Origin of the sequence: Methanosalsum natronophilum (assembly GCF_024808815.1) — an archaeon.
In the GTDB taxonomy this organism is placed as follows: domain Archaea; phylum Halobacteriota; class Methanosarcinia; order Methanosarcinales; family Methanosarcinaceae; genus Methanosalsum; species Methanosalsum natronophilum.
The window spans coordinates 1-115,343 of sequence record NZ_JANUCS010000003.1; the positions used below are offsets into that span (position 1 = coordinate 1).

The following is a 115,343-nucleotide window of genomic DNA, read 5'->3' on the forward strand; positions in this document are numbered from 1 at the left end:
AAAAGAAGAAGCAAAGTAGTAGGTGCATTCCCAAATCAGGAAGCATTGATGAGATTGGGTGTTTCGATACTAATAGATATGAACGAAGAATGGTTAACAGGAAATAGATATTTAAACATGGATCTCTAACTAAAGTGTGGTACAGGAGAATTTACAGCAAAATAGTGACACAACCAGAATCACTTTATGGATATGCTAAAAAGTAAATATTTCGCTGAAAAATTCGCTGTTTACTTGAATATTCATCAAACTTTCTGTAAATAGTATAAATTAACTCATATACATTAGATTTCTTTAAAGGAGCGAAGTTTAGAAATTCAAGAAGAAGTTATAGATAATTGCATGGAGAATATTTCTAAAAGACCTTGAAGTTTAAGTTTGTCAGTAAAAACTGGAAAAGGCAAGTTTATCTAATTAGCCTGCACCAATACTTCTCCTAACAATAAAAAAAAAGATAATTTATTTAATAAAAAAACTATAGGACTTAGTCATCAAAAATAATTTCCAGGAATGAACCCTCTAACTTTTTTGGTATATTCATCCAAACATTCATTTTGAAATTCATCAGAATCATCGGTTAATGCTTTAAGTTCCAGTCTCAATTTTTCAAGATTAGTGCACTCAAACCGCGATAAGTTTAACTTATTTCTGGATCCTTCTATTAAAAGATTACAACATTTAAGAGCAGCTTTTTTTGTCCTCATATAAGTATCATCTGTATAGTTGGTAATTTCTTTACCAATTTCATAAGCATTATCATAAGATAAAATAAATCCTTGAGGGTCTCTATATCTATCTGATACCATCAAAATATCTCTTAGAATTTTATCATTTCCAGTCTCAATTGCTGCATTTAGCATACTGCAGTCGTATGCAAGGACCTCTCCCCAGCACTGGACTGACATCCCACCAAATTCACCATGGTATTCTACTGATTCATTTGACCACATATCACAACACTGCATCATTAAGTTACCCATTATGTCAGAGTGTGCACAGCTTGAACTTTTTCCACATTGAGAAACTGGCATGCCTGTGACTGCCTTTAGAATGACGTTCTCGTAACCACAATCTTTTCCAGGCCCTATAGCACCAGCTTCATTTGCTACTAAAGAACGTGAAGCTGATGCGCCCCTAATCACTGCAGCTGAAGTATGTGCTAAGTTTTTATCAAGAAGTCCACCAGCAAGAAACATAGCAGTGTTTGCTTGAGAACAAGCTGTATCTCCCGCTGGAACAGATTTGTATTTTTTAGCAATTTTTGTGATTTCCAACCATAAGTTTTCAACATCAATTGCCCCAAGACAGCCGATTGAATATAATATGCCTCTAAAGTCATTTTTCAAAATTGAATAATCAAACACTTCTTTACCGCCAATAGACTCAATCGATAATAGATCTGCTCCTTTAGAGGCTACACTATCAAAACACTCCATAAGAAGAGAAAAACGACCATCTTTTAAATCTAAATGGTTTTTTCTTTCTCTTATGTCAGCTATTGTATGTCTAAGCCCACACTTAATTCCATATTCATCATAAAACTCTTCCAAAATAGTTTTTTGTATATGAGCTATTTCAGATCCTAATTTAGCATTAATAGTCATATCTTGAACGTGTTCAGTTTCTAAAACCACAGAAGGTACTCCTAGCTGAATCATTCTATTCAATATATCATTTGTAATCCTGTCATATTCACTTATTAGTTTTTCAGGACTTTTAGATGCTTCAGGTCGTGGTGCGTAATTTATTTCAGGAATAGTAGAACCTGAACCAATTTCTAAATCAAAACCTGTTTTAATGGGTTTTTTACACCTACCAAAAACCATATCATCGGCACTATTATAAGCCATTCGTGTAAATTTTGTTTTAGTCATAATACTCAATCCTTCATTAGTGCCTATGAAATTTTTCTCTTAATTGAGTTATATTTAAACCTTTGAGAATAGATTCTGCAATTTTTGGCACGTCTGCAGCTTCTTCACCATATATGCCTAAATCAAAGTGAGATACAAAATCTTGTGTAACGGCACCACCTCCACATACAAATGGCACATCAATTCCTTCATGTTCAAGTTTTTCTTTAATTTGTCTAAAAGAATGCATTGTAGTAGTCATTAGTGCTGTACCACTCAAAAAAAGAGGCCTTTCTTTTTTTACTGCTTCAACAACATCGTCAACTGGAACATCCCGACCTAAATCTATGACTTGATAACCATTTGCTCTAAGGAGTATAGTAACTATAGTTTTTCCAATGTCATGAATATCTCCTTCTACTACAAAAGAGATCACTTTTCCTTTATTATATTCTAAGGGAATATTTGACATCTCTTTACAGTATTCAATTCCATCAATCATTGCATGAGCTGATATTATGACATCTGGGAGATAAATTATGCCTTCATCATAGAGGCGTGATACAATCTCCATCCCTTCCATAAGAGCTTCATTTATGAGGTAAAGTGGGTCAAGTCCATCATCCATTGCAATTTTCAAACATGAAATAACCTCATCTTCGTCGCCTTCAAAAATAGCTTTTGTAATTAATCGGATTTGGTTGTCAGTTGGATAAAGTTCTTCAGCTGCTTCGTCTGCAGTCATATTATCTTCAACTTTAACGTTATATCTTATTAGAATTTTATCAGGATTTATGTCTAACATAAAAATACATCCAAGTTCAATAAAATTAAGACTTAACCATCAACTTTCTATATGTTTAAAGTATATTTACTAGTTTGAGTTTAAACTAGTTAAATAGCTTGCGTAATGATATCAACAACTCAAAAATATTTTGAACTATTTTCTCTACATAAAGCAACAATTACATTTTTTTTGTTCCAAGTACACCTGCTAAATTTTGTTTCTTTATGTACTAATTCACCACTTTTTGTAATAAAAGGGGAATTGCAAGAAGAAATGGTACCTTTGATAACATCTGACAATAAGGTAGCAACCTCGATCTGCGAGTCATGGGAATGTAAAGAGACTAAGTTTGTACCGATGATACTTTCTCTTTCATATTCGAGCCTATCTGCAGCAATCTGGTTTAGATATAATATCTTTCCACTATAATCTATAATAAAAATGAGATCCTCTAAAGATTCAATTACATTGTGAACATCTTGTTGATAATTGTGAGTTTCTGCATCATCTTTAATTTTTTCTAAAATAACACCAATTCTTGTAGCAATGGCTTCAAGAGAGTCTCTAGAATTTTCTGAAATTTCGTACTTATCATAAGATGCTAAAAACATGATTGCACAAATATGCATGTTAGTGTATATAGGTATGATAGCAGTTGATGCTAAGGATTCTCTGTTTAAATTCTGTTCCCTTGTTATTGACAATAACTCGGAATGTAATTTATATATGGGCCATCCCGTCTTAAATAATCTTGAGGTCATTGAATTTTTATCATAGTGGGAAGTTTTTTCAATAAAATATTCTGATAGACCTTTATGAGTAATTAAATTTAAATCACCTGTTATTTCATCGACAATATAGATCATTCCACAGTCAACTTCATTAACTTGAAGTGCTAGGTCTAGTAATTGCTCAAAAGTTTCATGAAGATCATTTGATGGATGTAATAGGTAACCTAAATTAGAGTCAACATTCATAAAACTATGTGCTTGCTTCTTATCTGTTATGTCAACAATGACCCCTTGGAGAAGTTCAAGGTTACCATTTTGATCAGCTTGCATAAATGTTCTTTCATCGACCCACCTTACTTCTCCAGAACTAGTAATTATTCTATACTCTTGGGAAAATTCACTAAATCCATCTTCAAAACGGTTAGATAATCCAATCTGTACAGCTTCAAGATCATCTGGATGAATAATATCTCCAAAAAGGAGTTTGCCGGAAATAAAATCTTCTGGAGTATAACCAAACTTTTCAATATTATCAGATACAAATTCAACAGGCCAATTAGTTTCAGCTCTCCATAAAAAAACAATTGTAGGGCTGGTCTTGATTACATTTTGCAACATTTTTTGAACTTCTAGTGAATTAAGCAAATCGTTTTCTTTTCTTTTTTGTTCAGTTATGTCCCTTAAAGTAATCATTACAGCGGGCTTACCTTCATGATCAATCGCAGAAAAGCTTGCTTCAACTGGCACCTTAGTGTTATCTTTGTATAAAAGTTCCAGCTCATAGCTTCTTATTGGACTAGTATCTGTCTTTAAACATTTATTGTACCTTTTTAAGATCATTCTACTGTATTCAAGTGGAAAGACATCAAGAAATGGTGTACCAACAACTTCATCTACATTGCATCCTTTAATTTCGCAAAACTTAGAGTTAACAAACTTTAAGTATTCATCTTGAACAATTATAATTCCATCATTTCCTTTTTCTACAAGTGTTGAGTATTTTTTTTCAGATGCTTTTAAAGCACTTTCTGATAATTTATTATTAATTATTCTCCATGTATCTTGGATTATTAGAATCACGGTTTGTAGGTCAACTTTAGCATATGTTTGCTTTCTGCCCCAAAATTCGGAAAGCATAACAATTCTATCATCACAAAATATTGGGACAAAAACGGTATTTCCATAGGGCCTATTTTTTTTAGGGAACTTTAGTTTGATAATATTTGGAGATGTATCCGAACAATCTTTAATAATTGCTTCTTTTTGATAAATATGCTCATATATTCTGCTGACTTCACTTCCATTAAATATGGCTTCAAAAAAGCGCTTATCTTCTTCTTGGGCTGCGTCATAGCAATAAGCTTTAACTGTTGAATTAACTAAATCAATCAATGCAACGTAACCTTGTGAACTGTCAGTCAGTGCAGATACACTTTTAATTGCAAAATTTATAATTTCACGAACAGATTTGTTTGTCATTTGGTTTAGTTCTAACATAGACTCAGTTCTTATTTCATCTAGTTTAAGAGCATTCTCTGTTCTAACTTTATCAGTAATATCATGTAGGGAAATCATTGCAGCTTTTTTGTTTTCATGCTTAGTAGGTATAAAAGTAACTTCAACAGGAATCATTTCATCGCTTTTAGAGATGATGTCAACACTATAAACTCGGGCATCTTTTTGTTCATTGCTCAAACATTTTCGATATCTGTTGATAAACATTCTAAAATACTCAACTGAAATAAAATATAGTAATGGTTGTTCAAGAATGTCTTCTTCACTATAACCGGTTAAATAACAAAATTTAGAATTAGCAAATTTTAATTTTTCATCTTGAGCAATAATTATTGCATCACTACTACTTTCTAAAATTGATAAGTATTTGTTCTTGTAATCCTTTAGATCGCTTTCAATCTTTCTGAATTCAGTAATGTCTTCGAACTCAACTAATATCGGAGTTGAGTTACCTTTGAAAGTATCTATTCTTTTAGCACTAAATGCTATTTTTTTTATGTTGCTTCCATCATCTTGAATACTTATTGCACTGTATTTAATATCATTATTGTTGATTAAGAGAGCTGTTAATGCTTTCTCTAGATCCTTTAATTTTAATTTATTACTGTCAAGTTCAAATAGCGATTTATTAGATATATTTTTTGAGCATGTATTGAATAGATTGCAAAAGGAACTATTTGCAAATACTACTTCTAAAGTCCTATTAAGAATTAAGATAGGTTTTTCTATTATTTGAAGTACATTGGTAAAGTCACTCATATAACATTCATAATGAGTTATTCTTTTCGAATGTTTTTTTTTACGTGGGGTAAAAATCACTCTTATCCACTTATTAACGTGCTTAATTTTAACTTTTGCTATAAAATCAAGCTGTTCTTTTTCACTGCTATCTTTGAAAAAATTTAAGACTAAATTCTTATCATTCTCACAAAAAATATCTGTAAAATTGAAATTACTAGATGCTAAATCGGATTGCGAAATTCCGAATTGATTGATATTGTTAGATGCAAACTCGACTGTTAAAACCTTTTCTGTATTTAGGCATAAAAACACAGGTGATATTTCATCTATTGTTGTCATAAGCTTGTGATTAAAGTACATAAACTCGAGTTCACCTTAGATAATCAATTTAAAGATTAACATGACTTTTATTTGAAGATGGATTACAAGCTTTCGGTCAGAAATAATGTTAATGGTATCTGCTTCAAGCACGAAATCTTTATATATAATGAAGTTTTCGTAGTAAACATCGTTCACACCTGCAACGATACTTCCTTTCAATCCAATCTACTCAGAATATCGTTCTTATATAGGGTGTGAACATTTTCTTTTACTCATTTTTCAACGAACAAGAAGCTAATAATGCTTACAGTTATTATTTATGCTAATACCATAGAGTTGCCTTTAATTTTTGTTCCTTAAAGGGTAAAGACTCAGTTAAATTTTGTCTACTACTAATTAATTTTCAAATATTAATAGTCTTTAAAGAGATAAAAAGTGATTTTGCTAGATGCAAAATCATTGATAATATTCGTCTCGACCACTAACGAGTGCTTTAACATTTTCTAAAGGTGTATTAGGAGCAATTCCGCAACCAGGTGCGACAACATCGATACCTTCACTTAATGCCCTTGTAACATCGTCTTTAATTTTATCTGGAGTACCACTTAAAAGGGAAAAAGGACTTGATACATTACCTACCAATGAAACTCTATCACCAACAACATCCTTTGCGTCTCTTACACTAGCAACTTTCTCTTCGATACTTAGTGCCGTAAAATTACAGTCTGCCATCATATCCAAGATTGGAGTTACATTACCACATACATGTAACACAGTTACACTTTGAACATCCTCTGCAAACTTTGTAAGACGGGGCTTTAATCTTTCATTAAAGTCTTTTGGATTCATCAAGTCGGGGGAAGCTACTGGATCAGCAACACAGATAACATCGGCTCCATTTTCAACTAGGCCATTTGCGTATTTGACTGCTGCTTCGGTAGCAAAGTCAAGTAGTTTTTCAAATTCCTCCGGTTTTTTAATTGACCACTTCATGAACTTACTAACACTACAAAGATCCGATGCAAGCGTGATTGGGCCTTCCATCCCTGCAATAAGAGGTACACTTTCATCGACTTTTTCTTTTATTATGTTAGTGGCTTCAAAAACAGCAGGAATTCTTCCTGATTCTAATAGGTTCTCAGGTAAATCCTCACGATCTAAACCTTTTTTATATGGGTGGTCTGTAATTGAGGGTTGTCTATTCTTTGTTCCCATATTAACTTCACACCCTAAGGCTTCAGCCAAAACAGTAAGACAATATGGATACCTTACAGCTTCCAAGTTTCCGAATTCATGTGCTGCAATAGCCAACTCAGCCATTAATTTTGGGTCACTATGAGCTTCAGGCCATTCTGCATTCTTAATATCCATTAGTTCTACAATTGCAGTTTGTGTAACTGAAACTGCAGGTGCTTTATCTACGTCTTCTCCTTTAAGAGCTTTAATTAATCGTTCTTTATAATTCATGGTTCTCACCTAAAAATTTTGTACAGCAACTTGATTTATTCAATGTTAACGTTACTATACCTCAAGTGCAAAACTTCCTTGCTTTAACAATCAGCTTAATCCAATCTACATGTGTTTTTGTTTAGCAATAAAATAGATTAGTCTATAGTATATAAATATTATTTTTGAATAATTCATATATATAAAGATTTTTATAGATTAGACCTCGAAATTAAAGTGTTGTATAAGAAATTAGGACGGCATTAGACTTCGAATTCAATCAAAATCTTTAACAATTTTCAAATTCAATTAACTTTTATATTAAAAAAATCTTTATATATTATTAGAAGAAAAGAAAAATTTTGAAATAATATATATAAATATCGTTTCCATGAAACCTTATCAAGTAAAATAGCTGAAAACTAATTCAATTTTTATCTGTATAAGCTTCTAGAAACTATTTAAAAAATAAAAGTTGAAAAATCTACAAATCATAAAAAGTTATTCAATCTTACTAATGAATTTGACCTAAACTAATCTTCATTTTATTAAATTATAAATATATGCATGGTTATATGTTTGTATGTAGTATTTAGTTAAATTAATTAAGAAAAGTATTTTAAATGCTTTTACTTGCTCTAGGAGGATGTTTTTATGCATTGCGATGTTTGTAAAGCTGAAAGTGATAGTAGATATTGTTCAGATTGTGGAAAAATAATGAATGAGCTAATTAGACGCGTTGGAGAAACTAGGTGGGCATCAATTGATGATTGCTCTTTTATCTATCCAATGGTTAAAAGAGCCGGAAAAGGTGAACTTACAATAACTGATATAATAAATGAACTTGAAAAAGAAGATTGATTTTATTTGAATCGATATTAGTATGATTCTTTATGAGTTTAGTTGAAAAGGTTTGAATAATATAGGCTATTTTTAAAGTTCAGCATTTTTTATTTTTTTTAAGTCTACTTCATTTCAAAAAAAAATTAAATCAGAACTATGTAAAGTAAAATAAGTTTAATGAGCTTATTTTTTTGGTAAAATGATTAACTAATTGAGAAAGCATATTTTTATTTCTAAATTCACTAGTCTTAGTGGAAAATGTACAAAAACACATTTAAGGGCGTAACTCTTATACAAAATAAATTTTCCGATATTTTGTATATAATATTTAAATTAAAGAGTGCTACCATAACCTATATTATAAGTTTTTTACATAAGCATAACTTGTATTTAGATCAATAATTTAGAGGGATGAATGGTTTGTGAGGTATTTTATGAGTAATGATAGTAGAGATTTAATTATTGAAAGACTTGAGAGAAAACTTCTACAAAAAAATCAAGATATAGAAGATATGAAAAGTGAACTAAAACAATCTATAATTTCAGAATTACCTACGAATTCAAAAAACAATGATGTTTTTGATAGTCGACTGTCAGAGTTAGAACTAAAAGTAAAGAATCTGTCAACCAATTTGAATGGGGTTATGAATGAATTACTCGATCAGAAGTCGATGATTAACTCATTAAAAGACACGATTTCTAAAAGTAATATTGAAGAAAAAAAGAACAATTACATTAAATCGAATGAAAGTTGCTTCCAATCAGATTCATTCGATAATTTAAATCAAACTATGGGGAAATCTGAAGATATTAGTGGTGTTGATACTTCAATAGAAAAAAATAGTTATAATGAAGCTGATATATTAGATTCTAACTCTAGTTTTAAATCAAAAAATGCTAGATTTATCCATGATTTAGACTTTGATCGAGAAACAAATGACTTTCATATTAAGGATGAGGAAAAGCTAAATTCAGGAGAGTACATTGTAGCTGAAAGCTGTGATAATTCTGATCTAATAAACAACCAACCAAAAGAAAAAACTTCAACGAATTCCATGAATGAACCATCTGAATATATAATTGCAGATGACGATGCAAAACGTAAAAGAAAAAGTAATTTAGATTATGAAACCGTTGAAAATCGTGAAGGTGAAGATGCTGTTATAACTACAACTCGTAAAAGAACAAATGATTAATTTATTTTCTAAATGAGCTCAATAAATTAACTATAGTAGTGTTGATAGTACTTAGGCCGATATCTGAGGTATCTTGTGTATATAAAATCAATTGAATTCACTAATTTTAAATCATTTGGGAAGAAGGTAAAAATACCTTTTTTTGATGATTTTACAACAATATCTGGCCCTAACGGAAGTGGGAAATCTAATATAATTGACGGTATTCTATTTGTTCTAGGACTTTCTGGTTCTAGGACTTTAAGAGCTGAAAAATTAACTGATTTGATATATAATAATGGTCATGCGAAAAAAAAGCCAAATTACACGCAGGTATCTATTTACTTTGATAATAAAGATAGAGAATTGCCTTTAGATGCTGATACTATTGTTATTTCACGAAAAATAAAAGAAACTGAAAATGGTTACTATAGCTACTTTTACTTAAATGGTAAAGCAGCTAGTCTCTCAGATGTCCATAATGTTTTAGCAAAAGGGCGAGTTACTCCCGAGGGATATAATGTTGTTATGCAAGGAGACGTAACAAGAATTATAACAATGTCTCCAACTGAAAGGCGCAAAATAATAGATGAAATCGCTGGCGTCTCAGAATTTGATGCCAAAAAAGAAAGGGCATTAAATGAACTAGAAATCGTAAGAGAGCGAATTGAAAGAGTGGACATTATAATTTCAGAAGTCATAACTCAACTTGAAAAACTAAGAGGAGAAAGGGATCAGGCACTAAAATATAAAGGTTTAAAAGATGAAAAAATAAAGTATGAAGGGTATATTCTTTTATCAAAACTCAAAGATTCTAAAGAAGAATTGAATTCTATTAGCCTTGAACTTGAAAATAAAAAATTATCACAATCCAACTTGAAACAGTCAGTGGATAAATCATATGAGAATCTTCAAACCGCTGAGAAAGAGTTCAATGATTTAAATATGAATATAAGAAAGATGGGCGAGGATGAACAAATACAAGTAAAAAAGGAAATTGAAGAAATAAGAGGCGATATCTTTCGATTCAATAGTAGTATCGAGTTAAAGGAAGCTGAGATAAAAGAATTAGAAGAAAAGAAAAAAAATGCATTTATTGGAATTGATGAGTCTAAAACTGTACTTGTGGATATTGAATCTCAACTTAAGGATCAAGAAACTAGAAAAGATAGTTTGCATGACCAAATTAATGATCACAAAAATGAAAGGCAATTATTGATTAGCAAGATTTCAGAAATAGATTCTAGATATGCAAGCACAAAAGCTGAATTAAATAACATAAAAGATGAGTTAGAAGGCTTAAAAAACCGTAAAAGTGAACTCTTAAGAGAAGAAGATCGGCTACTAGATTCCTTACGAAGAAAATCTTCTGAGTTAAAGGAAATCGAGAACGAAATAGAAGAATCTAAACAAAAAGTCTACTCGGCAGATAGCGATAGAAAATCACTTGAATATGATATTGAAAAACTAAAAGAAAATATTGGATCTTTAGAAAAAGATATTGACGATCTTGAAAGTAATAGAGCTCAAGTAAAACAAGTACTTCATGAACTGGATGGTAAACTCCGTGACTATCAACAAAAATATGCTAAAGTTGAAGCTCGTGTTAAAGCAGCAGAAGATTCAGGAAACTATTCAAAAGCTGTAGATGTAATTTTAAAGGCAAGTAAAAGAAAGATTATACCAGGGATATATGGTACGATTGCAGAACTAGGAAAAGTTGATCAAGAACATTCTACAGCTTTAGAAGTAGCTGCAGGCGGGAGGATGCAATCAATTGTGGTAGACAATGATGATGATGCAGCTAACGCTATAGATTTTTTGAAGAACAAGAACTCAGGCAGAGCAACATTTTTACCTCTGAATAAAATGGAAAGAAGAAGACCTTATAAAGATTTATCCAACAAGGAAGGTGTTATAGGCTATGCTATTGATTTAATAGATTTTGATTTAAAATTTGAAGCTGCTTTTTGGTATGTTTTTAGAGATACATTAATAGTGGATACACTTGCTAACGCTAGGCGTTTGATGGGTGGGCTAAGAATGGTTACGTTAGATGGTGAAGCTATCGAGAAAAGTGGAGCAATGACCGGTGGCTCTGTAAAAAGATCCAGACTATCCTTCGCAGCTGCTGAAAAAGAAAAATTGATGAGTTTAGGTGAAAAAATAACGGAATACGAATCTAGAAGAGATAGTACATTGAAAAAACTAGATTCAGTAGAATCTCATATCTCTAATATAAAAAAAGAAATTAATAAATCTGAGAATGAAATTTCTAAAAAAGAGCTCCACCTTGAAGAAATAAGCAGCCGTGGTGAACGTTTAGATGAATTGATAAAATCTAGAAGTTCAAGCCTTGAACAAATAAAAATTGAACAGAATGACATACGAAATCATATGTCTCAAATAATAGGTGAAAAAGAAGAAGTTGAAGAAAAAATAACTTCATTGTCAAAAGAAGCTGAACTCATTGAAAGTAAATTAGCTGACTCTAGGATTCCAGAATTAAACAAAAAAGTCTCTAACATTGATGAAACTATAAAAAATCTTGGAGATAAATCATTTGAGGTTCAATCTCGAATAAACTCACTTGAACTTGATTATGAATACACAAAGAAAAAAATCAATGATAATAGGGAATACATAGGGGAAATAGAATCCAAAAAAGAAGATTATAAGAATCAAATCGCATCATACAAGGAAAAAATAGAACAAATGAACTTGCAACTATTATCTATGCAAAATAAAGAGAAAGAACTTTCAGAAAAGCTAGTAGAACTTAGAAATGAGCGAGATAAAAAAGAATCAGATTATAAAAAACTAAAAGAGAACTTTGAAAGCTTAAAATCTAATTTTGAGTCCATGAAGAGAGAAATAGATGGGTTAGAATCTACAAAAGAAGCTTTGAGAGATCAAATAGATGATTTGGTATCTGAAATAGATAGAAGGGATATTGAAATAGAATCGAAAGTTCCTAGTTATGAGACAGTTAAGACTAGAATATCTTCAATTGAAAGATCAATGGAAAAACTTGAACCGGTTAATATGAGAGCCATTGATGAATATGATAGTGTTGAACAAAGGTTAGAAGAACTTAAAGAGAAGCGAGATGTTCTTTTTAATGAAAGAGAAGGAATTATTTACCGAATTGATCAATACGAAGATTTAAAAAAATCTTCTTTTATGGAAGCATTTGATGGAATCAATGAACACTTCAAATTAATATTCAATGAATTGTCGGACGGTAGTGGAGAATTAGTTCTAGATAATTATGATGATCCGTTTAGTGGCGGACTAACCTTAAAAGCACAACCAAAAGATAAAAGCTTACAAAGACTTGAAGCAATGTCTGGGGGAGAAAAAAGTTTAACAGCCCTTGCTTTTGTATTTTCAATACAACAATATCGGCCTGCACCGTTTTATGCTTTTGATGAAATTGATATGTTTTTAGATGGTGCAAATGCAGAAAGAGTCGCCAAGAGAATTAAAAAATCAACAGAATATGCACAGTTCATAGTTGTTTCTTTAAGGAAGCCTATGATTGAGGCAGCTTCTAGGACTATAGGAGTTTCAATGCAAGATGATAATATTAGTAATATTACAGGTGTGAAAATACGTTGAACCCTAAAAATGAGTTGGTTTCAGAAAAAAACTTAGAGGAAAACTTTAATAAAATCTCTAGACTAAAATCAAGTATTTTAGAGGATTTAAATGCTTTTGGAATTGAAGAGCTAAAAGGGCAAGAATCTGAAAACTTAACTGGTGAACCAATTGAAATATTGGTTGAATTGGCTAAAAAAGAGCATATTAATCCATGGGATATTGATATTGTTGAAGTTACTGATAAATTTCTAGCGAAAATAGAAGAAATGGATTTAACGGATTTAAGGATCTCCGGTAGAACTCTGCTATATGCTTCAATTTTACTCCGAATGAAGTCCAACGCTTTTATGGATAACGATGAAGATGATTGTATTGATGATTTTGATGATTTTGATGATGAGCTAGGCTTCTATGATGTTGATGAATATCCTGTACCCGATTTACCACTCCGTAGAAATTCAAAAAGACCAGTTACACTAGAAGAACTTATAACAGAATTGCAAAAAGCTGAAAAAGTTGAGGTACGTAGAAAAGAGAGAAATAGGAATAAAAAACAATTTAATAGCTCAAAAGATAGTATTGAAGATGTACTAGGCATTGCTCATGAAGAAAGCATTTCGGAAATCAATGAGTCTGTTTATAAATCAGTAGAAACGAGTCTTAAAGATAGAGACTGTATATCTTTCAGTGAGTTCCTAGAAACGAGCTCTTTTAATAAAAAATCAGAGCAACTAATGACCTATATTTCACTCCTTTTTCTAGCCACTGATAAAAAAATAAAACTTTACCAAAGAGAATTTTTTGGAGAATTATATATTGTTAAAGACGATGCATCTTTGCCAGTTGAAGAGAATTGATAAATATGAATAAAAAAGAAATTATTGAAGCATCATTATTTGTTTCGGGCGAAGGTTTAGACTGCACTAGTATCTCTAAAAAATTAAATATATCAAAGGATGAAATCAAAGAATTAATTACTTCTTTAATTCAAGAATATGATCGAAGAGAAACTGGTTTAGAAATCATACAAATAAATACAGATAGGTTTGCTATGCAAGTTAAACCTAAATACTCAAAAATTGTCAGTAAAATTGCACCAGGTGAAATTAAACCACCAGTTCTTAGAACTTTATCAATGGTTGCTTACCATCAACCCATATCCCAGGCTGATTTAGTAGATATTAGAGGCAATTCTGTATACGATCATGTAAATGAACTGAAAAACCGGGGTTTTATAAATACAAACCCACATGGTCGCACAAAAATTCTTCAAACTACAGAACTTTTTGCGGACTATTTTGGTATAGAATCAAATGATATGACAACTATTAAAGAGAAAATCATAGAACTATCTCGTAATCAAAGTGGAAATCTTGGACTCGATAGATGGCTTGGGCGAAAAGTTATAGCTGTAACTCCAATGTATGAATCTTTAATGGATATGTGTGGAATATCTGAATATCGCGTGATTAATGCTTATAAACCAACATCTGATGAAATTGATTCTCTCTCAGATGTTTACAAATTATTGATTGCTGAAGGCTATAGTTCAAATGTAAGTAAGTATTATGATGGAGAAATAATTGAGGTTAAATCAACTACATTTGAAGATTTGATAAATAATATCAATTTGTTAAGTGATGTTTATGATTCTAATGTCGCAGAAACGTCAATAGAAAAAATCAAAGAAAAAAGAGAATATTATGTTTCCAAAGCCATGGTAATTGATAAAAAGGCTAATCCAAAAACGGATATGATATCGAGGATATTATCTGATCTTCACATCAGAATATCGTCAGATGGTGTCTGTATATTACCTGACTACAAATTGTCTATAGCTGAAAAAGATAATTCCAGTAATATAGGGATAGTGGTACCAACACATGGGCTAGATGAAGATTTATTTGAAAAGGTTTGCAAAAAGTATGAAACTATCATAGATGGCTTGAAGGAAACTAAGTCAGAATAAGGTGTTTAAATATATATTTATATAGTATAGTATAAATAAGGGTTATTTATATGAATAAATAGTTTAAATACTGAGGATAATTATTATGACAGGATATAATCTTAAAATAGAGAATGTTGTTGCATCTACTAAACTTGCAGAAAGTTTTGATTTAACAAAAATTGAGATTGAGTTTGAAGGTGCCGAATATAACAAACAAAAATTTCCAGGGTTAGTATATAGGGTATCTGATCCAAAGGCTGCTTTCCTTGTATTCACATCAGGAAAGGTAGTATGTACCGGCGCTAAAAATGTTAATGATGTGCATACAGTTATAAAAAACATGGCAAAAAAGCTAAACTCTATAGGCGTAGAAACGGTTCCCAACCCAGACATAACTGTTCAAAATATCGTTGCATCTGCAGATTTACACGCAGTTCTTAATCTAAATGCTATTGCAATTGGACTAGGTCTTGAAAATATAGAATATGAGCCAGAACAGTTTCCTGGACTAGTTTATAGGATTGATGAACCAAAAGTAGTAGTTTTAATATTTAGTTCAGGTAAGCTTGTAGTTACAGGTGGGAAATCACCTGAAGACTGTGAACAAGGGGTAGAAGTTGTTAGACAACAGTTAGATAGCATGGGACTGCTTTGAAATAATACGTGAGTATCTTGAACTATAAACTAAATTTTGATGTATGTGTGCTTTTACCTACACTAAATGAAGAGGCAACTATAGGTAAACTCATACAAGAGTTTAAAGAAGAAGGATTCAATAATATTGTTGTCATAGACGGCAATAGCACTGATAGGACAAGAGAGATAGCACTATCAGAAGGCTCAGAGGTCATTCTTCAAGAAGGTAAAGGCAAAGGTCAAGCGTTACAACAAGCTTTCCAGATAATTGATAATGAGTATATCATAATGGCTGATGGGGATGGTACTTATCTTCCATCGGATATTCACAATATATTATCTCCACTTGTTGAAGATGAAGCGGATCATGTAATAGGAAACAGGTTTGCAGACTACGAAAAAGGCGCCTTCACAAAATTGAACCTTATAGGCAATCGGCTGATAAACTGGCTTTTTGGCCTTGCATACGGTGAATGGCTAAGTGACATTCTTTCAGGCTATCGTGGATTCACAAAAGAGGCTATAAAGAGCTTTGACTTAAACAAGACCGGATTTGAAATTGAATCCGAAATAACAATTGAGAGTGTAAAAAAGGATTTTAGAATTGTAGAAGTTCCGATAACTTATTTGTCACGTGATTCCAGCGCTGCAACTAAGCTAAATCCTTTAAGGGATGGTTTTAAAATAGGGGCTACAATTTATAAGCTAGCAAAAGTCCATAACCCTATGTTTTATTTCGGGATAATCGGCTCTATTTTCCTATTTTGTGGCGTAATAGCTGGCTTTTTTGTTATAACTGAGTGGCTAAGAGGAGTTACTAGAGAACTTATGACAATTTTGACAGCCATTTTAATCCTGTCCGGTTTTCAATTTTTGATTTTTGGTTTTATTAGTGATTTAATTGTTTCACTTCACAAAGATACCGTAAGGTCTGTTAGAAAAATGATTAAAGAAAAGTAATGAATGAAAGCTAATTTTACTCCTAGACAAGAAAAAATGTGGTACTAAAGGACTTTATAGCAAGTTAACTTGATATATAGTCAAATCTATTTTTTAAAAAGAATTATATAATATTCTTCCTTTTTGAGTAAATGAGATTAAATTATAAACTTTATAGAGGTACATTATATGAGCATAGTTAATGAAGCAAAAAATGGTAAAATAACTGAAGCAATGAAAGTTGTGGCAGAGAATGAAAATGTTGAACCTGAGTTTGTACGTCGAGGAGTAGCTTCTGGGCGCATTGTAATTCCAACTTCTCCATATAGGGATGTTAAATTCTGTGGTATTGGGCAAGGCTTAAGGACTAAGGTTAATGCTTCAATTGGAACATCCTCAGATATTGCTGATGTCAGTTTAGAAGTAGAAAAAGCAAAAGCAGCTGAACAAGCAGGTGCAGATACTCTGATGGAGCTAAGTACAGGTGGTGACTTTTTAGATATAAGGAAAAAGGTAGTTGATAGCATTTCTTTATCTGTTGGGTCCGTACCATTATATCAAGCTTTTATTGAAGCCACAAGAAAACACGGTTCTATAGTAGATATGACTGAAGATGATTTGTTCAAAGCCACTGAAGATCAAGCAAAGCTAGGAACTAACTTCATGGCGATACATACAGGAATAAATCAAGTGACTTTAGATAGGCTTAAAGCACATGGTCGTTACGGTGGTCTATGCTCACGTGGTGGAGCATTTATGAGTACATGGATGCTTTACAATGAAAAAGAGAATCCTCTGTACAGCCAATTTGATTACCTAGTTGAAATCTTAAAAGAACATGAAGTGGTGCTTTCAATGGGTAACGGAATGCGTGCTGGAGCTGTACACGATGCTACTGACAGAGCACAAATTCAAGAACTGATAATAAATGCAGAATTAGCTGATAAGGCTCATGAACAAGGTTTACAAGTAATTGTTGAGGGTCCTGGTCATGTTCCTATTGATATGATTGAAACAAATGTAAAACTAATGAAAGCTATGAGCAATAATAAACCATTTTACATGCTAGGTCCACTAGTTACTGATGTGGCCCCTGGAAGGGATCATATAGTTACAGCTATAGGTGCATCGATTTCTAGTTCAGTTGGATGTGACTTTTTGTGCTATGTAACTCCTGCTGAACACCTTGCGCTTCCAAACGTTGAAGATGTAATTACTGGAGTGCAAACATCAAAAATTGCAGCACATGTAGGAGATATGGTTAGACTTGGAAATATGGATCAAGACCTTGCAATGTCAAGGGCACGTGCTAGCCTTAAATGGGAAGAGATGTATAAACATGCATTGGATCCAGAATATGCCCGTAAGATAAGGGATAGCCGTGCACCAGCAGATGAAGACTCATGTACTATGTGTGGAGATTTCTGTGCACTTAAAATTGTAAATGAGAGCTATGATTTAGCTAAATAATCTATAACTCTTTATTTTTTTCTATTTTGTCACATCCATTCATAGTTTTTGATGACTTCGGGTTTGAAATTATAAAGAAGACTGTTTTCTACATACCCAAAAAAGAGACATCCACTACAATTAGATGTGACATCATTTCTAATAGCTTTACTATTATTCCATATGTGTTCTAAGCTAGAACTGATATCTCCTAATTTGGTTTTTTTTAAGCGACAATGTTCAACTGTTCCATTTGAAGTAACGTTCAGTATGATATCTGATGCGTGACATTTATAATCTGTGCTCATGTTTTTTACTAATTCAAGATATGTTATTGAGTTAATGATAGGATAACCCTTTTTTTTCATCAATATAAGTTTATCTATAACCCTTTGATATTTATTGTTTTTTTTAATATCTAAAGTGCTCCAATCAGTTGAATCGATTGATTCAATTTTATGTATTGGCTCAAAGGATATTTTCATACCTAAATCTTTAGCTAATTTCACCAAATCTTCAACATCTTCAAGATTTTTCTTGCTAAGAACACAGTTAATTAGTATTTCTTTATTGAGTTTATCCCTAGCTTTAATAATTCCTGGGAGTAAGGTATTAAAACGTATACCTCTAATTTCTTCAAGGGACTTGATACTATCCAAAGAAATAGATAAATAATCTAAATGATCTAATTCATCAATTCTATTTTCAAGAAGCAGTCCATTAGTTATTAAAGAGGTAGTCATTCCAAGTTTATGAGCGTGTTCTAATATATCGGGTAAGTCTTTTCTAAGTAGAGGTTCAGTTGCCCAAACATTATAAAAAAGAATTCCAAAAGACTTAGCTTGTTCTAATAGATAGAAAATTTCATCAGTATCGAGCTCATCCCTTTCATATCTCCAGTAGTCACAAAAACTACATTTGAGGTTACAACGCGAATTGATTTCATGGGATAAGACCACAGGTCTTTTTTTTAGATGAAGTTGATATAATGCACGTAATTCAGTTAGATATGATGACATCAACACTATATTAAATAGACATCAATTTAAGTTTATACATTGTGAATAAATTTCTAAAAAAAAAGGTTCCTCGAGATATACGAGGAACAGATTATCCAAAAAGAGCACCTAGTCCTGCCATACCACTTTCTTCAGACTCGTCTTCTTCTTCCTCTTCTTCAGCAGCTTCTTCAGCAGCCTCTTCAGTTGGCTCTGAACTGCTTGACGCAGAAGCAGCTGGAGCAGCAAAAGCAGCAGATGCAATCGCTTCTTCAATATCCACATCTTCAAGTGCTGCAATCAAGGCTTTTACTCTTGATTCGTTAACTTCGACCCCAGCTGATTCTAATACTGAGTTAATTCCTTCTTCTGTTATTTCTTTTCCTGCACTGTGCATCAAAAGTGCTGCATATATATATTCCATTACTAATCACCTACGCTATTAATTTTTTGTTAATTATAAATTTTCAGTTATCCAAAGAGAGATCCTAGTCCTGCCATACCACTATCTTCAGACTCGTCTTCCTCTTCTTCTTTCTTTTCTTCAGTGTCAATTACTTCATCTGTGCTCTTCTGATCATTAGAACTTTCAGCAGATTCTTTCCTAGCCCCAACAATTTCATTCAAATCATCATCTAGCGCACTTTCATCTTTTGCTGAAGCGGCTGTAGCAAGACTAACCATTTGTGAATGTGCCTTGCTAATCAATTTGTCCATCATATCCGGCTCAAGAATCTCTGCACTTAAACCAAGACTCTGTGATTTAATAAATGCAGTTGAAAGCAAGATATTGATGTTGGCTTTTGTTGGGTAACTTGCATTGACTGAAAGGTTAAATGCTCTTTGGAAAGCAACTGAGATATCATTGAAATATTTGTTTTCATCTATTTCTAATACATCAGGAGTAAATATGAATCCACTTTCATAAACTGCCCTTAAGTCCATTCCAACTTCTAATGGATGGATTTCAAGTCTAGCTAACATAGCTGCAAGCTTTGAAGATACTACTTCACCTTCTTTTGCAACTACCTTATTTTCTTTAATAACAACTTTACCTTGTTCAATAGCAGCCGGTATTCCTACACTTTGAAGGTCTCCCAATATAGGGCCAGGTGGAAAACTAGTTGGACCTTTTTCTACCATTATGTCTTTAGGAGCGACAGTTCCAGCTTTAATTGGAGATGGTGTTTTGCTTTGTTCAAGAATCTTGTATAACTTGAATGGATTTTCTTCAGTAAAAATAAGTGCAGTTTGAAGTTCTACAAAATCGTTCATTTTTTGTATATCTTCATTTGCTTCATCTAGAGCTCTGTTTATCAATGTATTTCTAGATACACGAAGTACTGCAGTATCCTTCAATTCCCTTCTCATTATCTGGAACTGTTTTGCAGGAATGCCTCCAATACCAGCTATTGCAAATAGTGGATAGGTGTTTATGAGATCTTTTATGGATTTTATCTCATCTTTTTTCCACTGAGGGATATGCTCAGTGTGATGCAATGTTTCTTCCATCATACCACCCTCACGGATGAACCCATTGTGGTTGTAATATAAACCGACTTTAGGTTGTGTTTTCCTTTCTCGAGAGCATTTTCAATTCTATACAAAACTGTTTCAACATTTTCAGCAACTTTATTAGGATCAAGATTTCTTATTCCAACAGAAACATGGAAAGTTTGCTTATCTTTAGACCTAACTCTTATTGAGTTTTTTAGACTGTTAATCATGCTAATAATATCTTTGTCACCAGTAAGAGGAGTTGGCATTTTCCCCCTTGGACCAAGCACTGTACCAAGGGCTTTACCAATCATGGGCATATATTGCGCTTCTGCAATAAAAAAACTACATTCATTTGCAAGAGCCCTTGCCCTTGATTTGTCCGTAGCTAATTCATTAATGTCCTCTTCTGAAAAAATATAATCTGCCCCTGAATTTTTAGCTTTTAGTGCAACGTCTCCTTTTGCAAAGACTGCAACCTTTCTTTCCTTACCAAGACCATGAGGAAGAATTATTTCTTCATCAATTCTATTCTTGGGTTGACTTAAATCCAGGTTTTTTAGATTAATGGCCAGATCAACACTTTCCTCAAAGTTTCTACTTTTAGAATCCTCAAGCAATTTGTTAACAGCTTCTACTATATTATTATCAACCATTTTGTACCTCCCGTAGTTGTGTGAACCATTCACAGCGGCTTCAGCCTACTACGGTATATTTTGGAGTATATTATCTCCATGTAAGCAGTTCAATAGTATATCTATTGGGTTTAAAGTTATCGGTTAGACTAACCTATTTACCATTCCTCAGCTTCTAGTCTACTATCAAAGTCTCCAGAATCAATCGCCTTTTGGCAATCTTTAGGGGAAACTCCTTCTACTGTAATTCCTAATGGTACACAGCTACCAATTATTTCTTTGGTTGCCGCTTTGAAGTTATATGAAAGGATATCACCTTTTTTCATACGAGCAACTTTTGCAATCTGTTCAATTTTCAAATCACCTATGATCTCGGTACCAGGCTCAGATGCACCTTTTTCTACACCTACCTCTTTCATTAGCAAGGCAGAAGTTGGTGGAGTTCCTACCTCAATCTCAAAGTTCTTTTTATCATCAACAATTACTTTGACAGGAACTTGCATACCATTATAATCTTTTGTTTTATCGTTAATTTGATCGACTACATCCTTAATGTTAACACCTAGTGGCCCGAGTGCAGGTCCTAGAGGAGGACCAGGGTTTGCTTTACCACCAGCAACTAATGCTTCTACTACATTTGACATTTAAAATCACCATTTTTAATTAATAGTTAGGCTTGCTCTTCTTTTTTTAGAACTCTTACAGTATCTCCTCTTATTGTTATAGGAATTGGAACAACTGCATCAAATAGCTCTACTGTTATTTCTTCATGTCCTTCATCTACTCTTTTAACACGTGCTTTTTCACCTTTAAATGGACCTGAAGTGATTTCTATAATTGCTCCTTCAGTAATTCCAGTTACGGTTGGTTTAGGTGTGAGGAAATGCATTATTTCATCTAGGCTGGATTCTCCCTTTACAAGGGACCTAGCATGAGGTACTGTTTGTATTGCTTGCTCAACAGTACTAACGTTCGGTGCCTCTATTAGTACATAACCTTTTAATTCGTCAGGAGCAAGTATGGATCGTATATCAAGACGATCTTTTCTTGCGATTTGAGTTAGCATTATAGCTACAGATTTCTCCTGGTTAGCTGTAGTTTTAACAACATATATCACAGAATCCCCATTTTCACTCATTTAATCACACCAATCTTGGGACTTCTGTTAAAAGTAGATATATAATAAATCCAACGGTGCCTATAACCAAAATACCAATAGCTGCTATCTTGGAAATCATTAGAAATTCCTCTCTAGAAGGTTTTTTAGTCAATTTAAGGACTCTGAGATAAGATTTAATGCTTTGAAGAACACCTTTTTTTGATTTATCAGATTGAAATGTACCGTTTCCCAATGTTTTCACAACCAGTCTAGTTAGTTATTAAATAATAAGAGCTCTATTTATCCACAAGTCAAATTCTAGTGGGTATAATAGAGGCAACTAAAACACTTTATCTATAAAATACTTTTCCGTTGAGTTTGTATAATTTCTTTTCAACAAATAAAATAAGAGGAATGGATATTATTTAACAAAATCAATTCCATATCTACGTGTCACATTTTTAGCGCTACCTTGTCCATATATTTGTGGAGATTTCACACCAGTGACGACAATCATTGTACGAACGGTTTGATCAAGCTCAGGATCAACTTGAGCTCCCCAAATTAGTCGAGCACTTGGGTCAATTCTGCTATAAACTTCTTGAACTACAGTTTCAGCTTCTGCAATTGTCATATCAGGTCCTCCAATAACATTAACAAGAGCTGAAGTAGCACCAGAAATATCGACATCTAGTAAAGGACTCCTTAAAGCTTTCTGGACGGATTCAGAAGCTTTGTTTTCTCCATCGGCTTCTCCCAATCCAATCATAGCCACTCCTCCATTTTGCATAACTGTTCTGACATCTGCGAAGTCTAAATTAACTAGGCCCGGTTTTGTGATTAATTCTGTAATTCCTTTAACAGCTCTCATTAATACTTCATCGGATACTTTAAAAGCAGCTTGAAGTGGTAGTCGTGGTACTACCTCTAGAAGTTTATCATTTGGTACAACAATAACAGTATCCGCGACCTCTCTTAATCTCTCAAGACCTGCTTCAGCATTAGTACGTCTTACATGCCCTTCTACACCAAATGGAAGAGTAACGACTGCAATAGTTAAGGCTCCTGCATCTCTTGCAGCCTCTGCAAGAATGGGGGCAGATCCAGTTCCAGTACCTCCTCCTAAACCGGTTGTTATGAAGACCATATCTCCACCAGTTACAATGGTGCGCAGTTCATCTACACTCTCCAATGCAGCATCTTCTCCAATTTGAGGTAAACTTCCTGCACCCAGTCCTCTGGTCTTTTTTTTACCTATAAGCATTTTTTTGTCGGCAGTAACATTTAAGAGATGCTGGGCATCAGTATTAAGGGCTATAAGTTCTGCGCCCCTTATTCCTTCATCTTTCATTCTTTGAATGCTATTTGAACCACCACCACCACAACCTATCACTTTTATCGACGTTTGCAGTTCATGTAACATTTTCTCTAGTTCTGCGTTTATATCTGATCCACCTCTTTCATTTGAGGCATATTTACCTTCTTCAGCAGATCGAGATAGAGCTTCTTCTACTATGGACTTCATATATTATCCTCCAACTATAAACTAATAAAGTTTTTGCATGTATTTTTTTCATAGATAAATCTTTGTTGTATAAGTATCATTAACCATCTCTGGTGTTATAATCTTAGTATTAACTTTGACGGTATTTCCACTAGCTAATTTTCCAAACATTGGTCCAGGTTCTACGCCTAACTCTTGTGCCATTTTAGGATTAAACCTTTGCTTTTTTATATAGATAGCACCTTCAGCCAAATCGTGCTTAGTTTCATAATGTTTTTTTAGTATTTGAATGCACTCATAGGTTATCTTGGCTTTTAAGTTTAAACATATGTTGTTTTCGTTAAACGCAAAGAAGTAGTTATTGATATTCCCATCGCTCTCTATTATGTATATAACAGGGAGTTTTTCGAGACTAATTTGTAACTCTTCAAGACCACATTTATTAACTTCATCTACTAAGTTTTTATTAATTTCTAACTTATGTATTTTTTTATTGGTTGAAGAGCTTTCATAGCATATGGGTAAATCTAAGGATGATAGCTGTTTTTTTAGTATATGTGATATTTTAACAAATGAATCAGGTTTATAAGAATTAGCAATATTTCTAATTAAAGAAAAGAAACTCCAAGGGATTGTACTCATTTCTCTAATTTCACTTTCTCCTATTATCTCTATTCCAAGTAAAGTAAGAATGTTTTCAATCTTCTTTTGCTCTTTAATAGGCAGGTTTTTTTTGTCAAAAAAAGCAAAGTCTGGTTTTGTTCTTTCTACAGCATGCGATATTAAATTGTAGTCTAGATACTTTATTTGGTAATTTGAAAAAATGTGTCCAAAGGTTATTCCAGATTCAAATATCAATTTAGATTGTCTTACAGGATAATGTCCTCCACCAAAACCTAAAGCAACAGGCTTTTTTGCCTTTAAAATGTCATTCTTTATTTGTAATATTGATTGTGCAACAATCTTGCCGGCATATACATCAGTCCATTGAGCGTGTTTACTACCAATTTCTACAAATAAAGAAGGTGTTTGTATGTCACTTGGTCCATGATGAGTTGCTTCTAGGGATACTTCATAGTCTCCACCCTGACATAACGTTTTCATCGAGTTTAATACTAGTTTTAGAGCAATTGGTGAAGACATAGCAAGCTCTTTACATCGTCCCCCATAACCAATACTATTCACATTACCACTAAAATGTGCTGTAAGAACTTTTCTATCTTGTTTACTGGCGTGTTTAGATGCAAAAATAATCAAGGAAGGCTCAAATCCAGATTTCCTTATTGTTTGATCTATAGCATCCTGGTAGATAAGACTAGAATTGATTTCTATTATTCTATGGAATTTAGATTCAAAGACTCTATGAAAATCATCAGGAATATATTTGTGATCAACTTGATGCCAAATTTCAATTTGTAAAAGTGAATTCATTATGTTTAGACTAGCATCATCTTTTTTAGAGCAGATTATTGTGACTTTATCTTCACTTGAATCTATAATGCTGGTATCTGAATACATTGTAAAACTTACCTTGTAAGAATGGCACTAGTAAACTATATTTAATGTTTTTTCACAAGATCAAAAACCCATCTACTAATCCCAGGTGCAATATTCCCACACTTTTTGTAGTAAATTATTTCTAAACCCAAATTTTCATAATCTTTAACTAGGTTTCTAATTTCTTTTTGACTTTTGAATGTATAAAAATGAATATGTCCTCCAAGTTTCACAGATTTTAAAACAACATTTAAGAAACAATCTTTTCCGTAAGGAGTTGGTACTATTGCTCTATCAAACTTGTGAGTGAACATTTTATTTATACTAAATGCATTTCCATTTATTACCTTTAGATTTTCATCTACTTTATTTAAAGATGAATTGTACTTTAAAAGCTCACATGCCCATATATTTGAATCAATAGCTGTTATTTTTGAATTTACTGCTGGAGGTATAGCAAAGGGCCCAACACCACTAAAAGGGATCACAATATTTTCTTTCGGCTGTATTTGTTTAAAAACTCTCAACCTTTCATCTGAAAGGCGGTTATTAAAAAATACTTTTTCAATATCAATTTTATATTTATGGCCATTTTCTCTATGAATTGTTGTTAAACGGTTACCTTCAATAATCTCGTACTTGCATACTCTTTCCTCACGACATACTTTTGTTACCTTGTTAGCTACTACTTTAATATTATTATTATTTTCAATTAGAATTGCTTTAGCTAGCTTCAATTTTATATCTTCTAACTCTGAAGGAATTTTAAGTATCAATATATCTCCAATGAGATCAAACCTTTTAGGTACCAATGATTGGAATTCATCTGGTACATTCTCTTCAACTATCGTTTTTATTTTCTTCATGTACTTCATCTTTCATAGATGGATGCTTATACTTAGAATATGTAGTTGTAAATAAATTCATATACCAGTTAACTATGCTTTATTGATTTGATATTCATAAACTCATAAATCCCAAACTTAGATAATTCTCTTCCAATTCCACTTCTTTTGATTCCACCGAAAGGCATAGATGGATCTGGCTTAAAAAAGGTATTAATTCCAACCATTCCAGCTTCAACAAGTGATGCAAGCCTTAGTGCTTTATTTTCATCATAGCACCAAATAGTAGAACTTAACCCAAATTTAGTATCATTAGCTATTTTTATGCAATCATCTTCATTCCTTGCAGTAACCAGGGCAGCTACAGGGCCAAAGGTTTCTTCGTTGTAGACCTTCATATTAGTTGATATTTCTGCTAGGACTGTAGGTGGATAAAATAACCCATCAAATTCGCTTACATTTTTCTGTAATAAATTCTCTGCACCCTTTGCTAATGCATCACTTACTTGGTTATTGATAGTTCCAAGCTGTGCTTCATTTGCCATTGGGCCAATATCAGTACTTGGTTCTAGTGGGTCCCCAATTTTCATATTCTCGATATTCTTTAGAAATTCATTGATAAACTCTTCTTTAATTGGCTCTTCTAAGATTATTCTTTTTGCAGATATGCATACTTGACCACAATTTAAAAAACGTGCATTTGAGGCAAAGAGAGCTGCTTTTTCAACATCGGAATTTTCTAAAACTATAAATGGATCGCTTCCTCCAAGTTCTAGAACAGATTTTTTTAGGAACCTTCCAGAAATCTCAGCAATACTTTCTCCTACATAATCGCTGCCTGTAAAAGAGACACCTTTTATCTCGTTGGAAGATATTAATCTAGAAGCGTGCTCACCACTGACCATTATTGTTTGAAATACTCCATCTGGAATTCCTGATTCTTTGAAAATCTCCTCAATAGCTTTTGAGCACATTGGTACATTATTTGAATGTTTTAAAAGAATTACATTTCCACTAATTATTGTGTAAGAGGCCGAACTTAAAACCTGCCAGAATGGAAAATTCCATGGTTTAATAAAAAGAATTGGTCCAATGGGCTGAAAACAAATGTAAGATTTATTACTATCACTTTCTTTTAGAATTGGTGAAATTAAATTTTCTGTATTTTCAACAAAATAATCTATAGTTTGAATACATTTTTCTATTTCATTTAGGGATTGTTTAATAGGCTTACCCATTTCAATAGTAATTATTGTGGCTAAAGCTTCTTTTTCACGATTTAATACTTTAGAAACGTTTCTTAGATAACTTGCTCTTTCATTAATACTTTTCAGCTTCCAACTTTCAAAGGCATTGATAGCATTTTTCAAGCAAAAATCAGTTTCTTTCTTAGAATGATAACTAAATTCTCCATTAACGGTTTTAGTAGTTGGATTAATTGAGACTATTTTATTCATGTTCTTCTCCATATGTTTTATCTACTGTGTACATGGCCCATGATATTGCTTTTGAGCTAATGTATATATCAATGGTCAAATTTGAGCTCATAATTTTTAAATAAATGTGCATGCTTATTATAGTGTGAAATTCAAAGTGAGTGGCTTTTTTGATACTACCCCGTTCCCTACCGCTCACTTTGAAACTATACTTCTTCTTTTTACATCATGATAAAAAGTAGTTTTGGTTTGGATTAGATATAGTTAGCTATAAGTTTTTCTAAGTTCTATATTAAATTCATGAACGATATAATACATGAAACAGCACAGAAAATTGAATCTATGGAGATAAGAGGTGCAGGCAGAATCGCGGTAGCCGCATCAAATGCAATTAAAATATATGTAGAAAATTTGAACGTATCATCAATGGAAGAATTTAAAAATGAGATTAATCAAGTTAGATCCGTTCTTATTAATACTAGGCCTACAGCGGTATCACTTCCAAATGCTGTAAAAATTTCGAGTACATTTAAGTCAAACACAGTAGATGAAGCAAAAAAAGAGATTATAGAGAATGCTGATAATTTCATTAAATCTGCTCAAAAAGCGATTGATTCTATAGGTGAAATTGGATCAAGAAGAATTAGCAATGGTAGCGTTATTTTAACGCACTGCAACTCACATGCAGCTATAGCTTCAATTAAAAAAGCTTTTGATCAAGGTAAAAGCATATCCGTTGTCGCAACTGAATCCAGGCCTAGAAAACAAGGATTAATAACAGCAAAAGAGCTAAATGACTATGGGATCAAAACCACTTTAATTGTAGATTCAGCTGTTATGTCAATTATGAAAAAAGTTGACCTTGTGATTGTAGGTGCTGATTCTATAGCCGTTAATGGAACACTTGTAAATAAAATAGGGACATCTCAACTTGCACTTATTGCTAATGAATCAAGGGTTAACTTCATAGTAGCCGCTGAAACATACAAATTTAGCCCAAATACGATATTAGGTCAAAAAATAGACATAGAAGAAAGGTCTCCATATGAAGTTGTTGATGCTGAGTATCTAAGTACACTTGAGAATGTAACTATAAAAAATCCAGCATTTGACTTCACACCGGCTGAATACATTGACTTGATTATAACGGAGGCAGGTGCTATTCCTCCTCAGATGGCATATGTAATAATTAGAGATTATCTTGGATGGACTCTAGAAGATCTAGACTAATTGTTCTTAATTTGTGATTATGGTCCCATCTTTCAGACTATTCAATTCGTCAGGACTTTTGACAATAATATCAATTGTATGCTTAAAAATAGAAGGATTGGTGCCATCGATAACAAATGTTTTAATGTTACATCTTTCTATCATCTTTGAAGCTAGCGGATCTACAGGCGACTTAGACCCTGCAATCATCTCTGTAGCCATGACTATATCAACCAACTTTTTAGGGCTAATTTTGTCATATTTGGTAGCATTTTTATCTGTATTTGGATCTCCGGAATATACACCATCTACCGAAGTAGCTATTATTAAGCAGTCTGCACCTATATCTTCAGCTACTATAGCTGACACTGCATCAGTTGTCTGACCGGGTATAACTCCACCCATGACCACGATGTTATGCAGCAAGAAAGCTTCCTTTGCTTCTTTATAATTTTGAGGAGTATATGGGCACGTATCATTTCCAAGGGCACATATAAGTAGTTGCGCATTCAACCGAGTTACCTCAATTCCGATATTGTCACAGACAACTTCATTTGACCCCAAATCTCTAGCGACATTAATGTAGTTTCTAGCAGTTTCACCGCCACCGGTAACAATGACTAGTTTATGATATTTAGCCATCTCTTTGATAATAGATGTATATTGTTTAAAAATTTCAGCATCCAAGTTTTTGCTAAGTATAGATCCGCCTATAGAAATTACTAATTTCATTATTAAATCATTTCCTTTTTTTCTTTAAAGCTAAGAACAAAGTCATTAAAATAACTGCTAAAAAGGTTGTAACATATTCAAACCCAGTTAATACATTGAATGGCAGTGAGTCTCTATATTGTCCTACATTTTCACTATGAAGGGAATCACCATTTAATAATCCTTCTGCCTGAACCTTCATACCTTTTTCTAATGTAGTGACCCCATAAAATAGAACCTTAATACTTTTTTCAGTTTCTACGTCTTCTATATACATTATTGTTTTTCCAGAGCTGTCTCTGATGTTTGTTAGGTTTCCAACAACTTTTATAAACTTTCCATTGTAAGCAGCAGGATTATTTTTCACATCACTTATTGCAACTTCACCTAATTCTCTTTTTGGATAATGCATCACATATTCTTGATTGAATATGTCTTTACCTAAAGGCACATGTTTGAAACTACCAGTTACCATGACTCTGTCTCCTTTGCTAAAACCTTCAAGTATATCCAAATAAGTGACGTCTAGTAACAAGAAGTATTCATCTGAGCCTATAGAAGCTGAATATCTTTCAAGTTCATTTATATCTGCTATAACACTAATCTTTCTATAAGCTGTTGTGCTGTCGTATATACGTGGATTATTTTCTAAATCTTTAATATCAACAACATCTCTTTGGAATATGGAAGTTTCTGCTGAGACATGTGGCACGCTAATTATAGATAAAAAAAGTAAGATGATAGTGAAAATTAGTTTGTATTTCAAAAATATTTAGCTCCACTTATTTACATGTAACCTTTCTTATACATTAATTCTGCATTAAGGACACTAGCACCAGCAGCACCTCTGATGGTATTGTGTCCCATTGCAACATATCTTATTCCTTGACGTATTCTGCCTATACTTATACTCATTCCATTCCCTGCATTTCGATCTAACCTTGGCTGTGGTCGATCTTCCTTATCACTAACAATTATTGAGTGCTTTGGTTTGCTGGGTAAATCACCAATATTAGGATCAAATTCTTTAAATGCTTTAGTTACTTCGAATGGGTCTGGTTTTTGTTTCATTGATGCCCAAATTGCTTCAGTATGCCCATCCATTACAGGAACCCTGTGGCATGATGCACTAATATTTATGTCAACATTTTCAATCTCAGAGCCATTAAATTCACCTAGAAGCTTTAAAGGTTCAGTTTCCATTTTATCTTCCTCGGTTGATATATATGGGATAATGTTATCCATGATGGCCATTGATGGTATACCATTAAAACCAGCTCCTGATATCGCTTGCATCGTAGCAACATTTACTGATTCCAGCCCAAATTGCATTAGTGGCTTAAGTGTCATAACCATAACTATAGTTGAGCAATTTGGGTTTGTAATGATGTGCCCGTCCCAGTTTCTATTATCCTTTTGTACATCAATCATGTCTAAATGATTTGAGTTCACTTCTGGAATAACGAGCGGAACGTCCGGTTCCATTCGAAAAGCAGAAGCATTACTTGCTACTACAAATCCTGCCTCTGCAAATTTTGGTTCAATTTTACTTGCATTGTTTGAAGGTAATGCCGAAAATACGATATCTGCATCAACTTTTGAAGTATCTACAGGCACAACTTCAATATCTTTAATCTCGTCCGGTAGTTTAGATTCTAATCTCCAAGAAGCTGCATCTGAATATTTTTTACCTGCACTCCTTTCTGAAGCTGCAAGAGAAGTAATTTCAAACCAAGGATGATTACTTAATGCTTCTATAAAACGCTGCCCAACTGCTCCAGTTGCACCTAATATTCCAACTTTAATCATTTCTGCCATGATAATCCCTTTGATATACTCTTCTGCATAAAAGTGACAATTTTTAAATTCTATCACTTATTCAAACCTTATATTTATTTGTATGATATTCATATAAGAAATTGTTTAAAACCAATATGACATTTGTTTCATAAAATGGATTTTCTGAAGTGAATTTCATATTTGATAATTAAATGATGTTGCTCTTTAAAGCCTAATTATTAATAACTAATTGAAATTGGATAAAAACTTATCGACTATTACTTAGAAGTCAATTCCGTGCGTTTTTCATCTCAAGTTCTATATAGAACTGTATTTTATTATTTTCGGGACAGGTCTTTTTCCATCAAAAAATGTTTATGCCTACAGAACATGACAATATTTGCATGTTTGAACGTGAAGATTATCAAAATTACTTTCCAAAAAAAACATATTACGCTAATCAGCAAGAAGCGATGGCTAAAATAAATTCTGCTTTGAACGAAAAAAAGCTGGTTCTTTTTGAAGGTGCATGTGGTACTGGTAAAACCCTAAGTGCTTTAGTTCCTTCTCTTTATTTTGGGAAAAAAAATCAGAAGACCGTGATTATAGCAACAAATGTTCACCAACAGATGGTTCAATTTGTAAATGAGGCAAAAGCAATCAAAAAAAATGTAAACATTAAAGCAGCTGTTGTTAAAGGTAAGTCAACGATATGTCCACATGAAGTTGATTATGAGGAATGTAACCTAAAAAGGGAAAACACTATTGATTTATTGGATCTTGAAAAGGAGATTGAATTAAAGAAGCAAGAAATAAGGGCAGCAACTGACAATTACAAGAAATCAAAAGATCAAGATAATATTATATTAAGAGATGAGCTAGTAAAAGAACTCTCTGCTGCTGAAGAGAAACTGACTAGCATACGCAACAGGGCCTGCAACGAATTATATGAGGTTATTAAATATGATAGTCAGTCGTTCAGGAATTGGTTGTTTGAAGACGTCAGAACACCTGAAGAAGTGAACAATTTTGCAGTAAATAAGGGCATGTGTGGATATGAACTTCTCAAAAGAGAACTAAAACATGCAGATTTAGTTATATGTAATTTTCATCATATTTTGAATAGCGATATTTTTTCAACTTTACTAAACTGGCTTGAAAAAACACCCGAAGATGTCATTGTTATTTTTGATGAGGCTCATAACCTTGAATCATCTGCTAGATCCCATTCATCACTCACTTTAACTGAGCATACTTTAGAAAAGACAATAGCAGAAGTTGAAGCCAATTTAGATTATATAAAAAATAAGGATATATATAAATTATTTAGTCTTTTTCTACGAAGTGTTCAAGAAACCTATAATTCACGATTTAAATTTGGTGAAAGAGAAAGGGTAGGGAAAAAATGGTATGACTTGAGAATAAGTGATCCTTATGAAAGAAATGACATGGTCACTGCTAGGTTTTTACGTAGCACAATTAAGGAGAATATTGGCGATGCCAAAGATATTCAAAAAATATTAACTATTGCAAATGATATAGGTTTTAAACTTGATGAAACTTATAAAGAGCAATATAAAAGTGGCCTCACTAGTGTTTTAAAAAAGTCACATATTTTACAATCTTCACAATTTATTTCTAACTATCTAAACCTTTCAAATAACCCTAACTATTATCCAATTTTAAATGTGAGAAGGGATTCTAGCGACAGTATATATGCTAGAGTTGAGCTATTTACTTGCATCCCTAAGAATGTAACACATCCACTACTTGAATCTATATATTCGGTAATCTTGATGTCGGCCACTTTGAGGCCATTTGATATGGTAAGAACCACATTAGGTATTAATCGACCAGTTTGTGAATTATCTTATGGCACATCATTTCCTCTAGATAAGAGATTAACTGTAGCTGTATCTATACCACCATTATTTTCAAGAAATAGGGATGATATACAATCTGCTGCCTTAGTAGAGCAGGCTTTAATAGATTCAATTAAAAACACAGAAGGTAATGTTGTTGTATTCTTTCAAAATTCGTTTGAAGCTGTTAGATATTATAAAAAGCTAAAAGTAAAATTTGAAGATATATCTATTCTTATTGACGAAGTTGGAGTATCTGCAGAGAATGTTAGAGAACAGTTTTTTGAAATCGGTGAAAACGGAGGAAAAGCTGTTTTAGTATCTTATTTGTGGGGGACTTTAAGTGAAGGTGTTGATTATCAAAATAATAGAGCACGAACTGTAATTATAGTAGGTGTAGGATATCCTGGATTAGACGATAGAATGAAAGCAGTCGAGTCTGCCTATGATCACGAATTTGGATATGGTTATGGCTGGGAATATGCTGTTCAGGTACCAACTATAAGAAAAATTAGGCAGGCAATGGGCAGAGTTGTAAGATCACCTGATGACTATGGGGCAAGAGTTTTGTTAGATGGTAGATTTTTGAGTAACTCTCATAAAAAACTAGGTAAATTCTCAGTATTCAAAAAGTTTCCTCAGGAAGAACAAAATGAAATTATAGATGTAGAAGTCGATAAATTAAAATACTCCCTACAAAATTTCTTTGTAGAAAATAACTAAATAGATTAGCTCCATTTAGGAGCTGAAATTTTTATTTTACCTTTTTCATATCTATATATTGCTTTATTAGCATCAACTGCACAGAAAATTGGATAAGTTCCCCTGTATTTTTTCTTCTTATGTCTTAATTTTATGGAAAAGCTTTTTTCATTAATTTTCAGCTCTACATTTTTTTTCTTTACACCGGGCAAGCTTATTTCAAGGTTTAAAGTTTTATTAGCTTCATCTGAATATTCATAAACATAAGGATATTCTATTGACTTGTCCATAATTTAACCCCCAAAAGAACTTATTGCGTATCTATATTTATAGTTATTGAATATTAGTTATATGCGATAAATATGCGATTAAATAAAATAAACTTGAGCTACTAGTATAAACTAGTTATAGGATATCTAGCTCAAGCTAGTGCATAAAATAACAGCTACTTGAAATGACATATATAGCCGGCACTAATGGGAAACACTTATTTAAATATATAAGAGATTACATATGCATGTTTTTAACTTAGAAATCTTCTTCTGTATAAAAAGAATGTATTGTAGTTATATTATGATTTGAGGAAAATCTATGATAAAAATAAAATCACCATCTAGATTACACTTGGGGCTAATTGACCTTAATGCGGAATGTGGAAGAGTTGATGGAGGAACTGGTCTCACGCTTGAGTATCCACATGTAAAGTTAAAGGCCTGTAAAGCTGAAAAGATGTCAATAAATACATTCCCCGGCTCTGAAAAAATATTAAATGGTGCAAAAGCTGTTCTGGGAAATAATAATGGTATATCCTTTCATGTAGAAACAACTGTCCCAGTACATGTAGGTTTAGGTTCGGGGACACAATATTCTCTTTGTGGGGCTATGGCTGCGAATAGGTTATATGGCCTAAAGCTATCGGTAAGAGAATTAGCTTCTCGTACAGGAAGGGGCGGTACATCAGGAATAGGAATTGAATCATTTGAAAATGGTGGTTTCATAGTAGATGGCGGACATAAATTTAGTGACAAGAAAACATTCTCTCCATCTTCAGCTAGCAAGGCAACTCCAGCTCCAATTTTATTTAGAAAAGATTTTCCAGAGTGGTATATAGTAATTGCAATTCCTAATTTGAAAGGAGCATATGATAAAGAAGAATGTGATTTATTTCGTGATATTTGCCCTATACCTTTAAGTGAAGTTCAAGAGATATCACATATTATTTTAATGCAGTTAATACCATCTGTTATAGAAAAAGATATTTTATACTTTAGTAGGGCTATTAATAATCTACAAAAAACCGGATTTAAAAAAAGAGAAATTTCAATCCAGCCACCTATTGTAGGAAAGTTAATGGCAAAAATTCATGATTTTGGAGCTTTAGGTGTAGGGATGAGCTCATTTGGACCTACCATTTATTCAATATTAGAAACTAAAACTTCAAGTGAAAAATTAAAAAGAGAAATAGAAAGTTTCTTTAAAAATAATATTGACGGAGAGGTTATTGTTACAAAGGCAAACAACAGTGGAGCAGTTATAGAAGAGGTGGCATATGAAGGAAACTAGTAAATACCCTTCATGGTTTGGAAGTTTACTCTTAGATGAAAATAACGAACTTGAAGATACTGTATTGCACATTAAAGATATTCAATTCCTCGCAGAAACTCTTAAGGACTATATTTTTACGAAGCCAAAAATGAATTTTACAGGCAGAAACTTGAGTGAAGAAGCAATAAAATGTGGATTTGTAAATTCTAAAGAAGAATATTATTCATTACTACATCAAGTTTCTGTAAAGACAGTAAAATTACAGTTAGCTGAAATGGAACAATCGGACTTGAAAATAATACAAGCAATCAACGCACTAGATGACATTGATAAATCTGCGAATGAGCTTTCAGAACGTCTTGCAGAATGGTATGGCATTCACTTCCCAGAAATTGAATTATTTGGTGATGAATTAGCATATTTTATCAGCAAACATGGGGTAAGAAAAAACATAGGTGCAAATGACAACTATTTTAATTTAGCAGAGTCTTCGATGGGAATCTCTTTTAATGATGAGGATGAGGACATAATTACTGAATATTCTTTCAATATTTTGAGTCTTTATGCAACTAGAAGAAAAATTGAGCTATATATCCATGAACAAATGGATATAGTTGCCCCAAATTTATCTAATATTGCTGGTTATCTTTTAGGTGCACGTATGATTAGTATTGCAGGGAGTCTTGAAAAATTAGCAAAAATGCCATCAAGCACAATACAGGTAATAGGAGCTAATAAAGCACTGTTTAAACACTTGAGATCAAAAGCAACGTCTCCAAAACACGGTATTATTTTCAATCATCCAACTATTAAAGGTAGCTCCTGGAGGCATAGAGGGAAGATTTCACGTTCACTTGCTTCTACTGTATCAATTGCTGCAAGAGTCGATTTTTATTCAAGTGAAACAATATTGAATGACGATTTAGCTCAACAACTTGAAGCTAAAATAAAATCCATAAAAAAGCTGTGAACTCTCTGTTAGTAATAAAAAAATAAACAAAAAATTTTAAGAAACGAGGATTGAAACTGAAATGAAACTTAGCCCAGTATCTCAAGGTGTATACAAAATTCAAAATGGAACGTCTGCACTTGTGACATATAACTCAGTCAAAGGAAAAAATGTTTACGGGGAAAAACTTATAGAATTTCATGGCGATGAATATAGAGAATGGAACCCCAAAAGAAGTAAAGTTGCTGCAATGCTAATGAAAAAATTTAAAATTCCACTAGTAAAATCATCTAAAGTATTATATCTAGGTGCTTCAACGGGTACAACAGTAAGCCATATATCCGATATTGTAACTGAAGGAATAGTATACTCGGTTGAATTTTCTCCACGCCCAATGCGCGAGCTTATAAAACTCTGTGAAATGCGGTCAAACATTATTCCACTGCTTGCAGATGCTTCTAATCCATCTTCTTATTCTGCAATAGTTGAAAATGTTGATATTATTATTCAAGATATAGCACAACCAAACCAAGCTGAAATTGCATTATTGAATAGCGATAAATATCTAAAGCCAGGTGGATATCTAGTTCTTTCTATCAAAGCAAGAAGTATAGATACAGTTGAAAATCCTAAAAAAATCTATAAGTCTGAAATGAATAAACTTTTGAATAGCAGTTCATGTTGTTTTGAGCTGGTGAAAAAAAGTGAACTTGCTCCGTATCATAAGGATCACCTGGCAATAGTTGCAAAAGCTGAAAGTTAGTGAAACTCGGTGATAAATAAATTAAAAAGTAATCAATTACTTCTTATTTATGTTTCGACAATTCATTGAACTTTCAAAATATGGTGTTTAAATGAATATAAAAGAACCTCTAAAAAAATTAGGCTTTCTAGGTGCAACTAAGAACTCTGTATACATATCTTCAACTGAAATAATAGATTACATTTCTAAAAATGATGAGTCAGCGAAAGAAATATTCAAAGAATTAGAAAAACAAGGTCTTATAAAAATAAGCAGTACTTCAGACGACCAGTTAGCTATGATTACTGAAAAAGGTTTTGATATTTTAAAGAAAGAATACTCTGACTATAAATTCATTTTTTCCGCTAAAGATAATTATATGAAAATTAAAGGTACAGTAACAACAGGTTTAGGTGAAGGACAATACTATATGCTTAAAGAAGGATATATCAACCAATTCAGTAAAATACTAGCCTTTAAACCATACCCTGGGACCTTGAACGTGCTACTAGATTCACAAAACTCAAATAAACATCAGAAATTTAAAAAAGAGTTTTCAATTAGAATCAATGGTTTTACAAGTAACGAGCGCACATTTGGGGGCGGATTATGTTACTCAGTGGAGATTGGTGGAATTTATGCAGGAATTCTAGTTCCAGATAGGTCACATTATCCTTCTAACTTGGTGGAAATCATAGCACCTGTTAACCTCCGTGAAACACTTAATTTAGAAGATGGTGATGATATTACAATCACTGTAAACAGTTCCCATGATTTAAATGGAGATTATAATTATGAGCGTTGATGAATATATTTTTGCAGAAAATGTAAGGAAAGCTATAGAATCCTTTAAAGCAGGGAATACAATATTATTATTTGATATGGAAGGGAGGGAAGAAGAAACAGATTTTGCGATACCAGCAGAAGCTGTAAAACCATCTGACGTTCGCCTAATGAGGAAAGAAGGTGGAGGCTTGATATGTGTTTCACTGGACGCCCTTGCAGCAGAGAAACTTGGACTCCCACTAATGTCAGATTTATTGATTTCTGCAAGTGAAGTAGATCCATCAATCTTAAAAACAATTGAGAAAAGTGGTGATCTGAAGTATGATTCAAGGTCATCTTTTTCCTTATGGGTTAATCATAGAAAAACAAGAACAGGGATTCCTGATAATGACCGGGCCCTAACCATAAATGAGGTTGCAAATAGTGTCAAGAAAACGCTAAATGCTGAACCTGTAGATTTTGGGATTGAATTTAGAACACCTGGTCATGTTGCACTTCTGAGAGCAGCTGAGGGTCTTACTAATGAAAGATGTGGTCAAACCGAACTATCAGTAGCACTTGCTCATATGTCAGGAATAACACCTGCAGTAGCTATCTGTGAGATACTTGACGATCACAGTGGGACTGCATTATCGAAGAAAAAAGCAATTGAACTTTCTAACAAAAAAGAAATGGTTTTTGTAGAAGGTTCTGAGATAGTAGAAGCCTATGAGACATGGAAAGAGCTGAACAGCTATTGAGAAAGAATAAAATAACTTAAGTTTAATTTACTGTATTTATGTAAGGTTCAATGTGGGGCCGTAGGGTAGCCTGGTCGATCCTACAAGGCTGGGGGTCTTGTGACTGGAGTTCAAATCTCCGCGGCCCCATTGATTTCTTTAGCAAAAAGGCATTTCACATAATATTTTCAATGCAAAACGATACTGTTCGTATAATTCTATCCTATCTGCCTCATATGATACTACAATGGTTCACAGCTTCAAACAGTATCCAATCTCTAAATGGATTATTATTAACAAACCAAAATTAATTACGCCAAAGATGTGTAATTTTGTGATGTGTTTTTCTTTTGAGCAATAAATAAATAACATCAAGTTTTTTGGAATTATTGTTTTTGGAAATTCAAAAAAATATATTGGCGTTAAGTTCACCTGGAGAGATAGGTATCAAAAACATCTTTGAAAAATTAGGTATTTTCATAGAAGATAATAAGCTCTTAATTTGCATAATCGCAGTATTTTTTATAATTATTGCAATACATGGGGCTCAAAATATTGAGATGGAGACGGGTACAGAGACATTTGCAGATAAAAACTCACGCCTTTATCAAGACTTTGAACATCTTTATCTTAATATTTTTAGTAAACCGACTATTCCAGTAATGGTAGAAGGTGGAGATGAGATCTCACCAGGTATTTTGAATGCAATAGATAGATATCAAATTCTTGTTGAGAACATTCCTGGAGTTGAAGGAACTGATAGTGTTGCTTCTGTTGTAAAAGAGATTCATTTCGAAGAACATGGTAGATATGATATTCCTTCAGATCGAGAGGTTATCAAATCATATCTTGAAAAAAATAATGCTGGTGAGACTACAGTTCCTCAAAAGAACGTAAATATAGTTTATATCACCCTTGATAGAAATCTGGATGACGCTGAACTCAGGGAAATAAATGAAAAAATTATGGATTCTATTAGTTTAGCCCAATTTCCACCAGGGTATACTGTAACTGTTACTGGATTTACCACTTTTAATATTGCAGTTGAAGATTTAATGAACGAAACAACAGCTATATTGTTAGTTGTTTCAGGGATTTTTATGATAATAGCTTTATATGCTGTTTTCAGACACGTTCGTTGGAGGATTTTACCACTCCCGCTTGTGTTTTTAGGCATAATATATACTTTTGGGCTTATGGGATATACTGAAATTCCATTAACTACTGCATCAATGGCAGCATTTCCTATTTTGATAGGGCTTGGAATTGATTATGCAATTCAGTTTCATAGTAGAATCGAAGAAGAATTCTCGAGATCAGATAATGAAGCAGTTGCAGTTATTGAAACGATTAAGCATACCGGCCCAGCAGTATTAATAGCTTTAATAATCACATCACTAGGTTTTGCATCACTATTGACATCTACAGTTCCAATGATTCAGGATTTTGCTAAACTTCTTTTAATAGGAATCACTGTTTGCTTTTTAACTTCACTTTTTGTTGGAGTTTCTATTATTTATGGTCTACATAGAATAAGAAGGAGAAGGCACGAGTTTGCAAAAAAATACAATCTAACATTTTTGATTAGAAATTCAGAGAATAAATCAAATGATGGTGAAAAGGCTGAAAATGAAAATTTGGTAAAATTATTGAGAGGTACGTCTAAAATCACTTCCAAACATCCTATTCTCATTATTTCAGTTGCAGGTATTCTGTGTATAGGAGGACTATATGCAGATTTTCTAGTTCCACTAGAAGCTGATATGAGAACCTTTGTCCCTCAAGACATGCCTGAGCTAGCTGAACTTAATAGGCTAGATACCTATATTGGCGTTGAGGATTCGATTAATTTAATCGTAATGTCTGACAATAATGCCAATCCTGAGCTATTGAAGTGGATAGACGATTTCGAATCTCATATGGTGGATAGGCGAAGCCATATTCATTCATCATCAAGTATTGTGGATATTGTTAAGGCAGAAAATGATGGCAAAATACCTGAAAGCTCTAGTGAGATTAAAGAGATTTATTCTCAATTATCTGATTCACAGAAAGAAATGTATGTCTATGAAGAAACATTGTTACATGTCAATTTGAATATCGGTGATGCTTTTGGAACAATTGGTATAGAGGGGATGGAAGATGTTGTTGAAATGGTTGAATATGACCTAATGTGGATACCCCCACCTCCAGGAGTTCATATAACTGCTACTGGTGATCCTGTAATATTTACTGAAGTTATTTTTGCATTGACAAGTGGAAGAACTCTAATGACACTATTTGGTTTGCTATTGGTTTTCTTTGGGTTATTGGTAATATATAGGGATATTGTGAAAGCGGTTGCCCCTGTAATAACAATGTTAGCTGTAATTGGTTGGAATGGTGGAGTTATGTATTATACTGGAATAGAATATACGCCAATGACAGCTACACTTGGTGCTTTAATACTAGGTATTGGTTCAGAGTATGCAATTCTTATGATGGAAAGATATTATGAGGAAAAAGAGAAAGGATTGGCCCACGTTGAAGCAATGAATGAGGCAATAACAAAAATAGGAAAAGCTATCGCAACCTCTGGCTTTACAACTATGTTTGGTTTCTCTGCTTTATTGGCATCTCCATTTCCAATGAATCAAAACTTTGGACTTGTAACAGTAATCGATGTAGGATTAGCTCTAATGGCTACTTTTGTGGTATTTCCTGCTGTGATCTTGCTCCTTGATCAATGGAGAGATAAGAGAAGTGAAAGAAAAAAGATTAATTTGAATAATTGTGTTTAATTTAGAAATTGAAAGGCTGATGAAAATGAAATCCATTATCAATTTAAACTCTTTAAAAGCAGTATTATTTTTCTTTATTTTATGTGGCTTTTTATCTTCACCTTTATCGCTTACTGGGGCTGCAATTGAGGAAAATGGAATACTTTCTCCTGGTTATGGATATTCTGATGATTATTATAGAGGATATGGTGAACCTAATATCAGTATTTCTGTTATTGGGAATACAGAATTTGAACGTGGAGAAAAAGCAACATTGCAAGTCAACTTGGTTAACAGAGGTATCCCATATGGGTTCAGCCCAAGCAAACGGCTCAGCGCTGCAAAACAGGATCAACACCTAATATCTGTAAAAGAATTAGATTACGAATCTAGAAAAACTATAGCTGTTGGCCTAAAAACTAGTCTTTATTCAAAGTCTAATTATGTTGAAATTGATTCTGATAGTAGAACACACTCTATAGAAAAACTAGTTCCAGGAGAACGCCTTGAAGACCCTCTAGAATTTGGAATAAAAATATCCAATAATGCACCGGCTGGAGAATATATTCTAGAATTGCCTATATCTTACCAATATCAAAGTAGTGCACGTATGACTAATAGGAATATTGATTTGCTAGGTCTTCCTGAATTGGACCACACAACACACTATAATAATGTGGAAAAAACAATTCATGTTCCCATAGTGATAAAAAAAACACCTAAATTTGAAATAACAGAAGTAACTAGTTTTCAGGATCTAGTGCCTGGATCAAGCCAAAAATTAAACGTTACATATAAAAACATAGGAGAAAAAACCGCATATGATTCAGTTTTGCGTAAAATTGCCATAGTTCCATTGTCTACAAACCGTGCAACAACTTATATTGGAACAATGGAACCCGGTCAAGAAAAAACAGTAACATTTGATATTGAAGCAGATTCAGATGCTTTAGAAAAACTTTATGCAATTAATTCAGAGATAAGATATCTCGATGAGGATGATGAACTTAAATTTTCAGACACATTAAAGATTGACGTAGAAGTTGAAGAAACACGAACCCAATTAAGCCTTATTATACTGGCATTTATAGGAATAATTGTAGTTGGTGTATATATGGTAATTAATGTAATAAGAAATCTTGACCACTATAAATGAAAATATTTTTTAAAAAGGAGATGACAATTTCTATGGAGAAGAAAAAAGTTAAATTTTTAATAGTAACACTTTCGTGCTTTTTATTAATTTCAATCCTAATAACCCCTTCCGCGGGACAACCTCCAGAGAACTTCAATTTTGGTGATAATTTTTATACAACTTTTGGTTTACCAGAAATTTCTGGGAACTTGATAGGAAGTAATGAATTTGAAAGAGGAGATAAAGCTACTCTTGAAATCAACCTTGTAAATAAAGGTGTAATTGAAGGATTCAGGTCTGAAATAGATGCTATTGATGATGAGGAAATAAAACTCCAAGAATTAGAGAAGCAATACGAATCAGATAGAACAACAGCCATTGGTATTGTTTCTACACTACATTCTCAATACCCTGAGATTAAAGTAAAGTCTGGTTCTCAAGAAGCAGGTACATTAAGGTCCGGTGAACAAACAGCAACACCTGTACCTTTTGACATTGAAATCAGTAAAAACGCAAAAGCTGGTATCTATGAATTAAAGATGGAAGTGAAATATGCTTATCAAGAAAATGTACAAGTTGGCGGAAGGTTATCCAATGAAACACTAATCAATCGAGAAATCGGCTTATGGTATGAAGTGAATACTCAAAAAATAACAATACCTATTAAAGTTAAAGATGAGGCAGACTTTTCAATAGTTGATGTAAAAAGCGACTTACGCCCTAATGATGAAGGTATCCTTCAAGTAACTTACAAGAACCAAGGAGAAATGACGGCTAAAGATACTACTGTGAGAATTACTGTTGCAGACCCTTTTAGTACTACAGACGATCAGGCTTATCTTGGGTTAGTTGAACCTGGTGAAAGTAAAGTTGCTATATTTAGAGTTGATGTATCAGAATATGCTATCCCAAAAACATACCCAATTATCAGTCAAATTAGATATGAAGATACAGATGGTCATGATAGACTTACTAGTACGATGAGAGTAGAAACCGAAGTTTTACCTGCAGAACCAATAAATACAACCTTTATTTTCTTAGGAGTGCTAACCATTTTAATTATTGCTGCAGCAACAGTAGCTTATAGAAAAATACAAGGTAAACAAAAGTGAATGCTATTTCACTTTTAATTTCCTAATTCATCTAATTAAGCTAATTGGAATTATAGAGACATAAAAAGATAGGATTTTTCAAATTTCCCCACCAATTTCACTGGTTTGAAGTTTGATGGCCAATATTAACATATTTAGAACCATTTTATGAGCTAGTTTTTGATTTAGAGCTAATTATTTCATAACTATAATGATTTTAGAATCAAAACTGCTGAATCAATGTCAAAGACTTCGTCATTCTGAGTAATATGCTATTGGTAAGAAATATGGCCCGAAGAAATTCATGCTATCATATGACAGAACAATAATTCAAATCCCCTTATTCCTGTAAGACAGAGGAAAAAAAGAAAACTAATGGAAATACTGTTGTAAACTGGTTGAAAAGTTTGCTGAGAAACTTTTTAGGAGTAATATTTTCAGTCCGAACAAGAAAATATGGTGAAGAAATTAAGGCTAGAATATACAGAAACCAGTTAAAGGAAGTAAAATGTAAGATACTAATACATAATACATACAGATAAAACTTTTTTTTCACATCTATTATTGACATAAGGATTTCTAAAGATTAAATTTTCTAAGATTGTTTATAGTTAACAACATAATCTTTGGAAAAGATAAAATAGCAATATGGTTATCAACTATGCAAATATTTGATTAGATAAAAAGTCAACCTAAATTAGAGAAATTAAATAGAAGAGATATTTATGGAAAGTTACGAAATTTTTTTAGCTCTTTTAGCTGGCTATATATTAATATTGGTAGCTATTGGATTTCATTTTACAAAAAAACAGAGAAGTATCACAGACTTTTGGCTTGCAGGTCGTGAAGTAAGAGCAATTGGTATTGGGTTTTCAGCAGCTGCATCGTGGCTAACAGCTGGTGCAATTTTAGCAGTAATTGGATATTATATGATTCAAGGAATGGGCTCAATATGGGGTTTTGTTGCCCCTAACGTCCTCGCTCTTTTGATAATTGCACTATTTGTATCAAAAATAAAAAGTCTACCATCTATAACGCAACCCGAACTACTAGAACAAAGATACGGTAGTAAAATAAGGGCTCCTATAGCTGTAATAATTACTATTGTAATGATATTGTTTGCAGTTGCTGATATCAAGGGATTTGCACTTGTTCTTGAAGTTCTTTTTGGGCTAAGTCCTGTATACGCAGCTGTGATTGTTGCAGTTGCAGTTTCAACTTATGTTACTTTGGGGGGTCTCAATGCGGTAGTCTGGACGGATGCTCTTCAGTTCATGTTTCTCTCAACCTTTGTTATCCTAATGGCAGTAATTGTTACCGGCTCTGCTAATGGCTCCGAATCATTGATTGATATCTCTTCAATAAATATTGCACAAACAGTTGGAAGTGTACCATCCGAATGGTGGAATCCCTTCTCTATTGGAATTCCAATGGTTTTAATTTTCGTTCTAGCTATCATACCAGGGTGGATTACTGAACAGGACCCTTGGCAAAAAGTTTGGGCTGCAAAAGATGTAAGGTCGGCTAGAATTGGGCTTATAGCTGGATCCTTTTTAGTTTTAATTGTTTTTGGAGCATGTGCATTCATTGCACTCGGACTGAACTCAATATATCCAGAAATTGCTGAAATGGGTTATCCTGCAGGAATGGCATATGCTGAACCTGCCTTACTCGAGTTTATGAGTACAATGTTTTCACCACTATTGATAGCTATAGCAGCTATTGGTCTAGCTGCTGCAGCTATGTCATGTGCAGATACTTTTGCCACGTCAGGTGCTTCTTGTGTGTCCCGTGATATTTATCAAAGATTTGTAAAACCAGATGCAACTATGAAAGAAATGATGGTGATTAATAGGGTTAGTGTTATTTTCATAGTTATTACAGCAACGATAGCCTCTTTTTTTATAGATAGTATAATTCATGCGGTACATATAGCTACATTTATTGCAAGTGCTTCTTACTTTTTCCCTATAATGGGAGGTATTTTCTGGAAAAGAGCAACTACTCAAGGAGCCTTAGCAGGAGTTTTTGTTGGAGCTACTTTACAAATTGGTATGACAATATTTGACACTATAAAAGATCCTGTGATGGGTGTTCCATACTTAGAATCAATACATCCAGCATTAATGGGACATGGTGTAATATTAAGTATGGCATTAAGTGGAACTGCATTTATTTTAGTCTCACTTACTACAAAAGCCCCTGATAATATAAATCTAGCACCATTTTTCAAAGAAGCGGCTGAAGAACTATATGTAGAAGAGATAAAAACAATTGATGAAAATGATGTAGAATATGTTGATTTTTTAAAGCAAATACGTGAAAGAAAAGTTGGTGAGCGTGCTCATATTCACCTAGAAGTTTCAACCTCTGCAATGATTAACTGGAGCAAATTCAGTGAGGAGCTAAAAAATAAATATCCAGTATGGGTAGCTCCTAGCGGTGGTGATTCTCTATATAGGTTAACTAATTCCGACATGCTAGCATGTGTAAAAATAACTCGAGGAAATACACAAACAGAAATTTGGTTTGCATCTGAACCACCAGCTGATATGATGGAGTCTCAAAGAAGGGAGTTATATATTGCATTCAAAGAAATTCAAGATATTCTTCATGATATTGGAGTGATAGTTGACCTTGAGAAGAATGAACTACAATCATAAAATAATTTTACTATTTATATTAATAGTAATTTTAGTTGTCACTGTTGGTTGTATTGATAGAATGGAGGATGTTGATGTAGAATCTACCAACATCGATGAATACGAGTTTGAAATATATTTTAATGAAAGCTTAGACTCTACTCATATAAAAAATACTACCAGCGTTTACTTGTCATCGAATGATACAGTAAAGTCCGTACATATGATAAGAAACACTAAAAGGTTGGAAGTTGTTCCAATGGAACAATTCATTCGGTCTGGTGAAACAATTACTAATGTTGTGACTTTGGTAGAACCAGTAACTAAAAATGAAGGTACAGTTGAGGGAATTGAGATACTTAAGGAGAAAATCAAGAAAAACGACATTTCCGATGTTGAGTATAATATTTCAAAAGAGGTAATAAGAGGAAGAGAACATATCTTTATTGATTTTGAAGAAAAAGTTACTGGTTTTGTAGCATATACTTTAGTTAATCAAGGCAGACAGAACTATGTTCATACAGTTAATACCCCTTCTGTAGTTCGAATTATACTTCCAGAAAGTTATACTACTGGAAATAGGGTGCTTGGATATCCAAGACCTACATATGATTCTAAGTACGAAGATGATAAAGGCAGAAAAGTCCTAACATGGTACAAAATAGAAAACAATTCAGATGATTTCAGGGAGATTATCACTATAGGTTTTTATGAAAAATCTGCACCGTTAATATTAACCTATGTTTCAATTATGATATTGATGTTATCTTTTGCGATAATAACAAACTATTACAAAAATAAGAGGAAACGAAATGACCTTCAAGATGAGATCAAATAACCTCTTGATCTTCTAATCCATGATTAATACCATTACCATTAGTTACTTATTATAGAAACTTCAATTATTTATTGTTTTGATCTTGAGGGAGGTGAGATTGTGAAAGTTGGCGATAAATATTCATGTGAAATATGTGGAAACGAAGTAGAAATTACTAATGTAGGAGGGGGAGTTCTTGTCTGCTGTGGACAAGATATGGAGTTAGTAGATTAAACTTATAATGTATTTTTAATTTTTTAATTGGTGATAAAATGAAGTGCTATGATTGTGCTAAAAATGGAAAAGAGGCCGATACGTCAGGAATTTGTATTGTTTGTGGCAGAGGTGTTTGTAGTAGTCACTTGATTCGAGAAGAGATTCCAATAATTGACATGAAACAATATAGTGTACACCTTGAAGGTAAAGACTTAGATCATATTAACAAAATTTTATGCAATTCATGCCATGAAGCTATAATGGAAAATGTGTGTGAGGTTCGACAGTAATAATTTAAGGTGTGTTGTAAAATGAAGTGCTATGAATGTATAGAATCAAAAAAACAAACTGAGGCTGTTAGTGTATGCATAATATGCGGCATGGGTTTGTGTATGGATCACATTAAAGTTCTAGAGATTCCAGTATCAACAGGAAAGTATCCGGAATTTAAAGAATGTACTAAGCCACTACCACGATTTACTTGTAATGATTGTCTGGGAAATATAATGGTAGATGCTTTTGATTAAAATATAATTAATAAATTTGGAGGCAAAATAATGACACATAAAGATAATGAGGAAATTTTAGAAAGTATTGGTTGTAAAATGGGATTCACGCCAGAGATACTAAAAACACTAGAGGATATTGAGCCAAGCTTTCTACAAAAATATAATCGTTGTGACCAAAAAATATTGTCTGATGGTGCTTTACCCGCAAAGATGAAAATTTTAATGGCACTTGCAGTGGTTGCCTCAAAACAATGTGAAGCATGCACAGTATCACAAATGAAAAGTGCATTAAATGCAGGTGCTACGAAAGAAGAAATTATGGAAGCAATGGATGTTATATTCATCACATCTGGGGCACCTGCAGTAGCTGCGTGTCGTGATGCGCTAAAATTACTTAAGTAATTGAGGTAAGTTGTTTTTTTCAAGAAGGGGACTGTTATAAGACCTATACTTATAATTTTTATATTTCTTATCATAAGTATAAACAGAAAGACATCGACTGAACTTAGAAATTATAACTGCATTGATTCTCAAAAGCTAGGTTCAGACCAATACACAACCCCTTTTCAATGTTTAATATGCCACAAAAATGAGTGTCCTGGTTCACTTTAAGAGGGAAAAATAGATCTAAATACAATTATAAAAAACAATTTTAGAGAATCCAATAGCAACAGGTGCTTTGAAAGCCTTATTGTATGATAGAATTTCAATTAAAGGTATGGTTTATGAAACTCATAATTTTCAAGTTTTATAAAGGTGAATTTTTTGGTAAGTGAAAGAAATATTCGAATATTAGGAATATCTGGTAGTCCTAGGAAAAAAGCAACTGATTATGCAGTATCTCATGCTTTAGAATATGCTAGTGAAAATTACTCAGCCTCTGTAGAATATTTTTCTGCAAAGGGTAAAACCATAAATTTCTGTATTCACTGCGATTATTGTATACGCAAAAAAGAAGGGTGTGTATTCAAGGATGACTTGACGGATTTGTATGATAAAATGATATGGGCAGATGCATGGATCATTGGAACCCCAGTTTATCAAGGAAATGTTAGTGGTCAAACAAAAGTTATTATTGATAGATGCCGTGCAGTTGTAGCCCGTAATCCAAAAGTTTTCAGGAACAAAGTTGGGATTGGCGTATCAAATGGTGGTGATAGGACAGGAGGTCAAGAACCAGCATTAAAAACTATACACGATTTCTATATAATTAATGAAATGATTCCTATTGGCGGTGGAGCTTTTGGAGCAAATCTTGGAGGAACTTTTTGGTCAAAAGATAAAGGAAAAGAAGGCATTGAAAATGATGAGGTTGGTATGAAAAGTTTGTATAGGACAATTGATAGGATGATTGAAGTGAGTAGAACACTTATTGATTGCTGAAAAGGAGCTATTTGAATTGAAACTTAATCTTAAACTAATTGAAATAATTAAAAGAAGCACCTCAGTAACTAGTTTTAGACTAAGCAAGCCAGAAAACTTTGATTATCTTCCAGGACAATATGTATTAGTTGGAATTGATTTAGATAATGAATACATTAGAAAGCCATTAACATTGTCAAGTAGCCCCACGGACGAAAAATATATTGAATTCACAAAAAAGCTTACTGGACATGACTTTTCAAACGGTCTAGCTAGTTTAAATTTAGGTGATACTCTTGTAATAGAGGGGCCCTATGGAAACATGTACTATGATGAAGAAGAATCGCAAATTTGTTTGATAAGTGGTGGTATTGGAATTACTCCTATGATAAGTATCTGCAAATACTGTAGCCATAAAAAATTATCTACTGAAATAGTTTTGATTGGTAGTTATAAACATGAAACTGATCGAGTATTTAGACATGATTTCGAAGACCTCCAAAAAGAGAACTCCAATTTAAAAGTCATAGATACACTGACAAGACCAGAACCCAGTTGGAATGGCTATAAAGGTAGAATATGCGAAAATATAATTAAAAATGAGGTACCAAATTATTTGAATCGCATTTACTACCTGTGCGGCCCACCACCTATGGTAAATTCTGTTGAAAAACTGCTTATTGATATAGGATTGTCAAAAAAGCAAATTAAAAAAGAAGTATTTATAGGTTATTGAAAATAACAAGTAAAGATTGAGTTTTTTTAAATTTTAATTAGACTTTATTTTACTCTACTTAAAAAAAACATATCGTTAACTATCTGCGAGGTTTAAGTATGAAACGAATAGCATGGGGAATAACAGGTTCTGGAGACCTTATAAAAGAAACTTTTGAAATAATGGTTGATATTAAAAAAAGAACAGATATAGAAATAATGGTTTTTCTTTCAAAAGAAGGAGAAACTGTAATGAAATGGTACAGAATGTGGGATGAATTAAAAAAGAATTTTAAAAATATTAAAACGGAGTCAGGTCCTAATTCTCCATTCATTGCGGGCCCTTTGCAAGTAGGCTATTATGACTTGCTTTTAGTAGCACCACTAACGGCAAATTCAACTGCAAAAATTGCTTATGGAATAGCCGATACTTTAGTTACAAATGCAGTGGCTCAAACAGCAAAAGGGACAACACCAATTTATTTATTGCCTGTTGACCAAGTAAAAGGCACTATTAAAACATATGCGCCCAATGGAAAAGAATTTGAGTTAAAAATGAGAGATATTGATATAAACAATTCCGAGACCTTATCAAAAATGGAGAATATAAATATTATTGGAAAACCAGAGGATATCTATGATTTATTTGATCTATAATTTTTTATGAATCATATATAGTTATGAAAAAATATATCCTTCTTTTTTGTACACTAGGTTATTCTTTAGATTAGAGGAATTCTCTATTTTTCCATAGCTCAATGACTTGAATAAAGAATATGCTCCAATTATTGAATCAAGAGCGTCACCTTCATAATTGGATAATATATCATTTTTTAAAGAAAAGGGTACAAAGATGTTGTTTTCGGCCAAATAATTAAGTATTTTTATTCTATTACCTAACTCTTCCTGTCCCCTGCCTTTATAAGGGAAATACATGCTAATTTTTTTTAGCGTACATGCAGGGCATACCTCAACAACCCATGGTTTATTTTTGTTCAGCTCGTTCATAGGCAAAAATGCAGCTGACTTTTTAGATAGAAGTGGGTAAACTATTTTTGTAATTCCATAATATGTTTGTTTGAATAGTCTAAGATTATATGGTGAAAATGGAGCTTTTTCGATAGTTTCAGAACATCTTTTTATTTCAACTCCATTTGATAATTCTAAAAAATCTCTCCTAAATTCATCTGGACTAGGATATTTTTTAGTAAAATCAAAAATAAAATCGTTCCAATTTGAATAATGCTTCAAGAAAGGTTCAGGTACACTTAATGGGAAATCAAAACCATATAAAGTGTTCATTGGCGCATTTTCAATCAATTCCACTATTTTATCATAGCAGTTAAACTGGTTCTTACCTGCAATTTTCTCAACAGGGTAGCAATCTAAAACTTGCAAATTGCAGTTTTGATTAATTTGGGTTTTAGTTATCCATATTTTTCCACAAGCTTTTTTTGCACCACTAAAGTCTACTCCATAGAGTATTTTTCTTTTAACTTTACACATGACAAATAATATTAATTATCTCTTTTATTTTCAATGAAGTCATTGGTCATGTTGTAAGCTTCATCATCTGAATATTGTATTGGTGGATGCTTCATAAAATAAGCAGAAGCTGAATGCAAAACACCAGATACTTTTCGGTCTAAAGCCAACTTACAACATCTAATGGCATCAATAACTACTCCTGCTGAGTTTGGAGAATCTTCTACCGATAAACGAAGTTCGAGGTTCATTGGAACATCTCCAAAGAGCTTCCCTTCCATTCGTAGATAACATACCTTATTGTCTTTTTGCCATGGGACATAATCACTTGGACCTACATGTATATTCTCATCATCAAGGCGATCTTTAAGAACTGATTGCACTGCTTCTGTTTTAGAGGTCTTTTTTGAAGAAAGTCTGTTTCTATTCAGCATATTAAGGAAATCAGTGTTACCACCAGTGTTCAATTGATATGTTTTTTCTAACCTCACACCCCTCTTTTGGAACATATCAACCAGAGTCCGATGTGTTATAGTTGCACCTAATTGTGCCTTTATATCATCTCCAATTATTGGAATTCCCTTATCCTTAAACCGTTGGGACCATTTAGGATTACTTGCTATGAATACAGGCATGTTATTAATGTATGCAACACCTGCTTCCAGGGCACATTCTGCATAAAAACGAGCAGCTTCCTCAGATCCAACTGGAAGGAAATTGAGTAAAATCTCGGTACCTGAATCTTTTAAAATTGATACAATTTCATCTTTAGTTGCTTCTTTTTCATCTGATGGTATGAATTTATACTTGTCATCATATGTAGCTATGTGTTCAGAAACCCCATCAAGTATTTTTCCCATTGAAACAGCAACATCTTTTTTTGGAATGTTGTCGCAAAATACAGTTGTGCAATTTGGTAAGGAAAATATAGCCTCTGAGATATCTTTTCCAACCTTCCTTTTATCAATATCAAATGCAGCAACAACGTCTATATCGTAAGGCCTATAACCTCCGACTTCCCAGTGCATCAAACCGATAGCATCGTTGATGTTCTTTGATTTATAGTATTCAATCCCCTGTATTAATGAACTTGCACAGTTGCCAAGGCCCGCAATTGCAATTTTTATTGTACTCAAAATTATTCACCTCATAATCGGACAACAAGATAATGATAATTATAAAACTAAATAATTAATTTATCGACTTAATGATTATATTTTAATGAAAAGTTTCTGATAACTTACTATAATATAAATATACTGTTAAACTAACAACAAAATCGGTATTTTAACATTAAATATCTTGCTTTCTTGAACATAGCTAATTAGACATAAAAATATTTGCATTATGTATAGTATTTTAGATTTTTGTAATCCTATATTAAAGGTATTATTTTGCTTTAAATATTTCTTATTTCAATAAAAATGTATCCTATATTGTCGTCAAAAATTTAAAAAAATCTTGAATAACTTATATGGGTTTTAGTAATTTGTGTACATTATCTACTAGAAGCTATGCTCGAGACCAGAGATTCTGCTTGTAAGAATATATTTAAATAATTATAACGCTACATAAATAGATAAACTTAGATTCTTGTATATATAACTAAAAAAGAATTTTACTGTTTTAGTTGTTACAAAAAAAGTTTTTTTTTCGAATGTAAATGAACATTCTTTAATCAATATGAAAAAGGTGGTTAATATGAAGGATATTTTGGATAGTATTATAGAGGAGCTAGAAGAACTTGATACGTTTGAAGAGGTTTTAGATATGGCCATCTCTCTTGAAGAAAAGGGTAGGAGCTTTTATTTAGATAAACTAGCAGAGATAAAGAGCCCGACTGTTCAAGATATATTTACTTATTTAGCTCGAGAAGAAAAAAAACATTCTCAATACCTACGGGACTTCAAAGAGAAATACAGTAAAGATTCAATAAGTCATGATTTGTCTTCTTTCAACCCAGGTGCAGCTACAACACCAGATTTCAGAGAAATGCTACAAGAAGAATTTTCAGAACGATGGTCAGATGAGGAAGGTGTACTACTATCTGCCCTAAGATTCGAGAAAAAAACCGAAATGTTGTATACCGAGCTAGCTAGAAGAGCAACTGATAAAAAGAAAAAACATTTTTTTGAAAAATTAGCTAACTATGAAAAAGAACACTATGAACTAATTGATGGATTTCTTGAGTTTTCAACACAGTTTAGAATGGAAACATAACAATTCAATATTTAGTAATAGTAAGTAAGAATTAACTGTTTGCTTACTATTACAGCTAAAATTTATTTCTCTACAAAGTAAATGAGATTAAATAACATGTTATTTATCTAATCAAACTAAATGATAATAATGTAGATTTTCAAAATTGTTACAAGAAATAGTATAGATGAAAATCACAAAATGAGCGATAAAATATTTGCAAAAGTTAAGAATGTTTTTTTAAAGGATGCGGAATGGGCTAGCAAAATCTTTCAAAACTTCTTCTGATCATTCAGGCTTAATCTCATAAAATAACCATGTATAAATGAACTTTATGTTTGTGTTCTTGTAGTTGCTACAAAATATAAATATTCATCACTTTCATATTATCTAAAATCACTGAAAGATACTGGCCATATTGACTCAAAAAGGTAAAATGCTACTAAATCTATTGCTTAAAGCCACTTAAACAATTTAATCAATCAAAGAAAAAAATATTCAAATTACTAGTCTGCTTAATAACCAAATGTTCAGATATATTGAAGGATTGCTTTTTAGAAAGGTTATCTAAGGGAATATAATCTTTTATTCATGAGTCTAATAGAATATTAATTTATAATAATTTAACCTAAATTTTCTTAAGTAAAAATTAAATAGCTGCAAGTGATAACTTCATACGATGGGCAGTGATATCGGTAGTTTACTCAAAAAAAAGAACTCACATATTGAAGATTTACATAACAAAAAAGTAGCATTTGATGCTCACAATGTATTGTATCAGTTTTTAAGTATAATTAGGCAAAGGGATGGTACTCCCTTGAAAGATTCCAATGGGCTTATAACATCTCACCTTTCAGGTATTTTTTATAGATTTTTATATATTATGGAAGAAGGAATCAAACCAATATTTGTATTTGATGGGAATCCACCTGAACTAAAACGTGAAACACTTGACAGAAGAAAAGAAAGACGCCAAAAAGCACAACATAAATGGGATGAAGCAGTAGAAAAAGGGTTAGAGGAGGAGGCTTTTAAATACTCACAGGCTTCTGTGAAATTAGATGACTATATTATTGAAAGTTCAAAAGAGCTGCTTAATTGTTTAGGCATACCATTTGTAGAAGCTCCAGGAGAGGGAGAAGCCCAGGCAGCCCATATGGTAATAAATGGCGATGTGGACTTTACAGCCTCTCAAGACTATGATGCTTTATTATTTGGATCTCCTTTAGTCATAAGAAATCTAACTATAACTGGAAAAAGAAAGCTACCTGGAAAAAATACATATGTTGATGTTCAACCAGAAATCATTGATTTAGAACTATCTTTAAGTGAATTAGAAATTACTTATTATCAACTAATTGATGTTGCTTTATGTGTTGGAACAGACTATAATCAAGGTCTGTATAATATTGGCCCGAAAAAAGCTGTAACTTTGATAAAAAAGTATAGTACCATAGAAAATCTGCTGAAAAGTATGGAATATGATGACCAAAATATAGGTCAAGTTAAAAAACTATTTTTGCACCCTTTAGTTACAGACAAATATAAAATATCATGGGAAAATCCAAATAAAGATAAACTGATTAATCTGTTGTGCAAAAAGCATAATTTTTCTGAAGAACGTGTATCTAAAGCATATGATAAATTAATTCAAAAAACAAACCCCATTCAAAGGACTTTGGATCAATTTTGAAAAACCAAGGTAGTTGACTAGCATTTTTTATTTTATAAGAGTCCATCCAGTCATTTCAACTGGCTTTTCGAGTTCAAGTAAATCTAAAATTGTTGGAGCTATATCTGCAAGCTTACCTTTTCTTAATGTAATATTATCAACATTTTTTTGAACAAGTATGATTGGGACTGGATTTGATGTGTGTGCTGTATGAACCTGAAAATCGGTATTATGACTAACCATCTTTTCAACGTTTCCATGATCTGAAGTAATTAAAGCAATACCATCAACACTTAGAATGGTATTGACCAATTTACCAACACAGTTATCTACAGTCTCTACAGCTTTTTTAGCTGCATTAAAATTCCCTGTATGGCCAACCATATCCATATTTGCATAGTTTAATATTATAAAATCATATTTTTTAGAAACTATGCTTGCTATAAGCTCATCAGTAACCTCATATGCACTCATTTCTGGTTTTAAATCGTAGGTAGCAACTTTTGGTGACGGTATTAATATGCGATCTTCACCTTTGTACTTTATTTCATTTCCTCCATTAATAAAGAAAGTAACATGTGCATATTTTTCAGTCTCTGATATACGGAGCTGCTTCAACCCATTGTTGCTAATAGTTTCACCAATGCCATTTACTATATTCTCTACACAAAAAGCAACATTAGCTTCAAGCTCTTTATCGTATTCTGTCATACAAACAAAATGTGTACATGGCCAATAATCACGTACAAATCCTTTAAAGTCATGTTTTAAAAAAGAATATGTGAGCTGTCGAGCTCTATCAGGCCTAAAATTAAAAAATATTATTGAATCTTCATCTTTGACAGTTCCGATTGGTTCACTAGAATCATCAATTATAACAATTGGTTTTATAAACTCATCAGTAATACCATTTTCATAACAATTTCTAATAAGAGTTAAGTAGTTATTGGAAAAATAACTTCCATTTCCTTTAGTAAGTGCATCATAAGCTAACTTTGTTCGTTCCCATCTACGGTCTCTATCCATTGCATAATATCTTCCAGTAATAGATGCTATTTGTCCAACATTGTTTATTTTACAGATTTGTTCTAATTCAGCTATATCATTCAACCCTGAAGTTGGAGATACATCCCTTCCGTCAAGAAAAGCATGAATAAACACATTTTCTATACCCTCTCTTTTAGCAAGCTTAAGTAAAGCTTCCAAGTGATTTTTATGACTATGGACACCTCCATCAGAAACCAAGCCAATTAAATGCAGGCTAGAGTTTTTCTTTCTAACATGATTAACAGCTTCTAAAAGAGTATTATTATTATAAAAATCACCATTTTTAATGGACTCGTTTATTAATGTAAGATCTTGATATACTATTCTTCCAGCGCCTATGTTTAAGTGCCCTACTTCTGAATTGCCCATTTGTCCATCAGGAAGACCTACTGATTTCCCTGAAGAATCTAATAGACTAAATGGATAATTTCTAATAAGAAAATCAATATTTGGCTTTTTAGCAGCTTTAAATGCATTGCCCTCATCACTTTTAGAATATCCCCATCCATCAAGAATCATGAGTAAAAGAGGTCTTTTCTGAAACATTTTTAAAACCATATTATTATGTTTATGTGATTTTTGTTTTTCAGTGAATTTCAGCTCAATGGAGGAAGTGTCTCATTCCTGTAAATATCATTGATACGCCTAACTTATTGGCTGTATCAATTACCTCTTGATCCCTTATAGATCCTCCAGGTGATACAATAAATTTAATATCGCTTTCAGCTGCATGAACGATGCTATCATCAAAAGGGAAAAAAGCATCAGAAGCCATTACACAATTCGATAAAACGTCTTTGCAATATTTCTCGAAAGGCATGTCAATATGTTCTCTATCATAAATGACTTTTAGGTTTTCTTTTGCTTTTGTACTAGCAAGCTTGCGTATTGAATCAACTCTATTAGGTTGTCCTGCACCCATTGCTAAGAGCATGAAACAACCTTTTTTATACTCGTATCCAATTGAAACTGCATTTGATTTAATACATTTACAAGCTTTTAGTGCAAACTCAGCAAGGTTCTTTTTTTCAGAGGGGAAGTATTCAGTAGTTACACATTCCCATTTATTGTATAGTTCTGAATTCTTTGACTGTTTTAATAATCCACCATCTATAAATTTATAAGTTTGATAGTTAGGATAATCATCTGTAAGGTTAGGTATTTCAAGTATTCTTAACTTTGAACTTTTCTTCTTAAGATATTCTAATGCATTAGAATCAAAACTTGGTGCTATCACCATTTCAATAAACCGCCCTTTCAAAAATTCTGCACTACTAAGATCAAATGGTTTGTTCGTACATATTATGCTTCCAAAACCAGAGATCGGGTCACCATCCCATGCTGACTTTAGAGCTTCTACTAAAGAATTTCCAGTTGCAAATCCACAAGGGTTATTATGCTTAACTATAGATACAGTAGGGATTGAAGAATCAATTTCTTTGACTGTTTTTAGAGCATTATCTGCATCCACATAATTATTATAGGAAAGGGCTTTACCGTGTAATTGTTTTGCTTTTGCAATAGACGGATATTTCAAGCCAGGTTCGGTATAAACAGTTGCTTTTTGATGCCAATTTTCACCATATCTTAATTCTTTTCCATCTATATAACTAAGTCTAGTTACATCCTCATTCAGAAGTTGTTTACTGAGATAAATATCAATTAAACTATCATAATCTGCTGTATGTTTAAATGCTTTTGTGGCAAGAAGTTCTTTAGTTTCTGGCAAAGTATCTCCGTATGATTGCAACTGATCCAAAATAATTGAATAGTAAGAAGGATTACATACTACAGTAACTGCTTTATAATTTTTAGCTGCAGCCCTTATCAATGTTGGACCACCTATATCTATGTTCTCGATGGCCTGTTCAATTGTTGTGTTTTCTTTTGAGATTGTTTCCTTAAAAGGGTACAGGTTAACTGCCACAATGTCAATTAACTCAATATTTCCTTTTTTTAAGTCATCTAGATGCTTTGAATTATTTCTGTCACATAAAATTCCACCGTGTATTTTTGGATGCAAAGATTTCACTCTTCCATTCATCATTTCAGGAAACCCTGTAACTTCATCAACTTCAACTATTTCTAGACCTTCATTCTTCAGTATTTTAGCAGTACCGCCAGTTGAAATTATCTCTATGCCAAGCTCTTTTAGGCCTTTTGCGAAATCAACTATCCCGGTTTTGTCAGAAACACTAAGCAATGCCCTTTTAACCAAAAAATCACCAAATGTAATTGTAAGATATTATCTATAAAAGTTCTGGTTCAATTTTATTATTTATTAAACTTAATTACTGGGCATTTGTAAATACATTTACTACAATGCTCACAGTTATTTTTTATGTGAATACCATTATGTGCAATATTTAAAGCTTTATTTGGACAGTGTCTAACACAAATTCCACAAGATTGACACTTAAGAGACCTGATAACTGAATTTTTAGCATCTTTAATGAGACTAAGAGCCTTTTTCTCATCTCTGTCCTGGACTGTAATGGCGCCAGACGCGAATATCTGCACATTTATGCCTTTGTTTTTAACTATAACTGCACCGTCTATATATAATGGTACACCACAAGCACTTAACAAATTGTTATCTTTGAAATCTTCGATGTTTAAAGGAATTCCAAAACTACCTTCAGCTGAGAAAACGTCATCTTTACATGGCCTGTATCCAGAAGTAATTTTAAAGTTAAGATCTTGTGTTGAACTATTTTTTTGAACGAGTGAAATACCTAGATTGTTAGCTGATTTTCTGATATTTTGTGGTGGCTTCTCCCACCTCCACATTCCATGGCGAACCCATTTTTTAGAAAGGCCTCTTGACTCCGCAAAGCTAACTAACTGGTTCATAAATTGCTCTTCAAGATGAGGATGAGTATCTTTTAATCTCATCAATTCTGAAAGTGAAGATGAAGGACATAACCAACATCCTATCCGATCGTAACCTTGCTCATAAAGTGGATTATAAGGGGCTTTAGTCTTTAAAATATATAACCAAACATGTAAAGCAGTCCAATTTTGTATTGGCGCAGCAGCAATTTGATTTACAACCCATGGATTTTTCCAGACCCGACTGCTTTTAGCTCTGGCGCTGGATTCGTATTTTCGCTGTCCAATAAATGTTAGACATCCATCCTCAAAATTGTTTTCTATTAGGCTAGATATTGGTCCAAGCTTACATATTTTACAACACCATCTTGATTCCACAGTAGGTGGTCCAAAAGCAGGGAATGATTCCCAAAAAGAATTTCCTGCGCTTGTAGATATTAGATTTTTATCATAACATTTGGCTACCTTTTCGACATTATCGAGAGTTTCAGGGAACTCAAGTCCTGTATCTGCGAAAAGAATATAAAAATCCTCTAAACATTCACTCAATAATTGCATTAGTACTAAACTATCCTTGCCACCAGAATATGAAATACAAATAGGCTTATCTATATTTTTTATTGTATTATTAATAAAATTGTACGCTTCTTGTGTATATTTTTCCATAATAGCTTCATTAGCTTTAATAACGTCGCTCCATTTTGTTTCTTTTTTCAATAGGGATGTATCATTGTTGGCTCCGTTCCACCTGGTTTTAACACCTACACCGTATTCAGAACTTATCATTTCAGAACCTTTCATTTTCGACCTACCCCCTGCAACAACGTTATTTTCCCTAGAAACTACAATAACTTCATTACCTTCTATGATTTCATTGTCGCAATCAATAATTCCTGGGGCAAGCACACTAGCACCATTAACTATGAAGGGGACAGCTGTATCATCGACCATCACCCAATTTTTAAGCGATTTTAAGTTACGTCCTTCAAAAAGTATTTTTGCTCCAGAAGGTCTTAGTAGGAGTACCCAATCAAGTCTCTCTATTTCAAAACGTATATTTCCAATGACTTTTCCATCAATTATGATTTCTTCCATCCTATCGTCATATGGTGCTTTATTTAAAATTACAACTCTATCATCTGGTATAAGAGGCACTCCAAATTGCTTAGTTGATATTTTGTTTATAAGTGATATGTCATAAGAAAAAGCAGGTCGGATATCACCTGGTGGAGTAATGGTTACTTTTAAGGTATTTTTTTTACATGTATCACATATCTCTCCGAGCACAGGCACATTGCATTGATGGCACCAATGTAACATCAATTTCCCCAAATATACAGGTCGTGACATGTTAGTTTGAGTCTAATATGTTTAATATATATTTGTTGGTGTAATCTAAATATACATTTTCGCTCAAAACTAAAATAATAAAACATATGAATATTATGCACTCTAGATAATATAATTTGGTTCAAATCAAACAGTTAAACGTTGATTAACGAACACCCATTCGTTAGGTATATATGTAGCGAGAAATGTTAGTTATGTAACCATGACTGCTGGCACATCCTATGAAAATGTTAGGAAAAAACTTTCTGAAAAAATGGCAGGTGAGATAACTCTCTCAGAAAAGCCAGGAGAAGCCTTAAAGAAGTGGAGATTGAATTTTGATATTGCACAAACAGAACTTTCTTCTTATTTAGGTGTTTCTCCTTCGGTAATTAGCGATTATGAAAGTGGTCGACGAAAATCACCCGGAACTTTAATTGTCAGCAAAATAATTGAAGCACTTTTAAGTATTGAAACCGAAAAGGGAGGAAAGAAAATACATGCTTATGAAAGTATGCTTTATGCAGAGTCTCCTTCCAAAGCTGTTTATGGAGCTTATGAATACACGTACCCAATGCAACTTGCAAGACTTTCAAACTTAATTGATGGGACTATTATTTACAAAGGTATTGAAAAGCCACTTTATGGATTTACTGTAATAGATAGTAAAAGGGCAATCCTAGAAATGTCATCCCATGAGTTTCAAAGGCTATATGGCTGGAGTACAGAAAGGGCCATGATATTCACCAAAGTCTCTACAGGGAAATCTCCAATGGTGGCTATACGTGTAACTAGTCTAAAACCTGCGACAGTTGTAATACATGGTATTCAAGCAAATGATGTTGATCCGATGGTGAAAAAAATGGCTGAAGTTGATAGGATACCTGTTATTGCAACAACTATGGATCTTGATGAACTTATTGCTACACTCAAAAAATATAGCCAATATCATGCACTAGAATAAGAATTTTAATAATCAATAGGTGAAAAAATGAAAACTGGAATAGTATCATACGGTGCCTATATCCCAAAATACAGAATAAAAGTTGAAGAAATTGCACGTGTTTGGGGAGATGATGCGGAAAGCCTTTCAAAAGGATTGAAGGTAGACGAAAAATCAGTTCCTGATATAGACGAGGATGCAGCTACAATTGCAGTAGAATCTGCAAGATCTGCCATTGCAAGATGTAATATTGATCCTACAAGAATCGGTGCAGTTTACACCGGATCAGAAAGTCATCCCTATGCCGTTAAGCCTACAAGCACAATTGTTGCTGAAGCTATTGGTGCCACTCCACAGCTGACAGCTGCAGACTTTGAGTTTGCATGTAAGGCAGGCACTGCTGCAGTACAAGCTTGTATGGGCTTAGCCGCATCGAAGCAAATTGATTTAGGATTAGCAATTGGCTCAGACGTATCTCAAGGTGCTCCCGGTGATGCACTAGAATATACAGCAGCTGCTGGAGGTGTTTCAATGCTTATTGGAACAAATCCTGATGAAATAATAGCCAATATTGAAGACACATATTCATTTACTACCGATACTCCTGATTTTTGGAGAAGAGAAGGGATGCCATACCCAGAACATGGCGGTAGATTTACAGGCGAACCTGGTTATTTCAAACATGTGACTGGAGCAGCTGAAGGTTTAATGAGTAAGCTAAATACAACACCTAAAGACTATGATTATGCGGTATTCCATCAACCAAACGGGAAATTTCCTAGTAGGGTAGCAAAAATGTTAGGATTTACAACAGAGCAGATTCTTCCAGGCCTTGTTGTTCCGAAACTAGGGAATACATATTCAGGCTCGTGTTTAATGGGTATAGCTGCCACTTTAGATCAAGCAAAGCCCGGTGATTGTATTTTCGCTACAGCATTTGGATCAGGAGCTGGAGCTGATGCTTTTAGTTTTGAGGTTACGGAAAATATAGAGAAAAGTCGTAATAAAGTGGCTACAATAGAAGAAATGCTTCAAAATCCAACTTATATAGACTATTCTATTTACGCTAAACATAAAGACAAATTAAGACGTGCTTAATCAGAGGAATAATTATGCGAGATGTTGCAATTATAGGAGTTAAAAATACTAATTTTGGTGAAAAGTGGGACGTATCTTTTAGGGATATTTTTGTTGAAGCTGGAGCAGGTTCTTTACAAGATGCAGGTGTAGCTGGAGAAGATATAGATGGCTTGTATGTTGGTAACATGAGCGGTGGCCAATTTGTTGAACAGGAACATATAGGGGCGTTAATTGCTGACTATTCAGGTCTGGCAAAGAACCTCAATGTTCCATCGACACGTGTGGAAGCAGCATGTGCATCGGGAGGACTTGCTCTAAGGCAAGCTATATTTGGTGTAGCTTCAGGTTATCAAGATATAGTTGTTGCTGCAGGTGTTGAAAAAATGACAGATGTTTCATCTGCTGTTGCCTCAGCTGCTCTTGCTGCAGCTTCTGATAGAGAATGGGAAGGAATTATGGGAGCTACTTTTCCTGGATTATATGCCATGATTGCTAGGCTTCACATGCATAAATACGGGACAACATCTGAACAAATGGCAGAAGTTGCTGTAAAGAACCATTCTAATGGTTTTCTGAATCCTATTTCTCAATATAGAAGGAAAATTACAGTAGAAGATGTATTAAGTTCGATTCTTGTAGCTGACCCATTACATATACTTGACTGCTCGCCTATTACAGATGGTGCATCATCGTTAGTATTAGCACCAGCAGATATTGCGCATGAATACACTGACACTCCAGTGTACATAAAGGCAAGCTCTCAGGCAAGTGATACGATTTCTCTTCATGATAGAAAAGATATAACGACACTAGATTCCACTGTTGCAGCAGCTAATAGGGCATATGAAATGGCTAAGATGAAACCCAATGACATTGACCTTGTTGAAGTACATGATTGCTTTACTATTGCTGAAATATGTGCCATTGAAGACCTTGGTTTCGTGAAAAAAGGACAAGGTGGATCATTTACACAAGAAGGTGAAACCTCAATTGGAGGGAAAATACCAGTTAACACTTCAGGCGGGCTTAAATCATGTGGTCATCCCGTGGGGGCTACTGGGATTAAACAAGCTGTAGAAGTTGTTCATCAACTGAGAGGGGAAGCTGGGAAACGACAGTTGGATAATGCAAATATCGGCATGACTCATAATGTAGGCGGTTCAGGTGCAACCGCAGTAGTCCATATATTAGCAAGGGATAGGTGATAAGTATATGTCAGTAGCAAGATTTTGGAGAAAACAAGTTCAGAGGTATAATTTAGTTGGGACACATTGTAAGAGCTGTGATGAATATTTTTATCCTCCAAGAAATATGTGTCCTACATGTCGAAGAAATGGTAAAATTGAGTCATATAAATTTAATGGAGATGGAGAGGTAATATCATTTACAGTAATCCGAACAGCTGCAGTCGGATTTGAACACCAAACACCTTACATTCTTGCCATAGTCCAGCTAAAAGAGGGTCCTAAACTTACAACCCAGATTTCATGTGGTATAGATGAAATTTATTTGGGAATGAAAGTTAAACCTGTATTTAGAAAATTAGGTGATGGCGGAGAAAAAGGTATGATTTATTATGGAACGAAGTTTATAGCCGCTGAGTAAATTGTATGTTTGAAGTTGAATTAAAATTAAAGATTGAACACTCTATGGTTATTCCATATCTTGAAGGATTAGGCTTTTACCTTGTAGGAGAAGAAGTACACCATGATATCTATCTTAATGCGCCACATAAGGATTTTGGTGTAACCGATGAGGCTCTAAGGTTACGACAATCTAATGGGAAAAGCTATCTAACTTATAAGGATAAAAAAATTAATCCTCGTACAAAAACTAGAAGAGAAATTGAAACTCCTATCATACTAGATGATATGTATGATATTTTTTTATCTTTAGGATTTAAAGAAACTCTTAATATTGAAAAAAAGCGTATAAAATATAAAAAAAAAGATATTTCAATATGTCTGGATTCCGTTAAAGGACTAGGAGAATTTGTTGAAATTGAAACAATGGCTGACTCCAACTTAAATATTTATGAAAATCAGCTTCTTGAAATATTAAAAACAATGAATATATCTGAAGATAAGCTGATATCTAAATCATACCTCGAATTACTCCTAGATAATGGCCAATAAGATATTATATAAAAAAACCAAAAAATATGGAGTATAGTAAATAGAAATTCAAGTTTACTTTAACAAATATTGGATCCTGGTGAACAATCGTACTTTTCTGGTACAATAAGAGTTCCATTCTCTTTTGTAGCTAACAACATTCCTTCAGACTTAACTCCACATAATTTGACAGGCTTAAGATTTACAAGTACAACAACACTTTTACCATTAAGCTCTTGCAGACTATATTGATTTTTTATACCAGCAACAATCTGGCGTGGTTTATCTTCACCAATATCTACAGATAATTTAATTAAATTTTTAGATTTAGGTATATCTTCAACTTCAACAATTTTCCCTACTCTAAAATCCAATTTAGAAAATTCATCATAGTTAACTACTTTTTTTTCTTTAAACTCTTCTGATTTTTTATTTTTGATTCCTGCAGCCTCATCTGCAACCTTCACTCTATTGCTTGCAATTTCTTCCATTTGTTCGATTTTAGAATCATCAATTTTTTCAAACAATGTCAATGGTTTTGAAAGCTTTTGACCAGCTTCTATTTTTGCTGCTGCTTCATCATACTGGATTAAATGGATATCAGAATTGTACCCTAACTGTTCCCATAAAATTTCCATCTTTTCAGGTAATATTGGCTCAAATATTATAGCTAAAGCTTTTACTAACTGAAGGCAGTTAGCAATTACAACCCCACAAGCATCTTTATCTTCTTTTATGAGTTTCCATGGTTCTTTGGATTGGAAATAAGAGTTTCCATATGAAGCTAATGACATTGCTATGTCTGCTGACCTTTTAAATTCATATGATTCTGTAAACTCTCTATATTCATAGATGATAGACTTTATTTTTGAGATAACATCGTCTTCAATATCACCCTCTGGAACTTCTCCAAAGTTTTTGTATGCAAAAAGCAATGTTCTATAGATAAAGTTTCCAAGAACTCCTACAAGCTCAGTGTTGATTTTTTCTTGAAATATATTCCAAGCAAAGTTTAGCTCTTTTGTATGCGATGTATAACTTGCTAAATAATATCTTAGTAAGTCTGGATGAAAACCGTGATCTAGATAATCTTCATCAACCCAAACAACGTATCCTCTTGTTTTTGAAAAGGTTTTATTTTCTATCTTGAGCATTCCTGAAGCAACAACTGCCCAAGGAAGGGTATATTCTGCACCTTTTAACATGGAAGGCCAAAAGATACAATGGTGATAAATTATATCTCCACCTATAAAGTGCACAATTCTAGAGTCACCTTTCCATATTTTCTCCCAGCTATCGTTATTTGCTTGAGCCCATTCTTCAGTAAAAGCTATATAACCGATTGGAGCATCTACCCAAACATAAACTACAAGATCTTCATTTCCTGGAAAAGGCACCCCCCATTCTAGAGTTCTACTGATACACCAATCATCTAATTTTTTGTTAACCCAACCAAGTGCATAGTTTCTTGCATTAAGGGTTCCTCCAAGTTGGTTTAGGTAAGTATCTAGAAAATCTTGAAAGCTGGATAGCTTAAAAAAATAGTGCTCTTGATCCTTATAGGCTGCTTTTCCTCTACAGATGGTACATATAGGTTCAAGCAATTCACCTGGCTCTAAATGTTTACCACAGCCTTGGTCACATTCATCGCCCCTAGAAATCTCATCGCAATGTGGACAAACCCCTTCTACATATCTGTCTGGCAAAAATCTATCACAAGAAGGGCAATATGCTATTTCAATAACTTTTGAGTAAACGTAATCCTTTTCTATTAATCGGTTTAATATTTCATGAGTACGATTATGATTAGTTGAGTCGTGGGTGGTTCCAAATGAATCGAAGTTAACGTTCAAATTTTTAAAAACCTGATTAAAATGACTATGATAAATCTCAACTAATTCAGTTGGAGTCATTCCTAATTTCTCAGCGTTTAGGACAATAGGCGTACCATGCGTATCAGATCCACAAACAAATACAACTTCTTGACCCATCTTTCTAAGTGAACGAACATATATATCAGCAGGAACATATGTTCTTAAATGACCTATGTGTGCTTTACCGTTCGCATATGGGAGGCCACATGTAACAAGTACGGGCTTATCTGATGGAAATATTGACATAACTTTTCACCTGTTTATAATTATTCCATTGTTTAAAATCCACATGTTTTAAAAAGGTTGCCAGATACAATAAGATTACAACCAAAACAACCGAACCTTAATTTTATTAAACTTAACATTATTATTATTATTATTATTATAGTTGAACATGCAAGTTTTAATGCATATATTTAATAGAAAATACACAATCTATTTACTAATTGTTATTTATAATGATTTAGATACACGTTCAATTCTATATTAATATTGATATTTAACCATAAATAAAATATCATATGCGAACTCTTGATGGTATTGGTATGATATTTTAGAATTGTGTTATGGGCTTAAGCATAATTAAATTGTGTACACTATCATATCATTTATGAATGTTTAACTGAAAATTTCATTATAATTAAGATACTCTAAATGAGGCATACAATGGATTCAAATAATGATAATTTTTCCAACAAAGTATCCGAAGATGAAGAGGTACAAAGCCAAAGTAATATCGATGATGGATCACTAAGAAAAGATAAGTTGGAACATGAAGATAACAATCATTCTATCAATAAAAAGGATGATAGAGATTTAAATACTATGAGTCCTGAACAAAACCAAAGTAGCCAGGCTGAATCTATACCTTCTCCTGCAAATAAATCATGTAACTGGTCTAATATAAGTGCTCTTAAATGTATAGCGGTTTTGAGTATAATAGTAATTGGGAGTGTTTTCCTAATATTTCATGCGGTGGACAGTGGTTTATATCCTTCAGGAGATAAGGTTGCAGTCATATATGTTCAAGGTCCAATAGTTACTGGTAATCTTCCAACAGAATCAGGTTATGCATCTTCAGAGAATATAGCTGAAAGTTTGCATCAAGCCTCTTCAAATGATAATGTAAAATCAATTGTCTTAAGAATTAATAGCCAAGGAGGATCACCCGCAGCATCTGAAGAAATAACTCGTGAAATAAATAAAGTTCAAGAACAGGACATTCCTGTAGTAATTTCGATGGGCGAATCTGCTACAAGTGCTGCATACTATATATCTTCCTCAGCAGATTATATTGTAGCTAATCCCTCTACTTTTACAGGTGCTATAGGTGCAATGTGGATATTTCAAGATCTGAGTGAAGCTTATGAAGAAGAGGGTATAGACATCCATGTTGCTAAATCAGGTGAATTGAAAGATATGGGTGCTCCATGGAGAGAATTGACTGAAGATGAAAAAGAATATGCTGACAAAGTTGTAATGGAAATATTTGATCATTTTATATCTGAAGTTGCTGACGGACGTGAAATGAATGAAAGTTATGTAAAAAATATTTCAGATGGAAGAGTTTATACAGGCACTAAGGCAAAAGATTTAGGTTTGATAGATGAAATCGGTAATTTATATGATGCAATAGAAATCGCTTCTGAAATGGGTAATATTGAAGGAGATTATCAAGTAATCTACACTAATAGGCCCACGACTTCAAGATTTCTAACTATTTGATGAAGTTAAGTTTAGTAAAAAAACTGATTTATATTGATAGTATTTGCGATTACTAAATAAAAAATTTAATATAAGATTTTGTTGAGGAGATGAATTATGGATAATAATGATTATGGACCCAAACCAAGTTCCACTTTATTTGACAGCCTGATTGACAAGCAAACAATTATTCTTGCAGTTAATCCACGTATATCACATGTTAATAAAGGCATAATGAAAGCTGCAAAAGACTTTAATGCACCAATAATTCTAGAACTTGCAAAGTCCGAATGTAACCTTGAAGGTGGTTATACGGGATTTACGCCATTAGAATTTTCAAAAAGAGCTCATGAATCTGCAAAAGAAATAGGTATGGAACTATGGTCCCTTCATGCAGACCATATAGGAATTAAAGAAGGAAGCCCAGAGGAAATCACATCTGTAAAAAAGTTGGTAAAAGCACAAATTGATGCAGGATATACATCTTTTGCAATTGATGCATCTCATTTATTTAACTTCAGTGGAGGAAATTTAGAAGAAGAACTAAAAGACAATATAGATGCAACTACTGAGATTGCAAATTTTATTGATGAAAAAATGGATGGCAAACCATATGGCCTCGAAGTTGAAGTTGGTGAAATAGGAAGAGAAGATGAATATGGCAGAGTACTCACTACACCAGAAGAAGCAGTAACTTTTATAAAAGCCTTAAACTCGAATAATGTTTATCCTCATGTGCTGGCAATTGCAAATGGTAGTGCACATGGTAATACTTATGATAGCTCTGGAAATTTGATAGAACAAGTTTCAATAGACATTCCGCAAACAAAAAAAGTGGCTAAAGCTTTACGAGATAACAACTTGAAAGTAAGGATTGCACAGCATGGGATAACTGGCACACCACTTGATTTAATCCATAATCACTTTCCTCATGGAGATATTATAAAAGGCAATGTTGGAACTTTTTACTTGAATATAGTTTGGGATGTTTTGAAGGTATTTGAGCCTGATTTATATAAAGATATATGGAATTGGACTATTGAAAGTTTTAGTGAAAAAGCTCCAAATAAATCTAACAATGAAATTTTTGGGAAATACGGTAAACATGCAATAAAACAGTTCTTTAATCAGATATACTCAGTAGATGAAGATACTATTAAAGCAATCGAGTCAAAAGCTTATTCTGAAACTTTAATGTTTTTAAAAGCATTCAAATGCGAAGGAACTGCTGAACTTATTGCCAATAGGTATTAACAAAAATATAAAAAAACCTCACATTTACATTTATTTTTGTAAATAGCTATTTATATCAGTATTTCATATTTGTAAATGCTAGATTGAGACTATTTTGGTAAATATGAATAGGCATTTAAAACACATTTGCATTTTTACTTACCATTTTTTGTTGATTATCTACGCATAAATATTAATTAAGGACGTGTATTTTTGTTTGGAGACATGAAACCATCTGCTCCAGTAGAAGCTGGAAAAACATATGAAGTAACGATTGAAGATATTGCAAAAGAGGGCGACGGCATAGCTCGTGTAGAGGGCTTTGTAATTTTTGTTCCCAACACAGAAGTTGGTGACAGTGTTAATATAAAAGTTAACCGTGTTATGAGAAAATTTGCTTTTGGTGAAGTAGTATAAATAATTTAATTTATTATATGCTTTATTTTTTTTGTAATATTAATTGGTGTAATTATTTACACCAATTAGAATTAAAATAAACCTTAAAATTTTTTCATTCAAGTGCAACATAATCTGTTAAACTATTAAGTGCACTTTGAATCTCTTCTATTTCAATAGAAACCTGTTTTTTAAAATGTGAGATATTTAAACTCTTACCACAAACAATACCTATCTCAAGATAGGGTATTGAGTTTGAGTCAAGTTCCTTTTTAACTTTAAGTGGATTTGATGTTGTAATAATTGCTCTACCGTAGGATTCTGAAAATAATATTTCATCAAATTTTAAAGTACTATTTACATGACTTAAATCAACCTTTGCACCTTTTAGCTGACACATTTCGCAAAGTGTTGTAGCTAATCCACCATTAGAAATATCTTTAGAAGATGAAACCAAACCAGCATTAATCAGATTAACGATTCCATCAATTAGTTCAGAAATATCTTTTGGCACAGTGGGAGATTTCCCAGTGCTTTCAGCATCAAGGGCCCTGTAATATTCAGATCCTCTCATCTCATCTTTTGTTTCCCCAATTAGTATAATAATGTCCTCATCGTCAACAAAAAATGAATTTGGCAGGATGTCTAGGTTTTCAGTAATTCCTACTAGACCAATAGATGGTGTGGGTATTATTGAAGTATTGTGTTCTTCACTTTGATTATAAAGTGAGACATTGCCACCAACAACTGGAATTGATAAATCTCTAGCAGCATCACCAAGGCCAAGAATTGCTTGTTTTAACTGCCAATATATCTCAGGAATTTCGGGACTTCCAAAGTTTAGGCAGTCAACAATAGCAAGGCCCTTAGCGCCTTTCATAGCAATATTCATTGCATTTTCAATGACAGTACCATACCCTCCACTATAAGGATCAAAGTATGTATGTATTGGATTACATCCACAGGATGTAACTAGCCCTTTGTCTCCAATCCTAATAACTCCTGCATCATCTCCAGGTTTAGCTACGGTTCTTATTTGAACTTCGTGATCATACTGACTGTAAATCCATTTTTTGGAGGCAATTGTATGCGCTGAGAGAACATCCAAAATGCTATTTTTAATATTGTTTGGAGCATCGGGTTTTTCATAATTAGTTGTATGTTTAATCTCAGAGGCCTTTCTCTCAAAAATAGTTGCCCCCTCAGTTAACAGTTTAATTGGTATCTCAGCAACAATTTCATTGTTATATTCGACTTTAAATAGCTTTTCTTCAGTTATATTTCCAATTAAACTAGAATTTAAATCATATTTTGTAGCTATATCAATAATTGTGTTTACGTCTTCAGGTTCAACTTCTATTAACATTCTTTCTTGTGACTCAGAAATGAGTATTTCATAAGGGGTCATGTCAGCTTCACGTTGAACAACATCATTTGCTACAATATGTACTCCTAAGTCTCCTTTTGAAGCCATTTCCGAACTTGCGCCTGCAAGACCAGCTGCACCTAAATCTCGACAAGATTTTACGATACCTTTACTAATACACTCAAGCGTGGCTTCTATTAGTAATTTTTCAGTATAAGGGTCACCTATTTGGACACTTGGTCTGTCACTAGCTTCCGAATCATGGCAAAGGTCTTTAGATGCAAATGAAGCTCCTCCAAGGCCATCCCTACCAGTTGATGCACCTATCAAAACAAGTTTGTTACCAGCACTCTTTGCAGTTGCTGTTACTATATTGTCTTTTTGTGCAAGGCCTATACATACTACGTTAACAAGAGGATTTCCACTATATGAATTGTGAAATAAGGTTTCACCTCTAATTACAGGAACACCTATACAATTACCATAATTGGATATTCCTTCGATAACATGTTCAAAAAGATACAAGTTCTTTTGAACCTTAAGTTCTCCAAAATATAATGGATCCATTAATGCTATTGGCCTTGCACCCATTGAAACAATATCTCTGACAATCCCACCAACACCAGTTGCTGCTCCATTATAAGGGTCAACATATGAAGGATGATTATGACTTTCCATTCCTATTGCAATAACTCTCTCTTCATCAAACCTTACAATTGCTGCGTCATCTCCTGGGCCAATAATAACGTTCTCGCCAGAAGTAGTGAATGTTTTGAGTAAAGGGGCACTTGATCTATAAGAACAGTGCTCGCTCCATAAATTTAAAAAACAACCCTGTTCAACAAGGTTAGGTTCTCGGTTCATTTCATTTCGTATAAAATCTAAATCACTTTTAGGTAACATCTATAAATCCTCTTACAATTCTATGGTAAGCTACATTTTTGCAATTCCATATATCATTTTTGACAAAAGCATAATTCAATGTAAGCTAACTAAACTAAAGGGTTAAAATCAGGTATTTTTGTTTTTCAATCTAAACATTAATGTTTCACCTATTTCTAATCTTTTCTTCCTAGCTTCCCCAGCTTTCATTTCAATAATATATTTAGTCTTACTCGAATATGAAAAACCGATCCAAGGGCGAATACTAGATATGTTGAGTATTTTTTTATTTTCATCTAGAAATAAAACATCGATGGGAAAATTAACAAAGAGCATATGTACCGAAGAGAATTTTTCTTTCTCTAAAATAAATAAAAGAGCATAATCATTATCAATGTTTTTTCTGAACATTAAACCTTTAATTTGCTTGTAAAGTGTATCTGCAATTTCCACGTGCGATGAAACACAATTACCATTAGCTTTTAATATCATTGTTGTTTACTCTATACACTGTTATAATTTATAAACAACGGTAAGTTATCGAAATATTCGGAGGAAAAATCAGAAGATGAGTTCAGAGATGTGTCACGTTTGCGGATTGCCAGAAGAATTGTGTATCTGTGAAGAAGTGGCAAAGGAGCAACAAAGGATTATAGTAAAGGTAAATAGAAGAAGATATGGAAAAGAGGTTACTGTTGTTGAAGGTTTTGATGCTAACGAAATCGACCTCCATGAGCTTTCTACTTACCTTAAATCAAAGTTTGCATGCGGGGGAACGGTTAAGGGGAATGCAATTGAATTACAAGGTAATCATCTAAGCAGAATGAAAGATGTTCTTGTTAAAAAAGGCTTTTCACCTGATCAGATTAAAAATTAAATTGCAATATAAGCTACTTAAAATTTTAAATCTATGTCAATTTGAACTTTTCTTAGTAAATTGATAACATCTGTCAAAACAGATACATATTTATTAAAAGCATCATCTATTTTAAATTGATAATTATGGATACAATTTATATGGATCATGCAGCTACAACTGATGTTGATCCTGATGTAATAGATGCTATGCTACCTTATTTTAGGCATTATTATGGGAATCCTTCAAGTCTACATTCCTTTGGAGCAAAGGCGGCACAAGACCTAGAAGACTCTAGATTAAAGGTAGCTAAAGGAATAAATGCAAGGCCTGAAGAAATTATTTTCACTTCAGGAGGAACGGAATCTGATAATCTTGCTATCAAAGGCATAGCATATAAGAACAGTAGACAAGGTAAACACATTATCACGTCAAAAATAGAGCATCCTGCTGTATTAAACACTTGTAGATTTTTGGAAAAAAAAGGCTTTGAGGTTACTTATGTTCCTGTTGATAATTCAGGAATAGTTAACATAGAAGACCTTAAAGATTCAATTAGAACAGATACTATTCTTATATCTATAATGCATGCGAATAATGAAATAGGTACATTGCAGCCAATAGATGAAATAAGTAAAATAGCAAAAACAAACGAAGTTTATTTTCATACAGATGCTGTTCAAACAGTTGGAAAAATCCCAATTGATATGGAAAAAATTGATGTGGATTTAATGTCTCTCTCTTCCCATAAAATACATGGCCCAAAAGGAGTTGGTGCCCTTTACATAAAGAAAGGGGTTTCAATTGAACCAATTTTACATGGTGGTGAACATGAACGTGGTATTCGTTCAGGTACTGAGAATATCGCAGGTATAATTGGCTTTGCAAAGGCTTTTGAGCTAGCTACATCTAACCTTGAAAACAATTCTAAAAAAATGCTTAAATTAAGAAACCATTTGATTGAGAGTGTTAAAAAAAGAATTCCTGAATCCTACTTAAACGGGCATCAAACAAAATGTTTACCAAATATAGCAAACTTAAGGTTTAGTTTTATTGAAGGTGAATCTATTGTTCTAATGCTTGATATGAAAGGAATAGCGGCTTCTACAGGATCAGCATGTTCATCAAAAAACTTGAAAGCTTCACATGTATTAGAGTCAATTGGGTTACAACCAGAAGTATCTCATGGATCAATTCGCTTTTCGCTTGGAAAAGATAATACACTAGAAGAAGTTGATTATGTCGTGGATTCATTGGAGACAATAATAAAAAAATTGAGAGAAATGTCACCAATAGCAAAAATGTAATTTTAGGTGAGATAAATGTATAGTAAGAAAGTAATGGATCATTTTACCACTCCAAGAAATGTAGGTGAGATTGAAGATGCTGATGGAATAGGAGAAGTCGGGAATCCTTCATGTGGGGATATGATGACGATTTACATCAAGGTAAATGATGGTATATTAGAAGATGTTAAGTTTAAGACATTCGGCTGTGGGGCTGCAATTGCAACTTCAAGCATGATTACAGAAATGGCAAAAGGTAAAACTATAGAGGAAGCTAGGAAAATCACACGAGATGATGTAGCAAATGAACTTGAAGGACTACCCGCAGTAAAAATGCACTGCTCAAATCTTGCTGCGGATGCACTTAATTCTGCAATAGACGATTATATTAAAAAGAATAAAGATTAAACGTGTGCATAAGTAAAGAGGTACTTTTATGAAAACATCTTGTGAGATAATGGTACAAAAGATTTTACCTGCTATAAGAGTTGCATTAACTAGGTCATTGATAAATGAATATGGATGTAATCAACAAAAGGCCTCGGAAATATTAGGGCTTTCTAGAGCAGCGGTTTCTCAATATATGAGCGAAAAAAGAGGTGCAGAAGTAGGCTTTTCTATTGAGACTCAAGAAGAAATAACCAAATTCGCTTCAAAACTAATGGAAGGGATTTCCGAACAAGAAAAAGTCATTGGTATGTGTCATGTATGTAAATTTGTGCAAAAATCTGGCTGGCTGTACAAAAAAGGGGTTATTGGTAGAGAAACATGCATGATATGCGGGAATAATGATTGAATAAGTTAGTCTAAATTATAAACTAATTTTAGTTAAAAACAAAGGGTTAAGTTTTCAGTTGATAACTTTAACATAGGTTTGGTACTCTACTAAATTTTATTTATAATAAATGTTGCCAGGATTTCCGTAAAGAGGTCAAAGTTTTTTTATACAATTCTGTTATGTTAATAATATATGGATCAAAATGATAATTTTTCAATTAAAGATATTGAAATAAATTGGTTTGGAAACGCATCTTTTCTAATAAGGACTCAAGAAATGAATGTATACATAGATCCTTATATAATTCCTAAAAAAATTAATTTTGAAGATAAAGCTGACTTAATTCTGATAACACATTCTCATAAGTATCACTGTGAGTATACTGCACTACAAAAGTTGTGGAAGGGCGATACTACAATATTGATGCCTGAACCATGTAAAGAATTAGCAATTGGTGATACAAGATTTGTTGAGCCAAATGATTTTCTTGGCGAGGGTCTTGAAGTAAAGGGCTTTGAAATCCAAGTTTTTGAGGCTTATAACATAAAGAACAATTGTCAATCTAAAGGAACGGGGGTTGGCTATGTTATCAACACGGGGTCATGTAAGCTGTATCATACAGGGGATACTGATTCCATACCTGAAATGGAATTTATTTCTGCAGATATTGTTTTGCTTTCAGTTGGTAATGACTCCATAATGGACGTGGCAGAAGTTGTTAAATTAATAGACCAAATCAACCCAAAAATAGTTATACCTATGAACTATGACTCTGCAGAAAAAAATGCCGAAATTCTGGAATTAAAAAAATGTATTGAAGAGATGTATCAAAATATCGATTTTATTGTTTTGAGTCCAATTATTGGAAAGAACTGAAAAACGAGTTGTAAATATATGGGGAAAAAAAAACTAAAAAAGAAATATTTGATGAAAGACTTAGCACATCAAAGAATATCCATTCTGTTCAAGCTTGCAGATGCTGAATATCAATCAAATCCACACAGAAGTAATCGATATGTTGAGTTAGCACGTAAAATAGGGATGAGATATAGAATAAGTATACCACCAGATCTTAGAAAAAGAGCATGTAGGAAATGTAATAGTTACTTAGTACCTGGAAACAACTGCAGGGTTAGAATCCATAAAAACTATGTATTAATTACTTGTGAAAAGTGTGAAAGGAGAATGAGGTATCCCGTTAATAGTGATTGACAAAAACGCTAATTATGATGTTTTTATCCAACCATAGCAGTTAGTATCTGTGAAATGATATATGCAACTACAATCATCACTATACCACTGACGATATATATTGTGATTGTTCTGATAACTTCTTCTTTTTCAGCTCCAGGTGAAAGGCCAAATATATCCCCACTACAACCTCCTGATGAACAACTTCTATTATTGTTTTTCCGAGAACTGCCTTGTTCATTTTCATCACGATCAATTGTTGTTAGGACTCTCATATCGACAACTGCCTGTTTTTATTCTTGATAAGGTATTGATAGATTTTAGCGACGAGAGGGGGATTTGAACCCCCGAGGTGCAAAGCACCACAGGATTAGCAATCCTGCGCCATACCAAGCTTGGCTATCTCGTCATGTGTGAGGTGGTTTTGGAACTGTTGATTCAATTGTAGTGTAGATATATAATCTTTTCTTAAAAGATTCTATTAAGGTTTAATTATTAGTGGGCACGCCGCAGGTCGGTTCTCCTTACAGCTATAGGTTATCTGGAAACTCGTCTCCACCCCGTTACCCTGCAAGCGACAAGAGTCTGCAGTTGGTCTGCTCCCTTCCGGGCCTTGACCGGTTCCTGCAGTTAAGATATAGAAACCTGCTTTCCAGCAAGCCCCTATATCCACACTGTCCAAGCAGGACGGAGCTTCTCAGTTGAGATTCCAGGCCTATAGCTGCTTGAAAAACCTTCCATTGGCTTCGTCCCCTGCATATCGGCGATTTCAGGTTACAGGTAATGCCGAACTACCCGGACTAGCCCACCAACACTAAATATATCTGACAATATTAAAATGATTCCCTATGTAGAGTCCATACATATCAAAATTAAATGGTTTATTAGCCAATTTACAACCGTTAGAAATAAATCGCCTAGTTACTAGAGAGAATAGTTTAATTATATTGAAATATAATATATATATGATTAGCTATGGACGAATTAATTGGATTTGTAACGGGAAGTAATAACCGACAAAAAGTTCTCAGCATATTAGGATCAAAAGGACCCGCAGATGCTGACAGAATTGCTAAAATAACTCATATATTCAAACCCTCCGCAGAAAAACTATTAAATGAACTTATTGAAAAAGAACTTATAGAAAAAAAAGGTGAAATGTACCAATTAACAAAGTTAGGAGAAGATATAAACGGAGAAATACATACTCTCTGATATATTCCAACTGCCTAAAAGTTAATCGGTCTTTATATATTAAGGTATATTCACACAGTATTGATTCAACTATTCACAGTAGCTTTAATACTTGAATGGTGCTTATCTTTTATCCCGTAGAGACTTTGACGAGCATCTTTAAAGCAGAATTTTTCTAATAGGAAATTCTCATCTTTCAGTCTACTGAGTGCATAACGAACAGTTCTTGGAGGCAATTGACTTTCTGTAGCAATTTGTTTTGGAGTCAAAAACCCTTTGTACTCCAACACCTTGTAAACAAGCTTAGATGAAGGAGGCATGTTTTCGATATTGTTTTTGTAAGTGCCACTCAAATCCCTAGATTCTATTTTGCTCATAATTGTAACCTCCGATAGTATAGAGATATTAGTCTCACTTTATAGTTAACGGCGTTAACATATATATAACTTTTGGCACTCTTTAAGCAAAACTGGAAAACTTAATATTGTAAAAGGTTTAAATCGTCACGAAAGAATTGTACTAAATTCTAATTGAAGTTGATTATCAATGAGTAGGTTTAGGAAATTTCCAAATGAAGAACTGACCAATATTATAAACAGTAGTCCAGCAATTATATTTTTATGGAAACCTGAAGATGGGTGGCCAGTAGAATTTGTATCAGATAACATTTTGCAGTTTGGGTATGATGCCAATGAGTTTTTATCTGGAAAGCTTAAGTACTCGGATATCATTCATCCACAAGATTTAGACCGAGTAAAAGAAGAATTCTCTAAGCCAAAGAAATCTGATTCACAAGGTTTTACTATAGATTATAGAGTATTAACCAAATCTAATGAAATAAGATGGGTACATGAAAGAACAATTGTTAGAAGAGATGCTGATGGGAATATTACGAACTATGAAGGAGTGGTATTTGATATAACTGAAAGAAAAAATGCAGAAAATGAAGTTAAATTAAATTATGATCTGCTAAGATCTTTATTAACGTTAAATGACATGACTTATTCTTCACTCCAAGAAATAACAAATTTTGCACGAGAAGAAGCTGTTAGATTAACTAACAGTAATTTGGGGTACCTTGCATTCACAAATGCTGATGAAACAGTTTTAACTATGCATTCTTGGTCTAAAGCTGCAATGAATGAATGTGAAATAAAAGAGAAAAGGTTTGTATACCCATTAAAGACAACCGGGTTATGGGGCGAACCAATTAGACAAAGAAGAACTGTAATAACAAATAATTACTCTGAACCTAGTTCTTTGAAAAAAGGTTATCCAAGTGGTCATGTTGAACTTAGAAACCACATTGGAGTTCCTATCTTTGACGGTGAGCGGATAGTTGGTGTAGTTGGAGTTGGAAATAAAGATGGTGGATATAATGACTATGATGGTTTAAAGCTAACATTACTTATAAAAGGAATGTGGAAATTAATTCAAAAGAAACACATTGAGGAAGCCCTATACAAATATTCCACTGACTTTTCAAAATCAAACTCAGAACTTAAATCACTTGCTAAAATCAGAACTGATATTAGTGAAAAACAAGAAAATGATTCGCAATATATAAGCTATAGTCAAAGATTGCAGAATGAAATGATGGATTCAATTGAAGCTGAGTATAATAAAATATTAAACAAAACGTTAATGAAGTCTGAAAAATTAGGCCGATTGATTGAATCTCTAACATTCTTGAGTAAAGAGCAGGCAGGTAAGTTGCATTATTGCTTTCAGCCAGTTGACGTAAAAGAAATAATCAACAGTTCTATTATGAACTTAATATTGATTGCGGATGAAAATAATATAAGCATTTTAGATAATATTCCTGAAAATTTACCTCCAATAAAGGCAGATCGTGATAAATTTAGTAATGTGATGATTAATCTAATTGAAAATTCAATAAAACACACAAATCAAAATGGTGCCGTAAAAATTGTAGCAAGTTCTGATAATGAAAATGTTTACATTGATATTATTGACTATGGTAAAGGAATTCCACCTACTATAATTCCTCACTTATTTCAAAGTATCTATCAAGTAGATGATTCTTTAAGTCGTAGATACGAAGGTATTGAATCTGGGTTGTATATTTGCAAAAAGGTCATTGATTCTCACAATGGAACTATTTGGATTGAAAGTGAAGTGGGAAAAGGTACAACAGCACACATTTCAATTCCCGTATTTCAAGAAAAGGACAATATTAAATAACTTGTAAGTAATCTTTTATTTTAATTGAGTGAAATCATGAAAGCTGAACTATTAGGAACACTTTTTTTATCTGAAAAAAGAAAGAATCTTTTGCTACTGTTAAATGAAGAAAGAAAAAAAATTGAGCAAATAAAATTCACTCTTAATGTAAATACTAGTTCTATTATGACCCAAATAAATATACTTATGAGCCAGGGTCTAATAATTTATTCAGATGGGTACTATGAGCTTTCATGCATGGGTAAGATAATTGTTTCTAAAATGAAGCCTTTGATTAAAACACTGGACTTTTATGAAGATAACAAAGATTATTGGGAAAACCACAAACTTCATGCGCTGCCAAAACAATTATTAAAGCGGATAGAAGAACTTGGTCAGTGTGAACTTATTGAACCTGATTTAGATAGGATGTATGATTTACCTAAAAAATTTGAAGATAATTTATGTAGCTCAAACAGAATCATGGAAATATCTTCTTACTTTAGTCCAGCTTATACGGGATTATACAAAAAGCTTGTAGAAAAAGACGTCAAGATATCTTTAATTTTAACAGCTTCTGTATTTGAAAGAATGAAAAAAGAATATGAAAACGATCTCATTTTTTATCTAGAATCAGGAGATGTAGACATATTTGTATGTGAAGAGGAAATATCACTAGCATCAGCTGTTATAACAGATACTTTTTTGGGATTATCTCTTTTTTATAATACAGGCATTTACCATAATCATGTAATGATGACCTTTGAGAATAATGCAATTGAATGGGGTAATGACTTATATTCTTATTATCTAGCTTTGTCAAAAAAAATCAGTCTCGACAAATCTTATTAAGTTTTTTCGATAAGACGTTCTTTCTTTATCAAATACTGCTTTGATTTTATCAAACATGTTAATTTAATCACAAACATTCTTGAAATTAAGCGGTTTAATATCGTTTTGAAAAGGCATCATATTATGTGCTTTAATCATGTCTGGTTTCAAAATAAATAATCATGAGTTATTTTATATATTTCAGAAAACACAGATATTATAGTTAACACTGCGAAGTATGATTTAATTCAATGTGTTGACATCTAATTATGTAGAACTAAAAAGTTCTGGAGTGTATGAAATAATGAAAGAGGAAATGTTTAATAAACTCGCTGAAGCTGTAGCTTCTGGTAATAAGGAGAAGGCCGCGGAACTTTCAAAACAGGCTCTTGACGAGGGTATAGACCCACAAGAAGCACTTGTTAATGGTCTAGCTCGTGGAATGAACATCATGAGTGATAAATATGAGAATGGTGAAGCCTTTGTTCCACATTTGCTTATATCTTCGGGTGCAATGTATGGTGGAATGGAAATTTTAATCCCACACCTTAAGAAAGAGGGTTCTGGTAGACCTGCGACTGGAGTAATAGGCACAATTGAAGGTGATGTCCACGATATTGGTAAAAATCTTGTTAAAACAATGCTAAGTGCCTCAGGCTTTAATATGATTGATTTGGGTAATGACGTTCCACTAGAGGACTTTGTTAATGCGGCAAAAGAGAATAAAGCTGATTTAATTTCTATGAGCGCATTAATGACTACTACAATGGTAGGAATGGAAAAAGTCATTGAAAATCTGCAGGAAGAGGGAATTAGAGATGCTTTAATTGTTATGGTTGGAGGTGCTCCGGTTTCCGAAGAGTTTGCAGAGAAAATAGGTGCAGATTCTACACATCCGGACTCAATGACTGCATCTGACTGGGCAACAAATGCTGTTAAAAAGCTATCGCCTGCAGAAGAAAGATGGAGTGATGAGAAAATAAGTGTTGGAAAAGTAAAATATAGAGATATCCTAGCAAAGAAAAAAGCAACATCAGAAAAAACCAAGGATATAGGTTTAGAAACTGCTAAAGAAATAATCGATGAGTTCGAGAAAGTTGGAGTTAAAAGTAAAGAAGAAATGACCCATATTGATCGAGTAGTTTCTTCATTAGGTGATAAAAAAGTTGATAGATTACCTGTTTATCCACTTGCTTGTGGCGTATTAAGAAAATTTGTTCCAACAACCTATAGAGAATATACAATAAATCCTGAAGCATTTGCTCAAAGTGCATACCTCGGTGTCAAATATATGGACCTTGACATGTTTGTGGGATTAGCTGATTTATCAATAACTTCAGCAGATTTAGGTTGTGATGTAAGTATTCCAGATGAGGATACTCCTGCATCTGTAGGTCATTTGGATGATTACGAGAAAATAGAAATCCCAGAAGTAAAAGAAGGAACTCGTATATATGAATTGATTCAAGCCTCGAAACTTGCAAAAGAAAAACTTAACAAGGGTTTGAATGCACCGTTTGTAGCATTCCATGAAGGTCCATTACTAACACTTACTCAGTTAATGGGTGCTGATAGAGTTCTTATGGATATGAAAACCAACCCAGATGTAGTTCTAGATGCTGTAGATAAAATAACTGATTTTGTGTGTGACATATCGGAGAAATTCTTCGAAGAAGATGCATGTGATGGATTGTGTATTGATAACCTATGGTCAAACAATGTCATCATGAGTGAAGATGACTATTGGAATTTTGAAGGTAAGTTTGTAAAGGATAGACATGTTCCATTGTTTGAAAAGTACAATCAACCCTATATGATCCATAGCTGTGCAGACCATGTTCACTTCGATACTCAAATTAAAAAATTTGGAACTGGTCTATTTAGTTATGCATATTATCCAAAGTTAAGACATAAAGGATCTAAAAATTACGCAGACTTGATCCCTAAATATGGAGATATGTGCTGTATGATGGGAGAAGTAGATCCGATTAAATTTATGGATCACTCAAGTGAGGGTGTACAAGCAATTGAAAATGATACCGAAGAATTATTGAAATCAGTATTGCCTGTACTAAAGGAGAATGGACTTCAGTCTAAGTTTGTAATGTCATCTGGCTGTGAGATTCCTCCAGGAGGTCCTCTAAATTCTGTGAAAGCTATGGTTGATGTGGTCAAGAAAATTGGTCCAGATCTACAAAAAGAAACAATGGGCTGAACTGAATTAAAGAAATAAATGTATGCCGGCAAGTAATCAACTACTTGCCTTTTATTTTTAAATATAAAAATCATCTCGATATATTCTATGAAAATAAATAAAATAGGAATTAGTGCAGGAGGCAAAATAATGAACTTAGGATTGGGTATAGATACAGGCGGAACTTATACTGACTCTGTAATAATGGATATGGAATCTGGCTCTATATTAAGCTCTAATAAATCACTTACAACATATCCCGAACTACTAATTGGAATACAAAATTCAATTGATGGACTTGACACACAACTTTTACCAAAGGTATCTTCAGTTTCAGTATCTACTACACTTGCAACTAACACAACCTTAGAAGGAAAAGGCTATCCTGCCGCAATGATCTTGATTGGTTATTCAATTCCAAAAGAAATTCCGACCCAACATGTTATTTCTATCAAAGGTGGGCACAATGCTGATGGGGAAGAAATTGATGAATTAGAAGATTCACAGGTAATTAGAGATTTTGTATTACATTGTCAGAACAAAGTAGCTGCAATTGCTGTTTCTTCTTATTTTGGGGTTAGAAACCCAGAACATGAATTAAAGGTGAAAAAAATAATTCAAGATGTTACCGATATGCCAGTAGTCTGTGGACATGAGCTATCAATGGACTTGGGTGCATATGAAAGGTCAGTAACAGCATTATTGAATGCACAACTAATACCTGTAACAAATCAGTTTATAAAATCTATACTTTTAGTGATGCAAGAAAGAAATATTGATGCAAACTTAATGATGATGAAATGTGATGGTTCACTTGTAAAAATAGAGGAAGCTTTACAAAAACCAGTAGAATCTATATTTTCAGGACCAGCAGCTAGTCTTGTAGGTGCTGCTCATCTAACCAATCTAAATAAATGTATTACAGTTGATGTAGGTGGCACAAGTACTGATATATCTTATTTATGTGAAGGTGTTCCTCAAGTAAGCGACACAGGTGCTATAGTTGGAGGTTGGAGTACAATGGTCAAAGCCATCAGGATGAGTACTTCAGCAATGGGTGGCGATAGTCATGTATGGGTCCAATGGAATACGTCCATAGGACCAGAGAGAGCAATACCTATATGTCATATTGCTCCTGAGCACCCTGAAATAATAAAAAAATTAAATCTGGCGAAAAACAGCAAAAAAATCTCAGATAGAATTTTGGATAAGATAATTCAGCCAACATCCTTTTTCATAAGAAGTGACTCGGATAAAGACTCATTCGAACGGCTTACTGAAGATGAGCTAACGATTCTTAATATACTAAGTGATGAACCAATGTCAGTGGCTGATATATCAAAACAATCTGGACAGCATTCATTAATGTTTGCTCCAGTATTAAAATCACTGATTAAAAAGAGACATATAAGTCAAATAGGTTTTACACCGACTGATGCATTACACATATTGGGCGATTATGATAACTGGGATTCATCAGCTTCTAATATTGCTGCAGAGATATTGGCGTCTTATGTAAACATGGACAAAGTTCAATTTTGCAAGCATGTAAAACGTAAAGTAGCTGTGAATATTGCTGAAAACCTTGTATCATTTATAGCCGATGATGTTAAAAAACAAGAAATAGAAAAATTAATGGCCAAGTCACCAAATTTAAAATTTGATTTGGAGGATCCAGTGGTTTTAATAGGTGCACCAGTTGAGGCATTTGTAGATGAAATCAAAAGTGTGATCAACGGTAATATTCTTGTACCAGAATATTATGGTGTAGGCAATGCTGTTGGGGCCCTTGTTGGTAATATAATCCACCGTTCAGAGGTAATGATTAGACCAGCTTTTGTAGGAAGTAGTCAATATGCTGTTTTTAGTGAGGAAGGCAAAAAAATATTTGATGAGTATAAATTAGCTTTAGATTTCGGTGAAAAATATGTTAAAGATAGTATATCTGATTATATGAACGAATATGGACTTAGTATGGATAAAATTGACTTTGATTTTAAAAGAGACGATATTGAAAGTGTAACAGGTTCTATAGTTGAAACAAGACTTGTAGGATTAGGTATAGGAACTCCAAGGAGGGCTAATAATGAGCGCCAGTCCAGCATATGGGATGAAGCCACAAGATCCATTGAGCAGCATGGATGCTCTAGTGCAAAATGTGAAGGAAAAGATAGGCATTGAAAATGATGTAGATTCGGATGATGTAATCGATCATATAGGTGAATCAGCAACAAGGATTTGTGATTTGCTTAGTTCGTCATATGGTCCTAAAGGTATGAACAAAATGATCATCAATCCTGTAGATGATGTTTACCTTACAAGTGACGGAAAGACTATAATTGAAGAATCTGATATCTTAAACCCTGTTGTAACATCCTTAAAAGATCTTGCAAATTCAATGGATAAAACATGTGGTGATGGTACTAAACTTGCTGTAATATTTGCAGCTATTTTGCTAAAAAGGGCAACAAATCTATTCAAACTGGGCGTTCATCCTAGTAATGTAATCAAAGGATATAGGCTTGCACTTAATAAGACATATGATATGCTAGAATTTGAGAGTTTTTCAGCTGAATCTTCTGAACAAATATATGCTGCTGTACTCAGTGCAGCTTCAGGGAAAAGTATTGATATCAAGCTAGCCGAAAAAATTACAGAAATCATGGTTGATATAGCTGAAAACCTTTCATCACGTGAAAATGATGAATTCCTTGACCTCGAAGAGCATGTAAAGATAATAAAAAAAGTAGGAAGTCCTGAAATTCAAGTTATTTCTGGTGTCTTGTTAGATGAAAAACCTGCTAGGAAAGATATGCCAACATCAATTGCAAATCCTAAAACTCTATCTCTAATCGGTGATTTGAAATTTGAGAATAAATTCGTTAATCCAAAAAACAATATAAAATTAGATAATGTTGACACGTACTTGGGAGTTCAAGATAAAAAAAAGATGGTTTTGAATGATTATGCTGATAAAATAATCGAAAGTGGTGCAAATGTTGTTTTTTGTGAAGGTGACGTGGAACCATTAATAGAATCGAAACTTGCTAAACACAAAATTCTATTATTCAAAAAACTAAAGACCAAAGACCTTGCTAGAATATCAAAAGCTACAGATTCTACGATAGCTTCTATTAAAGATACGTCTCTGGATGCATATGTAGGTAATGCCGATAGAATTGAAGTTAATAAAAAATGTGATGAATATTTTGTTTACCTATATTCACCTAATAATCTAATTTCATCTATTTTAATTTGGGAGCCTTCAAGATATTTATTATCTAAAATAGAAGAAGCTGTAGATGATGCATTAAATAATGCGATTTTCCTAATTAAAAATAGAATGATTGTGAATGGTGGAGGAGGAGTGGAATTTAACCTTTCAAAAATGATTCAAACTTATTCTACTACTATTAATGGAAAAGAAAACCTTGCTGTAAATGAGTATTCTAAAGCCCTTGAAGATATTAGTAAAATATTAGCACAAAATACAGGCATGAATCCGATAGATTCAAGTGTAAAAATGTCTAATTATTACAATCAAGGAAAGGATTGCAGAGTTGATATTTCGGGTATAATTTGTGAAAATAATCCTCCTATATATGACTGTGCAGCAATAAAAAAACTTGCTCTTATTTCTGCAACAGAATCTGCTATAAATGTTTTGAGGATAGATAGCATATTAGCTAAGCGTTAATTAATAATATGAGATTTTATCATGAATAAAAAACAAAATAGAATAAATCTGTTCAAAAATAAGTTTAGTAGAATTCCTGTAGGAACATTTACGACAGCTCCTGTGCTTGAGTTAATGGAATTATCTGGAGCCTATAGGCCAAAAGCGGACTTTTCATGTGATGAAATGGTTAAACTCGCTATGGCACAGAATGAATATTTGGATTTTGAGACTGTAAGATATCCTTTTGATATGGCAGTACTTGCAGAAGCTATGGGCTGCAAGGTTGACTTTGGTTCTATGGATAGGACACCATCAGTAATTGAACCTTTAGTTTTTGATGAAATTGATGAACTTTATAGTAACCTTGATAACTTTGAGAGCAAAGGTAGAATTCCAACTATTCTTGATGCAACAACAAAAATCAAATCACAAATAAAAGATGATGCAGTATCTATAGCAGGGTGTGAGGGACCTGTTGATCTGGCTGCAAGTATAATTGGACTCAAAAAGTTACTTCTATGGACATTAAAAGAACCTGAAAGCCTTGGAAAACTATTAGATGTCTGTTCTGAAGCATGTATAACTTTCTCTAATTTATGTTTAGATCATGGAGCTGACTCAGCTTGTATTGCGGATGCTATAGCATCACCACAATTAGTTCCACCTAACAGCTTCAAAGACGTTGTTATGCCTACTTATAAAAAAATAACAAGTAAGTCAAAAAGACCAATATTTTTACATATATGTGGAAATGTTTCTCCTATCAAAGAGGAACTTAGTCAATGCGGCTTTAATGGGATAAGCGTTGAAGAAAGTGTTGATGATTTGAGAGAACTAGTAGAAACCTTCCATAAGAATGAAGTTGGGGTTATAGGTAATGTATCTCCAGTAACGACTTTATATTCTGGAACTGTAGATGATGTAACCACTGAAGCAAAACGCTCACTTGATAGTGGCATTGATTTCTTAGCTCCTGGGTGTGGAATTGCTCCTCAGACACCACTTAAGAACTTAGCGGCTCTTGTGGAAACTAGAAATAAGTATGAAGAATAAATTTTAAAAGATTTATGAGGTTTTTTGATGGATATTTATCTTATTGGAGGATTTAAAGGTTCAGGCAAAACATCCCTCATTTCAAAACTAACTTCTTACTTAACTAAAAAGCAATTTAATATAGGGGTAATTTATACAGAATTAGGAGAAGTAAAATATAATGAGATGAATGATAATATTTCTTTTAAGTCAGCTGTAAGTGACTGTGTCTCATGTACATATAGGTACGATACTGTGAATGCAATTTCCGATATGTACGGTAAGAAATCCTTTGATTTCTTATTTATAGAAGTTGCAGGTATTGGAAATCCAGAAACTGTAAAAAATGATATTTATGAACATATAAATACAGAAAATATAAACTTAATATCTTTGATTTATCTGATTGATTCTACTAATTTTATACCTGAATATGATAAAGTCCCTAGTTTCATGCTCTCTCAGATGATTTCTTCTGATACTATTATTATAAATAAATCAGACGAGGTTTCCGAAACTGAAACAAATGAAATCAATAAATTTATAAAGACATTGAATTCTAGTTGTCACATATTCACACACTCAAATAAATTTGAAAATCTAGATTTAGGTTGGTTTTTCAGTAAAGACATTTAATTTATTCTAAATCTCCCTCAAAAGGTTCTGTATTTCCATTTTCATCAATTAATTTTTCTATCTTTCTCTCGGCATCATCTAAACGTTTTCTACACCTTTGAGCAAGCTTAATCCCTTCTTCAAAAGTAGTTAAACTCTCATCCAGTGTCATTTGACCACACTCTAGCTGTTCAACTAAAAGTTCAAGTTTTTCCATAGCCTGCTCAAATGTCATCTCAACATCGTTTGCATCAACTTTGTTTTCACTCTCTTTTGATGACATATTTACCACCTTACAATTTTCAATTTATAAAAATATGTTTTTTACTTAAAAGCAATTTAGTTTTAATTATATACAGGTGAATTATTTGTATTAAATGGTAAACTATTTATTAAGGTAACTCAAGTTATTTTTTATATCTTCCACTTTACATTGAATTGTTCCATCTGATAGTATTATGCTAACTCTATCACCAATTCCTAAATTTTTTACTGAATAAATAATATCTTTATGTTCATCTAAGGGGATACTATATCCTCTTTTAATAGTATTTAATGGGCTAACAGCATCCAGGCGACCTACATATTCTCTGTACGTAGCATTTTTGTTATTAAGAATCATTTCAACCTTATTTTCCATTTTATTTAGAGAATCATCAATTAATAGATAATTTTGATTTAATTGATCTTTAAATTTCAGTGGTTCAAATTTTGATGAATTTTGGTATAAAATATTTTTTAACTCATTTATTTTATATTGCTGTGATCTCTTAAGCCGTTGAATTAAAGAATGAACCTGATTCGAAATTTCAGTTTTAGAAGGTATTACAATTTCTACAGCTGAGGAAGGTGTTGAGGCTCGAAGGTCTGCTGTGAAATCAGCTATTGTGTAATCTGTTTCATGCCCTACAGCTGAGACTATTGGAACATTTGATTCATATATTGATTTTGCAACTATTTCTTCATTAAATGACCAAAGATCTTCTATTGAACCACCTCCACGACCTATTATAATAACGTCGGGAGATAGTTCATTAAGTTGGTTAATAGCATTAACTATGCTTAAAGCAGATTTATCTCCTTGAACAATTGCTGGACAAAATATAATATGCACAGGTACTCTTCTTTTAGCAACATTTAGTATATCATGTAAGGCAGCTCCTGTAGGGGATGTTATTATTCCAACTTTACTAGGAATCTTTGGAATTGGTTTTTTGTTTTTTTCATCAAAAAAGCCTTTACGTCCTAACTTTTCTTTCAACTGTTCAAAAGCTTGGTAAAGTTCTCCAATTCCATCGGCTCTCATATCAAGTACATGTAATTGATATTGTCCTCTTACGGTATAAATATCAACATAGCCAAAAACCAGTAAATTCATGTCTTTCTCTGGTTTAAACTTAATATTTTTGTTGATATAGTTAAAACAAACACAGCTAATTTGTGATTCTTTGTCTTTTATTGTGAAGTAATAATGACCGCTTCTATGTATAGTCAGGTTTGAAACTTCTCCCCTGACCCATATTTCCTTTAGTGTAGGCTCGGATTTTAACGTATTCTTGACATGTTGATTCAGTTCTGAAACGGTAAATATTCCCATATTGATCTCCAAGGTAGTGTTTATTCCATATGGTTTATTTTGTACTTAAGGACAATGTGAAGTTATTAATCATTTTAACATTGGTTTAATTAGTATAAAGAATGCACTTATAATGCATTTCCTTTATGAAAATGGAACTTAAAAACCCTTTCACCATTTTGATATAATAGATGTAAAAGAACTTATAACAAAATCGTAACATGCTCAAAAAATCAATTACTAAGTAAAAGTTTATATTATTTCAGTAATCTAAAAGTATTCTATTAGGTATAGCTAAACAGATTAGCAAAAAAATATTAACTAACTATGGTGAATAAAATGTCATTATTTGGTACTAATGGAGTTAGGGGTATAGTTAATGAGTCAATGACACCAAATTTGGTGTTGGATATTGTCCGGAGTTTGGGTACATATCTAAGTTCCAAAGGGAAAGTAGTAGTTGGAAGAGATACGCGCTTATCCGGTCAAATGCTAGAATCTGCAGCTATTGCTGGTGCACTTTCTACAGGATTAACTGTGATTGAAGTTGGTATGGCCCCAACTCCTGCTATACAGTTCTATACTAGAGATTATGCAGATGCTGGTATAGTTATCACAGCTTCTCACAACCCGAGAGAATATAATGGAATTAAATTAATTGATGGAGATGGAAGTGAATTTTCACGGGAAGGAGAGAAAGAAATCGAAACTATATACAATTCAAAGAAATATAATTTAGTCTCATGGGAATATACTGGATCATATAGTTCAACATCTGATGTGAATGATTATTATATTAATGGTATTATAAACTCTGTAAATGCTACTAAAATAAAATCTAGAGGATTTAAAGTAGCCATTGATACAGGCTGTGGAGCAGGATCACTGACTTTACCTTTTCTTCTACAGCAGTTAGGTTGTGAAGTAATATCAATCAATGCGCAAATAGATGGCACATTTCCGTGGCGTAATCCAGAACCAACCGAAAATTCACTTGGTCAACTAAAGGACATAATTATTTCAAGTGGCGCAGATATTGGAGTTGCTCAAGATGGAGATGCAGATCGTGCAGTATTTTTTGATGAAAAAGGTGAATTTATAGATGAAGAAGTTTTGCTAGCAATGGTGGCTAAATACGTATTAAAACAGAAGAAAGGCCCTATTGTAACTCCTGTAAGCTCATCTCAAAGGATGGCCGATGTTGCTAAAGATGAAGGTGTTGATATTATCTGGACACCAGTTGGTTCAATCAATGTTGCAAGAACTATGATGCAAAAATCTGCTGTATTTGGTGGAGAAGGCAATGGAGGACTTATTTTTCCTGAGCATCAATATTGCCGTGATGGAGCAATGGCATGCGCTAAAATTCTTGAGATGTTAGCAGAAGGTGCAAAAATTTCAGAACTTAAAAAAGATATTCCTAGCTACTTGAACTCAAAAACTAAAATCAATTGTAAAGACTTAGATTACACAATGTCTAACGTTGAAAAGGAGTTAAGATCGATTTATGGGAAAATTGATACCATAGATGGCATAAAGATTTGGTTTGATGATAGCTGGCTATTAATAAGGCCATCAGGAACAGAACCTATAATTAGAATATTTGCAGAATCTAAAACTGAAAAAAAAATGCAAGAGATAATCGATATTGGAAAGAAAGTAGTTGATAAGCACAATTAAATTCAACTCAACCTCTCTTATCTATTAAGAAAATTAAAGTTTTAAACACTTTATTAAGGAAAAAATTTTAACAAATAACATGTTTCAACTTTTTCCTCTTGATTCCCCACAAACAATTCCAGTAGCAATCAAATGAGCTACTCTTAGTGGCTCCGGTACATTACCACGAGTTGAAGTTAATTGAATAATATCTTTTGCATCATTTAATGAAATTCCAGTCCGTTGAATGAATATTTCAGGACTTGATTCATTTACACATATTGGCGAGACAATACCGGCTTTTTCAATTATTTTATATCTTTCATTTCCATCTGAAAAATGATTCAAAGCCAGTTTGATCTTCTTAAAATCTGGGTACTTTCTCATATATACAATTACAGGAAGCTTAGTTTCCTGATAAATTGCTACGATATCAACAGGGTTAAATCCTGCATAAGTGATACCATCAAGAATCAATGCTCTAATTTGACCATAATGTTTACTTGATTTAATCATACTTATGATAACATGTGTTGCATCCATTCCATCACGAGTTATTTTTGAACTTAAAACCCCATCTAACCAAAGTCCACCTCTAAAAAATGCACCAATTATTGTTATTTTTTGATCTATTAGAGCAGAGTCATCTATGCCAAGAATTCTTATTTCTGATTTTATGTGCAAATGGCTTATCCTCAAATTAGCACTTAATGCTAGTTTCTAATACTAATAAATTCAATTTTAATTAAACAAACATAGACTCAGAATTCCCGATATTAGGAACTTTTAGATTAGTCATTACTTTATCGATGGCATTAACAAAATCATTCATTGTAACATATCCTCTCTCCGCACGAACAGCGAACATACCTGCCTCCATTACAATAGCACTCAAATCCGCACCACTTGCTCCTTCAGTTCTGGATGCAATTTCGGTAAAATTAATATTTTCTGACAGTTTCATTTTTTTGGTATGAATCTTTAAAATAGCTTTTCGGCCATCGATATCAGGTAATGGTACACAAACAACTCTATCAAATCTTCCAGGTCTTAATATAGCAGGATCAAGTACATCAGGTCGGTTTGTTGCAGCAATTATTTTAACGTTTCCTCTGTCATAAAAACCATCCATTTCTGCTAGTAATTGCATTAAAGTCCTTTGTACTTCCCTATCAGCGCCTGTAGTATCATCAAGTCTTTTGGCAGCAATAGCATCAAGTTCATCAATAAATATGATACTTGGAGCCTTTTTTCTAGCAGTTTCAAAAATTTCTCTTACTAGTTTAGATCCATCTCCGATATATTTCTGAACAAGTTCTGAACCTACTACTCTCAGGAATGTTGCATCAGTTCTATTAGCAACTGCTTTTGCAAGAAGGGTTTTACCCGTGCCCGGTTCACCGTATAAGAGAACTCCTCTAGGGGGGGAGATGCCAACTTCATCAAATAATTCAGGTTTGCTTAACGCTACCTCAACAGACTCAACAATTTCTTGTATCTGCTTCTCAAGCCCACCAATATCAGAGTAATCTAAACCTCTGTCATCGATTTTTTCAACAAACTGCATTGCAAATACTTCGGGATCTTCAATAGTTGGTATAATATCAACAATTGCAAGAGAATTTTGATTAAGTGCAACTTTTGAACCAGGCTTTAAAGTATTGTTTTCAAGGTACTTTGAAACGCCAACTATAAACTCTGGACCTGTACTACTTTTAATCAATACCCTATCATCATCAACAAAGCTGATCAATGTACCTACAACAAGTGGAGATTTTTTCAGCCTATCAATCTCAGCTTGCATTTTTCTTACTTCACGCTCATAACGGAGTTTCTCATTTTCTATAATTTTTTTCTCAGACTCTAATTGATCGCATTGTTCTTTCAGATAGTTAGCCCTTGATTCTAGCTGTTTCATGCGATCTAGTAGATATTTACAGAAGTCTTCGTCTGTATCATCCTCTAGATATTCTTTTCCAATCTTGTTGAGATCTGGCATCTTGTACTCTTTACAGTTTTCTATGTTACTACTTGTACTTTCCCTCATAAGTTCCGAATATTATTTAAGTTCTTAATCAAATATAGCCCTTTCGAAGAAAAATTATTTTATTTTTCTGAAGAGTTGGTAAACCATGCAATGTGAAATATGCGGTGCTGAAATAAGAGATAAACCAATAAAAGTTATTGTTGAAGGCTCAGAGCTAGATGCTTGTTCGAAATGTGCCCAATATGGGAAAGCGCATGATAAAAGATCACCAGTTTCAAAAAAAATATCGCCCGTTATGCAACAACACACTCCTAAAAAAAGACCTCAAAAACCTTCTAATAATATTCTGAGAGATATAAAGGAAGAACTTGTTGAAGATTACAATGAAATTCTACGAGAGGCGAGAGAAAAAAATAACCTTACGCAAGAAGAACTTGCATTTAAAATAAAAGAAAAAGAATCGCTTATAAAAAAAATAGAACGTGGAGATATAACTCCTGAAGAAAGTGTATTGAAAAAAATAGAAAGAACACTTAATATTGAACTAACAGAAAAAATCGATACTGAAGACTGGAGTGGCGATGGTTTCGATAAAGGGACAACACTAGGTGACATTGTAAAAATAAAAAAAAAATAAAATAATATTTCATGTATAAGATAAATCATTTACATATTCTAACTTTAGTTTTTTCTTGGAAGGTGGACCATGGCAGCTGATATTGATATAAATATTGATTTTAAAAGTAAAAAAATAGCATTTTTAGGTGCAGGGAAGATGGGAGAAGCACTTATAAAGGGTATTGTCAACTCAAATCTAATTCCGGCTCAAAACATCTGTGCAAGTGATAAATATCATCCAAATCTTCAAAATATGGGTGATGAATTAGGAATCAACACGGATATAGACAACAAAAAAGTATCTTTATGGGCAGATATAATTGTACTTGCTATAAAACCCCAAGCTCTTAAACCGGTACTTGAAGAAATAAAACCTGCTATTAATGACAAAAAATTAGTGATTTCAATTGCAGCTGGTGTGACTACTGCTCTTATAGAAGATGAATTAGCCCGTGGATCAAAAGTGATAAGAGTTATGCCAAATATTGCTGTTACTGTTTCCGAAGGAGCAGCTGCAATCTGTGCAGGAAAAAATGCAAATGAGGAAGATCTCAAATATGCAGCTGGAATATTTGACTCAGTTGGGAGTTCCATAATAACATCTGAGAAAAATATGGATGCAGTGACTGGTCTTTCAGGAAGTGGGCCCGCGTTTATATTCCCAATAATAGAGGCTATGGCTGATGGGGCAGTGCACGAAGGTCTTGATAGAGAAAATGCATTAAAACTTGCTACACAAACAGTACTTGGTGCTGCACAATTGATGATGACCACTAAAAAGCATCCAGGTGAATTAAAAGATATGGTTACATCTCCTGGAGGAACTACTATAAGAGGACTACAAAAATTGGAAGAAAATAAAGTCAGATTCGCTTTCATGGATGCAGTGATAACAAGTGCGCGAAGATCTAAGGAGCTTGGTAAATAAAATGTATACTGGATTGACCTTTAGGAAAAATAGCAACCTACTTATATTCAATAAGCAATATAATACATAAGGTTAGTAAACTTACTTCAATAGTAATAGGGGCTGAGCAAAATAACATCATTTGCAGTAGTACGTGGGGATAATCTAGACAAAGTTAAAATTGCACTCCATGACATGCAACATCACGGGAAAATCAGCTTTAGATCTACACCAAGGAACATGGTACCCGAGGATGCGGATAATTTATTAGTAAGTGTGATGGGTGTTCCACTAAAAAGCAATTGTATTGCAGCAGCAGTAGTTGAATTAGGAAATAACGCTGGAGTGGTGATAAACAAATTGAGGAAGATTCACCCACCTGCACATATTGTGGTTGTTAGCCCCAGACACGAGGCATTTAATGATTTGCTAAATAACTTGAACGACTATCCTGAATTTAATATTGATTTATCCTCTCTGGAAAGGAAAGCTTGAGCATCTTTATCCTTTCTAATTAACTAGTATAGAAATCCTATTTGGCATATATACGAATAATTCTTTTTCAAATCAGGTAAAGCTTCATCTTCCATCTACTTTTAACCTTAAAGTTTATTTAAATCGATAACTATATGTGGGAAGAGTTTTCATCAAATAACATAATTTTATTAACTAATGCAGGTGTCACTACAATGACCTCAGATTTAAACACTAAAGTAAAAGCTGCCAGTAAAGCGGCTATTGTACTGGCGAGTATGAATGCCGATGAGAAAAACAAAGCGCTTGAATCAATGGCAAAAGCATTAGATGCAAAAAGATCATCAATAATTCAAGCGAATGCCCAAGATATAGATAATGCAATGAAATTAAAAAATGATGGTCTCATTTCCCAGGCATTAGTTGATAGGTTGAAAGTTGATGATAATAAAATAGATGGGATGATTGCAGGGATTCTAGATGTTGTAGACCTTGAAGATCCAACTGGAAAGACTTTAGAATCTATTGAAATTGCAAAAGGCACATTTTTGTATAAGGTAAGCTGCCCAATTGGATTAATTGGTGTTGTATTTGAATCAAGGCCCGATGTTGTTCCACAAATAATGTCATTGTGCTTAAAAAGTGGTAATTCAATTGTCTTCAAAGGTGGCAGTGAAGCCATTCACTCAAACAAAATAATTTTTGATATCTTGATAGAGGCAATAGAACGTTCAAGCAAAGTGCCAGCTGAATGCTTTAATTTATTAGAGTCAAGAGAAGAAGTAATGGATTTGCTAAGTGAGGATGATTATATCGACTTGGTCATACCACGTGGTTCAAACGAGTTTGTTAAGTTTATACAAGACAACACTCGAATTCCAGTACTAGGCCATGCAGATGGAGTTTGCCATGTATATGTGGATGAAATGGCAGATTTAGATAAAGCATATAAGGTATGTTTCGATTCGAAAGTCCAATATCCAGCTGTTTGCAATGCAATGGAAACATTGCTGGTTAATAAGCATATAGCACCTAAATTTTTACCTAAGATGGTAGAGATGTATAAAACAGCAAATGTTGAGATTAGATGCGACGACAGATCTTATGATATTGCTAAAGATATACAAGGATTAAATCTGAAAAGAGTTGAGGAAAAAGATTGGAAGACTGAATACAATGATTTAATTCTCTCTATAAAAGTAATTGATTCTTTAGATGAAGCTGTTAGTCATATTAACACCCACGGATCTCACCATACAGACTCGATTGTAACAGAGGACAATGATAACAAGAGAAGATTTGTGAGTTTGGTTGATTCATCAAGTACTATTATTAATGCGTCCACAAGGTTTGCAGATGGATATAGGTATGGTAAAGGAGCAGAAGTTGGAATAAGTACAAATAAAATCCATGCAAGAGGTCCAGTTGGTATGGAAGGTTTGGCTATTTATAAATATGTACTTGTTGGCGATGGAGATACAGTGGCAGATTTTGAAGATGATGGTTGCAAAAAATACACTCATAAGAATGTACTAAAAGAGTTTAACATCTAATAATGATTCACTATGAACAAATTATAGGCTGAGAGGAAACTGTTTTTGACTTATAGAAATAAATTCCTTGGCAAAGTAGAGAAGATAGTTGTTAAGGTAGGTACATCTTCAATTACAAGTGATGATGGTAAGTTAAATATTGAGTTTATGAAAAATGTAGCTTACCAGATATCTCAACTTCAGAAATTGAACAAACAAGTTATAATTGTTAGTTCGGGCTCTATTGGAGTTGGAATTGAAATGTTAAAACTAGGTTATAGGCCTAGGGAAATACCTATTAGACAAGCAGCTGCAGCAGTTGGACAAAGTGTGCTTATGCAGGAATGGAGAAAAGCTTTTGATGACTATGACTTGGATGTTGCGCAGATATTGTTATCATATGATTCATTTTCAAGCAGACTGACCTACTTAAATTTAAGGAATAGTATATCTACTCTTTTAAGCTATGGAGTTATACCAATAATTAATGAGAATGATCCTACTTGTGTTCATGAGATTGAAGCTACATTTGGTGACAATGATAAACTTTCAGCAATGGTTGCAAGTAAAATAGAGGCAGATTTATTGATTATGTTATCAGATATAGATGGACTTTATGATAAAAACCCAAAACGAAATCCGGATGCTAAATTATTGTCCACTGTAGAGGAAATAACTCCTGAAATCGAAAGTTTTGGAGGCAACCCTTCAAGCACCAAGGGTACTGGAGGTATGAGAACTAAGATTGAAGCTGCAAAAATATGCAACATGACTGGATGCTTTATGGTCATTGCTAACAGTGCAATAGAAAATGTAATATTAAAAATCTTGGACGGTGAACAAATCGGTACATTGTTTTTGACAAAAGAAGATGTACATAAAAATAGAATTAGATGGATTATACTTTCCAAGTCATCTGGGAAAATTGTTGTTGACCATGGTGCAAAAAATGCAATTGAAAAGAAGATGAGCTTGCTACCATCAGGTGTTGTAGATGTGACAGGAAATTTCGAAAGAGGAGATATAATAGAAATTGAATGTGATGGTTATTTGTTTGCAAAAGGTATCACAGATTATAGCTCAGATGAACTTGATCTCATTAAAGGCCTTCACACAGACAAAATAGTGGAGGTATTAGGCTACAAGAACTACAATCATGTAATAAAACAGGAAAATATTGGTATTATCAATTGATCTTACTTAATAGCTTTTAAAATTTGTATTAGTTATACTCTCTAATTTTTTAACATATGAATATATACTCTCAATATCTTTTATTTCTTTTTTCACTAGAGATTTTAATCTTAATCTGATATTTGTATCAACATCAATAGATGAGTGCTCTAAGTACTTTGCCATTTTTATTGCTAGCTCCTCACCTGCATTATCCCAATCAGTTAAAATAACAACATTTCTTTGTTCTCTCTCGACACCTTCAATGAAATTAAGTAGTGATCTGCTATTAGGAGTTTTAATATTTCCATTGATGCCTAATTTTTTCAGTGAAGCAACATCTCTTTTACCTTCAACAATGATAATGTCACCTAATGCAGCTTTTTCTTCAAGTTCTTCTAATACTTTTTCAACCTTATCGAGTTTTACTTTATAGTCATTTAAGCTTACCAGTGTGATCCCCTACATTACTCAAATCATTTATTATAGTGCATCAATAAGTTTTTTAATTACACTATTATATGAAATATCTTTAATTTTTATAGTTTTTCTGTGATTTTTTAATCCTTTTATTATTTCGATCTTATTTTGCTTTACTCCAAAAAAAGATGCCAGAACATCAATTAATTGCAAATTAGCCTTGCCACACTTTGGCTCTTCAGTTATTTTAACTTGGATCGTTTTTCTCCAAGAATTGTAAGCGTAAGGGACATGATTTTCCTTTGAACCAGGAATGATTTCTAATTTTAAAAGAATTCCATCATCTATGTCCTTAATTGCTTCTTCCAGCTCCATATTATCTATAGTTATTGAATGAATCGTTTATTACATCTTTTCTAGGTACTAAAATCAATTGCCATAAATCTTATTCTAAAAGAGATTGCTATATTCATATTTTGTATTCATAATTGTATGTATAGTAGAAGGTATTGCACCAATTGCGGTACAAGTTTCTAATGAAACGCCGTTTCCTGTTATGTCTAAATGATATTTAGAAAATCTTAATATGCTTTTTGGTAGACCTTTTCTACCAAGTCCAATTAATATCAAAAACGATTTGTTATTCATGATTTCTTCTACTAGCTGACAAGAATTAATCTGAAATTTTTTATCAGGCTTTGATGTGGTAACTACAGGAGCACCTAAATGCGATTGAAATCCTTTTTTGGGTAACGGCAAGTTAGTGACACGCTTTTCACAATTTAATAGATCTAAATATTTTCCCGAGTCCCCTATAGTTGTTTTCTCGGTGATAATTTTAGTTAATTCATCAACATTTAAATCAAAAGGGAAGTTAAAAAGTGCTAAATTGTAACCGTAAGCATAGCATATTGGTGCAGACCTAGCAATAGCACGATAATGTGCATCTAATACCTTTATTTTATCATAAGTATTGACTAATCCAATTGTTAACATATTTTTACCTTAAGAATAAATATATCATTTAAGAGAATACCTGAAAACTTTTTTAGTACATTTATTAAATAAACAACAACTAGCACATTTTCTCCAAAGCACTTTTTTATAGTTTAAATCAACTTCTTCAAATCCAACCCTTGAAAAGAAAGCATTATCATACGTTTTCGCATAAATGTACTTATGTTCTTTCGGTGTTTGCTCTAAAACATAATTTATCAATTGTCTTCCAATACCTTTCCCTCTATGATTTGGCGCTATAGCGATGGTATGTATTTCTGGGAATGGATTGAATATGAGTGCAATACAACCGATTACAGAGCTGTTACTTTCAGCAAGGAAGAAGTCTTCAATTGGTATATCTTCAATGTTCAAAAAGTATGTAGAAACTAATCTAACTATTGAACTCCTGTCACTCTCATCACAGCACCTTATGTTTAATTCATTTAAATTCATTCAGTTTCAATCATGCTTCCACTTCTAAACCCTTGAATATCCAATGTTATATGATTGAGTCCAATTTTATGAAAATACTGAATAATACTCTGCCGATTAATCAAAAGCTTGTTAAATTCATTTGGACTTATTTCAATCCTTGCAATGCTATTGTGTAACCTGACTCGAACAGAGACAAAATCAAATTGGTATAAAAAATCTTCAGCCTCTTCAATTTTGTGCAAGTCTTTTTTTGTAATGCGGGTATTAAATGGTATTCTAGTAGCTAAACAACTTTCAGAAGGCTTATTGCGATTTGAAAGATTTAGGTATGAAGCAATCTCTCTAATATCATCTTTATAAATCCCAAAAGTGATGAAAGGTGAATGTAAAATATCTTTATTTTCATGAACTGCTTTTATCCCTGGTCTATAATCCTTTAGATCAGAGCAGTTAGTTCCTTCTACAACCATATCATAATTATTCCTGCTTGCAAAATCCCTTAGTTTTTCAATAATAACCTTTTTGCAGTAATAACACCTGAATTTATTGTTTGATAAAACATCATTTTTGTTTTCAAGGTCAGCAGGAAGGATGACATGTTTAATACCTATTTCTTTAGAAACAAGTTCACAATTTTCAATTTCACGTCTGGGTAAAAAAATTGAGTCGACAGTTATTGCTGTTGCATCATCTTTTAATTTATCGTAAGCTATATGAGCCAGTACTGAACTATCAATTCCACCAGAAAAAGCAATAAGAACCTTTTTATCTGCAAAAGAATTTGCAATCCGTGCTATTTTTTGTTGAATCATATGTGAATAGAGTATACCTATTTAGAATTTGAAAATCTCAGAGTCTCTTAACCAACTAATGTCTGATCTATACAATTCTCTTAAATCTTTCAAGCCAAGTTTTAACATTGCAACTCGACTAACACCAAGACCCCATGCTAGGACAGGCTCTTTTATTCCTAAGGGTTCAGTAACTTCTTTTCTAAAAATCCCAGCTCCCCCTAATTCAACCCATCCCATACCTTCAATGTAAACCTCAGGTTCAACACTAGGTTCTGTATAGGGGAAGTATCCTGGTCTAAATCTAACATTTTCGAACCCCATTCTATGATAAAATTCAGAAAGACAGCCTAGAAGATTAGCAAAAGACATATTTTTATCCATTACAACTCCCTCAAGTTGCTCAAACTCTGGTGTATGCGTGGGATCAATCGTTTCTCTTCGATAAGCTCGATCTATACAAAAAGCTTTTACTGGTGGATCAGGGTTATCAGCTAAATATTTGATAGTGATTGCCGTTGTATGTGTTCTGAGCACATTCCTTGAAGCAATTTCTTCACTCCATGTTCCACCCCATCCTGTAGATTCACTATCTCCTCCATGCTCATGCATTGCAGCCACATGGCGCTTATATTTATCAGGCAATTCACTTCTAGAACTTAAATGAAAAGTATCCTGCATTTCTCTAGCTGGATGGTCCTGGGGTTGAAACAATGTATCAAAGTTCCAAAAGGAGCTTTGTATAACATCTCCTTTAATTTCAGTAAATCCCATCTCTAAGAAAATACTTCTCATTTGGTTCAGTAAACGCTGATAAGGATGAATTTTAGCAGCAAATGTTTTTTTTGCTGGTTTTTTAATATCATAAGGTCTAATTTTTTTATTTTTCCATTCTCCACTTTTTAAAAGATCAGCAGTAATCTGAGTAATTTCTTCTTCCAGATCAATACCTTCTTCCAATAATGCTAGACCAGAATCAGTTATTTGAACAATTCTACTTTTATCTTCTTCTTCATAGACAAGTTTTCTTTTGATCAAATCCTTTAAAACTTCTTTGTTTGATTCAGCTTCTTTATAATCAATGGATTGGCTTTTTAGTTTTTCGAGCAAAAACTCATCATAACCTTTCTCTGCTTTAGATTGAGGAATAACTTTTCCATCATTAATCTTGGCCCAGCCTTTTTTTAATAACCAACCTGTAGCGATTCCAACTAGTTGAGGTGAATATTTATTTTTCAATTCTTCCATGGAAACGGGCTCATCAATAGAATCTATAATTCTTCTTTCAGGAAGTCCATTCTCAGCGTAGTTCTCTCCTTCTTTTGTTAAATAATATTGTTTTGTAATATTATCGACTACACTCAAATAACCCTTTTCTTCAAGCAAAAAAGAAGCATGTATTGCAGCTTCAACTTTTAGATTTGTTTTTTCGGCGAGCTCAGTTGGAGTTAATTTATGCTTATCATTGAATGAAAGTAAAACTTTTTTTTCATGAGTAGTGAGGTTATAATTCAAGTTCATACTAAATACCTACCATTACATAAGATAGTCAGTTTTTATAACTAATTCCATATTCTTCTAATAAACTCTTCGCATTTTCCCTTTCAATTTGGTGACTAGTTAAAAACTGATTCATAATTTCAGCAGCATATTTTTTACAATGACCACATAAAAGTTCACCATTTTTACACTCTTGATGAATCCTTTTAAGCTCCTTATCATCTTCAACAAGATGGAACAACATTATCTCGAAAATAGAACAATTTTCAGGCACTCCACCTAATTCCCTTTGCTCCGTAGAACTTATTCTACCACCAGTTTTAGATCTCATTATTTTTTTTGCTGCATCTTTTGGGTTATCAGTTAAAGCGATATAACTTTCAGGGGAGCTACTCGACATTTTTCCTCCCTGGAGTCCGGTCATAAAACGATGATAAGTAGATACAGGTGGCATAAATGCATATCCGCCATATTTCAGCTCTACTTCACGAACAACCTGAGCTATTTTTTCATAATCATCGAACTCATAAATATCGACATGACCTTCGAAAAGTTGTGCATTATTGTCGAACCTTTGTTTAATAGCTAATAAAGCTTCATTTGGAGCTGATTTACCTCTAACACTATAATAAGGTATATTTGACTTATCAGCTCTTTTTTCAATTCTAAAAAGGTTCATCTTGTTTGCTAAACCTCTTGTTAATCTAATATGAGGATCTTGATCAGCTCCAACAGGGATAACAGTGGGTTTTGGTCCACTATTATCTTCTACTTGTGGATTTAAAATATCTGCACTTTGGCACAATGCACTAATTGTATGAGATATGTTGGTATTACCACTAAAACCATAAATTGAACCCATTTCAGAAAAATTAACTTTAACACCTAGTTCAAAAGCCAAATTCATAATCTTATCTGATTCTGATTGGAAGTAAATGTGCCCATCTGGTTTGAAACCAAGTGCTATTAAACTAAGAATATATTCATTAATACCAATTTCTTTACACATCTCCCAGCTGCTCCCTCTTACAGAATAAGCCTCTCTATCAGCAATTCCTACAAAAGCATCACCTCCCATTTTCTGATGCCAAATAATTTGATCCATTACCATCTTATGGCCTAAATGAACATGACCACTTGGCATAAATCCGCTCATCACTGCAAATGGCTCATTGTTCTGAATTGCTTCAATAATTTTTCCATATCCTCTATGTCCAAAAATGATATTTCTTCTAATATACTTGTTAGGCTTAGGAACTGTAGGAATTAAATCTTCGAATGGCGATATTCCAAAATCTTGAAAAAGCTTGGAATAATCTTGAATATCAGTTGAACCCCATGGATTAATTTCATTGTTCATCTGTAATCTCTCTTTTCACTTAAGACGCTTTACAATAGGGAGCTATCTTTACTTAATAAAGTTCTAACCTAAGGCTTACGCTTCAATAGAAACAAGACATAACTTATTAATCTTTTCTATTTTTTATAGCTTCAAAATCATAAGGAATAGGCGCCTCAGTTGGTATAGAATCAACAAGTTCAATAAATTCAGGTGTATGCATCAAACATCTATCTTTTTTCCCGTGAAACTCTGAAAATGTTCTTATATTTTTCCAAATCTGCTTTAAACTCTTATTTTCGATATTTCCAAATTGGAATGGTAAATAGGGACAGGGCTTTACAGAACCATCAACACAAACATGCAACCATCTCTGCCCAGCTAAACATCCTAACATTTGTCCTTCAAAGTATGTATTAGAAAATATACGTGGTCCTGTTTCTGTAGTATTTATTTCATTGTAAAAGTTCAAGATCCTTTCCCTGTCATTATCTGATAGAATGGGATCACCTTTTTTCTTAGGAACTGACTCCCACAACGAGAATTCATGGGCGCCAAGATCAGATACAAACTTGTACATTTCATCAAGTTCATTGATATTTGAGGGAGATACATGAGTTGTGACGGTAACAAGCAGCCCTGCTTCTAATCCATACTTTATCGCAGATACAGCACTGTCAAAAGCTCCTTCAAGTTTCCTGACAGAATCATGTTTACTTGGTTCGGTTGAATATAAACTAACTAACAAATTATGAAGTCCCGCATCCTTCAGTCTTTTTGCCGTATCTAAATTGATCTCAGTTCCTGGAGTAAAGATGTTAACAATTGCACGGTCTTTATCTACGTAATCAATAAGCTCAAAGATTTCATCTCGCAGTAGAGGATCACCTTCAGTGAATGTTATAATGAAACAGCCCATATCTAGTGCTTCATCAATAGTACTTTTAATTTTTTTAATATCTATTTCTCCCTCTCCTCCACTTACAACACAATGCTCACAGTTGCATTTACAATCTCTTGTTATCTCAAAAGAAACAGTTTCAGGAACATAATTTCCAAGAGCGGTTTTAAATTCTGCACGTATTAATCTATTAAACACATTGCTAGGTATAGGCGGTAACCACGTTGATGCAATAATGCCATCTTTAGTAACCTTTGCTGGCTTTTCTCCTTTAAGTCTAGAATTTATTCGATCAACAAAAGGCTGACATAAATATTTAAGATGACCTTCTACATGTAATTTATAGTCAATATTATCTGTGGTGAGCTTGAACTGTGCACCCGGAACTGACAGTATCTCCAAACCACCCGCCTCATCATGCTTTAAATAATTGGATTCGTTTTTATTTGACATAAAATATTCACTACCATTCAAAAACTTATAAAATCAGTTGTGTCACACTCATCTCCAATCACCGACTCCGAGGGATATACGACTATTCCGTCATCAACGATGTTATAAGGGTGAATTGTTTCTTTATGTTTGACACCTCTCATCTTCAGAATTTCAATTGCACGGTTACGATTTCCACTTACTCTAAATACATGCATCTTAATAACACCCTCGCAAAGATACTCTTCTACATTAAAATTTGCATTATGTTGTTGAATCTCACTTGTAATTAGTGTAGTACAATCCATATTTTCTACATTCCGTATGAATTCCAATATAACATGTCTAACGCTAACGGGGTCAGAAGATATTTTGAGTGAAGTCAAAGAGTCAATAAATAGCCTTTTTGCACCAATTTCTTTAATATTGGAATAGATTTCTTTTAATAAATGCTCGATTGTGGCTACTTCTGCAGTAGTACTTAATGTCTTTTGCTTTTCTTTAATGTATTTACTGTACAAGATAGGATTTGATCTGATTATACGAAGCTTGTTTTCTTTAACAGCCCGTTCTAAATCCCATCCATGTCTCCACATATTTCTCATAATCCTTGCAGGTGATTCTTCAAGAGTTACATAAACTCCAGGTTCATTATACTCAGTTACACCCTTGTATAGATACTGAATCCCAAAGGTTGATTTTCCGGCACCTGGGGGTCCAGTTAAAAGTATAACATCGTTTTCTATGAACCCTCCCTCAATCATTTCATCAAGGCCTGGTATAGAGCTTGGCACACGTCGGGTCATATTATCAATTTCATTCTTTTTTTTAAATGTTGAATGTAGTATACTATGAGATTTATTTGAAACTTTATAAACTTTAATATAAGTAAACAAAAAAGAAAAATGGATATTTCATTTAGCTGATGATTAAGATCATGCTATAATGAAATGTTTTATGTAATTATTAAGTGCTTATACCTTTTCAGCAAAAGCTAGATTCCCGCTTATTCTTTTAATTTTTATTTTCAGTACTTGGCCTTGGCTTGTACCTGGAACAAATATTGTGAATTTACCCATTTTTGCTATACCATCACCCTTTGAACCCACAGCTTCAATCTTGACTTCGTACTCTTTACCTTCTTCAATTGCATCTTTGGCTACGTCGGTAATAGCTTTTCTTTTCTTAACAGGACGATGTGCACCACATGCAAGACATTTGAGTACCATCACACGTTCAACCTTATCTAACTGTGTGTCAGGTCTACTACACTCAGAACAGATAACGTATTCTTCCACGTAAGATTCAATGTTTGCTTTAATCAGCTCTTTTGGGAAACGCCCTTGGAATATAGCTCTGCTACCCTCAACTTTTCCAGCTGTACCAAGCTCACGAGTTAAATATTTCATCAGATGGTCAGCTTCCCTGTTTAATACACTAATTATGTTAGTGAAATTATCAAGGACTGTTGTCTTACCCTCAATGAATATTCTAGGTTCTGGTATGACAAATCTTTCATCAGTAGTTTCTACATCCGGCAGGTTTTCTAATGCACGGTTCAGTAATTTTTCGTAGTCTTCCATATTTTTTCACCCTGCCTATCATTAATTAATCTTACTGGACTAGCTTATGCCCTTTATCAACTACTATACGAACAGGTGTAGGCAATTTGTATCCAGCACGTCTTAATGCCTTCTTGGCTGTTAAAAAGTTTTCTTTATTTACTGCAACAGTGAATACCTTTTGTCCAGCTGAAACTCTGGCAGCCGTTCCTACATTTTTCCCATAAGATTCTCTCATACCACTGGATACACGGTCAGCACCTGCACCAGTAGCTTGTTTGTTTTCTCTTAGTACTTCGTGAGGATAAACTCTTAACTTTAAATGGTAAGAAGATCGTCCAGACTTCATAAGTAGTCTATTTGCAGTAATACGTGCAGCCTCTAATGCTGTGTGCCTTATTTGGCATCTCTCATCTGAAATCAAAGATAATTTAATTGGAAATTCTGCAGACTTGTTTCCCATATCATAATGAATTATATGACTTCCGGGAACACCACCCATATACTCTCTACGTGTAAATGATCTTTGAGTTACATTTCTATACATACTTGCTGGTTTTCTGACCATAGATTAAACCTCCTGGAAATTTAGATTAGACAACAAATTTAGGATTGAATGATTTGTCATATTGATGATTTATATTAAAGAAGTGAGTAGTTACAACAGAATACTTCTATTTTAAGTTGTTGATACCTCAATTCTACTCTTGAACTAGATTTTCTAAATACTTAGTTATTTATAAGTTTTTTCCACTGGATTTTTTATTTTTCGTTATTTTGTTAAATGCATCAACTAACCCATAACACCCTGAAAGCATCATATTGCCCATGGGAGTAGCAAAGTATACTTTCATCTTGTTATTCTTGTCATGATTAATTAAGTCCGTTTGTAATATATCATAACGTTTGGGCCCAGTTATCACTATACTGCATATATTGTCAAACCCAACTTTCTCTTTTACATAGCATCCATGACCACCCTCTTCATATATTTCATCAAAACTTAATTCATTATCTGCAAACCTGATAAGTTTGTTTTTAAACTCATTCCATTGGATGGAAGATGTATGATGTTCAAAAATCCCTATAATTTTTTGATTGTTGACTAAAGCAACTAATGTATGTCCATTCCCGACATTGATGACAATACATGGTTGTGTGGGCATTGGGTCAAGTATAGCACCAAAAATTGCTGCAATACCTGTATCCATGAAAACAGCTTCATAATCATAAGTTACTCTTGAAACGGCTTTCATTCGATTGAGATAACTAGGAATTGATGTATGAGTATAAGTGAAATTCAAAATACTACCATCTTTTTCTATACCTTCTTTTAGGTGCTTGAATCTAAATATTCTATTACTGATGTCTGGAGAATAACCATGATCCTGGACAGCGATAGCGATTTTATTTGGTAAATCTAACTCAAACTCGTTTAAGATATACTCTAATGAACTTAAGTTGAGATCACTCATTCGAATTTCAACGAGATTTTCATTAGATGGCATTTCAGCTTTATCAGCAATCACATTTATGCCTAAACTTTTTACAGTTTCAATATTATCTTTTATCGTAAAAGCTGCATCAACTGTAGAATAAATTTCCAGGTTGGAAGCAAGATGATTTTTTATAGCCTTGACACAAGGCCCTCCTCCCATAACATCTCCTGTCAACAGTATATTCTTTCTGTCATTAGTTGTTGTCTTGATTTTCTTTGCTATAGTTACTGTTGGAGAGGGGACTATCATATTATAGTTATTTTCACCCTCTTTTGTGCTATCATACAATAATATATCTTGTGTTCCTGTACCAATATCAATAGCTAGTAATTTCATAGTAGAATCGCTTAATACATATAGGTGTTTTTGTATAAATAGTTTCAATGAAAGACTCAACTCCAAAAAAGCATAAGAAAAACTCATTAGAGAAACTGAACTATGGTATTGTAACTGTATCTAGCTCAAGATTTCAAAAATATGGAGATGTAACTCATCCTTCAGAAGCTGAAGATATATCTGGATGCTTTTTAATTAGCTATTTGAAAAAAAATAATCAAACCGTTATGGAATATTCATTAGTAGAAGACTCTGTTTTAGATATTAGAAATGCAATATTATCATTTATAGATTCGGGAGTGGATGTTGTAATTACAACTGGTGGAACTGGTCTTTCTCCTAAAGACGTTACGATTGAGGCCGTGATACCAATTATTGAAAAAGAGATGCCAGGCTTTGGTGAACTGTTTAGATATCGTAGCTTGGAAAAAATATCAACATCTGTAATTATGACAAGAACTATGGCAGGGATATCAAATAAAAGCTGTATATTCTGTATTCCGGGTTCAACAGATGCATGTACAATTGGTATTGAAATAATAATAGAAGAAGCTGGCCACATAATTAAGCATGCTAGAAAAAATTAAGAATGACTTGTAATCTAAGTAATAATCTAAAAGTAACCATATATTGCAGGAAAAATGTCAATAAAAAATGCACATTTACAAAAATCTGGTCACTTGATAAGGTGTTACATTTTAACAGAAGAAATATATAAAATGAATTTTAACTAAGATATACTCTAAGAGTTTATAATGATGCCATTCAATATCATGTACGGTTAATATTTATCATAAAAGGTAATAAAGGGATACAGTAAAAATATTTGATGTATTTGATCAAATCCTACGAATGTTAAATTTAACCTAATTTTCTATTGAACAGGTATAAAAAATTAATTATATCATGGCTTTACATAATAAGAATGGAACGGTACACATGACTAGTTATTCTCTTGGTATAAATGAACTTGATGAATTGATTGGGGAGATAAAAAGTGGAACCAATCTTATGATTATAGGTCCACCTATGAGTGGTAAGAACGAAGTAATCAACTCAATTCTCTACACAGGCTTACAAGAGAACAATTCTGGAATTATAGTTAGTACTGGTGATCCGGGTGAAAAGATAATTGAATGGTTTGAAGAGAATGATTTATCAATAGAAAACTCTCCGGTAGGTATTGTAGATTGTGTCACAAAGACATTGGGTCTAGGTGCACCAGATACGTATAATATTAAAAGAGTTGCCAGCCCTGTAGATCTAACTGGGATTGGTGTGAAAATAAGTCATTTTTTTGATGAGTTTATGAATAAACAAAATATACAACAAACACGGTTGTGTATAAATTCTCTTTCAACAATTTTAATGTATTCGAATATACAAACAGTTTTCAGATTTCTCCATGTGTTTACAGGAAGAGTGAAGTCATCTAATTCTTTTGGATTATATGTAGTAGAAGATGAGATGCACGATGCTAGGACTATAGCTACTTTAAAACAACTGTTTGATGGAATGATAGAAATAAAAACAGATGATGAAGGCCAGAATTATATCAGAGTTGTTGGAATCACTTCAAAACCCACACCTTGGTATGAGTTTGAATTTGTTGGCTCAAAAATTTCGTTAAAAAAGGTTGATAAAAGTTAATAGGCCTGCCTCGTGTTAATATACTATAAAATCCTATTTTAATAACCAACTATATTTTTCTTGATACATTCGAGCAAGTATTCTATTTTTTATCTTATCTAATTTTGTTCTATAAATGCTCATATTTTAGGCAATATCGATTATGTATTTCTACAATTCGTTGAATTTTTATTCAGCAAAAACTTCGATTTTGAAAACAAATAAATAGTATTAAAGAAGCATGATACGTTCATGGATAAGAAAAAACTTTATGAGCTCAAATCAAAATCAAACCAGCTAAAACCAAGTTTAAATATTGGGAAAAAAGGTTTGGATGAACAAGTTATAGAAGAACTAAAAAAAACAATCAAAAAAGATAGATTAGTTAAAGTAAAAGTATTAAAAACTGCTCTCGAAGATAAAGATATTGAAACGATTTCAAATGAAATAACAGAGAAGACAAGTAGTACTTTGATTGAGATTAGGGGTTACTCAGTTACTATTTATCGCTAATTTCAATTTAAAAAGAAAAATCATTTGAAACAACACTTGTGCTTTGGACAGTTACTAATTTATTAGGTACAATTTCTTTAATATCTTTTAGTACTGGCCTGATTTTATCTTCAGTATCTACAACTTCAATAATTAGAGGTAAATCAGAACTAATTCTTAATAGCTTGGTGCTATGAAAACTTGTATGTGGCCCATATCCGGTTATGCCTCTTATTACTGTTGCACCAAGTATGCCCTTTTCACGTAATAACTGGACTATAAAACTTGATGTACTTTTTCCGTTGTATGTATCATTTTCACTTATATATATTTTAACTGTAACATAATTCATATTTTCACATCTATTGAGTTTAAAGTAAATTAGCTATCATGTATCCTAAAAACACTCCGCCTATGCAGAGTAATAAATTAGTTATTACATTGATCCAAAAATATCTAACCTGTCCATTTTCAAGCAACTTAAAACTTTCATATGAAAAAGTAGAATAAGTTGTAAAGGACCCTAACAAACCTATGTTTATAAAATGTAATACAAAATCACTATCTATAGAAAATGTAGTTAAAGCTAAAAAAAAGCTACCTATGAAATTGACAAACAATGTACCAATTGGAAAAAATGACTTGTGTATTAACATTCCTGTAAGAATGTATCTCAACACAGCACCTATAAAACCGCCTATTCCTACTAATAAAATAGGAGAGATCATACACTACCTCCCTTAGATATTAGGAGAAAAACAGTTTTTGCAAAGTGTATGGAGAGAATTGCAAATAATATATTCAATACTATATATATCGTAAAAATGGCAAGTGAATGTGTAAAAACAATATAGCTCTGGAAAGCAAAATGGGAAAAAGTTGTCAACGAACCGAGAAAACCAATTCCTACAAACACTCTGAAATAAGGATTAACATAGCCAAATTCTGTACTGTACATTAAAATCCCAAGTAAGAAACTTCCTATAATATTTATTATAAAGATACTAACCAAACCATATGTTAGCTCAAAAAAACCATATCTTAGCAAAGCTCCTAAAACTCCCCCAAAACCTACATAAGCAATATTTTTGATATCTGTATGATGAAACATCAAATCATTCAATTAAAAAAACTTCAACAGTATCTCCTTCATTAATACCTTCAATATTTTCTCCGATTTTGACAAAACCGTCTGCCTGAGTAACTGTACTCATTATGCCAGCACCAGAAGTCATTAAAGGTATAGCTTTATTCCCATCTAACTTAACTCTTGTATATGTAACATACCCTATTTTAGATGTAATTTTATGTTGAAGTGTAGCTTCTTGTTTGTAAAAGGAATTAGGTTCTTTTATATGACTTAGTTTTTTTATGGCGGGAGCAGCAAATTCAAAAAGAGTTATTAAACCGGCTGCTGGATAACCAGGCAAACAAATAACTGGTATATCATTAAAAGAGCCTAATGCTGTAGGTTTACCTGGACTGATTCCAATACCGTGTACTAATAAAGTTCCAATCTTATCAAGAACTGTTGGGACATAATCCCTTTCTCCAACAGAAGTACCTCCACAAACAACTATCAAATCGGCATCGATGTTCTTTTTGATTTCTTTTTCGATCAGTAAAGGATCATCCACGATAATATCAGAATATAATGGATGTCCACCCCATTTTTCTACATAGGCTCCAACCATTAAACTGTTAGTTTCACTTATTTTTCCTGGAGGAGGACTTTGTTTTGACCTTTTAACTAATTCGTTGCCTGTAGGGATGATTGCAACATTTGGTTTTTCGTATACTTCAATTTCTTCAATCCCACAAGATGCAATAGTTGCTAGGTCACATCCTCTTAATAGGTGGTTAGCATTGACGATTATATCACCAATTCTAATATCTTCTCCTATATGGCCTACATTTTTACCAGGATGGACCTTTGTAAAAAATTCTACTAAACTTCCTTTCTGTTCAGTATCTTCCACCATAACTACAGCGTCAGCACCATCTGGTATTTTTGAACCCGTATGAACACGAACACATGTGGAGTTAGATATTTTGTCACTTAAGGTCAACATAATAGGGCTAGAAATAGATGCAGATGTAATATTTTCGGCTTTTACAGCATATCCATCCATTGCAGCTCTATTATAATGAGGGACATTCATGTCTGAAATAATGTCCTTGGAAGTAATTCGACCTTGACACTCCTCGACTCTTAATATATTAGTTTTATTTAATGGTATTATTGAATTAAGAAATAAATCTTTAGCTGTTTTTAAGCTAGTCCTTTCTTTGAAAACTCTGCTCTTCATCAAAACACAACTCATTTTTTATTGGACAGTAAGTATTTAGATTACCCTCCGGATACAGGTGGTAATATTGCAACCTCGTCACCATCAGACAGTGATGAATTAATACCATCCAAATGCATGATATTAGTACCGTTGATAAAAATATTGATGTAACCTTGTAAGTCGTTGCCACTGTCCTCAAAAACTATACTGTTTGCATCCGGATACTCATCAATAAATTTATGGAGTAATTCAATTAAGTTCTTTGCTTCATATTCTAACTTTGATTGTCCAACGAGTTCTCTTATATTAGCAAATAATTTTAATTTGATATGTGCCATTTAAACTTCCGTCCCATAAAAAATATACATTTAGTGCATCGATGTTTTTATTAAACGATAAATTATTTTAATGTATTCTTAATTTCATACATCTTACTATAAGCATACAAATAAGATGAAAAAAAGTAATGGGATAGCGCGGATTTGAACCGCAGTCCAAGCGTCCCAAACGCTCGAGGATCGTCCAGGCTACCCTACTATCCCTTTATGTCTTAATTTGGCTAGTCTTGGCTAGTGCAAATTTTTAGCATTCCCCTTAGATTACATTATAATACATATAGTTTGCGAAACAATTTGGGATATTCAATTTTGATTTAATGTAGACTAATATATTTTTTATTATGTATTGACCTTATTAAAAGACCAACCTCCAAGCATGACCATAGATATAGCAAATAAGGCTATAACTGTAATACTAACAAACGGAGATATTTGTGGATCAGCAATCAAAGCCCATCTTAAAGACTCAATACCATATGTAAGTGGATTTAACAAAACGATTATCCTTATCCATGTAGGAAGATCTGTAATCGGATAAAATGCTGAACTAGCCATTAAGAGTGGAAATGTTAAGAACGTCATAACCAATTGAAATCCTTCAATCGACTCTATCTTGGAAGCGATTGAGATTCCTAGACCAATAAATCCTAGTCCTATAAGTAGCATTATTAAAATGCTAATAATCTGTCCAAGTGCTGATATATAATTAACACCAATTAATCCTGCTATGACCATTAATATCACTCCTTGAATCATAGCAGTAGTAACTCCACCAACTGCTTTTCCAAGCGCAGTATAGAATCGGCTAACTGGGGCAATGAGTATTTCTTTTAAATATCCAAATTCTCTATCCCATATTATTGAAATTCCGCCAGTGAGTGATGAAAATAAAATTGACATTGCGATAATACCTGGTGCCATGTAGTCAATATAGCTAACTCCATTGATATCAATGGCTGTATCTAAAGCAGAACCTAAGAAAACTAAGAAAAAAAGGGGTGTAGCAATAGATCCAATTATTCTTGACTTAGATCTTTTAAATCTAAGCATTTCTCTAAGCCAAAGTGTATACACGGTGTGGCTAGCATTTCTTATTTCATCTACTCTCATTCATCTCTCCAACGCCGGTAAATATCAGTGTTTATTCCCATAATATCGAGGGCTCTTCCTGCAATAATATTGAATAAATCATCAATACTGCTGGGTTTAGAGTAGAATCCGGGACATGCTGGAAGAATACAAGCACCTGCATCATTAGCTTCCAACATGTTTTTTAAATGAACACGATTTAATGGGGTTTCTCTGGTAACAAGAACTAACTTGTTTTTTTCTTTTAAACAAACATCAGCAGCCCTTGTAAGTAAATTATCTGTAACTCCATTTGATATTGATGCAAGTGTTTTCATACTACAAGGGGCTATAACCATTCCTATGTTATTGAAAGATCCGCTTGCAATTGGTGCCATGAAATCTTTTTCATTATAAGTGTAAGTGGCGAGACTTTTTATATAATCTAGATCGTATTCACTTTCAATTTCTATTATTTTTTCTGCAGAATTGGTTATTATTAAATGGATGTCAAATTCTTTATCCTTAAGAGTTTCTAATATCCGAATTCCATAATTAACACCTGAAGCACCACTTATTCCAACTACAATATTTCTCAATTATTTTCCTCCAAAATTGAAATCAATTTATCTACTAAATAATATGAGGCATCAACAATATCCTGAATTTCCTTTTTGGTTATGTTGTCTAGATGTATTCCAGCTACAAAAACAGTAGTTTTTTTAGTAGATTCGCATATTTTTTTAGCACAATTATTAGCTATTTCTTCCTCTTTATGTTCGGGTACTGACATTACTGAAGTGATAGCTAAGTTCCTAAATGAGTCAAAATAGGCCATACAAGATGAGCCAATATGTTCTTCTCCACCCCTTAATAAGATCAAATAATCATTTCCTACATTAATCCAGTCCAAAAATAATTCGATGCGGCCCAAATTTTTGGTTATACGTTGCATATTTACCTCTTTTTATAATTCAGTTAATCTAAATTGTTTAGTGTTCTTTTTCACATCAAAAAAGTCTCTTGCAACATTATTAACAGGTTCTCGATATTCCTCAGGTGTGTAAACTCCCATCTTCCAATTATCAAGATGAGCTTTTTCTAAAATAGAGACTATATGGGAAGCCTCATCAATTCTTAAGAGATTATTATCCTTTTTCACCATTGCTTTTAGTTCAGTAATTTCAGGTAATTTTGGAATATCCACAAGTATGTTTTCCGAATCAATTCCAACAATTTCAGCAATCTCATTCTCAATTCTATCTACATTGTTCTTCATTTTTAATACCGAATCACTAACTTCATCAAAACCAACATAAAGTGCTCTCTTATACAATCTTCTTTCATCTAATCTTTGAGCTATATCAGAAGCATACCCATCATCATTTTTCATAGCTTGGAAAAGCTGTGCATCATCCATTTCTCTTAACCTAAATACATCAATGGATCCTTTATTAATCAAATATCTGATAGCTTTCGAACACATAGTCTCAGCAATTCTCGAAACATGGTGGAAGTAGACAGATGGGTGCATTAAAAATCTGGATACCAGTAAAGATTCAGCTGCTTTAAGGCCTCCGATAGTCACAACTAGTTTCTGCTCATAAAAATCCATTTCATGTATTAATCGAATATGGTC

115 protein-coding genes, 3 tRNA genes and 1 other RNA gene (1 of these 119 running past the window's edge) are annotated in these 115,343 nt (G+C 33.2%); 62 read left to right on the forward strand and 57 right to left on the reverse strand.

The features are described 5' to 3' along the window. On the forward strand, window positions 1–129 hold a 129-nt coding region (locus tag J2T59_RS02380), incomplete at its 5' end, for a transposase (protein WP_259133870.1). A 362-nt stretch (window positions 130–491) separates the two neighbouring features. On the opposite strand, the gene mtaB is transcribed toward J2T59_RS02380, so the two are convergent. The 4 genes from mtaB to mtaA all read right to left on the reverse strand — a co-directional run bounded on the left by mtaB (window position 492) and on the right by mtaA (window position 7,415). Further along, window positions 492–1,874, reverse strand: a complete 1,383-nt coding sequence (gene mtaB, locus J2T59_RS02385) for a methanol--corrinoid protein co-methyltransferase MtaB (RefSeq protein WP_259133587.1) — start codon at window positions 1,872–1,874, stop codon at window positions 492–494. 16 nt (window positions 1,875–1,890) lie between these two features. Beyond that, a complete protein-coding gene (mtaC, locus tag J2T59_RS02390; RefSeq protein ID WP_259133589.1) occupies window positions 1,891–2,658 on the reverse strand; it encodes a methanol--corrinoid protein MtaC in 768 nt (255 codons plus the stop codon). Window positions 2,659–2,777: 119 nt separating this feature from the next. Continuing rightward, entirely contained in the window at window positions 2,778–5,987 is a 3,210-nt protein-coding gene (locus tag J2T59_RS02395; RefSeq protein ID WP_259133591.1) for a PAS domain S-box protein, read from the reverse strand. A 417-nt stretch (window positions 5,988–6,404) separates the two neighbouring features. Beyond that, window positions 6,405–7,415 carry a methylcobamide:CoM methyltransferase MtaA gene (gene mtaA, locus J2T59_RS02400; RefSeq protein ID WP_259133593.1) on the reverse strand — a complete coding sequence of 337 codons (1,011 nt, stop codon included), beginning with the start codon at window positions 7,413–7,415 and terminating at the stop codon, window positions 6,405–6,407. A gap of 633 nt (window positions 7,416–8,048) precedes the next feature. On the opposite strand from mtaA, the gene J2T59_RS02405 reads away from it, so the two are divergent. From J2T59_RS02405 to thiC, 8 genes are all read left to right on the forward strand, one after another. Then, window positions 8,049–8,255: a hypothetical protein gene (locus J2T59_RS02405; RefSeq protein WP_259133595.1), complete on the forward strand. Its 207-nt coding sequence runs from the start codon at window positions 8,049–8,051 to the stop codon at window positions 8,253–8,255. Between the two features lie 416 nt (window positions 8,256–8,671). Continuing rightward, on the forward strand, window positions 8,672–9,433 hold the full coding sequence (locus J2T59_RS02410; RefSeq protein ID WP_259133597.1) for a hypothetical protein: 762 nt from the start codon (window positions 8,672–8,674) through the stop codon (window positions 9,431–9,433). Window positions 9,434–9,508: 75 nt separating this feature from the next. After that, complete coding sequence (gene smc, locus J2T59_RS02415; RefSeq protein ID WP_259133599.1) at window positions 9,509–13,033, forward strand: chromosome segregation protein SMC; 3,525 nt, start codon at window positions 9,509–9,511, stop codon at window positions 13,031–13,033. After that, window positions 13,030–13,872, forward strand: a complete 843-nt coding sequence (locus J2T59_RS02420; protein ID WP_259133601.1) for a segregation/condensation protein A — start codon at window positions 13,030–13,032, stop codon at window positions 13,870–13,872. The genes smc and J2T59_RS02420 overlap by 4 nt, the downstream gene beginning before the upstream one ends. Window positions 13,873–13,877: 5 nt before the next feature. Then, complete coding sequence (gene scpB / locus J2T59_RS02425; protein WP_259133603.1) at window positions 13,878–14,984, forward strand: SMC-Scp complex subunit ScpB; 1,107 nt, start codon at window positions 13,878–13,880, stop codon at window positions 14,982–14,984. Between the two features lie 85 nt (window positions 14,985–15,069). After that, window positions 15,070–15,621, forward strand: coding sequence for a TATA-box-binding protein (locus tag J2T59_RS02430; protein WP_259133605.1), 552 nt, complete (start codon window positions 15,070–15,072; stop codon window positions 15,619–15,621). A gap of 17 nt (window positions 15,622–15,638) precedes the next feature. Then, window positions 15,639–16,562, forward strand: a complete 924-nt coding sequence (gene aglJ / locus J2T59_RS02435; protein WP_259133607.1) for an S-layer glycoprotein N-glycosyltransferase AglJ — start codon at window positions 15,639–15,641, stop codon at window positions 16,560–16,562. A gap of 168 nt (window positions 16,563–16,730) precedes the next feature. Next, window positions 16,731–18,011 (forward strand): phosphomethylpyrimidine synthase ThiC, encoded by a 1,281-nt coding sequence (thiC, locus tag J2T59_RS02440; protein ID WP_259133609.1) that lies wholly within the window; start codon window positions 16,731–16,733, stop codon window positions 18,009–18,011. A gap of 29 nt (window positions 18,012–18,040) precedes the next feature. On the opposite strand, the gene J2T59_RS02445 is transcribed toward thiC, so the two are convergent. The 11 genes from J2T59_RS02445 to J2T59_RS02495 form a co-directional block, all read right to left on the reverse strand. Next, window positions 18,041–19,009, reverse strand: coding sequence for a radical SAM protein (locus tag J2T59_RS02445; protein WP_259133611.1), 969 nt, complete (start codon window positions 19,007–19,009; stop codon window positions 18,041–18,043). 91 nt (window positions 19,010–19,100) lie between these two features. Next, window positions 19,101–19,412, reverse strand: coding sequence for a 50S ribosomal protein P1 (gene rpl12p / locus J2T59_RS02450; RefSeq protein ID WP_259133612.1), 312 nt, complete (start codon window positions 19,410–19,412; stop codon window positions 19,101–19,103). 47 nt (window positions 19,413–19,459) lie between these two features. After that, window positions 19,460–20,500: a 50S ribosomal protein L10 gene (locus J2T59_RS02455; protein WP_259133873.1), complete on the reverse strand. Its 1,041-nt coding sequence runs from the start codon at window positions 20,498–20,500 to the stop codon at window positions 19,460–19,462. After that, the gene (locus J2T59_RS02460; RefSeq protein ID WP_259133613.1) at window positions 20,500–21,141 is read right to left on the reverse strand and encodes a 50S ribosomal protein L1; all 642 of its coding nucleotides are present in this window, start codon (window positions 21,139–21,141) and stop codon (window positions 20,500–20,502) included. The genes J2T59_RS02455 and J2T59_RS02460 overlap by 1 nt, the downstream gene beginning before the upstream one ends. A 137-nt stretch (window positions 21,142–21,278) precedes the next feature. Beyond that, window positions 21,279–21,764 (reverse strand): 50S ribosomal protein L11, encoded by a 486-nt coding sequence (locus tag J2T59_RS02465; RefSeq protein ID WP_259133614.1) that lies wholly within the window; start codon window positions 21,762–21,764, stop codon window positions 21,279–21,281. Between the two features lie 26 nt (window positions 21,765–21,790). Next, a complete protein-coding gene (locus tag J2T59_RS02470) occupies window positions 21,791–22,258 on the reverse strand; it encodes a transcription elongation factor Spt5 (protein ID WP_259133616.1) in 468 nt (155 codons plus the stop codon). 4 nt (window positions 22,259–22,262) lie between these two features. Beyond that, a complete protein-coding gene (locus J2T59_RS02475; RefSeq protein WP_259133618.1) occupies window positions 22,263–22,472 on the reverse strand; it encodes a protein translocase SEC61 complex subunit gamma in 210 nt (69 codons plus the stop codon). A 168-nt stretch (window positions 22,473–22,640) separates the two neighbouring features. After that, entirely contained in the window at window positions 22,641–23,744 is a 1,104-nt protein-coding gene (ftsZ, locus tag J2T59_RS02480; RefSeq protein ID WP_259133619.1) for a cell division protein FtsZ, read from the reverse strand. A 48-nt stretch (window positions 23,745–23,792) separates the two neighbouring features. Next, window positions 23,793–25,241: a D-aminoacyl-tRNA deacylase gene (locus J2T59_RS02485; protein WP_259133621.1), complete on the reverse strand. Its 1,449-nt coding sequence runs from the start codon at window positions 25,239–25,241 to the stop codon at window positions 23,793–23,795. A gap of 41 nt (window positions 25,242–25,282) precedes the next feature. After that, window positions 25,283–26,086 carry a class I SAM-dependent methyltransferase gene (locus J2T59_RS02490; protein WP_259133622.1) on the reverse strand — a complete coding sequence of 268 codons (804 nt, stop codon included), beginning with the start codon at window positions 26,084–26,086 and terminating at the stop codon, window positions 25,283–25,285. A gap of 68 nt (window positions 26,087–26,154) precedes the next feature. After that, window positions 26,155–27,522, reverse strand: a complete 1,368-nt coding sequence (locus J2T59_RS02495) for an aldehyde dehydrogenase family protein (RefSeq protein ID WP_259133623.1) — start codon at window positions 27,520–27,522, stop codon at window positions 26,155–26,157. Between the two features lie 279 nt (window positions 27,523–27,801). Here J2T59_RS02495 and J2T59_RS02500 point away from each other — a divergent pair, with 279 nt between their 5' ends. Next, window positions 27,802–28,731: a ribose 1,5-bisphosphate isomerase gene (locus tag J2T59_RS02500; RefSeq protein ID WP_259133624.1), complete on the forward strand. Its 930-nt coding sequence runs from the start codon at window positions 27,802–27,804 to the stop codon at window positions 28,729–28,731. 6 nt (window positions 28,732–28,737) lie between these two features. Here the strand turns inward: J2T59_RS02500 and pyrH are convergent, their stop codons facing one another. The 3 genes from pyrH to asd form a co-directional block, all read right to left on the reverse strand. After that, entirely contained in the window at window positions 28,738–29,442 is a 705-nt protein-coding gene (gene pyrH, locus J2T59_RS02505) for a UMP kinase (protein WP_259133625.1), read from the reverse strand. A gap of 7 nt (window positions 29,443–29,449) precedes the next feature. Then, on the reverse strand, window positions 29,450–30,133 hold the full coding sequence (locus J2T59_RS02510; RefSeq protein WP_259133626.1) for a hypothetical protein: 684 nt from the start codon (window positions 30,131–30,133) through the stop codon (window positions 29,450–29,452). Window positions 30,134–30,207: 74 nt separating this feature from the next. Next, the gene (asd, locus tag J2T59_RS02515; protein ID WP_259133627.1) at window positions 30,208–31,239 is read right to left on the reverse strand and encodes an aspartate-semialdehyde dehydrogenase; all 1,032 of its coding nucleotides are present in this window, start codon (window positions 31,237–31,239) and stop codon (window positions 30,208–30,210) included. Between the two features lie 332 nt (window positions 31,240–31,571). On the opposite strand from asd, the gene J2T59_RS02520 reads away from it, so the two are divergent. Next, window positions 31,572–33,785: an ATP-dependent DNA helicase gene (locus J2T59_RS02520; RefSeq protein WP_259133628.1), complete on the forward strand. Its 2,214-nt coding sequence runs from the start codon at window positions 31,572–31,574 to the stop codon at window positions 33,783–33,785. A gap of 5 nt (window positions 33,786–33,790) precedes the next feature. Here the strand turns inward: J2T59_RS02520 and J2T59_RS02525 are convergent, their stop codons facing one another. Further along, entirely contained in the window at window positions 33,791–34,054 is a 264-nt protein-coding gene (locus J2T59_RS02525; RefSeq protein ID WP_259133630.1) for an Hsp20/alpha crystallin family protein, read from the reverse strand. Window positions 34,055–34,355: 301 nt separating this feature from the next. Here J2T59_RS02525 and J2T59_RS02530 point away from each other — a divergent pair, with 301 nt between their 5' ends. The 18 genes from J2T59_RS02530 to afpA all read left to right on the forward strand — a co-directional run bounded on the left by J2T59_RS02530 (window position 34,356) and on the right by afpA (window position 50,407). Further along, the gene (locus J2T59_RS02530; RefSeq protein WP_259133632.1) at window positions 34,356–35,327 is read left to right on the forward strand and encodes a beta-ribofuranosylaminobenzene 5'-phosphate synthase; all 972 of its coding nucleotides are present in this window, start codon (window positions 34,356–34,358) and stop codon (window positions 35,325–35,327) included. Beyond that, complete coding sequence (locus tag J2T59_RS02535; protein ID WP_259133634.1) at window positions 35,314–36,279, forward strand: NOP5/NOP56 family protein; 966 nt, start codon at window positions 35,314–35,316, stop codon at window positions 36,277–36,279. The genes J2T59_RS02530 and J2T59_RS02535 overlap by 14 nt, the downstream gene beginning before the upstream one ends. A 61-nt stretch (window positions 36,280–36,340) precedes the next feature. After that, window positions 36,341–37,021 carry a fibrillarin-like rRNA/tRNA 2'-O-methyltransferase gene (locus J2T59_RS02540; protein WP_259133636.1) on the forward strand — a complete coding sequence of 227 codons (681 nt, stop codon included), beginning with the start codon at window positions 36,341–36,343 and terminating at the stop codon, window positions 37,019–37,021. A gap of 91 nt (window positions 37,022–37,112) precedes the next feature. Next, complete coding sequence (locus J2T59_RS02545; RefSeq protein ID WP_259133638.1) at window positions 37,113–37,805, forward strand: DUF120 domain-containing protein; 693 nt, start codon at window positions 37,113–37,115, stop codon at window positions 37,803–37,805. Next, window positions 37,795–38,526, forward strand: a complete 732-nt coding sequence (gene ribB / locus J2T59_RS02550) for a 3,4-dihydroxy-2-butanone-4-phosphate synthase (protein ID WP_259133640.1) — start codon at window positions 37,795–37,797, stop codon at window positions 38,524–38,526. Before J2T59_RS02545 ends, ribB begins: the two co-directional genes overlap by 11 nt. Window positions 38,527–38,580: 54 nt before the next feature. After that, window positions 38,581–38,655: transfer RNA gene (locus tag J2T59_RS02555), tRNA-Pro, on the forward strand. A gap of 245 nt (window positions 38,656–38,900) precedes the next feature. Further along, a complete protein-coding gene (locus tag J2T59_RS02560) occupies window positions 38,901–41,285 on the forward strand; it encodes an efflux RND transporter permease subunit (protein WP_259133642.1) in 2,385 nt (794 codons plus the stop codon). A 25-nt stretch (window positions 41,286–41,310) separates the two neighbouring features. Further along, window positions 41,311–42,420, forward strand: a complete 1,110-nt coding sequence (locus J2T59_RS02565) for a COG1361 S-layer family protein (protein WP_259133644.1) — start codon at window positions 41,311–41,313, stop codon at window positions 42,418–42,420. A 32-nt stretch (window positions 42,421–42,452) separates the two neighbouring features. After that, window positions 42,453–43,511 carry a COG1361 S-layer family protein gene (locus J2T59_RS02570; RefSeq protein ID WP_259133646.1) on the forward strand — a complete coding sequence of 353 codons (1,059 nt, stop codon included), beginning with the start codon at window positions 42,453–42,455 and terminating at the stop codon, window positions 43,509–43,511. Window positions 43,512–44,215: 704 nt separating this feature from the next. Next, complete coding sequence (locus tag J2T59_RS02580) at window positions 44,216–46,153, forward strand: sodium:solute symporter family protein (RefSeq protein ID WP_259133648.1); 1,938 nt, start codon at window positions 44,216–44,218, stop codon at window positions 46,151–46,153. Continuing rightward, window positions 46,122–46,970, forward strand: coding sequence for a DUF5803 family protein (locus J2T59_RS02585; RefSeq protein WP_259133649.1), 849 nt, complete (start codon window positions 46,122–46,124; stop codon window positions 46,968–46,970). The genes J2T59_RS02580 and J2T59_RS02585 overlap by 32 nt, the downstream gene beginning before the upstream one ends. A 99-nt stretch (window positions 46,971–47,069) precedes the next feature. Further along, window positions 47,070–47,183 (forward strand): desulfoferrodoxin FeS4 iron-binding domain-containing protein, encoded by a 114-nt coding sequence (locus tag J2T59_RS02590; RefSeq protein ID WP_259133651.1) that lies wholly within the window; start codon window positions 47,070–47,072, stop codon window positions 47,181–47,183. Window positions 47,184–47,221: 38 nt separating this feature from the next. Then, on the forward strand, window positions 47,222–47,455 hold the full coding sequence (locus tag J2T59_RS02595) for a DUF2180 family protein (protein ID WP_259133653.1): 234 nt from the start codon (window positions 47,222–47,224) through the stop codon (window positions 47,453–47,455). 21 nt (window positions 47,456–47,476) lie between these two features. After that, window positions 47,477–47,692 (forward strand): DUF2180 family protein, encoded by a 216-nt coding sequence (locus J2T59_RS02600; protein WP_259133655.1) that lies wholly within the window; start codon window positions 47,477–47,479, stop codon window positions 47,690–47,692. 30 nt (window positions 47,693–47,722) lie between these two features. After that, complete coding sequence (locus J2T59_RS02605; RefSeq protein WP_259133658.1) at window positions 47,723–48,076, forward strand: carboxymuconolactone decarboxylase family protein; 354 nt, start codon at window positions 47,723–47,725, stop codon at window positions 48,074–48,076. 363 nt (window positions 48,077–48,439) lie between these two features. Next, window positions 48,440–49,057: a flavodoxin family protein gene (locus J2T59_RS02610; RefSeq protein WP_259133660.1), complete on the forward strand. Its 618-nt coding sequence runs from the start codon at window positions 48,440–48,442 to the stop codon at window positions 49,055–49,057. Window positions 49,058–49,073: 16 nt separating this feature from the next. Continuing rightward, a complete protein-coding gene (locus tag J2T59_RS02615) occupies window positions 49,074–49,772 on the forward strand; it encodes a ferredoxin--NADP reductase (protein WP_259133662.1) in 699 nt (232 codons plus the stop codon). Window positions 49,773–49,855: 83 nt separating this feature from the next. Further along, a complete protein-coding gene (gene afpA / locus J2T59_RS02620; RefSeq protein ID WP_510186664.1) occupies window positions 49,856–50,407 on the forward strand; it encodes an archaeoflavoprotein AfpA in 552 nt (183 codons plus the stop codon). A 21-nt stretch (window positions 50,408–50,428) separates the two neighbouring features. Here afpA and J2T59_RS02625 read toward each other — a convergent pair whose 3' ends face one another. Continuing rightward, window positions 50,429–51,256, reverse strand: a complete 828-nt coding sequence (locus J2T59_RS02625) for a hypothetical protein (RefSeq protein ID WP_259133666.1) — start codon at window positions 51,254–51,256, stop codon at window positions 50,429–50,431. Between the two features lie 11 nt (window positions 51,257–51,267). Further along, on the reverse strand, window positions 51,268–52,371 hold the full coding sequence (locus tag J2T59_RS02630) for an inositol-3-phosphate synthase (RefSeq protein ID WP_259133668.1): 1,104 nt from the start codon (window positions 52,369–52,371) through the stop codon (window positions 51,268–51,270). A gap of 565 nt (window positions 52,372–52,936) precedes the next feature. Here J2T59_RS02630 and J2T59_RS02635 point away from each other — a divergent pair. Both J2T59_RS02635 and fen read left to right on the forward strand, forming a co-directional pair. After that, window positions 52,937–53,455, forward strand: coding sequence for a ferritin-like domain-containing protein (locus tag J2T59_RS02635; RefSeq protein WP_259133670.1), 519 nt, complete (start codon window positions 52,937–52,939; stop codon window positions 53,453–53,455). Between the two features lie 658 nt (window positions 53,456–54,113). Further along, a complete protein-coding gene (gene fen / locus J2T59_RS02640) occupies window positions 54,114–55,127 on the forward strand; it encodes a flap endonuclease-1 (RefSeq protein ID WP_259133672.1) in 1,014 nt (337 codons plus the stop codon). A gap of 27 nt (window positions 55,128–55,154) precedes the next feature. On the opposite strand, the gene gpmI is transcribed toward fen, so the two are convergent. From gpmI to J2T59_RS02655, 3 genes are read right to left on the reverse strand one after another with little or no spacing between them, the layout of a single operon-like run. Beyond that, window positions 55,155–56,699, reverse strand: a complete 1,545-nt coding sequence (gpmI, locus tag J2T59_RS02645; protein ID WP_259133674.1) for a 2,3-bisphosphoglycerate-independent phosphoglycerate mutase — start codon at window positions 56,697–56,699, stop codon at window positions 55,155–55,157. Window positions 56,700–56,754: 55 nt separating this feature from the next. Then, window positions 56,755–58,371: a bifunctional phosphoribosylaminoimidazolecarboxamide formyltransferase/IMP cyclohydrolase gene (gene purH / locus J2T59_RS02650; protein ID WP_259133676.1), complete on the reverse strand. Its 1,617-nt coding sequence runs from the start codon at window positions 58,369–58,371 to the stop codon at window positions 56,755–56,757. A 56-nt stretch (window positions 58,372–58,427) separates the two neighbouring features. Continuing rightward, on the reverse strand, window positions 58,428–60,335 hold the full coding sequence (locus J2T59_RS02655) for a phosphoadenosine phosphosulfate reductase domain-containing protein (protein ID WP_259133678.1): 1,908 nt from the start codon (window positions 60,333–60,335) through the stop codon (window positions 58,428–58,430). Window positions 60,336–60,537: 202 nt separating this feature from the next. Here J2T59_RS02655 and J2T59_RS02660 point away from each other — a divergent pair, with 202 nt between their 5' ends. From J2T59_RS02660 to cyaB, 5 genes are read left to right on the forward strand one after another with little or no spacing between them, the layout of a single operon-like run. Further along, window positions 60,538–61,278, forward strand: coding sequence for a helix-turn-helix domain-containing protein (locus tag J2T59_RS02660; RefSeq protein WP_259133680.1), 741 nt, complete (start codon window positions 60,538–60,540; stop codon window positions 61,276–61,278). Between the two features lie 27 nt (window positions 61,279–61,305). Then, a complete protein-coding gene (locus tag J2T59_RS02665; protein ID WP_259133682.1) occupies window positions 61,306–62,355 on the forward strand; it encodes a hydroxymethylglutaryl-CoA synthase in 1,050 nt (349 codons plus the stop codon). Between the two features lie 14 nt (window positions 62,356–62,369). Beyond that, complete coding sequence (locus J2T59_RS02670; RefSeq protein ID WP_259133684.1) at window positions 62,370–63,542, forward strand: acetyl-CoA acetyltransferase; 1,173 nt, start codon at window positions 62,370–62,372, stop codon at window positions 63,540–63,542. Window positions 63,543–63,549: 7 nt separating this feature from the next. Continuing rightward, window positions 63,550–63,942 carry a Zn-ribbon domain-containing OB-fold protein gene (locus tag J2T59_RS02675; protein ID WP_259133686.1) on the forward strand — a complete coding sequence of 131 codons (393 nt, stop codon included), beginning with the start codon at window positions 63,550–63,552 and terminating at the stop codon, window positions 63,940–63,942. A 5-nt stretch (window positions 63,943–63,947) separates the two neighbouring features. Beyond that, window positions 63,948–64,472, forward strand: a complete 525-nt coding sequence (gene cyaB / locus J2T59_RS02680) for a class IV adenylate cyclase (protein ID WP_259133688.1) — start codon at window positions 63,948–63,950, stop codon at window positions 64,470–64,472. A gap of 59 nt (window positions 64,473–64,531) precedes the next feature. On the opposite strand, the gene metG is transcribed toward cyaB, so the two are convergent. After that, window positions 64,532–66,571 (reverse strand): methionine--tRNA ligase, encoded by a 2,040-nt coding sequence (gene metG / locus J2T59_RS02685; protein ID WP_259133690.1) that lies wholly within the window; start codon window positions 66,569–66,571, stop codon window positions 64,532–64,534. A gap of 420 nt (window positions 66,572–66,991) precedes the next feature. Between metG and sppA the strand changes: the two genes are divergently transcribed. The 3 genes from sppA (at window position 66,992) to J2T59_RS02700 (ending at window position 69,679) form a co-directional block, all read left to right on the forward strand. Further along, window positions 66,992–68,050 (forward strand): signal peptide peptidase SppA, encoded by a 1,059-nt coding sequence (gene sppA, locus J2T59_RS02690; protein ID WP_259133692.1) that lies wholly within the window; start codon window positions 66,992–66,994, stop codon window positions 68,048–68,050. A 96-nt stretch (window positions 68,051–68,146) separates the two neighbouring features. Then, the gene (locus J2T59_RS02695; protein WP_259133694.1) at window positions 68,147–69,283 is read left to right on the forward strand and encodes a class II fructose-bisphosphate aldolase; all 1,137 of its coding nucleotides are present in this window, start codon (window positions 68,147–68,149) and stop codon (window positions 69,281–69,283) included. 204 nt (window positions 69,284–69,487) lie between these two features. Then, complete coding sequence (locus J2T59_RS02700; RefSeq protein WP_259133696.1) at window positions 69,488–69,679, forward strand: TRAM domain-containing RNA chaperone; 192 nt, start codon at window positions 69,488–69,490, stop codon at window positions 69,677–69,679. Between the two features lie 94 nt (window positions 69,680–69,773). Here the strand turns inward: J2T59_RS02700 and purL are convergent, their stop codons facing one another. Together purL and J2T59_RS02710 are read right to left on the reverse strand one after the other, a co-directional pair. Next, window positions 69,774–71,927, reverse strand: coding sequence for a phosphoribosylformylglycinamidine synthase subunit PurL (gene purL / locus J2T59_RS02705; RefSeq protein ID WP_259133698.1), 2,154 nt, complete (start codon window positions 71,925–71,927; stop codon window positions 69,774–69,776). A 108-nt stretch (window positions 71,928–72,035) separates the two neighbouring features. Next, window positions 72,036–72,398, reverse strand: a complete 363-nt coding sequence (locus tag J2T59_RS02710) for a DUF192 domain-containing protein (RefSeq protein ID WP_259133700.1) — start codon at window positions 72,396–72,398, stop codon at window positions 72,036–72,038. A 76-nt stretch (window positions 72,399–72,474) separates the two neighbouring features. Here J2T59_RS02710 and yciH point away from each other — a divergent pair, with 76 nt between their 5' ends. From yciH to J2T59_RS02740, 6 genes are all read left to right on the forward strand, one after another. Then, a complete protein-coding gene (gene yciH / locus J2T59_RS02715; RefSeq protein WP_259133702.1) occupies window positions 72,475–72,783 on the forward strand; it encodes a stress response translation initiation inhibitor YciH in 309 nt (102 codons plus the stop codon). A gap of 125 nt (window positions 72,784–72,908) precedes the next feature. Next, complete coding sequence (nifS, locus tag J2T59_RS02720) at window positions 72,909–74,069, forward strand: cysteine desulfurase NifS (RefSeq protein ID WP_259133704.1); 1,161 nt, start codon at window positions 72,909–72,911, stop codon at window positions 74,067–74,069. A 15-nt stretch (window positions 74,070–74,084) separates the two neighbouring features. Then, on the forward strand, window positions 74,085–74,456 hold the full coding sequence (nifU, locus tag J2T59_RS02725; protein WP_259133706.1) for a Fe-S cluster assembly scaffold protein NifU: 372 nt from the start codon (window positions 74,085–74,087) through the stop codon (window positions 74,454–74,456). 28 nt (window positions 74,457–74,484) lie between these two features. Further along, window positions 74,485–74,844, forward strand: coding sequence for a transcriptional regulator (locus J2T59_RS02730; protein ID WP_259133707.1), 360 nt, complete (start codon window positions 74,485–74,487; stop codon window positions 74,842–74,844). A gap of 174 nt (window positions 74,845–75,018) precedes the next feature. Continuing rightward, window positions 75,019–75,702: an MBL fold metallo-hydrolase gene (locus J2T59_RS02735; protein WP_259133708.1), complete on the forward strand. Its 684-nt coding sequence runs from the start codon at window positions 75,019–75,021 to the stop codon at window positions 75,700–75,702. Window positions 75,703–75,720: 18 nt separating this feature from the next. After that, on the forward strand, window positions 75,721–76,038 hold the full coding sequence (locus J2T59_RS02740; RefSeq protein ID WP_259133709.1) for a ribonuclease P protein component 4: 318 nt from the start codon (window positions 75,721–75,723) through the stop codon (window positions 76,036–76,038). A 23-nt stretch (window positions 76,039–76,061) separates the two neighbouring features. On the opposite strand, the gene J2T59_RS02745 is transcribed toward J2T59_RS02740, so the two are convergent. The 3 genes from J2T59_RS02745 to ffs form a co-directional block, all read right to left on the reverse strand. After that, on the reverse strand, window positions 76,062–76,292 hold the full coding sequence (locus J2T59_RS02745) for a hypothetical protein (protein ID WP_259133710.1): 231 nt from the start codon (window positions 76,290–76,292) through the stop codon (window positions 76,062–76,064). A gap of 49 nt (window positions 76,293–76,341) precedes the next feature. Beyond that, window positions 76,342–76,426 (reverse strand) — tRNA-Ser (locus J2T59_RS02750). Between the two features lie 87 nt (window positions 76,427–76,513). Next, window positions 76,514–76,828: signal recognition particle sRNA (gene ffs / locus J2T59_RS02755), an RNA gene on the reverse strand. 164 nt (window positions 76,829–76,992) lie between these two features. Between ffs and J2T59_RS02760 the strand changes: the two genes are divergently transcribed. Then, window positions 76,993–77,232, forward strand: coding sequence for a winged helix-turn-helix domain-containing protein (locus J2T59_RS02760; protein ID WP_259133711.1), 240 nt, complete (start codon window positions 76,993–76,995; stop codon window positions 77,230–77,232). 65 nt (window positions 77,233–77,297) lie between these two features. Here J2T59_RS02760 and J2T59_RS02765 read toward each other — a convergent pair whose 3' ends face one another. Further along, a complete protein-coding gene (locus tag J2T59_RS02765) occupies window positions 77,298–77,588 on the reverse strand; it encodes a sigma-70 family RNA polymerase sigma factor (protein WP_259133712.1) in 291 nt (96 codons plus the stop codon). Window positions 77,589–77,757: 169 nt separating this feature from the next. Between J2T59_RS02765 and J2T59_RS02770 the strand changes: the two genes are divergently transcribed. The 7 genes from J2T59_RS02770 (at window position 77,758) to J2T59_RS02800 (ending at window position 87,767) form a co-directional block, all read left to right on the forward strand. Then, on the forward strand, window positions 77,758–79,416 hold the full coding sequence (locus tag J2T59_RS02770) for a sensor histidine kinase (RefSeq protein ID WP_259133713.1): 1,659 nt from the start codon (window positions 77,758–77,760) through the stop codon (window positions 79,414–79,416). Window positions 79,417–79,452: 36 nt separating this feature from the next. Continuing rightward, complete coding sequence (locus J2T59_RS02775; protein ID WP_259133715.1) at window positions 79,453–80,247, forward strand: helix-turn-helix transcriptional regulator; 795 nt, start codon at window positions 79,453–79,455, stop codon at window positions 80,245–80,247. Between the two features lie 283 nt (window positions 80,248–80,530). After that, window positions 80,531–82,441, forward strand: a complete 1,911-nt coding sequence (locus J2T59_RS02780) for a uroporphyrinogen decarboxylase family protein (protein ID WP_259133716.1) — start codon at window positions 80,531–80,533, stop codon at window positions 82,439–82,441. Between the two features lie 129 nt (window positions 82,442–82,570). Then, window positions 82,571–84,601, forward strand: a complete 2,031-nt coding sequence (locus tag J2T59_RS02785; protein ID WP_259133717.1) for a hydantoinase/oxoprolinase family protein — start codon at window positions 82,571–82,573, stop codon at window positions 84,599–84,601. Continuing rightward, the gene (locus J2T59_RS02790; protein ID WP_259133718.1) at window positions 84,507–86,117 is read left to right on the forward strand and encodes a TCP-1/cpn60 chaperonin family protein; all 1,611 of its coding nucleotides are present in this window, start codon (window positions 84,507–84,509) and stop codon (window positions 86,115–86,117) included. Before J2T59_RS02785 ends, J2T59_RS02790 begins: the two co-directional genes overlap by 95 nt. Window positions 86,118–86,138: 21 nt before the next feature. Then, entirely contained in the window at window positions 86,139–87,152 is a 1,014-nt protein-coding gene (locus J2T59_RS02795; RefSeq protein WP_259133719.1) for an MtaA/CmuA family methyltransferase, read from the forward strand. 27 nt (window positions 87,153–87,179) lie between these two features. Then, window positions 87,180–87,767, forward strand: coding sequence for a GTP-binding protein (locus J2T59_RS02800; protein ID WP_259133720.1), 588 nt, complete (start codon window positions 87,180–87,182; stop codon window positions 87,765–87,767). A gap of 1 nt (window position 87,768) precedes the next feature. Here J2T59_RS02800 and J2T59_RS02805 read toward each other — a convergent pair whose 3' ends face one another. Together J2T59_RS02805 and xseA are read right to left on the reverse strand one after the other, a co-directional pair. Continuing rightward, complete coding sequence (locus J2T59_RS02805) at window positions 87,769–88,029, reverse strand: exodeoxyribonuclease VII small subunit (RefSeq protein ID WP_259133733.1); 261 nt, start codon at window positions 88,027–88,029, stop codon at window positions 87,769–87,771. Between the two features lie 102 nt (window positions 88,030–88,131). Beyond that, window positions 88,132–89,343 (reverse strand): exodeoxyribonuclease VII large subunit, encoded by a 1,212-nt coding sequence (gene xseA, locus J2T59_RS02810; RefSeq protein WP_259133736.1) that lies wholly within the window; start codon window positions 89,341–89,343, stop codon window positions 88,132–88,134. Between the two features lie 318 nt (window positions 89,344–89,661). Between xseA and glmM the strand changes: the two genes are divergently transcribed. Beyond that, complete coding sequence (gene glmM, locus J2T59_RS02815) at window positions 89,662–91,002, forward strand: phosphoglucosamine mutase (protein ID WP_259133738.1); 1,341 nt, start codon at window positions 89,662–89,664, stop codon at window positions 91,000–91,002. Between the two features lie 84 nt (window positions 91,003–91,086). Here the strand turns inward: glmM and J2T59_RS02820 are convergent, their stop codons facing one another. Then, on the reverse strand, window positions 91,087–91,674 hold the full coding sequence (locus J2T59_RS02820; protein WP_259133875.1) for an endonuclease dU: 588 nt from the start codon (window positions 91,672–91,674) through the stop codon (window positions 91,087–91,089). Between the two features lie 52 nt (window positions 91,675–91,726). Further along, window positions 91,727–93,028, reverse strand: a complete 1,302-nt coding sequence (locus J2T59_RS02825; RefSeq protein ID WP_374761070.1) for a proteasome-activating nucleotidase — start codon at window positions 93,026–93,028, stop codon at window positions 91,727–91,729. A gap of 85 nt (window positions 93,029–93,113) precedes the next feature. On the opposite strand from J2T59_RS02825, the gene J2T59_RS02830 reads away from it, so the two are divergent. The 5 genes from J2T59_RS02830 to proB all read left to right on the forward strand — a co-directional run bounded on the left by J2T59_RS02830 (window position 93,114) and on the right by proB (window position 97,693). Next, window positions 93,114–93,605, forward strand: coding sequence for a multiprotein bridging factor aMBF1 (locus J2T59_RS02830; RefSeq protein ID WP_259133741.1), 492 nt, complete (start codon window positions 93,114–93,116; stop codon window positions 93,603–93,605). Between the two features lie 69 nt (window positions 93,606–93,674). Beyond that, complete coding sequence (proC, locus tag J2T59_RS02835) at window positions 93,675–94,514, forward strand: pyrroline-5-carboxylate reductase (protein WP_259133742.1); 840 nt, start codon at window positions 93,675–93,677, stop codon at window positions 94,512–94,514. A 111-nt stretch (window positions 94,515–94,625) separates the two neighbouring features. Continuing rightward, complete coding sequence (locus J2T59_RS02840) at window positions 94,626–94,988, forward strand: DUF356 domain-containing protein (protein ID WP_259133879.1); 363 nt, start codon at window positions 94,626–94,628, stop codon at window positions 94,986–94,988. A gap of 194 nt (window positions 94,989–95,182) precedes the next feature. Beyond that, a complete protein-coding gene (locus tag J2T59_RS02845) occupies window positions 95,183–96,520 on the forward strand; it encodes a glutamate-5-semialdehyde dehydrogenase (protein WP_259133743.1) in 1,338 nt (445 codons plus the stop codon). Window positions 96,521–96,565: 45 nt separating this feature from the next. Then, window positions 96,566–97,693, forward strand: a complete 1,128-nt coding sequence (gene proB, locus J2T59_RS02850; protein WP_259133744.1) for a glutamate 5-kinase — start codon at window positions 96,566–96,568, stop codon at window positions 97,691–97,693. Between the two features lie 6 nt (window positions 97,694–97,699). On the opposite strand, the gene J2T59_RS02855 is transcribed toward proB, so the two are convergent. The 12 genes from J2T59_RS02855 to J2T59_RS02910 form a co-directional block, all read right to left on the reverse strand. Next, on the reverse strand, window positions 97,700–98,131 hold the full coding sequence (locus J2T59_RS02855) for a toprim domain-containing protein (protein WP_310572649.1): 432 nt from the start codon (window positions 98,129–98,131) through the stop codon (window positions 97,700–97,702). 24 nt (window positions 98,132–98,155) lie between these two features. After that, window positions 98,156–98,467: a DUF167 domain-containing protein gene (locus tag J2T59_RS02860; protein WP_259133745.1), complete on the reverse strand. Its 312-nt coding sequence runs from the start codon at window positions 98,465–98,467 to the stop codon at window positions 98,156–98,158. Between the two features lie 75 nt (window positions 98,468–98,542). Next, window positions 98,543–99,088 (reverse strand): DUF531 domain-containing protein, encoded by a 546-nt coding sequence (locus J2T59_RS02865; RefSeq protein ID WP_259133746.1) that lies wholly within the window; start codon window positions 99,086–99,088, stop codon window positions 98,543–98,545. Between the two features lie 24 nt (window positions 99,089–99,112). Then, window positions 99,113–99,544, reverse strand: a complete 432-nt coding sequence (locus J2T59_RS02870) for a GNAT family N-acetyltransferase (RefSeq protein ID WP_259133747.1) — start codon at window positions 99,542–99,544, stop codon at window positions 99,113–99,115. Continuing rightward, window positions 99,541–100,338, reverse strand: a complete 798-nt coding sequence (gene larE, locus J2T59_RS02875; protein WP_259133748.1) for an ATP-dependent sacrificial sulfur transferase LarE — start codon at window positions 100,336–100,338, stop codon at window positions 99,541–99,543. Before larE ends, J2T59_RS02870 begins: the two co-directional genes overlap by 4 nt. A 21-nt stretch (window positions 100,339–100,359) precedes the next feature. Continuing rightward, a complete protein-coding gene (pheS, locus tag J2T59_RS02880) occupies window positions 100,360–101,838 on the reverse strand; it encodes a phenylalanine--tRNA ligase subunit alpha (RefSeq protein WP_259133751.1) in 1,479 nt (492 codons plus the stop codon). A 28-nt stretch (window positions 101,839–101,866) separates the two neighbouring features. Next, window positions 101,867–103,177 carry a tryptophan--tRNA ligase gene (locus J2T59_RS02885; protein WP_259133753.1) on the reverse strand — a complete coding sequence of 437 codons (1,311 nt, stop codon included), beginning with the start codon at window positions 103,175–103,177 and terminating at the stop codon, window positions 101,867–101,869. Window positions 103,178–103,283: 106 nt separating this feature from the next. Next, entirely contained in the window at window positions 103,284–104,510 is a 1,227-nt protein-coding gene (locus tag J2T59_RS02890; RefSeq protein ID WP_259133756.1) for a radical SAM/SPASM domain-containing protein, read from the reverse strand. Between the two features lie 17 nt (window positions 104,511–104,527). After that, window positions 104,528–105,295 (reverse strand): RAD55 family ATPase, encoded by a 768-nt coding sequence (locus J2T59_RS02895; protein WP_259133759.1) that lies wholly within the window; start codon window positions 105,293–105,295, stop codon window positions 104,528–104,530. A gap of 168 nt (window positions 105,296–105,463) precedes the next feature. Then, window positions 105,464–106,072 carry a translation initiation factor IF-2 subunit beta gene (locus J2T59_RS02900; RefSeq protein ID WP_259133761.1) on the reverse strand — a complete coding sequence of 203 codons (609 nt, stop codon included), beginning with the start codon at window positions 106,070–106,072 and terminating at the stop codon, window positions 105,464–105,466. 31 nt (window positions 106,073–106,103) lie between these two features. Further along, a complete protein-coding gene (locus J2T59_RS02905; RefSeq protein ID WP_259133765.1) occupies window positions 106,104–106,619 on the reverse strand; it encodes a 50S ribosomal protein L16 in 516 nt (171 codons plus the stop codon). Between the two features lie 169 nt (window positions 106,620–106,788). Then, window positions 106,789–107,934: a DUF1786 domain-containing protein gene (locus J2T59_RS02910; RefSeq protein ID WP_259133768.1), complete on the reverse strand. Its 1,146-nt coding sequence runs from the start codon at window positions 107,932–107,934 to the stop codon at window positions 106,789–106,791. Here J2T59_RS02910 and J2T59_RS02915 point away from each other — a divergent pair. The 3 genes from J2T59_RS02915 (at window position 107,934) to J2T59_RS02925 (ending at window position 110,028) form a co-directional block, all read left to right on the forward strand. Continuing rightward, entirely contained in the window at window positions 107,934–108,473 is a 540-nt protein-coding gene (locus J2T59_RS02915) for a MogA/MoaB family molybdenum cofactor biosynthesis protein (RefSeq protein WP_259133770.1), read from the forward strand. The genes J2T59_RS02910 and J2T59_RS02915 overlap by 1 nt on opposite strands. Window positions 108,474–108,792: 319 nt before the next feature. Continuing rightward, entirely contained in the window at window positions 108,793–109,536 is a 744-nt protein-coding gene (locus J2T59_RS02920) for an RAD55 family ATPase (protein ID WP_259133772.1), read from the forward strand. 231 nt (window positions 109,537–109,767) lie between these two features. Further along, the gene (locus J2T59_RS02925) at window positions 109,768–110,028 is read left to right on the forward strand and encodes a YhbY family RNA-binding protein (RefSeq protein ID WP_259133774.1); all 261 of its coding nucleotides are present in this window, start codon (window positions 109,768–109,770) and stop codon (window positions 110,026–110,028) included. Between the two features lie 7 nt (window positions 110,029–110,035). On the opposite strand, the gene J2T59_RS02930 is transcribed toward J2T59_RS02925, so the two are convergent. From J2T59_RS02930 to J2T59_RS02975, 10 genes are all read right to left on the reverse strand, one after another. Next, window positions 110,036–110,359, reverse strand: a complete 324-nt coding sequence (locus tag J2T59_RS02930) for a DUF190 domain-containing protein (protein WP_259133776.1) — start codon at window positions 110,357–110,359, stop codon at window positions 110,036–110,038. A 19-nt stretch (window positions 110,360–110,378) separates the two neighbouring features. Further along, entirely contained in the window at window positions 110,379–110,735 is a 357-nt protein-coding gene (gene crcB, locus J2T59_RS02935) for a fluoride efflux transporter CrcB (RefSeq protein ID WP_259133777.1), read from the reverse strand. After that, complete coding sequence (locus J2T59_RS02940; RefSeq protein WP_259133778.1) at window positions 110,732–111,130, reverse strand: CrcB family protein; 399 nt, start codon at window positions 111,128–111,130, stop codon at window positions 110,732–110,734. Before J2T59_RS02940 ends, crcB begins: the two co-directional genes overlap by 4 nt. Beyond that, a complete protein-coding gene (locus tag J2T59_RS02945; RefSeq protein WP_259133780.1) occupies window positions 111,123–112,316 on the reverse strand; it encodes a molybdopterin molybdotransferase MoeA in 1,194 nt (397 codons plus the stop codon). Before J2T59_RS02945 ends, J2T59_RS02940 begins: the two co-directional genes overlap by 8 nt. A gap of 41 nt (window positions 112,317–112,357) precedes the next feature. Next, the gene (locus J2T59_RS02950) at window positions 112,358–112,636 is read right to left on the reverse strand and encodes a ubiquitin-like small modifier protein 1 (RefSeq protein WP_259133781.1); all 279 of its coding nucleotides are present in this window, start codon (window positions 112,634–112,636) and stop codon (window positions 112,358–112,360) included. Between the two features lie 129 nt (window positions 112,637–112,765). Continuing rightward, a tRNA-Pro gene (locus J2T59_RS02955) sits at window positions 112,766–112,840 on the reverse strand. Window positions 112,841–112,975: 135 nt separating this feature from the next. After that, the gene (locus J2T59_RS02960) at window positions 112,976–113,746 is read right to left on the reverse strand and encodes an ABC transporter permease (RefSeq protein WP_259133782.1); all 771 of its coding nucleotides are present in this window, start codon (window positions 113,744–113,746) and stop codon (window positions 112,976–112,978) included. Then, on the reverse strand, window positions 113,743–114,303 hold the full coding sequence (locus J2T59_RS02965) for a UbiX family flavin prenyltransferase (protein WP_259133784.1): 561 nt from the start codon (window positions 114,301–114,303) through the stop codon (window positions 113,743–113,745). The genes J2T59_RS02960 and J2T59_RS02965 overlap by 4 nt, the downstream gene beginning before the upstream one ends. Further along, window positions 114,300–114,659 (reverse strand): prenylated flavin chaperone LpdD, encoded by a 360-nt coding sequence (gene lpdD, locus J2T59_RS02970; protein WP_259133785.1) that lies wholly within the window; start codon window positions 114,657–114,659, stop codon window positions 114,300–114,302. Before lpdD ends, J2T59_RS02965 begins: the two co-directional genes overlap by 4 nt. A 12-nt stretch (window positions 114,660–114,671) precedes the next feature. Continuing rightward, a protein-coding gene (locus tag J2T59_RS02975; RefSeq protein ID WP_259133787.1) for an HD domain-containing protein crosses the window boundary here: on the reverse strand, window positions 114,672–115,343 show its 3' portion. 525 nt of this gene lie beyond the right edge of the window; 672 of the gene's 1,197 nt are visible here — the last part of the coding sequence; its start codon lies beyond the right edge, outside the window; its stop codon occupies window positions 114,672–114,674.

Bases quoted from the DNA above. Each gene is read 5' to 3' on its own strand.
- mtaB (WP_259133587.1), bottom strand. From the start codon at position 1,874: ATGACTAAAACAAAATTTACACGAATGGCTTATAATAGTGCCGATGAT.
- mtaC (WP_259133589.1), bottom strand. From the start codon at position 2,658: ATGTTAGACATAAATCCTGATAAAATTCTAATAAGATATAACGTTAAA.
- J2T59_RS02395 (WP_259133591.1), bottom strand. From the start codon at position 5,987: ATGTACTTTAATCACAAGCTTATGACAACAATAGATGAAATATCACCT.
- mtaA (WP_259133593.1), bottom strand. From the start codon at position 7,415: ATGAATTATAAAGAACGATTAATTAAAGCTCTTAAAGGAGAAGACGTA.
- J2T59_RS02405 (WP_259133595.1), top strand. From the start codon at position 8,049: ATGCATTGCGATGTTTGTAAAGCTGAAAGTGATAGTAGATATTGTTCA.
- J2T59_RS02410 (WP_259133597.1), top strand. From the start codon at position 8,672: ATGAGTAATGATAGTAGAGATTTAATTATTGAAAGACTTGAGAGAAAA.
- scpB (WP_259133603.1), top strand. From the start codon at position 13,878: ATGAATAAAAAAGAAATTATTGAAGCATCATTATTTGTTTCGGGCGAA.
- J2T59_RS02430 (WP_259133605.1), top strand. From the start codon at position 15,070: ATGACAGGATATAATCTTAAAATAGAGAATGTTGTTGCATCTACTAAA.
- thiC (WP_259133609.1), top strand. From the start codon at position 16,731: ATGAGCATAGTTAATGAAGCAAAAAATGGTAAAATAACTGAAGCAATG.
- J2T59_RS02445 (WP_259133611.1), bottom strand. From the start codon at position 19,009: ATGTCATCATATCTAACTGAATTACGTGCATTATATCAACTTCATCTA.
- rpl12p (WP_259133612.1), bottom strand. From the start codon at position 19,412: ATGGAATATATATATGCAGCACTTTTGATGCACAGTGCAGGAAAAGAA.
- J2T59_RS02455 (WP_259133873.1), bottom strand. From the start codon at position 20,500: ATGGAAGAAACATTGCATCACACTGAGCATATCCCTCAGTGGAAAAAA.
- J2T59_RS02460 (WP_259133613.1), bottom strand. From the start codon at position 21,141: ATGGTTGATAATAATATAGTAGAAGCTGTTAACAAATTGCTTGAGGAT.
- J2T59_RS02465 (WP_259133614.1), bottom strand. From the start codon at position 21,764: ATGTCAAATGTAGTAGAAGCATTAGTTGCTGGTGGTAAAGCAAACCCT.
- J2T59_RS02470 (WP_259133616.1), bottom strand. From the start codon at position 22,258: ATGAGTGAAAATGGGGATTCTGTGATATATGTTGTTAAAACTACAGCT.
- ftsZ (WP_259133619.1), bottom strand. From the start codon at position 23,744: ATGAAGTCCATAGTAGAAGAAGCTCTATCTCGATCTGCTGAAGAAGGT.
- J2T59_RS02485 (WP_259133621.1), bottom strand. From the start codon at position 25,241: ATGTATTCAGATACCAGCATTATAGATTCAAGTGAAGATAAAGTCACA.
- J2T59_RS02490 (WP_259133622.1), bottom strand. From the start codon at position 26,086: ATGAAGAAAATAAAAACGATAGTTGAAGAGAATGTACCAGATGAATTC.
- J2T59_RS02495 (WP_259133623.1), bottom strand. From the start codon at position 27,522: ATGAATAAAATAGTCTCAATTAATCCAACTACTAAAACCGTTAATGGA.
- J2T59_RS02500 (WP_259133624.1), top strand. From the start codon at position 27,802: ATGAACGATATAATACATGAAACAGCACAGAAAATTGAATCTATGGAG.
- pyrH (WP_259133625.1), bottom strand. From the start codon at position 29,442: ATGAAATTAGTAATTTCTATAGGCGGATCTATACTTAGCAAAAACTTG.
- asd (WP_259133627.1), bottom strand. From the start codon at position 31,239: ATGGCAGAAATGATTAAAGTTGGAATATTAGGTGCAACTGGAGCAGTT.
- J2T59_RS02520 (WP_259133628.1), top strand. From the start codon at position 31,572: ATGTTTATGCCTACAGAACATGACAATATTTGCATGTTTGAACGTGAA.
- J2T59_RS02525 (WP_259133630.1), bottom strand. From the start codon at position 34,054: ATGGACAAGTCAATAGAATATCCTTATGTTTATGAATATTCAGATGAA.
- J2T59_RS02530 (WP_259133632.1), top strand. From the start codon at position 34,356: ATGATAAAAATAAAATCACCATCTAGATTACACTTGGGGCTAATTGAC.
- J2T59_RS02535 (WP_259133634.1), top strand. From the start codon at position 35,314: ATGAAGGAAACTAGTAAATACCCTTCATGGTTTGGAAGTTTACTCTTA.
- J2T59_RS02540 (WP_259133636.1), top strand. From the start codon at position 36,341: ATGAAACTTAGCCCAGTATCTCAAGGTGTATACAAAATTCAAAATGGA.
- J2T59_RS02545 (WP_259133638.1), top strand. From the start codon at position 37,113: ATGAATATAAAAGAACCTCTAAAAAAATTAGGCTTTCTAGGTGCAACT.
- ribB (WP_259133640.1), top strand. From the start codon at position 37,795: ATGAGCGTTGATGAATATATTTTTGCAGAAAATGTAAGGAAAGCTATA.
- J2T59_RS02565 (WP_259133644.1), top strand. From the start codon at position 41,311: ATGAAATCCATTATCAATTTAAACTCTTTAAAAGCAGTATTATTTTTC.
- J2T59_RS02570 (WP_259133646.1), top strand. From the start codon at position 42,453: ATGGAGAAGAAAAAAGTTAAATTTTTAATAGTAACACTTTCGTGCTTT.
- J2T59_RS02580 (WP_259133648.1), top strand. From the start codon at position 44,216: ATGGAAAGTTACGAAATTTTTTTAGCTCTTTTAGCTGGCTATATATTA.
- J2T59_RS02595 (WP_259133653.1), top strand. From the start codon at position 47,222: ATGAAGTGCTATGATTGTGCTAAAAATGGAAAAGAGGCCGATACGTCA.
- J2T59_RS02600 (WP_259133655.1), top strand. From the start codon at position 47,477: ATGAAGTGCTATGAATGTATAGAATCAAAAAAACAAACTGAGGCTGTT.
- J2T59_RS02605 (WP_259133658.1), top strand. From the start codon at position 47,723: ATGACACATAAAGATAATGAGGAAATTTTAGAAAGTATTGGTTGTAAA.
- J2T59_RS02625 (WP_259133666.1), bottom strand. From the start codon at position 51,256: ATGTGTAAAGTTAAAAGAAAAATACTCTATGGAGTAGACTTTAGTGGT.
- J2T59_RS02635 (WP_259133670.1), top strand. From the start codon at position 52,937: ATGAAGGATATTTTGGATAGTATTATAGAGGAGCTAGAAGAACTTGAT.
- fen (WP_259133672.1), top strand. From the start codon at position 54,114: ATGGGCAGTGATATCGGTAGTTTACTCAAAAAAAAGAACTCACATATT.
- gpmI (WP_259133674.1), bottom strand. From the start codon at position 56,699: ATGTTTCAGAAAAGACCTCTTTTACTCATGATTCTTGATGGATGGGGA.
- J2T59_RS02655 (WP_259133678.1), bottom strand. From the start codon at position 60,335: ATGTCACGACCTGTATATTTGGGGAAATTGATGTTACATTGGTGCCAT.
- J2T59_RS02660 (WP_259133680.1), top strand. From the start codon at position 60,538: ATGACTGCTGGCACATCCTATGAAAATGTTAGGAAAAAACTTTCTGAA.
- J2T59_RS02665 (WP_259133682.1), top strand. From the start codon at position 61,306: ATGAAAACTGGAATAGTATCATACGGTGCCTATATCCCAAAATACAGA.
- J2T59_RS02670 (WP_259133684.1), top strand. From the start codon at position 62,370: ATGCGAGATGTTGCAATTATAGGAGTTAAAAATACTAATTTTGGTGAA.
- J2T59_RS02675 (WP_259133686.1), top strand. From the start codon at position 63,550: ATGTCAGTAGCAAGATTTTGGAGAAAACAAGTTCAGAGGTATAATTTA.
- cyaB (WP_259133688.1), top strand. From the start codon at position 63,948: ATGTTTGAAGTTGAATTAAAATTAAAGATTGAACACTCTATGGTTATT.
- metG (WP_259133690.1), bottom strand. From the start codon at position 66,571: ATGTCAATATTTCCATCAGATAAGCCCGTACTTGTTACATGTGGCCTC.
- sppA (WP_259133692.1), top strand. From the start codon at position 66,992: ATGGATTCAAATAATGATAATTTTTCCAACAAAGTATCCGAAGATGAA.
- J2T59_RS02695 (WP_259133694.1), top strand. From the start codon at position 68,147: ATGGATAATAATGATTATGGACCCAAACCAAGTTCCACTTTATTTGAC.
- J2T59_RS02700 (WP_259133696.1), top strand. From the start codon at position 69,488: ATGAAACCATCTGCTCCAGTAGAAGCTGGAAAAACATATGAAGTAACG.
- purL (WP_259133698.1), bottom strand. From the start codon at position 71,927: ATGTTACCTAAAAGTGATTTAGATTTTATACGAAATGAAATGAACCGA.
- J2T59_RS02710 (WP_259133700.1), bottom strand. From the start codon at position 72,398: ATGATATTAAAAGCTAATGGTAATTGTGTTTCATCGCACGTGGAAATT.
- yciH (WP_259133702.1), top strand. From the start codon at position 72,475: ATGAGTTCAGAGATGTGTCACGTTTGCGGATTGCCAGAAGAATTGTGT.
- nifS (WP_259133704.1), top strand. From the start codon at position 72,909: ATGGATACAATTTATATGGATCATGCAGCTACAACTGATGTTGATCCT.
- nifU (WP_259133706.1), top strand. From the start codon at position 74,085: ATGTATAGTAAGAAAGTAATGGATCATTTTACCACTCCAAGAAATGTA.
- J2T59_RS02730 (WP_259133707.1), top strand. From the start codon at position 74,485: ATGAAAACATCTTGTGAGATAATGGTACAAAAGATTTTACCTGCTATA.
- J2T59_RS02735 (WP_259133708.1), top strand. From the start codon at position 75,019: ATGGATCAAAATGATAATTTTTCAATTAAAGATATTGAAATAAATTGG.
- J2T59_RS02740 (WP_259133709.1), top strand. From the start codon at position 75,721: ATGGGGAAAAAAAAACTAAAAAAGAAATATTTGATGAAAGACTTAGCA.
- J2T59_RS02745 (WP_259133710.1), bottom strand. From the start codon at position 76,292: ATGAGAGTCCTAACAACAATTGATCGTGATGAAAATGAACAAGGCAGT.
- J2T59_RS02760 (WP_259133711.1), top strand. From the start codon at position 76,993: ATGGACGAATTAATTGGATTTGTAACGGGAAGTAATAACCGACAAAAA.
- J2T59_RS02765 (WP_259133712.1), bottom strand. From the start codon at position 77,588: ATGAGCAAAATAGAATCTAGGGATTTGAGTGGCACTTACAAAAACAAT.
- J2T59_RS02770 (WP_259133713.1), top strand. From the start codon at position 77,758: ATGAGTAGGTTTAGGAAATTTCCAAATGAAGAACTGACCAATATTATA.
- J2T59_RS02775 (WP_259133715.1), top strand. From the start codon at position 79,453: ATGAAAGCTGAACTATTAGGAACACTTTTTTTATCTGAAAAAAGAAAG.
- J2T59_RS02780 (WP_259133716.1), top strand. From the start codon at position 80,531: ATGAAAGAGGAAATGTTTAATAAACTCGCTGAAGCTGTAGCTTCTGGT.
- J2T59_RS02785 (WP_259133717.1), top strand. From the start codon at position 82,571: ATGAACTTAGGATTGGGTATAGATACAGGCGGAACTTATACTGACTCT.
- J2T59_RS02790 (WP_259133718.1), top strand. From the start codon at position 84,507: ATGAGCGCCAGTCCAGCATATGGGATGAAGCCACAAGATCCATTGAGC.
- J2T59_RS02795 (WP_259133719.1), top strand. From the start codon at position 86,139: ATGAATAAAAAACAAAATAGAATAAATCTGTTCAAAAATAAGTTTAGT.
- J2T59_RS02800 (WP_259133720.1), top strand. From the start codon at position 87,180: ATGGATATTTATCTTATTGGAGGATTTAAAGGTTCAGGCAAAACATCC.
- J2T59_RS02805 (WP_259133733.1), bottom strand. From the start codon at position 88,029: ATGTCATCAAAAGAGAGTGAAAACAAAGTTGATGCAAACGATGTTGAG.
- xseA (WP_259133736.1), bottom strand. From the start codon at position 89,343: ATGGGAATATTTACCGTTTCAGAACTGAATCAACATGTCAAGAATACG.
- glmM (WP_259133738.1), top strand. From the start codon at position 89,662: ATGTCATTATTTGGTACTAATGGAGTTAGGGGTATAGTTAATGAGTCA.
- J2T59_RS02825 (WP_374761070.1), bottom strand. From the start codon at position 93,028: ATGAGGGAAAGTACAAGTAGTAACATAGAAAACTGTAAAGAGTACAAG.
- J2T59_RS02830 (WP_259133741.1), top strand. From the start codon at position 93,114: ATGCAATGTGAAATATGCGGTGCTGAAATAAGAGATAAACCAATAAAA.
- proC (WP_259133742.1), top strand. From the start codon at position 93,675: ATGGCAGCTGATATTGATATAAATATTGATTTTAAAAGTAAAAAAATA.
- J2T59_RS02845 (WP_259133743.1), top strand. From the start codon at position 95,183: ATGACCTCAGATTTAAACACTAAAGTAAAAGCTGCCAGTAAAGCGGCT.
- J2T59_RS02860 (WP_259133745.1), bottom strand. From the start codon at position 98,467: ATGGAGCTGGAAGAAGCAATTAAGGACATAGATGATGGAATTCTTTTA.
- J2T59_RS02865 (WP_259133746.1), bottom strand. From the start codon at position 99,088: ATGTTAACAATTGGATTAGTCAATACTTATGATAAAATAAAGGTATTA.
- J2T59_RS02870 (WP_259133747.1), bottom strand. From the start codon at position 99,544: ATGAATTTAAATGAATTAAACATAAGGTGCTGTGATGAGAGTGACAGG.
- larE (WP_259133748.1), bottom strand. From the start codon at position 100,338: ATGATTCAACAAAAAATAGCACGGATTGCAAATTCTTTTGCAGATAAA.
- pheS (WP_259133751.1), bottom strand. From the start codon at position 101,838: ATGAACTTGAATTATAACCTCACTACTCATGAAAAAAAAGTTTTACTT.
- J2T59_RS02885 (WP_259133753.1), bottom strand. From the start codon at position 103,177: ATGAACAATGAAATTAATCCATGGGGTTCAACTGATATTCAAGATTAT.
- J2T59_RS02890 (WP_259133756.1), bottom strand. From the start codon at position 104,510: ATGTCAAATAAAAACGAATCCAATTATTTAAAGCATGATGAGGCGGGT.
- J2T59_RS02895 (WP_259133759.1), bottom strand. From the start codon at position 105,295: ATGACCCGACGTGTGCCAAGCTCTATACCAGGCCTTGATGAAATGATT.
- J2T59_RS02900 (WP_259133761.1), bottom strand. From the start codon at position 106,072: ATGGAAGACTACGAAAAATTACTGAACCGTGCATTAGAAAACCTGCCG.
- J2T59_RS02905 (WP_259133765.1), bottom strand. From the start codon at position 106,619: ATGGTCAGAAAACCAGCAAGTATGTATAGAAATGTAACTCAAAGATCA.
- J2T59_RS02915 (WP_259133770.1), top strand. From the start codon at position 107,934: ATGAAAGACTCAACTCCAAAAAAGCATAAGAAAAACTCATTAGAGAAA.
- J2T59_RS02920 (WP_259133772.1), top strand. From the start codon at position 108,793: ATGGCTTTACATAATAAGAATGGAACGGTACACATGACTAGTTATTCT.
- J2T59_RS02925 (WP_259133774.1), top strand. From the start codon at position 109,768: ATGGATAAGAAAAAACTTTATGAGCTCAAATCAAAATCAAACCAGCTA.
- J2T59_RS02930 (WP_259133776.1), bottom strand. From the start codon at position 110,359: ATGAATTATGTTACAGTTAAAATATATATAAGTGAAAATGATACATAC.
- crcB (WP_259133777.1), bottom strand. From the start codon at position 110,735: ATGATCTCTCCTATTTTATTAGTAGGAATAGGCGGTTTTATAGGTGCT.
- J2T59_RS02945 (WP_259133780.1), bottom strand. From the start codon at position 112,316: ATGAAGAGCAGAGTTTTCAAAGAAAGGACTAGCTTAAAAACAGCTAAA.
- J2T59_RS02950 (WP_259133781.1), bottom strand. From the start codon at position 112,636: ATGGCACATATCAAATTAAAATTATTTGCTAATATAAGAGAACTCGTT.
- J2T59_RS02960 (WP_259133782.1), bottom strand. From the start codon at position 113,746: ATGAGAGTAGATGAAATAAGAAATGCTAGCCACACCGTGTATACACTT.
- lpdD (WP_259133785.1), bottom strand. From the start codon at position 114,659: ATGCAACGTATAACCAAAAATTTGGGCCGCATCGAATTATTTTTGGAC.